This window comes from Acidobacteriota bacterium (genome assembly GCA_016196035.1).
In the GTDB taxonomy this organism is placed as follows: domain Bacteria; phylum Acidobacteriota; class Blastocatellia; order RBC074; family RBC074; genus JACPYM01.
Genome location: JACPYM010000069.1, coordinates 1 through 102,111 on the forward strand (window position 1 = coordinate 1; position 102,111 = coordinate 102,111).

Genomic DNA, 102,111 nt, shown 5'->3' on the forward strand with positions numbered 1-102,111 from the left:
TGCGGGACGACGCGCGTTGGATGGCGCGCAGTCGTAACACCGCTTCGGCGTGTTCCTTCTTGGGCAGTTTGTCGAGCAGGTTACACATTTTAGGCAGCCAGCACAGTTGTTGTTTACTCAGCGGAAAGACTTCACCCAGCGCCGCGCGAGAAGCCCCATGCGCCATCACCGCTCGCCAGCGTGGGCGCGTTCAAGCCGCGCTTTTGCAAGTCGCGCCAGACCTCCAGCCAGCTTTCTCTCGACTCGCGGTAACCGGCTTGCCACGCGCGAAAGTGCTTTTGCCCAGCCGTATCCACACCCATCACCACCAACAGACGAGCTTTTTCATCGCTCAAGCCCGCCGCCACGTACAAGCCGTCGGCGTACAGATAAACGAACTTGTCCGCCGTCAGATCACGTTGTAGCCAGGCCGCGTAGTTTTCTTTGAACTGCGGCTTGAGCCGCGCGACCGTGCTCGGCGACACGGCCGCCTCGGCGCCCAACAGCGCGCGCAAAGCGGGTTCGGAAAGCGCGCCGCGCCGGTTTGTGAACGCTTCTGATAGGGCTTGACCAACGGCGACTGGAAGCGCTGGCCCGCTGGCGCGGCGCTCACGCGCGGCACTTTGACCGCTACCGCGCCGCTGCCCAGAATATTGAACGCTCCGGCAAAGAGCCGCTGCGAGAACCCCGCGCCACCCCGCTGCGTTCGTCGCGTGGTCGCTGCAAATACTCCGTCACCTCCGCTTCCAAGGCCGCCTGCAAGCGCTGCCGCGCCCCCAGCCGCGCCAGACTTTCCAGCGGATCATTGAACTCCTCCCTCGTCACCAACAGACTTTCCTGGGATGCTTTTCCCATCGCGTATCCTCCGTCGAAGGTTTGCGCAGGCGCACAACCGGTTGGGTACAAAAGATTTTCAACGAGGATACGCGGCACCTCTTTCAATGATCAATTCCCGCAACTTCAAAGCCTAACTCGGGACAAAACCTACACCCGTTTTGGCGAAGCCACTGGCATCTTTTTGCTAACGAAATTATTTGATCGTCATCAACGCGAGTTGCAATTGAAACGACAAGACGCGCTGACTTGGGAAGAGTTGGCCGTGCAAAACGTCATCTTTGTCGGCTCGGGTAAAGCAGGCATGTTCGAGCGCATTCTCGTGCAACTGGCCTTCGAGCAAAAAGCCAACACCATTCTCAACGTGAATCCGCAGGCAGGCGAACCCGCCGAATTCAAAACGCCTGCGCCCAATCCCAAAGATTTTATGCAGCAGAAAGATTACGCGCTCATCAGCGTCGTGCCCGGGCTGCACGGCAAAGGCGAAATCGTAGCCTTTGGCGGCGCATCGAGTTCCGGCTTGTGGGCTGCCGTGGAATTTATGACCGAACCTCGCTACGCCCGCGAACTCGTGACAAAGCTGAAAGGCGCGGACGGCAGACTACCGTGCCATTACCAAGTCGTGATTCACGCGCGTTTTCAATCCCTTGTCCCCATCGAAATCTATACGTGACGCATCGGGCATTGTGAAAGCACGGTTTGGCGAACGTCCTCAAATTAAACAGATCAGGCAATGACAAGACATCAGTGATGGGGGATCAAACTTTTGTCGGCAATGACAATTGGTGCATCATAGACAGGGATTTCTTTGAAGGTATAAGTGTCGCCCTTTTTGCTCCATTTCGCTGCCGGGATTTTGTAAACACCACCCGTGATGATGTCTACCAACACAGGGCTTTCAAAGTTTCCGTTAGAGCAAGAAAACGCCTGGAGTTTGGTTTGATTGGAATCTGTCGGAATATTTTCACCCATCCAAATCACGTAAAGCTGTTTCTGCGTGAGTTTATTGCGGAACCCATAAACCGCAAGGCTGCGGTCGGTAGTTTGTGAATACTTGAATTCGTTGGAGTCTGCGCCAGCGATGTTGCGGGTCGGTTGCAGCCTGGTAATTCTTTCGAGGGTGTTATCAAAAATGGAGGTTACATTTTGGATCGCGTAATAAGCAGTTTTCGGACGAATTATTTTTTTGGTGGCGTCAGATTTAATGATTCCTTTCAGATTTAATCGATTGATTGGTCCTTCGGTATACGCCATTTCAATGATGCCGAAAACACTGCATTCAATGTCATGACCGAGGTTCCCCAACATTCTTCTGACATCCCATTTCGCCTGCGTTAATTCCGTCCAGTTATAGTCCCAAAGCGCGCCCCGCCCTGTGCCGCCTTCTGAAGGCGCGCCATTTTCGCCCTGCCTGAGCTTCATCCCCGGCGCGTATTTATCCAGCGTCTGCCTGAGCAAATAAACCTCGTGATAGTTCGCGTCTGGGTTATAGGCGTAATCGTGATAGGTCATGTTATCGAACAGCTTCATCTTCCCTTTTTTAGCCAGATAACTAAAAAAACGATCTGCAAATTCGAGTCCGATATGCCCCAAGGCCAGCCCTGATATTTTCGCATCAGGCTGAATCTTTTTGATGATCTCCGCCGTGCGGATATTAAACTCCGCAGTCATTTCAGGCGTGTTGATCGTGTTATCGCCAAAGTTCGGTTCGTTCCAGACTTCCCAATCGTTTACCTTGCCTTTGTATCGCGTCACCATCGCCGTGACCCATCTGGCGTAGGCGTCCAACGCTTCTTTTGAGGTAGGCAATCCGGCTCCTAAATTCGCGCCGCCGCCGTCCGGATAAAGCGTATTGCCATACGAAGTTTGCAGCCACGGTTTTAAGCCGCGGCTGACCGCGTCGTTCACAATGTGATCAAGCCACGCCCAATCATACTGGCCTTTTATTTTTTCGGTCTTAGCCCAGCCGGCCTGCATTCGCAGCCGTTTAATGCCTAACGGAGCGAGGTATTCTTTGTACTGATCGTAATCGGCAAAATCACGATCCAGCGTTTCGCAACCGATCAACCAGTTGGAAGATTCAATCTCGCTGGCGTTTCTGGCTTTCACTGAGCCGAGATAGGGCAACGCAATTTTGAGGTCGGTTTGAACTCTATCTTTTGAGCTATTTATTTGCTGCGAATAACTAACTTGAGGAAGCAAAATCAGAGATAGAAAAATAACGAAAGCGGCGGGCAGATATTTTACGAAGCAGGTAATCATAAGTTACTCGTTTCTCAAATCCGACAAATCAACTAATGCGGCATCGCGTCCGCCATCTACGGTTAGCCAGATGCCGGTGATCCATTCGGCGTCGTCAGAAGCCAGGAATAACGCGGCTTTGGCGATGTCTTCCGGCTTGCCCAACCGTTTGAGCGGAAACGTTGACAGCACGCGGCGGCGGGCTTCGGTCGGGTCGGTGAAGGAATTGAAATAGCCTTCGGTGCGCACCGATTCGATCTGCCCTGGAATAATAGCGTTGACGCGAATCTGATCGGGCGCGTATTCGACCGCCAAGTTGCGCGTCAATCCAAGCAGCCCGCCTTTTGCGGCGGAGTAAGGAAACGAACGGTTGTTGCTGCGATAGCCTTGCGTCGAAGCGGTGGTCACGATGCTGCCGCCGTTTATCATCAACGAATGCGCAGCGCGTGCGCACAGCCACGACGATTTCAGATTGAGATTGAGGCACGCCTCCCAATCTTCATTCGTGGCCTTCAGGCTGGTAGAAATCCACGGACGCCCCGCGTTGCTGATGAGAATGTCGAGCTTGCCAAAGCGTGATTTCACTTTGGCAAACAGTGCGTTGATGGAATCTTCATTCGTGACATCGGTGGGAATGGCAATCGCTTTGTCGCCGATTTCCTGTGCGACTTGTTGTGCTTGTGCTTCGTTGATTTCGGCGATCACGACCTGTGCGCCTTCAGCCGCAAACAACTTGGCCGAAGCACGTCCGATGCCGCTGCCGCCGCCGGTAATCACTGCGATTTTGTCTGGTAACCTCATACGGTTTTCAGTTGTGGAGAGGTGACGCGACCTACGCCGACGAACAAGGCGATGCAGGCCAGCAACGCCAGCGTTCCCGCAATGGCGAACACCGGTTGATAGCCCGTGCGGTCTACCATCAAGCCGCTGGCGTAAGTGAATATCGAACCGCCCAGACTCGACGCCATACCAGTCAGGCCGACTGCGGTTCCCATAGTTTCGGTGGGGAAAATATCGGCGTGCAAGGCGAGAATGTTCGCGCTCCATAACCCAAAACCAAACGTTGCCACGCACACCCATGCAATTGCGCCTGCCGAAGTGTTTGCGCCTACGACCAGCACGCCTGCGGCCATCGCGATTGCGCCCACGACCATGACGCTTTTGCGCGCGAACGTGGCGCTGCGCCCGCGTGCGAGCAGACGGTCTGAACACGCGCCGCCAATCAGTTTGCCGATGTCTACGGTGAGGTATGGAATCCAGCCGAACATGCCAATTTCTTTGAGTGTGAAGCCGCGTCCTTTGTTCAGATAATCGGGCAGCCAGAACACATAAAACCACCACACGGGTGTCGCGAGCATACGCGTTGCCATCAATCCCCACAGTTGACGCCAGCCGATGATTTGCGCCAACGCTGCGCCGAAAGTTGCCTTGCGCGTTTGCGCAGCGCCGCTGTCTTTGCTTGCCGTCGCGCGGTCTGCTTCAGAAAGCCAGCGGTGTTCTTCGGGCGTTTGATAAATGAACCACCAGGCCGCGAACCAGAGGAAGCCCAGCGCGCCCGTGACTACGAACGCTGCGCGCCAACCGAAATATAGCGCGAGCGCCGCAACCATCGGCGGAGCGATGATTGCGCCGACAGCGGAACCGCCATCAAAGACCGCCATCCCGAACGCGCGCCGATGTTGCGGAAACCATTGCGCGACAGCTTTGCCGCCCGCAGGCCAGTTGCCCGCTTCGCCGATGCCGAGCGCGAACCGCAACAATCCGAAACTCAGCGGGCCGCGTGCAAAGGCGTGTGCGATGGCAGCGAACGACCACGCCACAATTGAAAGCGCAAAGCCGCGCCGCGTGCCGATGCGATCAATCACGATGCCTGCAAACAATTGCCCAATGGTGTAAGCCGTCAGAAAGAGCGTCGTGATCGTGCCGTATTCGGCGCTGCTGATACCGAGTTCGCCGCGCAAGGTCGGCAGCAAGACGGACAACGCCTGCCTGTCCACGTAATTGATGACCGTGGACAGAAACAGCAAAAACAAGATCAGCGAGCGTAAGCGGCTTAGTTTCACATCAACCTCGCGAGAAATTCGTCAGCACATCTTTGACGGAACTCAGGGATTCGGAAATCGCTTCGATTTTCTTTTCGTCCACTTCGATGCCCAGTCCAATGCCTTCGGGCACGAGCAGATCGCCGTTCTCAAAGCGCGATGGTTCGCGTGTGACATCCGCGGTATACAAACACGGGCCGACCGGATCGGAAGCGTAATCCAACCGCACGGCAGCCGCACCGACGTGGGCTTGCGCGGCGGTCGCAATGCTCAATTCCTGCGTCGTACCGATCAGGCATTCAATGTTTGCAGCTTCGGCCAGCGCGAACAGTTTCATCATGCCGCTGATGCCGCCCGCGACGGTGATCGAGATATTGAAAATGTCTACCGCGCGCAGCTTGATGCAGCGCAGTGCGTATTCGAGGCTGCGAATATGTTCGCTGACGGGATGGTCAATCGCGCGGCGCGCTTCGGCGATGGCTTCGATGTCTTCGCGTTCGACCGGGCTTTCGATGCTCTCGAAAGGAAAGCGTGCGAGTCGTTTATACGCACGCAAAAACGCGGGCAGCGTGAACAGCCCGCTGCCATCCAGCGAAGTCAGTTGAATACGATTGCCGAACTCGCCGCAGATTGTTTCGAGCAGTTGTTCATCGGCTTCGGTGCAATGCCCGAAGTAAAAACGAAACGCAGTGAAGCCGACCTGAAATTGTTCTCTGACCAGTCGCACACGATCAGCTACATCATCGCGGCTTTTTAGCCGAAAGATCGGATAGCAAATGGGGATGCGGTCACGTCGCTTACCGCCGAGCAGGTCATAGACCGGAATGCCCAGCAGCCGCGCTTTCAAATCGTGCGCCGCAATGCTCACACCAGCGCGCGCCAGCACCGCTTTGCCGTGAAAGCGTGTGCCCGGAAAGTTCGCCAGCATCGCGTCTTCGATCTGATTCAGGTTCATCGCGTCGCGCCCCACGAGCAACGCTTGCAAACAGCTTTCGAGGTCGCGCACGTCCGGCATCATTGCGGGCAGATGCGACACATCGGAGATTTCGCCCCAGCCCGTCGTACCGTCCGCAGCGGTCAGGCGCACGATGATGTGCTGGCTCGGTTCGCCGTACAGACGCGGCGTTGTCACCGGATAGAGGTTTACAGCTTTGATTGTGATTCGATCTTTCATCCCGATTTACTTCCTTCTCTCGTTCAGCAAAGTTTGTTGGTTATTTGGAGTGGCGGCGAAACTCGGCGCGCACGTTGTCATTCGGCGGATAGAGGCCAATGCTGGAAGCGCCGCCGCGAATTTTTTGCAGGATATAGTCTTCCACCTGTTCCTGTTCCGCCGCATCCGCCGCAACTTCTTCGACAATGTCGTAAGGAATCACGATGACGCCTTCGGCATCGCCGACGATCACATCGCCGGGCACGACCGCTACGCCGCCGCAGCCGATGGGCAGGTTGATGTCAATCGGCAAGAGCGCGGTAGAGTTCACCGCCGCGTGCCGTCCGCGCGCGTAGGTCGGAAAGTCCATCGCCTGAATCGCGGGGTAATCGCGAAAGCAACCATCCGTCACGATGCCCGCTGCGCCGCGTGCCTGCACGCGCGTCGAAAGAATGTTACCGATGCTGGCCGAAGCCATCGTGCCGCGCGCGTCAATCACCATGACTTCGCCCGCGCCGATGCTTTCGATCAACTGTCGCTGCGCGTTCGTTTCATCATTCTTTTGTTTGAGCAGGTCTGCCCGCACGGGAATGTAGCGCAACGTCACCGCACGTCCGCACAAACGCAGATCAGGGCGCAGCGGCGCAAGTCCCGCCATAAACGTATTGCCAAACCCGCGTGCGGCGAGTTGATAGCTGATCGTTGCCGTGCTAACAGCATTGAGTTGCGCGACGATGTGTTCCGGCAGCGGCGCGAACGTTGGGTTTTCCATAAATGATTTCTTCCCCTGAAAATGAATTATCGCAACAAAAAGTAAAGCACGCCCACTGTCACCAGCAGCGCCAGCGACACAATGCGCGGATCACTGAGTGCAGTGATTGGCCCTTTGAGAAAACTCAACGGATGATCCCAGCAGACTTTGGCGACTTCGGCTTTATCCATCGCGGGCGTGAGCAGGCTGGTGATGACGTAAATCGCAATGCACAGCACGGCGATAATCGGGCCGACGAGCATAAAGGGAATGCCCCAACCGTGAACCGGATCACTGACAATGCCGCCGAAATCTTTGAGTTGATCGGCGGGCAAAAACCATTTTCCCGTGCTCGGCAAATCCAGCAGAAAATAAATCACGCCAATCAACGAACCGACATACAGCGTAGCCATCGCCGCCTGTTTCGTGCCGCGTTTCCACAGCACGCCCAACACAAACACCGTTGTCACAGCAGGCGCGAACGTCATCGGAATTTTATTGATCGCCTCGAAGATCGTCCCAAACTGATCGCCCTGCGTAGACCACAACATCGCCAGCACCATAATGACGCCCGTCGTGATGCGGCCTACGCGCACGACATGCGCATCAGAAGCATCGGGATGCAGGCGCTTGACCACATCCATCGAAATCAGCGTCGCGCAACTGTTGAGCGCCGCCGCCATACAACTCATCAACGCCGCCGCCATGCTGGCCGCGAGCAGGCCGCGCAATCCGACCGGTATCAAATAATTGATCAACGTCGGCAGCATCGTGTTGTAATCGGGATGATCTGTACCCGCCAGATTCACCAGTTGAATCGCGCCTTTTTTCCAAAGCACGTAACCGATGATGCCGGGCAACACCATCAAAAAGACCGGCGTGATTTTCAGAAAGCCCGCGAAGATCGCGCCGTTCTGTCCGTCTTTTAACGTCCGCGCACCGAGTACGCGCTGGACGTGCGTTTGGTCGGCGCACCAGTACCAGATGCCCAAAATCGGATAGCCGAGCAACACCGCCAGCCACGAGAAACCGTTGAGATGCCCTTCGTTATTGATGATCGGTTGTAGCATGTTGAGTTGACCGGGCGCGACGGCTGATTTGAATGCTGCGAAATCGGTCACGCCTACGCCGGGCAAGGCGCGCAAGCCCAGAATGGTGATTAGCAATGCGCCGCCTAACAGCAATACGACTTGAATATTTTCGGTCATCACGACGGCTTTCAATCCGCCCAGCGCGGTGTAAACAACCGTGAAAAGCGACAGCACAATAATCGTCCAAATCATCGGCACGCCGAGAAAGCTCTCAAACACTTTCGCCGCCGCAAACAGGCTGATGCCGATGTGAATGAGCAACGCGCCGAGCAATCCGATGACTGCGAGAAACGTGCGCGCCTCCGGGCAATAACGACGTTCCATAAATTCCGGCAGCGTGGCTACGCCGGAGTTGATGTAAAACGGCGCGAACAACAACGCGAGCAAAATCAGGGTGAAGCAGGCCATCCACTCGAAATTGCCAATGACCAATCCGTCTTTCGCGCCGCCTGCCGCGAGGCCCGCCAGATGAATGGTGGAAATGTTCGAGGTGAACACCGCCGCGCCTACCGTGAACCAGCCGAGCGATTTGTTGGCGAGAAAATACTGCTCGGTCGAAGTGTTCTTGCGATAGCCGACCCAAATGCCAAAGGCGGTAATGCCAATCAGGTAAATGGCGATGACCGCCACATCAATCAGGGATGCATTCATAGGTGTTTTATCGTTTAGAAGTCAGGTTAATCGTGACTGTTTTTTCGGCTGACCGTTTCAACCAGACAACGAGGTCAGTCCCTTCCAACGTGCGGTTGAAGCCGTAGCGAAATTCCGCTCCGCGCGGGACGCTTTTCCCGTCCACTGTGATTTGCGCTTCGGATTCGCCCCAGCCTTTGATGACAAAGGCTGGATTGTGCAGCGGTGAAGCTTGACTGGCATCGAGTTGAAATTTCAGCCCGTTGGAATTCGCGCCCGTCGCCGTCAAGACATAAGCGCGTTCAGCCATCAAATAACCTTCGCTCTTGAACGCCCCTGTCAACAGTTTGAGCGGCGCAGGTTGCAACCACGAACTCGCCAACGGAACCAGCGCGTTCGCTGCCGCTTCGGTCATGCCGTTCAGCATAATTTTGGTCGTAGTGTTGCCCGTTTGCTCAAGCGCAGGCCAATGAATATGGGTCAGCGAACTATGCGAAACGCGATCCGGCGCGACGGCCCAGCGTCCGGTTGATTCAAGCTGTTGCGCGACCGGCCAGTGATTCCACCACGGAAAAATCGAACGCTCGCGGATGATCTCGCCCGCGTAAACATCAATCGCCGCAAGCCTGGGATCAACAATCACGAACGGGCTGTATTTGGCTTTCAGATTGACGAGATGGATGTTGGCGGCTTCGGGTTCCAGCAACCATTTGCGGCGAGCGATGGAATCGCCGCGTTCGGTCATCACAAATTTAGCGCGTTCCGCGTCCAGCTTGCCGACTACGCCGGGCGACGTTTCGGCCCACGAATAGGTATGCGATTGGCCTTTCATATTCGCCAGCGTCAGCCCTTCGGTTTTGAGGTTGTCGTCAGGTTTCGTGCCGGGCGGATTGATGATGATGGATTCGTGAAATTCGCGGAAGCCGCCTGAACCGGGGCCGTTGCCCGCCAGCAGCGTTGGCTTCGTCGAATGCAATTCGATCTTTCTGACCGCGACGCCGTCGGGATAAATCGTGTAATACTCATCCACCCAATCGCCCCAGCCTGATTGGTCTTCGTGCGCGATGCCATACAGCACATCTACCGGCGCGTAACGCCAATGCACCACCGCGCGCGCATCGGTGCTTTCAATAATGCGGACGTGCGAGAACCGCGTCTGCTTATCCGCCATCGGCTCCGAGCCGGAGCGCAAGCCCTTGCTGTTCGTCTCGAAAAATTCGTTGGTATACCAGATGCCGTTCTCTGAAACCCAGCACGGAATGAAACTCGTGCCGCGCCAAAAGACAAAGCGGTAATCTGCCCTGTCGAAACGCACTACGACATCGGGATGCTCGCCGACGCGCCAGAGCCTGTCCCAAAATTCGTTGTATTGCAGCCGCGCATAAAACGCGCCAAAACGTCCTTTGCCTTTCGGGCCGCTCGGCAACAACGGCGCGTGCAGAGGCGGAGTTGCTGAGATTTGCTGCGCGCTGAATTGTGTGGCTACGGCATTGTCGTTGAGCGTCTCGTGATAAATTTTGACCTCATCGAGAATGCCTTCCAACGAACAGCGCACCGGTCTGGCTTCACGCACTTCAAACGCCAGCGGTCGCGCGTTTTTATTGCGTCCGAGCAAGACATCTGCATCCGTTGCCGCCGTGAATATACCTTTGAACGGGAATGCTCCGGCGGGCTGGCCGTTCAGGTACAGCCGCACGCCTGCGCCCGCATCAAACGTGGCGACCAGATGATTCCATTTGTATAAAGGCAATTTGGCTTCAGAAGTCGCGGTTTGCCATTTCCCATCCAGTGCCAGATGCAACCCGAAGCCTCCTTCGGGATCAATGCCAAAGTAATAGCCCTGCTGTTGCTCTTTTTCGTGATCAATCACCGCGCACCACGTCCAGGGATAGGCTTCGAGCGCAACCCACGCTTCCACCGAAAACTGCTGGCCGAGCGTGAGCGGAGCCTTGTGCAACACCGAAGAAGTGTAGCCATCCAATTGCAGCGCATTGCCAGCGACACCCAGCACATATTTGAAATTTCCGGCAAGCTGATCCTGCGCGCCGTTGATCTTTTCGCGCACAAACGTTTCGTCTTTTTGATCGAACGTCCAATGCGCGGCGAGCTTTGATTGGGCGAGAGTTGATGGGTTGATGAAGAGAGTCAGCAAGAGTGCAGCGCAGATTGAAACTTTGATTTGCATACTATTCACGGTTCCTCGTTGGCGCATCAGCGCGAATCAATCCCTCGGCTTTGAATTCTTCCCACAGCCCAGCGGGAATCGGCCACTCGAACATTCGCACTCCTGTCTCGACCTCTTCGGGCGAACGCGCGCCGGGAATGATCGAAGCGACCGCCGCGTGACCGAACGGAAACTGCAATGCCGCCGCCTGCAACGGAACTTCGTAGCGTGCGCAGACGGCTTCCATTTTTCGCACGCGGTCGAGCATCTGCGGATCAGCGTCTTCGTAATTAAACTTCGCTCCCGTGCGCGAGCCGGTTGCCAGAATGCCGCTGCCGTATGGTGTGCCGACGATCACGCTGATGTTTTTGCGAGCGCAGACCGGCAACAATTCATCCAGCGCCGATTGATCAAGCAACGTGTATTTTCCCGGCAGCAGAAAAGCATCGAAGTCGCCCGCTTCCGCAAAGCGCGTGAGCAAAGTCGAATCCCAACAGCCGACGCTGATTGCTCGCACCACGCCTTGTTCGCGCAATTCGTGCAGCGCTCGGTAAGCGCCTTGCATCACTTCATCGAAAGCGCCGTCAGGGTCGTGAATGTGCAGGATGTCTACGCGGTCGAGTTTCAATCGCTCGAGGCTTGAGGTGAGCGAGCGACGCACCGCGTCATAGCTGAAATCAAAAACGGGTTCAAGCGCAGGAAGATTTTTGAACCAAATACTTTCAGCTTGTTGAGGTGTCGGAAGCAGCAAGCGTCCCACTTTGGTAGAAATCACAAACGAGTCTCGCGCGACATTTTCTAAGGCTAAGCCGAGCCGCGCTTCGCTCTTGCCGTGTCCATAGAGCGGCGCGGTGTCAATGTAGTTGATCCCTAGGCTGAGTGCGTGGCGCACGGTGGCAAGGGCGGCCTCTTCAGAAACTTCTGCGAAGAGACCACCAATCACTCCCGCCCCCAGGCCAAGGCGCGTTGCATAGACTTCAGTTGTACCGATTTGAGTTAATTCCGTAGCGTTCATTTTGTCTGGTTAGAAAGTGAACCTGACCGAGATTTGTACCCGCCGATTGCCTCGCTTCGTAATGACCTTCCCGAAATTCTGGAGAGTCGTGTCGTTGAAGAAATAGCCTTGCGTCGGATCGCAGACATTATTCACTGTCCCGCCCAAACCATTTGGCACTCCGTTGACACGCACCCGGCAATCGGTTTGCAATGTCATATCTACATCCGATTGCCGCGTGACAAAGGCTTGATTGAAGATATTGAAAAGGCCTGTCCGAAGCTGGATGTTTTTGCCTTCCTTAAAGCGGAAGTTTTTCATCACTGTCATGTCGTGATTGTTGCGGCTGGGCAGGCGCGAATAAAACGGCGATTGATAGGCACCCGATTGCCCAAAGGCCGGAATGCCGATGGTGGCAACGTCATAAAGCTTATCGCCAACGTTGGTACTCGCGCCATTGATTTGCGGATTCGCCAACAGGATCGGCGCGATGCCGCCGATGTTGGTCGTGCCCGCGCCCGCAAACGCATTCGTGCCAAACCATGATTGCCAGACATTCGCGCCATTCAACCCCGTGCCGGTCGCTCCTGTTGCGCCCCCGGAAAAGAAGACGCGAATCGGCGCACCGCTTTGATAGGTCGAGATGCCTGATAACTGCCAGCCGTTCAATAAGCCACTCGCCAATCTATTGCCCTTGCCACGAATCACGCGCGGCAAGTTGTAGTTGTAATTCACGACCAGATTATGCGTGCGATCATACGCTTGCACGCCATACGAACGGTTGCGCGCATCCAGCGGGTCAACCGTGCCACCATCGCCGCCAAAAATGCCGAGCGCTTTTGAGAAAGTATAGGCTGCCGTATAGGTTAGCTTGCCCTGTTGCCGCGTCAGCGTCAGTTGGCCGGAATGATACGCTGACGTGCCAACATATTCGCGGAAGTTGATGGCATTGAAATCCGGGAAGGGCAACAATTGGCGATAGGCGTCGGTCGAAAGGGCAACGCGTTGTACGGCGCTCGACAGATCAAGCACTTGGCCGTTGGTCGCCGTGAGCGTGCCTTTCAGCAACGCGCCGATAGGCACGAAATTGATGTTGCGCACCTGCGGCAAATGACGCACCTGATTGCCGACATAACCAACCTCCAGCACGTTCCCTTTCCCCAAGCGGCGCGCGATGGAGAGACTGGAACTCGCTGTCCGTGTCACGTCGTTGCCTTCGGGATTGAGTGAGACCGGCGTGATCGAAAGTGGGACGCGCGCCAGATCAACTTGCGTCAAGCGATCCAGCGTCAAATTCTGCACGCCATCTTTGAAAGCGGTTGCGGCTGAATCGAAGCGAACCGTCGGATTGATATAATTCGGTGCGTTCTGCAACGCAGGCGAATATTGGAAGTTACCCGCCGCGCGGTTATAAAACAGCCCGTAACCACCGCGCACGACAAAGTTTCCTTTCTTGCTGACATCCCAGGCGAAGCTCAGACGCGGAGCCAGGCGCGGCGCGGGATCGTCCACGATGCCGGCTTTGGCTTCGCCGCGCGAGACCAGTTGAATCCCATTCGGCTTATTGAAATCGCCATTGATAAAGGCTCCTGCGTTGCGTTGGTATTTCGTCACGTCAAAGAACGTTTCCAGGCCATTGCGCTCTTTGTTATTCGGCACGTTGACCACGCGCAAGCCGTATTCAAAGGTAAACCACGGCTTCATCTTCCAGGCGTCCTGCGCATACACATCGAAGTTCCAGGCACGGAATTCACCGACGGGCGGCGTATTGGATTGCTGCACCGAAACAGGTCGCCCAATGTACAGATTGCCAAAGGAATTGCCCGTGCCGTTGGTCACCCCACCCAGCACAATGCGCCCGTTGTACTGATTGCCGAGGTTCTGTTTCTTGTTGACCTGTTCCAGCAACGATCCGAATTTGTAAACGTGGGAGCCGTTGATCTTCGTGACGTTGCCATTGACGGAATAGCTGGAATTAAAAGCAAACTGCGGCGTCTCGCCCTGAAAATTACCGACATATCCGCCGCCTGTGAGTCCTTGTGAAAGACCCGTCACCTGAAGCGTCGGGAACGTTTTGCCCAGATTGCCGAAGGGGAGTTTCAAATTGCTGAGACCCAATGCCTGCGGCGAGACTTTCTCCACGTCTTTGAATTCATGCGAGAGCTTTAGTTTACTGGCGCTGAAGACAACTTCCATCGTCAGGGTCGGGTCAAAAACCGTGACCAGATTGGCGGCTGCCGAACGTCCAATGTGATCGCCGAGTGTGTTGCTGTAACCCGGCACATACGCGCTGCGGCCCCACACACCATAGGAAAATTCTTCGCCTTCGGTCTCGCGCGCCAACCGGACATACAGATTCGTGCGCTCACTGACCTTGTAATCTACGCGCAATTTCTGATCGGTACGATCTAAAGGCAACGTCTCACCCGTGACGTAATTGAAGCGCCCGGTCGGATCGGTGTAATTCGGTGCTGGAAACAACGTGCTGAGCATCGTCGGCCCTAGATTCGAGGCATCTTTGAAAGGTGCGAGATTGAAATTATTTGCCACCAGACTCTGCCCGACCGTGAAGCCCGTCGGGGCGTTACGCGGCACGGTCAAGGTGCGGTTTTGCAGCAGGTAAGTCGAAGTGCAACCGGCTGGGTTCCCAATGTTGGCGCACGGCAGAAATTCGCTAAAATCTCCCTGCCGCTGTTTGAGGGTGGGAACAACGCCGAAGACGATGTCCTGCGGATTGCGCTGGCGTTGATATTCAAACCCGTAAAAGAAAAAGAGGCGATCTTTGACTTTATCGCCGCCCACCGTTGCGGGTAGTTTGATCGGCCCGCCGAGGTTACCACCGGTATAAAACTGCGACGATTGGGGCCGCGCCAAAGCGGAGTAATTGCGGGCACGGTCGTTAGCATTCAGGCTGTAATGCCGTGCGTATTCATACAAGCTGCCGTGAAATTGTTTGCCGCCCGATTTGGTGACGGCGGTGACCTGCAAGGTACTCGTACCGAATTCCGCCGCGTAATTGGAGGTCTGCACGCGCACTTCTTTCACCATATCGTTGTTGGGTGTAACGATAGTGCCGTTGTTCGCGCCGACATCTTTGGTGATCGAGCCGTCAATGCTGATGTTGATGTTTTGCCCGCGCTGACCGTTCACACTGAACCCATTGTTCGCATTGCCACCTTGTTGGAAGCCCGTAAAATCAAGCGTTTCGGCATCGGGGCCGACCACTCCAGGCAGGATGCGCAGGAGTTCCAGACTGCTGCGCGAAATCAGCGAAAGGTTTTCAATCTGGCTGGCGGTAATGGTGTACGCCTTCTCGCCCGTCTCGGTTTGAATCTGGGCGGCTTCGCCGGTAACAGTGACCGATTCAGTCGCCGCGCCAATTTCCAGTTTGATACTCAATCCGCGTGTTTCGCTGGGGCTGAGCAGAAATTTGCTGAGCGAATATACCTTGAATCCCACGCCCTCGACCTTGACCGTAAACACGCCAGGCGTTAACGCGGTAAAGCTGAAAAGGCCGTCTTCATTGGTTGTCGCGGTGCGTTCCTGCTGCGTCTGTTCGTCGCGCAACAGGACTTTAGCCTGAGCAACTACTGCGCCAGTTGGGTCAGTGACCGTACCGCGCAAGGATGCGCTGCCGCTGGTTTGCGCCAGCCCGCTCAAGGTAGCGACCAACAATAGGAAGACTATTGTTACAAGGTTATGGACTTTGATTGTATTCATCGGGTGCTTTCCTCCAACAAGGTGAAATATTATGGGTAATTGCTCAGCCCTCTTCGTCACCACCTGACGGCTGAATGTAGGCAGGTCGTTGACGACCTGCTCGCGTTAAGAAACCAGTTCACGAATCACGCGCCCCTCGACCAACGTTGGCACTTCCAGGCGCCCATTGTGCTTGTAGGTCGTCTTGAATTGATTCAATCCCATCAGGTGCAGAATCGTCGCGTGAATATCGTGAGCATGCGCGCGTTGCTCAATCGCTTTCAGCCCGATTTCATCTGTCGCGCCGATAATTTGTCCGCCCTTGATGCCTGCGCCTGCCATCCACATTGTGAAGCCCCAGGGATTGTGATCGCGCCCGTCGCCCTTCTCGTTGAAGGGCGTCCGCCCGAACTCGCCGCCCCAGATGACCAGCGTGGAATCGAGCAAGCCGCGCGCTTTCAAATCGGTCAGCAAACCCGCTACGGGCAGGTCGCTCGAAGCGCACATCTTTGAGTGGTTGCCTTCCATATCGGCGTGCGAATCCCACTTGCTGCCCGCGCCGGAATAAAGCTGAATGAAGCGCACATCGCGTTCGACCATGCGCCGCGCTATCAAGCACATCGTCCCGTATTTATCCGTCACAGGGTTGCCGATGCCATAGAGTTTTTTGGTCGCCTCGGATTCTTTCATCAGGTCAACGGCTTCGGGCGCGGCGGCTTGCATGCGATAGGCCAACTCATATGAATTCAAACGCGCCAGCAATTCCGTGTCTTCGGGTTTGTCGGCGGAGTACCCCTGATTCAGTTGCGTGATAAATTGAATTTTGTTGCGCTGTTGCTCATCGCCAATGTTGGCGGGTGTTTTGACGTACAGCACCGGATTCGCGCCCGTGCGAAATTGCGTTCCCTGATAGACTGCTGGCAGGAACCCTGCGCTCCAATTATTTGGGCCGCCGAAGATGCCTTCGCCATCGGCCAGCACCACATAAGTCGGCAGGTTCTGATTCGCCGTGCCTAAGCCATACGTCGCCCACGCGCCAAGCGAAGGCCGTCCGGCCAGAATCGAACCGGTATTCATCTGCCAGACCGAACCGACATGATTCAATCCATCGGCCCAGCACGAACGCAACACGGCCAAATCGTCTACGTGTTGCGCAATGTTGGGCAGCCAGTCGCTCACCGGAATGCCGCTTTGCCCATAATTTTTGAAGGTGCGCTGGCTGGGCATAATCGTATTCCCACCTGTACCCATAGCCGTGATCGGACGCCCAAACGATTCCGGCATCGGCTTGCCCGCCAGTTTGAGCAGTTCGGGTTTTGGGTCGAAGGTATCCAGATGCGACGGGCCGCCTTCCATAAACAACCAGATGACGGATTTCGCGCGCACGCGATGATGCGGCTTTTTCGGTGCGAGCGGATCAAGCACAGCTTTTGCGCCATCCGCAGCGAAGCCGTCCTCGCCCAGCAATGCGGCTAAGGCGAGCGCGGAAAGCCCAGCACTGCTTTGTTGCAGAAAGTTGCGCCGACTGTGCAGCGCGGGTTGCGAGTATTTTTTTCTCCGTTCTTCATCGTCATTCTCATGCTTCACTTCGTAGTCACGAATAAATTCGTGACTACGAAGTGAAGTGCGCGGGAGGAAGGTTTACTACCACAACAGCTTCAACCCAAATTGAAACTGCCGCGCGAACGTATTCGTGCTGGTGATTTTGGCGAAGTTCGCGGAACCAAAGCCGCCGCTCGGCGAAGAAAATTCAGGCCGATTGAAGGCATTAAACGATTCGGCGCGGAATTGCAGGCGAATCTTTTCGGTCAGGGTCGTCGTCTTGAATAGCGAAATGTCCCAGTTGTTTTTCCCGGCGCTACGCACATCGGGCAAACGCGCCAAGCCAACAAGCTCCAGCGTCTGCCGTTGGCGAAAGACCGATGTATTGAACCACCCGTTGACGCTGCGTTCGCTGTTCGGAATCTCTGCGCTTTGGCCTGTGCTTTCCGCGCCGGTGATGTCGAAAACATAGCCGCTCTGGGCCTGATAGATCGCGTTGAGTTGCCAGCCTTCGACGATCTTGCCGCCAATGCCACCAGCATTGCCGAAGAAGCGTTTGCCTTTGCCGAACGGCAATTCATAGCTGCTGCTGACAACCAGCCGTTGCGGAAGGTCATTCTCGCTCAGTTCCTTGGTCAATGCGGTGTCGGTCTCGTTGAGGAAGCGCACCTGATCGAGCTGCTTGGCGTTGGTGTAAGACACCAGCAGGCTGAAGCCATTGGCGAAACGGCGTGAAGCCTTCATTTGAAAGGCGTCGTAACGGCTGCTGCCAATGCTGCGATTGAGCAGGGTGATGCCGGTGAAATGCGGGTAAGGCCGCAGCAACTGACTGCGCGTGACCGTGCGTGCGGACAACGCGCCCGACGTAATCAACCCGAAAAACGGATTCTGTACCGAGTCGTTCAGAATGTTGCGCCCCGTTGCCACAAACGTATCGCGCGCCTGTTTGATGAATTGCAGCGGAATCGCATTGACCGCCTGATTCACCGCCAGATCGCGCCCCAGCGATCCGCTGTAGGCCACGTCCAGCAAGACCTTGCCCGGCAGTTCGCGCTGAATCGTCAACGAATACTGATGCGTGAACGGTTGCTGACGATTCGGATCAATGAAACCGATGCCCTGTCCCACCAGCGTATTCAGCCCCAGGCTTGCGCCGGTCGGATTGACCAGTCCGGTGGGAAACGGATTGCTGAGCGTATTGGCGGGCGTCAAGCTGCCATCGTTCGAAACCACCCACGGCGTCGAGACGCTGAAGCCCAGGCGTGATTCGGCGAGTACCGTTGACGCGCCATAAAACAAACCATAGCCACCGCGCAAAATCGTTTTCGGCGTCAGGCTATAGGCCACGCCGAGGCGCGGCGAGAAATTATTGCGATCCAGATTCGTTTGCCCGCGCGACTGTCCATTCACGCCGGTGAAGAGCAATCCGCCTTTGACGTTGAAATTCGTCGCCGGAACTTCAGCAATCGGATTCGCGGCGTAATTGATTTTCGCTTGCTGTTCCAACGAACTCGCTGTCGTGAAATCATAACCGCGATTGAGCCGGTTGAAGCGTTCGGTGTAATCGCCTTCCCATTCATAGCGCAGTCCTAGATTCAGCGTCAGCTTGCTGCTGAGGCGGAAATCGTCCTGAAAATAAAAGCCGAAATACTTGCCCTGTTCCGCCGTTGCCGCGTTGTTGTCCACCGAACCGCCGGAACCCAGCCCCAGCAAAAACGAAGCCAGCGCCGCGCCGCCTGTTACCGTGGCTGCCTGTGGATTTGGCCCACGCGTGAAAGTTGAATTGAAGCTATACGCCCCGGCAGCATTGGCTCCAAACGATCCTGGATTGGAGCGCACCACCCGATATTCGCCGCCGAAACGAAACGTCTGTTTACCGGCGATTTTCGTCAGCCCCGTGCGAAACGAATGCGAATCTTCAGAGCTTTTCAGCAACTTGTTCGCGCCGCTCAAAGTCGTAAGGCCAGCGATGGCAATTTGCGGAATCGCCTTGACCGGCAAGAGCGCGCTCAAGGCTGCCGGAAAGCCAAACGTAGCCGGATCAGTGCCAGTATTCGCCGATGAACCGGTGTTGAAATAACGCGAGAAACCGTAACGCATATTCAAAATCAACGATGGGCTGAGCGTCAGCGTGTCATCAAACGCAAAGCCCGGCGCGACGCGGTCGTCCACATCCTGCGTGACTTCGTTCTTGAAATTGCCCTGCCGCAAAACCTGGAAATGGCGTTTGGAAAAGCGCCCAAAGATCGCATGCCGTTCACTGAACCGATGATCTATGCGCGCCACAAAGCCGTTATCAAACACCGGGTCTTTGAACGAGCGCAGATAGTTGTTGGCTTTCGTGATCGAATCGCCCGCCGCGTTGGGCAGCGGAAACAGAGTGATCAGTTTCGCCGCAATCGGGTTGATGCGGCTGAGGGGAATTTTATTGCCAACGAACGCATCGCGCACAAATGCTGTCCCCACTTGCCGCGTCGTCGCCGGGTCATAAATCACAACCGGTGCAGCCGTCCCATTCGCCTGCCGCACAAAGGTCTGCGAGAAATCGCCCTGCCGTTCCAATTCTGTTGGCACGCTTGAAACGAACGCGCGCGGCACGCCTTCGCGCGAGCCTTCATAATTGAAAAAGAAGAAGGTGCGATTCTGCCCGCGATAGACGGCCTTGCCGCCTTCGCCAAAGCGCGGCAAATAAACCGGGCCGCCTATCGAACCGCCAAACAGGTTGTAGCCGAATTGCGGAATCGTCGCCGCAAACGGATCGCGCGCGTTCAATTTTGAATTGCGCAAAAACTCAAACAACGCTCCGTGCCAATCATTCGTCCCAGACCGAATCGAAGCGTTAATCACACCGCCCGCAAACCGTCCGAACTCCGCATCAAACGCATTGGTCTGCACTTTGAATTCCTGCGTCGCGTCCACCGAAGGGATGAACTGAATCAAACCATCGCTGCCCGTGTTCGGCACGCCATCCAGCAATGCTTCATTGAAACGCGGTTGCGAGCCGGAAAGCGCAAGGCTGGAAATCCCATTGTTCCCGGTCGTGCGCAAAAAGGTGAACGTTTGTGAACGCGCCACGAAATTAACGCCCGGCACCAGCGTTGCCAGTGCAAACGCATTGCGCCCGTTGAGCGGCAAATCCACCAGCGTCCGCCCGTTGATGACCTCGCCGCGCGAAGCGTCCGCTGTTTCCAGCCGCGACGCATCGGCGGTGACGGTGATCGAATCCGTGACCGCGCCCGCTTCGAGCGCCACATCAATCGTTGGACGCGCCAGCACTTCCAGCGTCAGGTTGTCGCGCACCGCTTTTTTGAAGCCGCTGGCCTCGACTTCCAGCTTGTAACGTCCCGGCTGCAAAGCTGGAATGACATAATCGCCGTTCTCAGAAGTGACGACGCGGTTGGCTGCGTTGGTTTCCAGATTCGTGACGACGATTTTCGCGCCGACCACCGCCGCGCCCGAAGCGTCACTGACACGCCCGCTGATCGTGGCACGGAACTCCTGCGCCAGCGCGCAAACAGATAGTAAACAAAGCATCGTTAAGGTTTGAATCAACCGCATAGGTGGTGCCTCCTAGTTGAGATGGAAATTCTGTAAACATTTACATAGCAGAGTAAAAAAATAATGCCTATTTCCTGATCAGCTTCAAATTCGGCAGCGGCACGCTGCACGAATTGCGCTCCAATAACTGACACGGGAAGACTTTGGCGTCGAGCCGTGTGCCCGGGTTCTTCAATTTCTGCAACAGCATCCGCGCTAGTTCTTCCCCGATCTTTTCCTGAAAGACCGAAATGGTGGTGAGCGAAGGTTCTAAAATCGAGAACTCTTCGCGGTCGCCAAAGCCAATCAAACTGATCTCACGGGGCATCGCTACGCCGCGACTGAGCAGGGCTTTCCAGATGCCGCCCGCAATTTCATCATTGCCGCTGAATATCGCCGTAGGCGTCGTCGCGCGGCGCAGCAATTCCGCCGCCGCCAACTTGCCGTATTCGATGTAATGCACATTCCAATCGTCGGTCACGGTAATTTCCTTCAGCCCGGCTTTTTTCATCGCTCGCTGATAGCCTTCATAGCGACGCGCAAACCAAGGCAATTTTGTATTGCCCACAAACGCGATGCGCTGATGACGCAGGCGAATCAGATACTCGATGGCTTCAAAGCAACCCGACACGTCATCATAAACAATCGCGTCTTGCTTCAGTTTTTCTTTGCGCCCGATGTAAGTATTCCCCACAATGACATAGGGCAGTTTCAGCTTGTCGAGGGCGTCGAGAAAATTGTCGTGATGCACTCCGGCCAGGATGACACCGTCCACTGATCCCTGCTGCGCAATCAAGCGCGGCAGATGTAAATTTCCCGCCTTCATTTCCCGGTCATAGCGATGAAGCGAAAAGACCACATCGTAACCCGCCTCCGCCATCACCCGTTCGCAGGCGAGCAGCATTTTGACTTGTGTTGAATTAAGCGTTTCACGATTGCCGAGCAGAAAACAAACCGTGCGCGACTCATTGCGCACCAACCGTTCCCAATGCACATTGCGACGATACCCCAACGCCTCAACCGCTTCATTGACCAGCCGCGCCGTATCTACGTCAAAATAGCCTGAGTTATTCAACACGCGCGAAACCGTCGCAGTGCTCACGCCCGCTTTTTGGGCTACGTCTTTGATCGTTGGGGTTGTCATTGTGGAAACATTTACACAAGCATCTTCAATATGTCAATGCCAGCTGACGACCAAGTGCGGTGCTGCGGCCTTGATGTCAGCCATTACACGCTTGCTTACCATTCGACCAGACAGGACAACGGTTAAGCGTTCAACCTTTCCACTCAGCCAGCATATTGCAAAACAACGCGCCCTGCTCAATCGCATCATCCAGCGCCCGATGCGTATGCGGCAGCTTGTCGAACCAGCGTTTCGGCATATTGCGTTTGGGGCAGGCGCGGTAATCCTTTTTGAGCAGCGCCATCGCAAAGGTCTTGATGTCGAGCGCCGAATGCGAGAACGGGCTTTCTGAGGCGAAGCGCATCAGATACCAATGGACGAACATAAAGTCGTAGGCCGCCGGATAGGCTACGAACACTGGTTTGCCCGGGAGCGCCTTGAGCCACGCGACGTAACGCGGCATCACTGTGGCAGGGTCTTCCGGGTTTTCGCGGCAAGCGGCCCAGGCTACAGGCTGCGTCGCCCACCACGCCATCGTACCTGCGTCGGCGACTGCTTTAGGCAGCGTCATTAGATTGGCGGTAAACGTACTCACCAACGTCTTGTCGGCCAGATAAGCCGCCGAATCGAAACTCAGCATGGAATTGACACCGGGAATCGTCCCGTCGCTTTCGACATCGGTGTTGACGTAAATCTCAGGTTGGTCTTTCATACTTTTCATTTGTTTGTGACAAAACGTCTTCACTGGTTGAGAAATGTTTACGTTTCGTCACTTCGTTACAGCGGTTTCCACTGGCCTTTGTTTGTCCAACGAAAGGCGAAACGAACGCCCGCGTGCATGGCTTCGGTCAGCGGCAACAGAAATTGCGTGATCGCGGCGACGATGTCGGCGAGTTGGGCTTCGCGGTCACGCAACGCATTCTTGCGCAGAAAACTTTGCCATTGCACCAAACGATCACTGACGAACTGTTCGCTCAACGCCAGCGGCGTACCTTTAGGCAAAGGCGTTTGGCGACGCGCGAACGTAGCGCGAATCGTAGCCATCAGCGTTTCGCCGTCAAACTCAAATTGCCGTCGCGCTGCGCGATCACGCGCAAGCGGTCGCCGACAGAAGCGGGCAAATTGGTGGGTGTCTTGCGAGTTACCACAGCGCCTCCAGATAGGGACTTATCACGTTGCCGACGCGACAGATCCCGGCGTAACGCCAAATCTCATCCGCCGTCGCGCGCCGCGCTTTGCGGCATTCGCGCAGGGCTTCCAACGCGACTTCCAAACCGATCTTGTTACGGAACTTGAAACAATCGGCGACGGTCTTGGCTACGTTATAAACACGCAGCGTGACGCCCTCAATCTTGTGTTCCTCAATGCCTTCGGTGTATGACTCGCCCGAAAAGAAATGGAGGCGGAGCGGCGGCTCGGTGATGCGTGGACGATGCGCCCCGCGCGGCAACGCGAGCCAAACCTCGAACGGGTCTTGCGTCGTCAATTCGTGATAGTTGAGCGCCGACAGCAAACACAGCACGCCTTGCGGTACGAGCTTGGCCGCTTGCAGGAAACTTTCATACTCGCTCAGTTCCGCATCGGCCAGGCGGTACAAACCACGCCCTGCGCGCACGATCAGCCCGCGCTTTTCCAGCCGTTGCAGATGGACGCGATGCACGCCACGCCCGATGAGTTCGCCGGTACGTGCGACGTTTTGCTGCCCCATGCGTTGCAGCACTTGTTGCGTCGCTACGGGTTTGCGAGTTGCTTTTGCTAGTTTCGGCATCGTGTTCCGCTCTCTTTGCATTTCGAGATAAGTGCAGAGAGAGCGGAACACCACCGTTGTTCTGCGAAAACTACCGTTCATAATCAAACCAGCGAGTTGTGTTCGCGCGCGTTGAGCGCATTGTTGGTGAGGTTGCCGCGCAAGAATGATTCGGCTACGCGATTGAGTTCTTCGGGCGTGCGCGTAGCGTTGAGCTTTTCGTGAATGGCGCGAAACGCGGGCGAACGATGCAGCGTGCGAGCTTCGGGAGCGCGCCAGCGTTCCGCCACGTAGCCTTTCAAAAATCGGCACACGCTGCTACGTGTGCGCAATGCGGCGCGCGACTGGCGCGGCAACAAAACGTTGCCGATGGGTTAAGTGCGCTGGCGGTGCAAGAACGTAGCATTCAAGCGCCGGCGCACCTCGGCGCAATGTTGCGAACCGCTCGCGCCACTGGTTTGTTACGTCAACCGCGCTATTACTGCTTCACACGCGCTGAACCCACGCGATCTGACAGGGCTTTGAATTCAGCCGGGGTCATTCCTTCGCCCAACAATTCCAGCTTGTACTTTTCCCCGGAAAACGGTTCGATTTCCAGAATGTAAGGGCCGGTTTGCTTGACGGTTTTGACATCCTTGAGCTCCCACTGGCGCGAATACTTCAGCCCTTCGGCGGATTCAAAATGAATCATGTTGTCCATAATGATCAGCTTGCCGGTGGTTTTCCCCAGCAGGTTGTCTTTGCGCGCCTGATAGATTTTCTGGCCCGGTTTGTCAGTGCTGGCCGTCACGTCTTTGGCTAGCGCGTCCGCCGGTTTCGCCATGACGGTTTCTTTGTACCAGGCGGCCAACCCCGCGCCGCTGCCTTCGACCAAACGAAAGGCAAAGCGATTGCGCTCACCGCTGCGGTCTTTGACGTTCTTGTTCGTATCAACGGTGATGACACCCTCCTGCTCGTTCCAGCCTTTGATATTGCCTTTATCAATGGCAAACGAGGCATCTGGCATTTCCTCATCCACAAAGATCAACTGCTCACCGGCAGTCACCAGGCGGCCTTTGGCGACACCGAAGTTGATCGAAAGCTCGGCCTTTTGCACTTTGACCGGGACTTGCGCGGCCACCACGCCGCACAGTCCCAGCGCGCACACAACGACAGCCAAACTACAACTCTTGAAGTAGCTCATTGAGATAGTTCTCCTTCTCGGAAAGAAAATTGAAATTCCAGGGATTAGTACGAATGGGGAGGAATGGGCAGCTTGGTCATCAATGGTGTCAACACGATCCAACTGCCATCTTGCGAACTGCGATACTGCGAATGGAGGTAACTATTTGCCTTGTCCGCGCTGATTTTGCAAGTCCTTCAAGCGCAACTTTCAGCTCTCGGCAAATTATGCCGCCGATCCGCGCCGGCTGTCGTGTGTGCGCAGGCGCCACAAAACAACCAAGGCGCCCAGCAAGATCGCCGCGCCTAACAAGAGCCGCGTGGTCGAACCCCAGACAGTCGCCAGGGTATGAATACCGCCGTCAAGCGCGACTTTTTGCACGCGCAGATAAGGGCCAATGCCCAAGGCCGTCGGCACGAGCGGCACGTCCGCCAGGCTCTCCAGCACGAACACTTCGTTGTTGAACACGGTCACCCCGGCGGGCAGCCAAAAGCGTCCGGTCGTAAAAATGGTTTCGACGCGCTGCTCCGCATTGATGCGGCGCACGGCGTGTTGCTCGGTATCTGCTACCAAAACATTGCCTTGCGCATCCACGGCCAAACCCAAAATCAGCGGCTGCGCGCTGCGCGCGACACCTGCCAGTGGATTGCCGCCCACCGTAGTAACGTTGCCGTCCGGCGCTACGCGGCGGATGCAGGCTTGGTCGCACAAATACAGCGCGCCGTCCGCGCCCAGAACCAGCGCGCCAATCGCGGTGAATTGGGCTTGCGCACCGTACCCGTCGGCATAGCCAGGCGCGCCCCCGGCCAGGAAGATCAATTGTCCCGCTGCTGTGCGTTTCAACAGCCGCATGGTTTGGGCGCTGCTTTCCACTTCATACTGGTTCCCGGCGGCATCGCGCGCGAACCCCGTGCCGTGCATGGCGCTCAAAGAAGACGAGCCTAGTTCGATCAGTTTGTCGTCGGTGTCAAACAGCCAGCGGCGGTTGCGCCATTGGTTGGCGGCGGCGTCCCAAGTGGCGTGTTCGCCGAACACATCCCCCGCTTGATCCAACCACAGATTGTGGGAATGCTGGCCTTTGAGCAACGAAACCAGCGTCCCACGGCGATTGATCTTCCAGATGCGCTGCTGGGCGGCATCGGCAAAATAAACTTCGCCGTCCGCGCTCACACAAATGCCCCAAGCCGGGTGCGCGCGGGCCGCTCCCACCGGCATCCCCAACCAGAACGCGAGCCATATGGCGTGGCGCAGCAAACGCCAGCAACACAAAGTCATCAACACAATCCCTCGAATGGAATTTCTACGAACGGCGGGCCATGGATAGGGAGGATTCAGCCGCAGCCTGGGCCAAACACCGTGCTTCTATATCATTCGCCGGTGTGGTAAGTCGAGAAGAGTTCGGGGAAGTCCAACTACGTCAGCCCAAATTCGCTGCGGCGTTGCACCACATCCCAACACGCGCAAACTCGTCCGAAGCGCTCGCAAAACACGGCGGCGGCTTGTCGCGCTCAATTCCCTATGGCATCTTGACGGCTCATTTTCACCGCAACCATTTTTCACGGACAGGAGAATCAGCTATGCAAATCGGTTTCATCGGTCTCGGCATCATGGGCCAGCCCATGGCGCGGAATCTGTTAAAAGCGGGCTTCCCGCTGGTCGTCGCGACGCGCACGCCCGGCAAAGCCGCCAACTTCGCCGACGAAAACGCCACGCTGGGCCGCGTGCAGGCTGCCGCAACACCTGCGCAAGTCGCCGCCCTTTGTGACGTCATCATCGTCATGGTCACCGATACGCCAGACGTAGTCGAAGTGGCTTACGGCGAGACTGGTCTTTTCGCCACGGCCAAACCCGGCACGATCATCATTGATATGAGCACCATCTCGCCCAGTGTCACGCGCGACCTCGCCACCAAAGCCAACAAGCAAGGCTTGCACTGGCTGGACGCGCCTGTTTCCGGCGGCGAGAAAGGCGCTATCGAAGGCACACTCACCATCATGGCCGGCGGCGCGGCTGAAGCGGTCGCGCAAGCGCAACCCGTGCTCAATGCGATGGGCAAACGCATCACCCATTTCGGCGCGCCGGGCAACGGTCAATCCGCCAAACTCTGCAATCAAATTATGGTGGCGGTGAACTTGATGGCCGTCTGCGAAACCATGACCTTTGCGCGCAAGGCCGGCTTGGATTTGAATCTGTTGCATCAAGCGTTGACCGGCGGCGCGGCCAATTCGTGGGCATTGGATGTATTGGGCAAGAAGATGATTGACCGCGATTTCAAACCAGCCTTCATGGTCAAGTTGCAGCAAAAAGATTTGCGACTGGTGATGGATGCGGCCAACAGCAATCATTCCGCGCTGCCCGCCGCCGGGCTGGCCCATCAAATGCTTGCCGCTGTCGAAGCCGAAGGGCGTGGCGAAGATGGCACGCAATCGCTGGTGCGCATTTTTGAACGGCTGGCGGGACTGGCTGAGTAACGCATGACAAGCCGTGCGCGCGCGCGGCGGCGTTCATTCACGACTGCCGCAAGCTGCTCAGCTTTTGCTGCAAGGTTTCGGCGTCAGGCAGTTGCGCAAAATCCAGGCAAAGCTGTTCCAAGGCCTGCCAGTCTTCGAGACCTTCCACTTGCGCACGCCAATCCACCGCTGGAAAACGGCGCGCGGCCAGCCGGGCCAAAATGTCCGCCGCCGCCTGCGCGCGGCCTTCTTCACGGCCTTCTTCACGGCCTTCTTCACGGCCTTCTTCTTGCGCTACCTTAAACAGGATTTGATAGGTCGGTGTCTGTTGAAACTGTTCAAACGTGATTCCAAACATGGTTCCTCTCCTTAACGCGACAACTAATTCGTCGTGAGTATAGCGAAGACTGCCCAAGACCAACAGACTGAAAAACAGGCTGTCGCGTAGGCCCGCGTCGGGTAGTTGCAACACGCGCAACGCCGCGCCGCGCAAATGCGCCTCAGCCCCTTGCATCAATGGCACGAATGGCAACACCTGCGGCCGGTCGAGCGCCAGCGCTAATTCCGCCGGCATTTCCCACACCTTGGACACGCGAAACCTGATCGCCACTTGCAAAGAACCCGCCGTCAAACTCAGCCCCTCCGGCACCACCGACGGCAAGCGTTCCGGCGTCAACAGCAGCACATAACAATCCACTTCATACTGAGCTTCATAGGTGAGCCAGATCAGCAACGCATAGGTCAGCATGCGCTGCGGCATCTCCGGTTCCCAGCGTGTCTGCGCCTCGACGTGCACGATGCGCGCGCCCACCGCTGTCCGCACCAGATAGATTTGATCGGAAATCTGTTTGCCCGCGCGCAACTCGCGCGAGAGTACCTCGATTGACAGCGCCTCGTGTGGCTGCACCGCGCCTAACAGCAACAGCAATGCCTCCGGGTCGCGCTCGGCTAACTCTTTGAAAGCGTCGTCGTACTTTGTGTTGGAAACAGCCATCTCCCTACCTTCAGCGTTCCAGCTTCAACCGCACGCCGCCCCGCACCAAACGCGGCATACCCAGCGTTTCCAGCGGCGTGCGTCCCACGACAATCTTCTCATCCAACAAATTCTGCACCGCTACAAACACCTCGAACCAGCGCCCCAGCGGACGCGCCACCGTCGCATCAACGACGGCAAAGTTGCCCAGCGGCAATAGATTCTGATCGTCATCGAACTGCTTACCGATGGCGCGAAACTGCACCGCCGCCGTCACAAAGCGCGGGTGCGCATACGCCGTTTGCAACGTGAACTGATGGCGCGCCACCTGCGGTACCCACAAACCTTCCAGCCGCGCATCCTGCGGCGCACGCCGGATTGTCGCGTCAACCAGCAAATAGCCCGCCGTGATTTGCCAATGCTTGGCGGGATTGAATTCGGCTTCGGCCTCCAGACCGCGCGAACGTGTGCGCCCCAGGTTGCGGCGTTCGCGTGTGATCAGCGTCGGCGTCGCCGACAGCGTAAAGTTCGCCACCGGATTGATCGTCTCCGTCCAAAAGCCTGTCGCGCGAAACCGTGTCCGCTGCCAAGCCGCCGCCGTCACGCCCGCTTCGCCGCCAGTCAAACGTTCCGCCGTCAGTTTCTCATTCGACTGCGTCAACGTATCGCCCACGCGGAATGAGCGATACAACTCATTCAACGTCGGCGCGCGAAAGGCGCGATACCCAGCGACGTGCAAATTGACGTGTTCGGCGACCGCATAAGACAAGGCCAGGCGCGGGCTAAACGCGCTTTCGGAACGCGGCGCAAAGAAGCGCGGCACAACTGCGCCCGTCGCCAGCGTCCGCGTCACCGAGGCCGCCGAAGAGTTGCGCCAATCGTCATAGCGCCCGCTCGCGGTCAGACTCAACTTGGAAGTCAGTTGGAAAATACCTTGCAAGAAACCGCCCGCGCGCCGCTGCCTGCCGCCCGCGCTGACAAACGAAGTCGCGCGATTGTTGGCATAGACGATCTCATCGCTCGTACCGCGCACGCCGCGCACGTCCAAGCCGGCGACCAGCAAATGCTTGCCCGCATTCAGCCGCGACCAATTGAACGACAACCCTGCATCGCGCGCGGGCACGAATTGCAAGCGCGACAACGTCTCGGAATTGCGATTGGCCGCCACCGCCGTGAAGCTCTGGTGATAACGCTGTTGATTGCCAAAGACCGTTAATTCCCACGTGCTGCCCTCGCCGGTTTGCACGCGCCCGCCCACGGCCAGCGATTCATTCGCCGTGTCGTTGTATTGCAAGACCGTTCCATTCGCACGGTCTTCGTCAAATAACGTCCCGCGCGCAAACACGTAGCTGTGCGCGTTGAAATCATTTTGCAGCCGCAGATTCAACACGCGATGTTTCGAGGCCGCCTGGGCATCCGCCGTCCCGCGCGTGGTCGGCGCAAGCAGAAAATAACCATCCGTGCGGAAAGCTTCGCCGGAAAGCGTCGCGCCAAAGCTCTTCCATTTCTCGCTGGCAAAGAACGAAACTTCGCCCGTGTCGCGATTGCCATAACTTCCTTCAACATTCACGTGACGACTGGCGGGCGGGCGCGTCAACAAGTTAATCACGCCGCTCAGCGCGTCCGAACCATACAAATCCGAAGCGCCGCCGCGCACGACCTCAATGCGTTCAATTGCGGTGCGCGGCACGCGATCCCAATAGACCCAACCGCCAAAGGCATCGTTGAGCGGCACGCCGTCTTGCAAGACCAACGTCCGGCTTGCGCCGCTTGCTCCCGCCCCGCGCAAGCTCACGCCGCCCGTCGTCGGATTCGCAACCAAACTACTCGCGCGGCGAAACAGACTGAAGCCGGGAATCTGGCGCAGCAGATCATCGGTCGTTTGCGCGCCGGCATTCTGGACATCGCGCGCATCCAGCAAGCTGATGCTGGCGGGCGCATCTTCCAACCGCACGGCAGCGCGGGCCGGAGTAACGGCGACGTCTTCGATAAGCAAAGCAGGTTCAAGCTGAATGGTGAGATTGACGGTTTGCGCCGCAAGGCTGACATGCTGCGTGATTCGGATGAATCCATCCGCTATCACGCGCAACTCGTACTCGCCGATGGGCAGAGTGAGGGTAAAGCGGCCTTCCGCATCCGTTTGTGCGCGAATTTGTGCGGAGGCAATCTCAACCGTCGCGCCTTTCACGCTTGCACCAGCCGAATCAACAATGCGCCCGGAAATTTGCTGCAGAGTTTGCGCCCCAGCAGACAATACAATGAGCAGAACATAAACCAAGAGGGAGCAACTTATTTTCATAACGCAATGAGTTTGGAGAGTAAGGTGATAATTAGAAAAAGGCGCGCAACGGTTAATCAGTTGCGCGCCCTAACATTCCGTTGGTGGGATTAAACGCTCACTACCGTACTTGCGCAAGCGGCGAAGCGCTGGGCGAAATTATTGGCGTTGGAGTCGCCAACGGCAGCGGCCTGCTTTCGGCAATGCCCTTTCCTTCTTTCAGCATGTGCAGTTGATTGATCGCGACGTTTTTCAACACCTCCACCGTATTGTTCGGCCATTCAATTTCGACGTGATCAATTTTGTCGTTGCGGCCCAGGCCAAAGGTCAGCGTTAATTCGCTCTGTGAACAATAACTCGAACCACTGTGGACGACCTGCCACTGCTTCGAACCATCGCCCGCGAAGACAGTGATCTTCGATCCGATGCCGTCGCGGTTGGCTTTGTCGCCGCTGGTTTTGAAACGCACAAAGCGTTGTTGATTGCCGCCCTCGTTGCGCAACAGATAGGCCGGGCCGCCGTTCGTCGTCACCAGCACGTCCAGGTCGCCATCATTGTCATAATCGGCATACGCCGCGCCGCGCGCGACGATGGGCCGCACAAACGGCTTGCCCGCCTTGCGCGTCGTTTCGGTGAACTTGCGCTTGCCGTCGTTGTGGAAGAGTTTCGGGGCCATCGCGTAAGTGATCTTCGGTTGCACGGCGTTGATGTCGTCCGCGACGTGGCCGTTGGCGAGGAAGATGTCCGGCTTGCCGTCCAAGTCGTAATCGAAAAAGAATAATCCAAACGTCAGCGACAACAGCGTCGCCTGCCCGATGTTGGAAGAAGGCGATTCGTCAATGAAGAGGCCCGCTTTGCCTTCGTTGTGGTAGACCGCCAGCATCTCATTCGAGAAATTGCCGATGATCACACTGGGAAAGCCGGAGCCATCGTAATCGGCAAAGTCCACGCCCATCCCGGCGCGCGCTTTGCCTTCGTCGCTAAACGCGATGCCCGCCGTGACCGCCGTTTCGCTAAACGTGCCGTTGCCGTTGTTTTTGTAGAGCTTGTTCGGCTGCGTGTCGTTCGAGACGAACACATCCGGCCAGCCGTCTTTGTTGTAATCCGTAATCGCCACGCCCATCGCCTTGCTGGTCGGATCGAAGATGCCCGCCTTTTCGCTCACGTCTTCAAACTTGCCGCCCGTGTTGCGATAGAGGCGCGAAGGTTGGCCCTTGTAACTTTCGGGCGTGCAATAGCTCTTGTTCGTACCGTCGAGCGAGCAGTTCAAGTCCTTCTCCAACTGCCAATCAACGTAATTGCACACGAACAGGTCGAGCTTGCCGTCCTTGTCGTAATCGAACCACGCCGCGCTGGTCGAAAACTCTTTCTCTTTGTCCAGGCCCAGCTTGGCTGTCACGTCGGCGAATTTGCCGCCGCCCAGATTGCGGAACAGATAGTTCTGGCCGAGCGCCGTGACGAAGATGTCTACGTTGCCGTCGTTGTCATAATCGCCAATGGCCGCGCCCATCCCATACATCGGCTTGGCTAAGCCAGCGGCAGCCGCGACATCGGTGAACGTGCCGTTCTGATTGTTGTGATAGAGCGCCAGCACCGAGCGGCGTGGCTTCTTCGCCTGTGGGGGCGCATCGGGAAAATCCATCCCATTGATCAGCAAAACGTCCGGCCAGCCGTCGTTGTCGTAATCAAGCCACGCGCCGCCCGCGCCCATCGTTTCGGGCAAATACTTTTTGCCATACGCGCCGTTGTTGTGGCGGAACTTAATCCCGGCTTGGCCGGTCACGTCAGAAAAAGTCACGTCGGCGAATTTCGCAGGCAGTGGCGGCAACCCAACAGGTGAAGGCGAAACGCTCGGTGCAGCCTCCGCTTGTGCAGGCGTCGCCACAGTGCTGGCGGGCAAGGGCGTGCTGCCTGTGGTGGGAGCGGGCGCTTGCGTGCTGTGGCAGGCGCTGACGAGCAGGCTGGTGATGAGCAGGGCCAATACACAACTCAATGATGCGAAAGATTTCATGGGATTAAATGCAATTACGAAGGAGGGCGACAGCTTTGGAGTGCGTGCGGCACAGGCCGCCGCTTTGGTATTCCCTTCATCGGCTAATTACTGAAGGAATACCAAAGCGGCGGCCTGTGCCGCACGCACTCCAGAGGCGCTGCCGCGCCGGACGGATTATCAATGCTTCACGCCATACACTTCCTGATACACGCGAATTGCTTCGTCCTCGGAAGGCAGGCGCAAGTTGTCGGTGAAACGGTTCATGAAACTAAACGCGCCGGTTTGCAGCACGATTTCGAGCGCGCCGTAATCCTGAAACTCAACGCGCAAAGCAGCGACATCGGCATCAGTCATTGAACCCGGCCCGCGCGTCAGTTTGCGCGCAAAAACGACGGCGGCGCGCTCGCGCGTGCTCAACTGCGTATCGTCTTTTTGCATCGCAACCAACTTGGCGGGATCAACGGCGAGCCTACGCAATCCGAGCACTTGATGCAAGGTGCAATAGCGACAACCGTTGGCCGCCGAGACGGCGAACGAAACGTGCAATTGCAACTCGCGCCCGAGCTTGGAATTGGCCCGCACCGCCGCGCCGTAGTTGCGCCAGGCCGCTTGCAGATCCGGCACCAGCAGCATCGCCCGTTGTGAATTGGCAATGCCCACGCCCAGACTGTTGGCCGCTGCGGCGCTTTCTTTCGCCGCATTGGCAGCCGCCACGACCGCCGCCATCTCTTCATCGCTGACCAACGCAATGCGCGCTTCGGTCAGCCGATTTTTTGGTTTCGCTGGCAAAGCAGGTTTGACTTGCGCATCGAGCGCCCACGCTTCGACTGGCAAATTCAACGCCTCGGCATAGCGCGTGAAGTAGTTGAAGAAGCAAACGACCATCGTCAACTCGACCATCTGTGCATCGTTGAATTGCCCGCGCGCCTTGGCGAATTCGGCGTCGGTGACGCCGTGGACATCGCGCGTCAGCAATTCGGCGTATCGCACGGCCAGTTGTTCGGCGGGCGTTAGCTCGCTCAGCTTTTCGCCTTTCAAACACTCTGCTACTTGCGCGCCGCGTTCGCTGGCGCGCAGCAAGCGCAGCATGTGCGCGGCGACATACGGGCTTTGATTCACCTGCGCAATGCGCAAGCCCAGCGCCGCTTTGAGTTCGGGCGCAAGCGTGCCGCCGGTGATGTACGTTTTGAAAAGCTGCGCGAAGGTTTGCGGCGCATTCGGGATTTGCGCCAAGCCGCGCAGGTAATTCGGCACGCGCCCGGCGTCGAAGGTTTCAATACTGCCGAGCGTCGCGGCGTTGCCCAGCGGCAAGCGCGCGGTCGCGTTGACGCGCTGTTGGGCGGCGGCTTCCAGCTTGGCGATGGGTAACAAGCTGGTTTGCGCATTGACTGAAAATGCAATCAATGCGGTGACGAAGAGTCCGGTGAAGAGGCGAAACATAAACGATTTCTCCCAGAGGAAATTGCGAGCATTCTCCCTGGGAGCGCAGGCATCCTTGCCTGCCGTAAAAGAAGTCGCGCAGCATCCTTCGCTCCGTTTCCGCACGATGCAAAACCGGGATAAGGAAGGCTCCGCGGCATTTTTTATAGCAGGCAAGGATGCCTGCGCTCCCAAGGGAAGTTTCAAATTAAAACGTAAAGCGCAGCCCCGCTTGCAAAGTGCGCGCATCGTGCGCCTGCGTAGACTTGCCAAACGAAGCCAGCGAGAGATCGGCATTCGGCAAAAACAGATTGACATTGTTGAGCGCATTGAACGCTTCCAGCCGGATTTGCAATTGGCGTTCGCCCCACACGGTGAAGCTGCGCGCGACCGAAAGATCGAGCGTCACCGCGCGCGGCCCGCGAAAGGTGTTGCGACCCAGCGTGCCGTTCTGGCCCAATGCGGGCGCAGGAAAAATGCCGGCGTCAAACAAGCCTTTCAGAAAATCGCGCTGGCTAAAGGAAGTCTTGAGCGTGCCGGGCGCGGGCGCATTCGGGCGATCATAGAACCAGCCGCCTACCGCGCCGCCACCGCCATCCAGATTGTAATCGCCGCCTGTGTTGCGGCCATTCACCAGATTGGACGGTGCGCCGTTCCAAACGGAAAACGGTCGGCCAGACTGGGCTGACAACACGCCGGACAGCAACCAGTCACGGCTCAACGCGCCCAACCAGCGCGGCGTTGTGTCAAAGATCATAGGCACAGCAGGCGTCCAACTTACGACGGTCGAAAGTCGCTGCGGAATATCGAACAACGAACGCGCCCGTTCACAACGCAAACACGCGGCGTCTTGCGCGCCTTTGCCCGGTTCGGAATTGTCGGTGAATTGGCCGGTCGAAGTGTCCGACGCCGTATCCAGCCATTTCGACCAGCGGTAATTCGTTTGCAGCGCGAAGCCGCCCAGGCGCGTCTGAGCAAAGGCGCGGCGCAGTTCCGCCGTGAAGGCGTGATAGCTGGACGTGACGCCATTCGTCACGAACAACAGCACGCCGAAATTCGGATTCAGGCGGTCTTCCTTGCCATCGGCCAGATCGCCCGCGAAACGGTTCACATCGTCAATGCGTTCGAGGTTGATGCCGTTGGTGCCGACGTAACCGGCTTCGACGATCCAGCCGCCCGCGAATTCGCGTTGCAGGTTCAGGAACCAGTTCTCGCTGTATTGCGTCTTGATCGTCGGGTTGACGACGAAGCCGGTGATGCGAATGGCGTTCTCACCGGCGGGCGTGTTGACGCCGCCTTTGGCGTTCAGGCCGCGCGCGAACTCGGCGTTAAACGGCACCGGGATGTTGTAAAGAATCTGCGTACCGATCTTGTTACTCGGTTGAATCACGCCTTGAATCGCATCCGGCGGCAAGGCGCGCGCGCCCGCGATGGATTGGCCGTGATGCGGCTGAAAGGCCAGACTGAATCCGGCGCGAATCGCCGTCTTGCGGTTGCCAAACGGATCGTAAGCCAGCCCGATGCGCGGCGCGAAATTGCGGCGTTGCGGCGTATACAAACGGTCTACGCGGCCAAGCGCGGCGTTGGCAAGTCGTTCGTTAAAGTTGTTGCCGGTACCGAGAATAATCGAAGACAAGCGGCCTTCGCGTTCGGTCACATCGCCGAAGTAGTCGTAGCGCAAACCCAGATTCAGATTCAACCGACCGGTCACTTTCCAATCGTTTTGGAAGAACGCGCCCGCTTCGTATTGCGTGAAGTAACGCGGAAAGCCCGCCGGTTTACCCGTCGCCGGATCAACCGTGAGCGTCTGACGGAACGGGCGGTCGGCAACAAAGTCCGCGATGCTGCGAAAGCTGAATGCGCCTGCGGTCGCCGGGCCAAGCGAAAGCCCTTTGAATGCGCGCCGCAATTCAAACCCGGCGCGCCACGTTTGTTTGCCGCGATCCAGCGTCAGCGTGTCGCGGATTTCGTAAGTGCGCAGCTTCGTGCGTGAATTGAAAATATCGCCGAAGGGCATCTCGATGCCCGTGATCGTGATGTCCGGCACGGCGGCGTCAGCATTGCCGCGTGTCGTGTCTACGTTTTGAAACGAGAAGCGCGCATCGTTGACGGCGCGTTGAAAGACGTGCACGTAGCCCAGATTCAAGTTGGCAAAGAAGCCGTCGAACGGCCCACGCGAACCGCGCAGCGCCTTGCCCAGCGTCGCGCGCGAAGAACTCGTGCCGCCCTGATCGCGCTGGTTTTCTGAAATCCAGCGCGCCGTCACTTTGTCCGCGCCGTTGTTGAAGCTGTGATCAAGCCGCGCCAGATACTGATCGAAGCGCACGTAATCGCGCAGCGTCGCCGCCGCCAGCGCAATCGCCGGGATGAAACCTTGCGCCGTGCTCAGACAGTTGCGCTGCTCCGCCACCGTCGCGCAACCCGTCGCCACGGGCGTGGGCGCGGGGAATTGTTTGAACAAACGCGCGGCGACGCCGGTAGGCGCGGTGCGAATGACGTAGTCGCGCAGTTGCGGCGTCTCGACCAAAAACGAAAGCGGACGCCCGACGGCGTTGCGCGTGCCTTCATACGAGCCGAAAAAGAAGGTGCGATTTTTGAAAACCGGGCCGCCCACGTTGCCGCCGAATTGATTGAAGACTTGCGGCAGCACTGCGGCGGAAAAGAAATTGCGCGCGTTGAGCGCGGCGTTGCGGTGGTATTCCCAGAGCTTGCCGTGCAGTTGATTCGTGCCCGCTTTGGTTTGCAGATTGATGACCGCGCCGTTGCCGCGCCCATATTCGCTGGAAAAATTGCCGGTCTGCACCTGCACTTCTTCCAATGATTCGAGCGCGGGCACGAGCGTCGGTTCGCCGGTGTTGTTCGGATTGGTGTTGAGCGCGCCGTCGAGCACGTAGTTGTTGCCGCGATAACGATTGCCGTTGACCGTCACGACGGGCGAATTGGTCAGCTTGGTCGAATTGGCCGAGCCTAGAATTTGCGTCGCGCCCGCGCTGAGTTTCGGCAGCAGGAAGACATCGCGTTGCGGCAGCGGCAGCGTCGTGAGTTGCTGATTGGAAAAGTTGTCTGAAAGACGGCCTTCGGTGGCGACGACGGCTTCGGGTTTGGCGTTGATGGTGATGGCTTCGGCAAGGTCGCCGACTTCGAGTTTCAGCACCAGTTCCGTCGTTTGGCCGACGTTGAGTTTCAGCCCGCGCTGTTCATAGCTTTTGAACCCGGCGGCGCGCACCTGCACGGTATAAATGCCGGGCGGCAGGCCGGCCAGCAGAAAGCTGCCTTTGTTGTCAGTCGTCGCCGCGCGTTGCAACCCGGTCTGTTCGTGGGTGGCGGTCAGCGCGATTTGCACGAGCGCGTTGCCGGTGCTGTCGCTCACCGCGCCTTTGAGTGTCGCCTCGGTGAATTGCGCGGCGGCGGATGCCGTGCAAAAGAGCAACACGCAGCACAGCGCGACAGCTTTGCAGGTTGGGGAAAGCTTTTGATGATTCATTGCTATGGGTAATCAGTAGTAGCGATAACACGCAAGCTTAGCCTGGTTTGCGATGGCGTTCACAAAAGGCCGCGTCGCGGTACCGTCCTGCGCACTTTTTTTCCGTAGACAGAAAACCGCCCACTAATTGCCCGCGCGTCCGCCGAGTGAATAGACCGTTGTCCGGGGGTGATAAAGCTGCCAGTCGAACCAGAAATCTTTGAGCAAGGCGACTGGTTTAAGTTTTTGTCCGGCGAGTTGACCGCTGATGGCCGCGCCGCTGAAATCCCAAGTGGAGCCGGTTTCGGCGTCTACAATTTGCAACGGGTTCGCCGCTGCTTTGACAAAAAATTCCAGCGTGCGCCCGTTGACGCTGCGCTCAAACACGCGGACGGATTGGTTGTCTTCGCCCACGATCAGAAAGAGCGGTACGCCGCCCAGTTCATCCAGCGTCAACCGTTGCTTGACCAAATCGGCCTGCGGATACGCCCTGCCCTTGCCATTCAATTCCAAGCCGACAATCAGCGTGCGTGGTTGCCAGGCGTCTTGCGGGTCGGCAGGCGTGACGACCCGCATACGTTGAATGCCTGCTTCCCAATCGGCTTTCTCATATCGCGCTTTGAACTTTTCGTCGGGCCGCAACACGCGCCCCTGCGGATGTTCGCGCTTCCAAACGGCGAACGAGATTTCGTCTACAAAAACCTGTTTGAGCTGTTTGCCTTTGAGTGGGCCGTGCAGGGCCGCCCCGCTGACCTGTTGCCACCAGGAATTGGTGGTTTCGTCGCGCATGATGAAGTTCTGGTTATTGATACCCGCCAGATGAAACTTCAGCGGCTGTCCGTCCACTTCGGCTTCCCACACCAGACCGGTGTGACAGAGCGTTCAGTACGTCGCGGTGATCGGCCTGCCACCGACGACATCGTTGACGACGTGGTGATAGGCCATCTGCCGCACCGGATAAGCCACGGCTTCCCCGTTGACCGCAATCGCCATCACCATGTCTTTGTCAGCCACAAAGTTGGCTTCGTCGGCGCGGGCATAAGCGACTGTCGAGAGGGGCGCGAACATCCATTCAAAATGGTTTTGCCGGGCAAACCAGGTGGCGACCAGCGCAGGCAGTAAAATCACCAGCAAAGCTAGCCTGCGAACCACGCCCGTGCGCGCCCGCCAGAGTGCAATGCTCACCCACAACGCCAGTGCGGTTGCCAGCGTCGTCACCCACGGCGCCCAGCTTTTCAAGGCATAAGAGACAGCCACGTTGCGGGCCGTTTGCGGGCGAAACGGTTGGATGTACCAAGCGGGCACGAAGACGAGCAGTACGGCGACGGCCACCACGGCGAGCAAGAGCAGCCATTTGACGAAGGTGCGCGGGGCAACGATTTGATAGGCGCTTGGGGCGTTTTGCATAAGACACAACTAGAAACCGGGTTATCCAAAAGCTGACAAGAAGCGTAATTTCTCCCTCCAACTCCGCTACTTCTTCAAGGTTTATTGAGCGCGTAATTAAAAACAAACCTGCCAAGTAACATCGTCCCTTTGCCACCCACCGGCGGATTGATCAGCAAAGATCGAATCGGGCCACGCGCCGGTTGCAAATGTGCATTGACCAAGCCCAACGGCTTGCCTGTGGCAGCTTCAAAGAAACGCACTTCCAGCATCTCGCCATCCACCCGTTTGTAGCCAAAAACATATTCGCCAGCGGGCAGCGCAAGTTCGCCGACCCTGAGCGACGTTTGCGCGATGAAAAAGTGCGAGTACTTACCTTCGGCAGCGTAACCCGCCGTAATGATGACGACGCCGGCAATAAATTTGCCTTTGCCGTCGGTCACACCCGCCGCCGTGCGCAACTCGGTTTCGATCTGCTCTTTCTCAACCGGCGCGCGGGCGGGGATCAGCGCCGCCAGTTCTTTCTCGGTGGCAGCGCGCCATTTCGTTTGCGCGCGCGCGGTGCTGGCGGCGGCCAAGCTTAGAGCAAGGCAGCACAGGCACAGTAAGCAGCGTTGCAGCGTCAACTGTTTTTTCACGATGGCATTGAAAGCGAGAGTATTGGTGACGAACGCACGTAGCCTAGCATTGGCGCGCCCGGCTGTCTTGGGTCTGAAGATTGAATTTCGAGTCATACTTTAGTTGGAGTTGTTTCCTGGGATTCCCTTTCCCGTCACCTGATGCGCGACGGGGTGCGGGGCAACAGTACACCAAAATATGACCAAGAGACGACTGCTGCGGCTTCGTTTTCCGCCAGCCTGGGGCTGGCGCGGTGGCGCCAGGCTTGTTTTAGTGAAGACGCGGGCGGCCTTTCTTCGACCCGCGCTTGGGCTTTTCCATCTGCAAGGCGGCGGCGGGCAAGTCCCAATACTTACCTTTGGCGGAGTTGCGTTCGATGGCGCCGGGGATCAAGCCTTGGTGAATCCAGTTCAAAACGGTGCGATAGCTGACGCCTTTCCTTTTTGCGAATTCTGCTGCGGTCATTGACGGGGGCTTCTCCATTGTCGTTCAGCCGGGAGCGGATAAATTTTTGCCACAGGCCACTTCGGCACAGGGAGGATTTCCTCTTCACCCCTCGGCACCTCTTCTTTACTTGCGTTGGGGTCGCGGTGACGTGTGACACTGTGGCAAAGCCTGGGCATTTAGGAAGCTGTGTTGCGAAGGCCAAAGCGTAACGCACCTTTTTCACTGCCCAACCGTTCACTGGCTACCAACCAGAGCGCCTCATTCTGAACACAGAATACCCGGGACGACAGGTAAGTAACGTTTGTGTTACGGCTCCAAATTGAGCTTGAACGGCTGGGCAAGAAAAAAGGGCGAAAACGTTTGGTGTTCAACCAACTGCGCAACTTCCCCCAAACAGCCTGAGAATACCATCCGTGGCGAGGCCTGTCTTGAATCCAGCGATTGAGCTGGAAGTCAAACTTTAGGTGGAGTAGGCGGGAAAGTTCCTCAATCTATAGACTTCAAGAAAAAGAATTTCCGTAGCCATCTCCAACGGAGCGTCAGCTAACAGCCTGGGGTGCAGCCCCAGGAAGCACATTGAGTCATTGTGCGAAGCCCTGAAAGGGCGACAGCCAAGCCTATGGCTGTCGCCCTTTCGGGGCTGGCCGAACCATTTGCACGACTCCCCAGGGCTTCACCCTGGGCTTATGGCTGGTCGTCCCTTTGGGACTTTTCGGAAATTCTTTTTCTTAAAAACTATAGGTGGACAATTCCCCGTTGTAACGCCGTCGTGGCAGCCTGGGTGCGGTCAGTGACGCCGAGTTTGCCGAGCAAGGAATTGATGTGCGATTTGACAGTGGCTTCGGAAATGGAAAGCGCGGTGGAAATTTCTTTGTTGCTGCGGCCTTTGACGATCAGTTCCAGCACCTGCAACTCGCGCCCCGTCAATTCCTGCCCGGCCATGCGTTCGGCCAAGCGTTCGGCCACGGCGGCGGGGATGCGCCGTGCCCCCGCGTGCACCGTGCGGATGGCGGCGAGCAATTCATCAAAGGACATGCCCTTGAGCAAATAGCTTTGCGCGCCGGCCTGCAACGCGCGGTAAATATCTTCGTCGCCGTCGTAGGTCGTCAGCACAATGATTTTGGCCGCAGGGGATTCCCGCCGGATGGCACGGGTCGCTTCGACGCCGCCCATTTCGGGCAAGCGCAAATCCATCAGCGTGATGTCCGGGCTGTGTTGGCGGAATAACTCAACGGCCTGCCGCCCATTCTCAGCCTCGGCGACGACATTCAGATCGGGTTCGGTATTGATGAGCGCGACCAAGCCTTTGCGGACGATTTGATGATCGTCCACAACCATGACGCGAATGGGTTGCGCGGAATTTGTTTCCATAAGCATTCTTCGTAACTACTCGCCATTCCCTGGGAGCGCGGGCATCCCTGCCCGCGCTCCCAGGATTATCCGTTAAGCGGCACTTCGACAATCACCTCTGTGCCTTCATTCGGCTGGCTCTTCAACTCAAATCCCCCTCCCAATTGTTCGACACGTTCGCGGATGCCGACCAAGCCGAAATGGCCGTTGGGGCTGCCCAATTTCGTGGCGACCTCGAAGCCACAGCCGTTATCGCGCACGCTGAAGCGCAACCGGCGCGCTTCAAACTCGAGTTGCAAATTCAATTGCGTGGCGCCCGCGTGTTTGAGCGCATTGGTCATTGCTTCCTGTCCGATACGCAACAGTTGGTCTTCGACGGCAGGACTCAGCGGGCGATAGGCACCGTGCACTTCGACATGCGCTTGTACGTTGGTGCCCGCGACCAGGCGTTTGGCGGTTTCAGCCAGCGCGGCGGGCAAGTCGCTGCCCTCAAGTGTCGGCGAACGCAAATCCCAGACAGAGCGGCGCGCTTCGGCCAGACTCGCGCGCGCCAGTTCGCGGGCCTGATCAAGCTGTGTTTTGGCCGCCGCCGGGGCGCGTTCCAGCAAGCGCGCCACCAATTCGAGTTGCACCGAAAGCCCCGCGAAACTCTGCGCCAACGTGTCGTGAATCTCGCGGGCGATGCGTGTGCGCTCGGCCAGTACGGCGGCGAATTCGCGTTCAACACGGCGGACGCGCGTGCGGTTCCAAGCGAAGACAAAGGCGACGAGGCTCAGCAAACACAGGCCATAAAACCAATAGGTGCGATAGAAATGCGGCTTCAGGTAAAACTCGAACGCCGCGCCCGTTTCGTTCCAGACACCGTCATTGTTGCAAGCCAGCACGCGGAAGCGGTAATGCCCGGCGGGCACGTTGGTATACGACGCCAGCCGCCGCGTCCCGGCGTCAATCCAAGCGGGATCGAAGCCTTCCAGCTTGTAGCTGAACTTGACCTGCTGCGGCGCGGCGAAACTCAACCCAGCGTAGTAAAACTCAAAGCGCGTTTGTCCCGGCGGCAAGACCAGCGGCGCGCCAGGATAAAACACGGCGTCATCCACGCTGACCTGTTCGATGGCGACCGGCGGCGGTTGATCGTTGATCACTAGCTGGGCGGGATCAATTGCCGCGACGCCTTTGAGCGTGGCAAACCAGAGCCGTCCGTCGCGCGTCCTGGCCCCTGCCGGATGCCCACCGCCGCTGCATTCGCGCGTTTCCAGGCCGTCGGCGGTGCCGTAACTCACTACAGGCAACGGCTGCGTTTCGTTTGGTTGGCGCGTTTCCAACGCCTGGCGGCTGACGCGCATGACGCCTTTGTTGGAACTCAGCCAGAGCTGGCCCTGGCCATCTTCCAGAATCTGATAGATCACGTCATCGGCCAAGCCGTCTTTGACGGTGAAGTGCGTGAACCGGCCCTCTTTGAACAGGTTCAAACCGCCGCCGTGCGTCCCGATCCACAGATTGCCCGGCGCGTCTTCGTAAAGCGCGATCACGACCTCGCTCGACAGCCCTGTAGCAGTCGTATAGTTGGTGAACTGGCCGTCTTTGAAACGGCTCAAGCCGCCCAAGGTGCCGATCCACAAGCTGCCATCGCGGCTTTCGCAGAGCGCGCCGACCAGATCATTCGCCAGGCCGTCGAGCATCGTATACGCCGTGAATTGGCCGTTCTGCCAGCGCGTCAGGCCGCGCCGCGTGCCGATCCACAAATTGCCCGCGCGGTCTGCGTACAGCGAACGGATGTAATCGTCCGCCAAGCCATCGCGCACAGTGAATGTGGTAAAGCGGCCTTGGCGAAACCGCTGCAAGCCCTGCGGTGTGCCGATCCAGAGATTGCCCGCGCGATCATCGCAAAGCGCCAACACGTCATTGCTGGCCAAGCCGTCTTTGGTCGTGAACGCCGTCCAGCGTCCATCTTTCAACCGGTTCAAACCTTCCTGCGTGCCGACCCAGAGATGGCCCGCGCGGTCTTCGAAAACGGCCCTGACCAAATTGGCCGACAGGCCCTGGCGTGTGGTGTGGGTAGTGAACTTTTTGTGCTTGATCAGATTCAGACCGCCCGCTTCGGTGCCCACCCACAAACTGCCCTCGCGGTCTTCAAAAAGCGCCAGCACCAGATTGCTCGAAAGCCCCTCGCGTTCGGTGAAGGTGGTCAAGACGCCGTCTTGCCAGTGCGCCAAGCCGCCGCGTGTGCCAATCCAAAGTCCGCCCTGTTTATCTTCCTGCAACGCTTCGACACGCTTGTCGGGCAAGCCCTGGCGCGTGGTGAAGCTCTGAAACTTGCCGTCATACCATTGTTGCAATCCGCCGGGCGTGCCGAACCACAGCCGCCCCGCCTGGTCTTGCGCGATGACCGTGACGCTGTTGTGCGCCAACCCCGCGCGCGTGGTGAAGCTCTGAAATTTGCCGTTGCTCCAGACCGACAAACCCTCCGGCGTGCCGATCCACAGGCGGCCCTGTTGATCTTCAAAGAGCGTCTTGATCGTTGATCCGGCCAAACCCTCCGGCGTGCCAAAGCGCGTGAAAGTGCCGTCTTTGAAGCGGTTCAATCCATCCAGCGTGCCGATCCAAAGCGCGCCGCTGCGGTCTGCCAGCAAGGTCTCGATGCTGTTGTGCGACAACCCATCGCGCGTCGTGAAGGCCGTAAACTGGCCCTCGCGATAACGGTTCAACCCATTCGGCGTGGCAATCCAGAGGCTGCCCGCGCGGTCTTCATACACCGACCAGATGTTGTTACTCGACAATCCGTCCCGCGTGGTAAAGGGTTGGAAATGGCCGTTGGCATACAACACCAACCCGCCCGGCGTGCTGATCCACAGGCGTCCGGCGCGGTCTTCAAACAGCCCGCGAATCTGGTTATGCGGCAGTTGCGGCGTGTTCTGTTTGTCGAAGACCACAAAGCGCAGCCCGTCAAAACGCGCCAACCCTTCCTTGGTACCGAGCCAGAGGTAACCAGCGCGTGTTTGCAAGATGGCCTGCACAGTGTTTTGCGGCAAGCCCTGTTCGGTCTGCCAACTCGCCAGGCCGAATTGTGCGGGGGCTTGCGGCTGGCTTTGCGCACGCACCGGCGTCCACACAATTTGGCCGCGCTGCGCCAAACCGGCGAGCACCAGGGTGAGTGCGCAGAGCATGACGGGACGCAGACGCGGCATTGGTTTAGCAAATGTGCTTAACGGAGAATTGGTGCGGGCGTCAGACTATGCTTGAACGGCTGCTGCCAGCAAGTGTTGATGAACCAAAGCCACCGAGACAAGACCAATAGCAGCGCCAAAACAGGCAAGCCGCCCGCTGACTGGCAACGGGCGGCTTGGAGTTTCACACCAACAACCAGTTAAGCGCCTGGCCTAGATCGTGATCTTGGTGCCATCGAACTTGGTCAGCGTCATCTCAACGTTGTCGTTGTAAGTGAGCTTCTGCTCTTCCAGGATGGCGATGGTGACCGCTTCGCCGAGTCTGAGCGAATTGACGGCATCGGTGCGCCAATGCACGCCTGCGCCATTGCGGCCATTGGCGACGTTGGAAGCGACCTTGTTGAGTTCGCCGCCAATGGTCAACGGTGGGCCTTCGTAGGGGATGAGGCCAGTCCCGTCGGCATTCACCATCATTGGATTCTTGACGACGTCCGTCTCGTCGAAGAACGCTTTCAGCGCCGTCACACAGGCCCCGGCGACTGTCGCGTGGCCGGAACCATACGACGAATGGGTCGGGCTGCCTTCGGCAAACGCCGTGGGGAACAGATAGGTGCCGTACTTGCTGAAGGTGTCAGCCACTGCACGCGAAGCCAGTACGTCCGGATGCAGCGGGTAACGCGCCGCGCCAGTCAGGTGGTTATGCACGCGCCCGCCAAATTCCTCCGGACGGAGACGATGATGGACGAACCATTTCTGATACCAGACGGCCTTGAGCGCGCGTGTCGCCACTTCGCACACCAAACTGAGAATGTGCGGCCCGCCACATTGCGCGAATGGCGCCTGGGTTTTGGAGTCGTACAGCGGCAAGCCCGGATCGAGGCGCGCGCCCTGTCCCATCATGATCAGACAGGCATGCAGATAGGCTTGGTAAAGCGCATCCACGTGCACCCACTGCGCCATGTCGCGCAGATTGCGGATATACCGGGGCGTCGGATCGTATTGGATAGTGGCGCTCGGATCGGCCCCGTTCTGCACGTCCAGCCAGTCTTGATACTTTGTTTGGTAATCCACGCCGGCGACTACGGTCTTCATTTTCTGCGAAACAAAGTTGGCGCCGAAGTTGAAGTCCAGCGTCAGAAATTGCGAGAGCCAGGGGCCTGTCAGATCGCCCGGCGTGCTGTTGCGGAAGATTGTGCCGGGCGTGACTTTCCCGCTCACTTTCGGCCCGCGAAAATCGGACATGGTAGAAAGCTCTGCTACCGCGCGTGCGATGAGCGGATCATTGCCATAGTCGTTGAAGTTGACGTCGCGCGTGAGGGCCATCCAATACAACTCGACCATTTCACCTGCCTCTTCGGCACTCGCCAGGGTTGGCGGTGGCGGCAATGTGACGTGATGCGAATCGGCCCCTTCCAAATCCATCGCCAAACCGGCTTGCGGGCTAGTTAGCTTGCGACCGAGGCCGAGAGTGATTTGTTCAAAAAGCGCCGGGTTCTCGGTTTCCCGCGCGCGCGCGAGGGTGGCATAAGCGGCCGGGTCTACTTCGCCCAGTTGGTTGTGCGGCAAGCCCTTGGTGTAACTACCAATCTTATTGGCATACAGCGTGTCGTCGCCATTGCTGATATGCGAAACAATTGAACGTTCGCGCGCCAACTTCGCCGCCGCCGTGCGGCACTTGTACGCTTTCATGTAGCGGTTCGAAGCCAACGAGGCGGGTTCGGTGCCGAAGGGAAAATTCGGATCGTCGCACGTCGGTACGGTACGCTGGACGCCGCCGAATTGCGCTAACGCCGGTTGCGCAGACATCCCGGCGGCAATGGTCGCGGCAGTAGCACCGCCGACAGCACCCAGGAACTTACGGCGACTGGATGAGATTTCAAGGGCAGGTTGTGCGGTAGACGAATCTGTGGTGGCGGGCGTGGTGGGCGCTGTTGCAGCGCTGGCGTCCGCCGTTAAATTGCGCTTCTTCATTTGATACTCCTTGCGTGAAGAGGGACTTGGTTATTTGACGGGTGAGCAAATCGCGCTACGAGTCTGGCACACGAACATATACCGCGAAGCTGCAAGCGCTCGTCAAACGTGCGCCGCTGTTCGCGCCAAGCGTGGAAGATCATATTGCGACTGCCACAAACATCAAGTTCACAATGGAGAGTAAGGTGACGAGGGATGTGTTTACTCAGCAGCATAAAGAGGGCAGGCACCAAAAATGAGAGCGGACCCGAAGCAATTTTTTAATTATGCGGGGATGATAAATGCCCTCAAACGTGCGGATGATTGCACAACTGTAAAAATCTCTGCAACAGATTTTTTGACTAAACGCCTGCCAACGTAGCGCGGCGCGCGCAGATCATGCCGCGCTCTGTTTCAGCGCAAGGCTGCCGCCAATTTGCGCGGGCGCACTGCCGCCGTCCGGTCATTCCGCGAGAGCGCCGCCGCACTCTTATTTGACAGCGCGGGCTTGGCGGGCGGGCCTAGCGCGACGGTTAGGTGTTCGTGAATCTGTTGTCGTTCGTTGTTGTCTTCGGGATGCAATTTGCGATATGGGCCGGTGATCGCTTGTGCGGATTCGTCAGCTTTGAAGCGGCGATATAACGTCTCTTCGCGCTTGGCTTCATCTGCCTTGCCCAAGCCCTGATAGCAGAGCATCAGGTTGTAATGCGCCTGCAAATCTTCGGGATCAATGCCCAGGACTTTGTGCAAGGCGTTGACAGCCTCTGGATAGCGGCGCTGCAAAAACAGCACGCGGCCCAGCGTGTTTTGCACAACGCGGTCACGCGGATATTGTTCGAGGGCCACGTTCAGATACTTCAGCGCCTCGTCGTATTTCCCCGCCGCTTTTAAGGTCAGCGCGTAAAAGAAATTCGTCTTGGCCAGTCGTGGATTGAGCGCCAGTGCCTTTTGCAAAACTTCCGCCGCTGCTTCCATCTCGCCTTCCTGAATGCGCGCGCGCGCGACGTTGACCCAGCCATCGGCGTAGCCCGGTTCCATTTGCGTGACTTTCAGGAAGACGTTTTCCGCACCTTTCAAATCGCCTTGCAGCAACAGGCCGATGCCGTAATCGTTCCAGCGTTCGCGCACGTCGGGCGACAGCACAGATTTCATTTCCGGCAATTTGTCTTTGGCCCCCTTGCCTGAATTGATGACGCGCAGGGCAACGGTGTCTTCAGCCATCACCGTGATGGGCAGATTCGGAATCGCCTTCAATCCACCCGACACACCCGACGTGTCGCCCGTGAACAACCAGCGCCCGTTATCGAAACCGGGGCCGACCTGCAAATCGGTCTGTTGCGGATCGCGCACGCCCGCGTATGACCAATTCGTATTCCACCAGTTGAATTTCCGATAGTTGACCTTGGCCTTGAGCGTGATCTGATCGCCGCAATCCGCCGGGATGTTCAACCGATAGTGAATCGTATCCGCCGCGCCCGGCGGCACCAGCCGCACATAAGCGACCGTGCGCGCGGCCCAGGCATTGCGTTTGTTGATCGGATTGCCCTGCTCATCCAGCATCAGCGAACGATAGAAATGCGCGCCTGGCTCGACCGGCCCCTTGCCGCCGTCGGTGACTTCACCACTCCAGAAAATCTTCTTGCCCGTGTTGTCGAAAGCTTCCAACTCGACCCACACGTCAAAGCCATCCACCGTGCCGCCGGGAAAAAAGTGGCCGACCTTGCGCGTGCGCACGACGACTTCGACGCGCATCGAATCGCCGCGCCGTACCGTGGCGTTGGCGACTTTATTCAACGGCGCGATCACTTCAACCGGTTTGGTGATGAAGGCCTGCGCCGCGCCAAAGCTGGCCGATTCCTCGCCGACCGCGAACATCGAGGCCAGTTGCTGATCTTCGCCCGTCGCGCGTTTCAATTCTTTGACTTCAGCTTTTTCTGAAACCGGCGCGCCCGGCGTCATCGCGAAGATGTCCACCGTGACCTGCTTGTCTTTGAGGAAATCCTGTGTGGCTTTCAACTGCGCCTGATCGCCGTTGACAAAGGGCAGCGCCGTGTTGGCCGCCGGGAAGCGGTGCGATTTGATCTTGCCGTTCTTGGCCGCCGGGTCTTTGGAATCAATCAGCGGCATGTGGCATTCGGCGCACTTCTTCGGTTTGTCGGGATAGTAAAACGCCCGCGCGCCCTGCCCCGACACGCCCGACGCCTGCCAGTTGTCGTAATCATTGAAGCCACGGAACCAGCGATACCCATTCACCGGTTTGTCGAGATGCACCTTGTGGCACGACGCGCAGTATTCCGGCGTGTTCTCGCGCATAAACGGCTTGATGAAGGTCTTGGTGTGCATCTCCGGGTTGGCGTAAGTCAGAAAGTCGTGGCCCCATTGCAGCACCTTGTTTTCGCTGGTCGCCATATCGTGCAGCGTGGGGTATTCGATCTCGAAACCGCCATTCCCCATCGAACTGTTGACGTGCACAATGGAATGGCACGACAGACAGCCCAAGCCGTTCTGCGCTTCGGGAGTGTTGATCTGGTTCTTGATCGGATTATCAAAGCGCCCGTTGAAAAAGACCGCGTGATCGTGGCAACCCGCGCACCATTTCGACGGCTGGGTGCCGACGACATCCTGCATGTATTCAATGGATTTGCGGTACCACTGATTGTTGAACGAAGACATGTGGTGCGCCGACGAATTCCATTGATCGTAAATTTCTTTGTGGCAACGCGCGCACGATTGCGAAGTCATGAAAAAGTTCGCCGGGATGATGCCGTTGACGTTGGTATTCGCCGACGATGGCCAGAACGGACTCTGCGGCCCCGCGCCTTCGCCTTCCATTGCCAGCGGTGCATTGGTCGGATTCACGATGTAATCACGGCTGGCGCGCGTGTATTTTTGGTAATAGCCCGCCACGACCGGGAACAGCAACGCCACGGCTAATACACCGCCAAATGCCCGCGCAAATTTCGGACTGCTCGCGTGTTGCCGCAACAACGCAAAGGCCAGCGCCAACACACCCACGACGCCCGTGATCACGTGCGCTGTTGCCACCCAATGCAACGGCTTGCGCGCGACCAAAAACGGCATCACTGCGCCAAAGGCGAGAATGGCTAAGCCCAAACCGCCGCTTAACAGCAGGATCAACGCGCTCAACCGAAAGGGCGCACCCAACTCCGACCAAGTGCGCGTCAAGAGGCGTAGGAACAGCATCAACAGCACCCAGCCGCCGATGAAGTGTAGCCCGATGTTGGCGATGTAAAAGAGGGTCGGAAACCCAAAGGCCGCCAGATAGGAGCTATTGAGCAATAGCACTAAGAAGCCGATGGCGAGCAATTTGGTTAAACGTGCGTTCTCAGTAGATAGAAGACCACTTTGCATTTCCTTGGACTCCAACGCAATGCCACATGTCTGACCCCTACTTGCCATAGGAAGCTGCAACGGAGGCAAAGCAACTGTTCAAACTGGTTTTTATGATTTTATTTGGAGAATGTTCGGGGTGAATGTAGAGCCATGGCAAGAAATTAAGCAAGCCAGGGCAAACCTGGGTACGCACCGCTTCCAGCGTGCAGCCTCGGCGAAAGACGCAAACCTACCGGCAGGGATTCGCTTCATGCCGAGACCGCACGCTGGAAGCGGTGCGTACCCAGGTTTGGACATTCGGGCAGTCAGCGTGTAATTTATGCGCCTGCTTCAATCAACAACACCGCTTCAATTCACCCCGCATTGCAAGCTAAGAGCAAGGAGATTTCTGTTTTGTCAGAGACCCCAAGCAATCAAGATAAATGGATCGTCACAGGTGGCGCAGGCTTTATCGGCACGAACTTTGTGCATTACGTGCTGGCGCAAACCAACGCGCAGTTGGTCATCGTGGACAAGCTGACTTACGCCGGGAACAAAGCCAATCTAGGTGCCGTGCTCGACGATCCGCGCGTAACGTTCATCGAAGCCGACATCGCCGACCGCGCGGCAATGTCGCAGGTGTTTGCCGAGCACCAACCCACCGCCGTCATCAATTTCGCCGCCGAATCGCACGTGGATCGTTCGATTGACGATCCGTCGCCCTTCATCGAAACCAACATCACCGGCACGTTCGTGTTACTTGAAACCGCCCGCAAATACGTGCGCGGGTTGGACACGGCGCAACAGGCGGCTTTCCGCTTCCTGCACGTTTCGACGGATGAGGTTTATGGCACGTTGGGCGACACGGGGCTATTTGCCGAGACAACGCCTTATGCACCCAATTCGCCGTATGCCGCGTCGAAGGCCTGCGCCGATCATCTGGTGCGCGCCTGGCACGAGACCTTTGGCCTGCCGACGATCATCACGAATTGCTCAAACAACTACGGCCCGTATCAATTCCCCGAAAAGCTGATCCCGTTGATGCTGACCAACGCCCTCGAAGGCAAGCCGCTGCCGATTTACGGCGACGGCGGCAACATCCGCGACTGGCTCTATGTCGAAGACCATTGCAGCGGCATCCTGCTGGCCTTGCAACGCGGCGTGTCGGGCGAGAAATACAACATCGGCGGCGGCAACGAACGCACCAACCTGCAAATCGTGGAGCGCCTCTGCGCCGAGGTTGAAAAGGTTTTGCCCGCTGCTGAGAACGCCGCGTTGCAAGCGCAAGGCAAGACCAGCTATCTCGAACTCAAAACCTTCGTCGCCGACCGGCCCGGACACGATAAACGATATGCAATTGACGCCGGCAAGATTCGCGCGGAGTTGGGCTGGCAGCCGAAATACGATTTTGAAAGCGGGTTGGCGAAGACGGTGCGGTGGTATTTCGACAATCGCGACTGGTGCGAGACCGTCTTGGCGGGCAAGTATGAACGCCAACGTTTAGGCGCAGCTTAAAAGCACCTACTGACTACTGACTACTGACTACTGACTACTTTTTTATGAAAGGCATTATCCTCGCCGGCGGCTCCGGCACACGGCTCTATCCAATTACGCTCGCGGTCAGCAAACAACTGCTGCCGATTTACGATAAGCCGATGATCTATTACCCGCTCTCGACGCTGCTGCTGGCGGGCATCCGCGACATTCTGGTCATCACGACGCCGCAAGATCAGGCGCAATTCACGCGCTTGTTGGGCGACGGCTCGCAATACGGCTTCAATCTGAACTACGCCGTGCAACCCAGCCCCGATGGTTTGGCGCAAGCCTTCATCATCGGGCGCGAGTTCGTCGGCAATGACAACGTAGCCCTCGTGCTCGGCGACAACATTTTTTACGGCCACGGGCTGCCGGATGATTTGCGGCGCGCGGCGCAACGCCAGGACGGCGCGACTGTCTTCGCCTATCAAGTCCGCGATCCCGAACGTTACGGCGTGGTCGAATTCGCCGCCGACGGGCGCGCTGTCAGTCTGGAAGAAAAACCCAAGGCTCCGCGTTCGCACTGGGCGGTGACGGGCTTGTACTTTTACGACAATCGCGTGCTCGACGTGGCGCGCGATCTGAAGCCATCGCCACGCGGCGAACTGGAAATCACCGACGTGAACAAGCAATACCTGGAATGGAGCGCGTTGCACGTCGAGAAGCTCGGACGCGGCATCGCCTGGCTCGACACCGGGACGCACGAATCGTTGCAACAGGCGTCCAGCTTCATTCAAACCTTGCAGGAACGGCAGGGCTTGATGGCCGCGTGTCTGGAAGAGATCGCCTTTCACAATGGCTGGATGACGGCGGCGGATGTGGCGCGTATCGCCGAGCCGATGCGCAAAAACGAATACGGGCAATACCTGTTGCGCATGCTGCAACAAGCTGAACAGGAGGCGCACCTGCAATGAAATTCCTGCCGACCGATTTGCCCGGCGTCATCCTGATCGAGCCGCAAGTCTGGCGTGATGAACGCGGCTTCTTTCTGGAAACCTACCAGCGCGAAAAGTACGCGGCGGGCGGCGTTGACGCGGTCTTCGTGCAAGACAATCATTCGCGTTCGGCGCGCGGTACGTTGCGCGGACTGCACGCCCAACTGGCCCGCCCCCAAGGCAAATTGATCCGTGTGATCGAAGGCGAGATTTTCGACGTCGCCGTGGACATCCGGCGCGGCTCGCCACACTTTGGCAAATGGATGGGCGCATGGTTGACAGCCGAAAACTTCCGGCAGATTTATGTACCGCCCGGTTTTGCTCACGGCTTTTGCGTCACCAGTGAAGTTGCGCAGGTCGAATACAAATGCACGGACATTTATGATCCGGCCAGCGAGATCACAGTGTTGTGGAACGATCGGGCGCTCGGCATTCAATGGCCGGATTTGCCGGACGCATCGCTGCTCTCAAAGAAAGATCAACAAGGCAAGCCACTGGCGGAATTGCTGGCAGTCTTGCCGCAGTTTGAAAAGTAGTCGGTAGTCAGCAGCTTTGAAAGGGCTTTAGGTTTAGTTGCCGACTACCGACTACCGACTACCGACTACTGTTCATGAAAATCCTCATCACCGGAGCCAACGGACAACTCGCGCGCGTGCTGCCCAAAGCCTTGCTCGGCCACGAATCCATCCCGCTCACGCGCACGCAACTCGACATTACCAAACTCAATCTGGTGCGCGACGCGCTCGACTGGCACAAACCCGATGCCGTCATCAACACGGCGGCCTACACCAACGTAGACGGCGCGGAGGAAGATCAAGAATCCGCCTATCGCATCAACGCCTTAGGCGCGCGCAACCTGGCGCTGGCGACGGGCGAGGCCGATGTGCCGTTGCTGCACGTTTCGACCGATTACGTGTTTGACGGCACGGGCAAACGTCCGCTGCACGAATTCGACCCGGTCAATCCGCAGTCCCTCTATGGCCGCAGCAAGCTCGCCGGCGAACAGCAGGTCGCGCTGTTTAACCCGCGCCACTACATCGCGCGCACCGCCTGGCTTTATTCAACGGATGGCAAAAACTTCCCGTTGACGATGCTGGCGCAAGCGGCCAAGCCGGAGGTTGAACACGTGCGCGTGGTCAACGATCAGTACGGTTCGCCGACTTACGCCCCGCATCTGGCACAGGCGCTGGCGCAATTGATTCAGACCGATGCTTACGGCACCTATCACCTGGCCGGACAAGGCAGCGCCAGTTGGTACGAACTGACCAACGAGTTGTATTACCGCAGCACGATCACGCTGCCCGTGTATCCGGTCAAAAGCGAAGAGTACCCGCGCCCAGCTAAGCGCCCGAAATACGCGGTACTGACGACGCTGCAAGACCCACAGATTTTGCTGCCGCCGTGGGAAGAGGGGCTGGCCGAATTCGTTTGGCTGATGCGGCGCAACCGCTAATCCTTTTCAAACCGCGCACCAGCCATTCACCAGATTGACACTGCCGCGCAACCGGCATAATTTGTGGCCGCTGGTATAACCACGCGCTGCGCTGGCGGCGTTGCATTCCTCGATACCAAACCAACAATCGAATTTTTTGGAGTTGCTCGATGCCAAGATACGCGCTGAGTCGCCGCACCTATAAGTTAATGCTGGTCGCCCTTTTGGTCGCCGCTTGTTTCTTTGCGACGCAAACGTACCGACCGGAAACGGCCGCCGCGCAGACCACTGAATTCTTCAAGCAAAAAGTGCTGCCCATCTTCGCGGCCAATTGCGCCGGTTGCCACGGCGCGCAAATCCAGCGCGGGCGGCTTGATCTGCGCACTGAAGAAGCCATCTTGAAAGGCGGCACGCGCGGCCCGGCGGTCGTGCCCGGCGCGCCGGACAAGAGTGTGCTCTATCGCATGGTCGCGCATAAAGAAGAGCCAGCGATGCCTTACGGCGGTGACAAGCTCAGCGACGCCGACCTGGCTGTGATTGCCGAATGGATCACGAAACTGACACCCGTGGCCGCAACCAATCACGTTGAAACCGGTCCGCCCACACGCAAGCCTGGCTATAGCATCACCGGCAAAGACCGCCAGTTCTGGTCATTCGTCAAACCGGTGCGCCCAAGCGTGCCGGCGGTCAAAAATCAGGCTTGGGTACGCAACGAGATTGACGCTTTTGTGCTCGCCAAACTGGAAGCGAATGGCTTGGAACCTGCGCCCGCCGCCCCGCCGCGCGAATTGTTGCGGCGCGTTTATTTCGATTTGATCGGCTTGCCGCCGACGCCCGAAGAGATGGCGGCGTTTTTGAAGAACCCTTCAGATCAGGCGTATCGTCAAGTCGTAGAGAAACTGCTGGCAAGCGAGCATTACGGCGAACGCTGGGGCCGCCACTGGCTCGATCTGGCGCGCTATGCCGACAGCGGCGGTTATGAATTCGATTACGACCGCCCGCACGCCTGGCATTATCGCGATTACGTGATCAAGGCGTTCAACGCCGACAAGCCCTACGATCAATTCATCCGCGAGCAATTGGCCAACGATCAACTAGCAGGTGCTGACAAAGCGGATAAACCGGAGGCGCTGATCCCGACCGGCTTTTGCCGCAACGGGCCGACGGTGGACAACGCCAACAACGAAGAGACGCGCACCGACGAATTGGACGACATGGTGGCGACGACTTCATCGGTGTTGATGGGGCTGACGGTGGGTTGCGCGCGCTGCCACGATCACAAATACGACCCGATTCCGCAGCGCGATTATTACCGGCTGCAAGCCGTCTTCTTCCCCTTCAAGAAAACCGAAAAGACCTTTGCCACGGCTGCCGAACAGGAAGCCTTCAAAAACCTCAACAAAGAATTCGATGAAAAGGTGCGGCCCTTTCGCCAGCAGATCGCCGAAATCGAAAAGCCGGTGCGTGAAAAACTGATGCGCGAAAAAGTCGAATTCCACGTCAAGCTCGCCAAAAACTCCTCCGGCTTTGGCGAACTGACCGAAGAGCAGTTTCGCGCCGAAACCGCCCAGCGCTTGAAAAAGGAAGTCAACCTGCAAGCCGAAGAGATCGAAGCCGAACTCGCGCCCGCCGACTTGCAACGCCGCAAGGAGCTGCAAAAACAAATGGACGCCATCAACAACCAGCGCCCCAAACCGCTGGACGCCGCGATGGGCGTGACCGACGAAGAGCAGCCCAAACAGGCCTACCTGCTCGAACGCGGCGACTGGCACAACAAAGGCGCGGCGGTTTCGCCCGGCGTGCCTCTTATCGTCAGCGACGGCAAAGACCTCGCGCCCGCCAACCGCCGCCAGCAACTGGCCGAATTCATCGCCAGCCCCGACAACCCGTTGACGGCGCGCGTCGCGGTCAATCGCATCTGGCAATACCACTTTGGCAAAGGCATTGTGCGCACGCCTAGCGATTTCGGCGCGACGGGCGACCGCCCCAGCCACCCCGAATTGCTGGACTGGCTCGCCATCGGATTCGTCAAGCAGGGTTGGAGTTGGAAGGCCATGCACCGGCGGATGCTGTTCTCAAACACCTATCGCCAGGCTTCTCAATTCGATGAGGCCAAGGCCGCCAAAGACAATGAGAATCGCCTGCTCTGGCGCTTCAATCCGCGCCGCATCGAAGCCGAAGTCTTGCGCGACAGCATCCTGGCCGTCACCGGCAAGCTCAACACCGAGATGTACGGCCCCGGCGTGTATCCGCGCATTGACCCCGACATCATCAACACCGGCTCGCGCCCGCGCTGGCCGCTGGACGCCAAGGACGAACACGCGACCTTCCGCCGCAGCGTTTACATCTTCGTCAAACGCTCCGTGCTGGTGCCGATGCTCGAAGTCTTTGATTGCCCGATTACCGTGTCGCCCGCGCCCGTGCGTTCGACCTCGACCGTCTCGCCACAAGCGTTGGCATTGATGAACAATCAATTCGTGCTGGAACAGGCCGGTTTCCTGGCCGAGCGTGTTGCAAAGGAAGCGGGCGCGCAACCACGCGCGCAGGTGCGCCGCGCCTTCCAACTGGCGCTGAGCCGCACGCCGAGTGTGAAAGAGATGCAGTGGGCGCTCGCTTTCACCCACACGCAAACGGCCGGGTATGCTGAGCGGAAGAACGAGAAACCGGCGGCGGCGGCGCTGCGCGACTTCTGTCATGCGTTGATCAATCTGAATGAGTTTTTGTATGTGGATTGAGAGCGGGTAATTTCGACGAAATAAGTGTTGGTCAACCTGCTCATTGGTATCCTGGCATAAACTGAAACCCCTCCCACGACGGCGCGCGAGGGTACACGAAGACTGTTTGAATGCTTCATGCTGCTTCGTGTGACTTCGTGGGAAAAGAAACGGAGCATCAAGTGAAACGACTGATTTTGACTGTGGCTGTGTTGTTGGCGGTGACCGCGCCGTTGCAATCGGTATTCGCCCAAGGCAAAGACTATCGCGTGCTGGGCGCTGACAAAAAGCACGTCGCCATCGTCAACGCTAAAGGCGAAGTCGAATGGGAAGTGCCCAATCCCGACGCGCGCGAGATTCACGACATCCAAATGCTGGACAACGGCAACGTGCTCTTCCAGACCGGCTACACCACCGTCGTCGAAGTCAACAAGGCCAAAGAGGTCGTTTGGAAACACGAGTCAAAGCCGAAAGAAGGTTATACCGGCAAGGTTGAGATTCATTCGTATCAACGACTGAAAGACGGCAATACGCTGATCTCTGAAAGTGGCAACAGCCGCCTGATCGAAGTGGACAAGCAAGACAAAATCGTCAAAGTGGTGCCGCTGACTGTCGTCAAATCGAACTCGCACCGCGACACGCGCATGGTGCGCAAACTCGACAACGGTCATTACCTCGTGTGCCAGGAAGGCGAAGGCAAGGTGCGCGAATACGACGCGACCGGCAAGATCGTCTGGGAATACGCGCTGGAATTGGGCGACCGCCCGCGCTCTGACGGTCACGGCCCCGAAGGCCACGGCGTCGAAGTCTTCGGCGCGGTGCGCTTGAAAAACGGCAACACGCTGATCGCGGGCGGCAATAACAACCGCATCCTCGAAGTAAACAAGGCCGGCAAGACCGTCTGGAGCATTGACCACACCGAACTGCCCGGCATCACCTTCGCGTGGATGACGACGTTGCAAGTGCTGCCCAACGGCAACATCATCATCGGCAACACGCACGCGACCGAAGCGAATCCGCAACTAATCGAAGTCACACGCACCAAGAAAGTCGTCTGGCAGTTTAAGGATTGGACGAACTTCGGCAATAATCTGGTGGCGGCGCAGGTAGTGGGGTTGAAAGGCAAAGTGATTCGCTAGACCCGGTGCGCCGCTGAAAGAGGTTTTATGCAGTTGACCATTGAGACGCAAGTGACACCGAATGGTACGGTCATCTTGCACGATCTGCCATTTGCCAATGGCGAGGCCGTGCAAGTGACGGTGCAATCGCTGGCGGTAACCGAGCCAGCGCCGATGCAGCCGCGCATCCCAGGATTGCACGCCGGGGCAATGCAGATGCGCGAAGATTTCGATGAACCATTGCCCGATGATTTCTGGCTGGGGGCAGCTTGAAGTACTTGCTCGACACGCACACGTTCATTTGGTGGGACAGCGAACCAGCCAAGCTTTCGGCGACGGTCGCCACGATCTTGCAGAATCGTCAACACACAATTTTGCTCAGTGTGGCGAGCGCCTGGGAAATACAGATCAAGTTTCAGTTGGGCAAACTCGACTTGCAATTGTCGCTGGCAACCATCGTTGCCAACCAAATACAACAGAATCAGTTTAAGTTGCTGCCAGTCGGTCTTGAACACGTTCTGGCACTCAATCAATTGCCAGCGGTTCACAAAGACCCTTTTGACCGGCTATTGGCCGCACAATCCATGGTTGAGCAGGCGACTTTATTGAGCGCCGATGCAATCTTTGCGGGCTATCCAGTCAATACGCTCTGGTAGAACAACTAGCGAGGAATCAAATGACCACTAGAGAGCCGAATTCAGCATTGCCGATACTTTCGACGTCCCAGATGTCGCGCCGCGAACTCATCTTTCGCGCGGGCGCTGGCTTTTCCGGCCTCGCGCTCGCTTCCCTGCTCGACCAGGACAAGCTGCTGGCCGCGACGCCAACCACTGGCACGCCCGGCACGCGCGACAGCGAAGGCAATCCGCTCGCCGTCAAAGCGCCGCATTTCGCGGCCAAAGCCAAATCGGTCATCTTCCTGTTTATGTACGGCGGGCCGAGCCAGGTTGACCTGTTCGACCCGAAGCCAATGCTGACCAAACACCACGGCCAGCCGCTGCCGGGCTTGGACAAGCTCGAAACGTTCAACAAAAATGGCAACCTGATGGCCTCGCCATATGCGTTCAAAAAATACGGGCACGGCGGCGTAGACATCTCCGAACTGTATTCCAACCTCGGCAGCGTGGCCGATGATTTGTGCGTGCTGCGTTCGCTGTATTGCCTGAGCAACAACCATTCGCCCGCGATCTTTCAGATGAACAGCGGCAACATACGGCCCGGCAATCCCAGCTTGGGTTCGTGGGTAACGTATGGATTGGGCACCGAGAATCAAAACCTGCCCGCCTACATCGTGATGTACGACTGGCGCGGCGGCCCGATTGGCGGCGCACCCAACTGGTCATCTGGCTTTATGCCCGCGGCGTTTCAGGGTACCTCCTTCCGCTCTGGCAATGTGCCTATCGTAGACCTCAACCCGCCCAAGTGGGTTGACCCGCATTTGCAGCGGCAGGAAGTGGACTTCATTCAAAAGCTCAATCAGGATCATCAAGAACGCCACGGCAAGAACAGCGACCTCGATGCGCGCATCGCTTCGTATGAACTCGCTTTCCAGATGCAGACCCACGCGCCCGAAGCCGTTGACTTGGCGAAAGAATCCGACGCAACCAAAAAGCTTTATGGCATCGGCGAAAAGCACACCGACTATTTCGGCAAGCAGTGCCTGACCGCGCGCCGCTTGGTCGAACGCGGCGTGCGCTTCATCCAGCTTTACCACGGCGGCGGCCACCAGCAGGAATCGTGGGACGCGCATTACGGCATTGACGAAAATCACCGGCTGCATTGCGCCGAAACCGACATCCCGATGACCGGCCTGATCAAAGACCTCAAAGCGCGCGGCCTGCTCGATTCCACACTCATCGTCTGGGGCGGCGAATTCGGACGCATGCCTACCTCACAATCCGGCATCGGGCGCGATCACAACCATTATGGCTTCTCGATGTGGCTGGCCGGCGGCGGCGTCAAAGGCGGCCAAATGCTGGGCGAGACAGACGAGTTTGGGGCAAAAGCCGTGGTTGATCCGTATTCGGTTTACGACCTGCACGCGACGATCTTGCATGCGCTGGGGATGGATCACCGGCGGCTGACGTATTACTACGGCGGGAGAGATCAGCGGCTGACGAATTTTGGGGGCGATCCGATTTTGAAGGTGTTTGCGTGATTATGTTGTGGGCATGGCCAACGTTTGTGCCCGGTAAGCGGTAGCGTTATGTATGAAAGAAAATCCAATCTTAGTCAGGCGGATCTAGAGTTATCGAATGTTGAACTCTCAGCACTCTCGAAGGTTTGGAAGGAGCGAAAATCCGAGTTAGAACATGGTGGCGAGTACCAAGAATTCTTGAAAAAGCTTCAACGCGAATGGGCAATCGAGACTGGAATTATTGAACGACTCTACACTTGGGATAGAGGCGTGACGGAGGTTTTGATTGAACAAGGTATAGACAGCACAATTATTGCCCATCAGAGCGGAATGTCGCGTGACCAAGCAACACATGTGAAGGACATTATTGATGACCAACTCACAATAATTGACCACTTGTTCTCCTTTGTTAAAGGTGAGCAACCCTTGACCGAGCACTTCATAAGAGGATTGCAGGAACGATTCACAGCACACCAAGAATTTACCGATGCGCGTACTCCAGCCGGAGACAAAATACTCGTCCCTATTTTGCGGGGCGAATATAAACAACAACCCAATAACCCGCGTCGCCCGGACGGAGAGATACATGAGTACTGCCCCACATTATTTGTAGAAGAAGAAATGGAGCGACTTGTAGCGTGGTATAAGGAAGCTGAAGCCAACGCTTCGGTTGAAGTTTTAGCTGCCTGGCTCCACCACAGATTTACCCAGATTCACCCCTTCCAAGATGGCAATGGAAGAGTTGCACGTGCCCTAGCTACGCTGGTTTTCTTAAAGGAAGGATTGTTCCCACTTATCATTCGTGATCAAGACCGCGACAAAGAATATATACCAGCGCTTGAATTGGCAGATAAAGGCGATCTACAGGCTCTAGTTCAGCTTTTCGCAAAACGGCAGAAAGCGTCAATTCTTGCGGCAATCGGTCTTGAGCAACAAGTCCAGCAATCACGATACACTGAAGAAATCATAGCTTCTGCAATTAAGGTGCTTAAAAATCGAGTAGCAGGAGAGACGAAGAAGCTAAACCAAGTCTATGAAATAGCGGATAAGCTATATGCAGTGACTAATGAGAGGCTGCATGAAATTTCCACACGACTTAATAAACAATTAGGACAAGTCGAAATCCGGAATCATCAACTTTTTTATAAAGCGTCCGTAATCGCCGCGAACAAAGATTCTCAGACCAAACACTACTTTCACCATCAGATAATTGAAGTTGCCAAACACTTTGGTTACTTTGCTAACTTAGATAAGTACCGAGCGTGGATACGTCTTTCAATATATACAGACGACCAGTTTGAGTATGTAATTAGTTTTCACGGTTATGGATATGGCGATAGCGGAATTATGGCCGCAAGTTCTTTCACTTGTCAGCGCATCCAACGGGAAGACGGCTACGGAACTGATGTAATTAACACACGCCCTGCATCTCCCGATTTCTTCCAATTTAATTATGAAGAGTCTATTGAGAGCACTGAGAAAAGGTTCGGTGAGTGGCTAGAGGCCTCTATAGCAATTGCTTTAGCAGAATGGAAACGACTGTTGCAAGCTTAGGTAATCCTAGCATTATCAAGGCAAAGACATTGTGCTCGCCTTCCATCCGCTTGAAGTGCGCCAATACACCGAGTTCGCCGCCGCGTAAGCAGCAGCAGCCAGTTCTTTCTGTCGCAGCAATTGGCGTTGCGGCGACAGAAAGACGCGTCTCCAAAAAAAACAGAAAGGCCGGACTGAGCAGCGTCAATCCGGCCTTTTGTCGTTTTTGCCAGCCAGGCTTCACTTGCCGTAACTAACCCTGTACACAAAACCTTTGTTATCGTCCGAAATGTAGAGCGCACCGTCTGCGCCCGTCAGCAATCCGGCCGGGCGTCCGTTGTTGGCTTGTCCGGCATTTAACCAGCCGGTCGCGAAATCTTCCAGGCCAACCGGCTTGCCGTCCTTGAAAACAACGCGCACGACTTTGTAACCGATCTTCTCTTTGCGGCCCGTCGGGCTGGAACCGTGAATCGCCAGGAAGAGCGCGCCACGATAAGCGGATGGAAAAGCTTTGCCGGTGTAAAACCGCATATCAATCGGCGACGAATGCGCGGGCAATTCAAAGGCGGGCGGCGTGGCGTCCGTTGCTTTCATGGAGCCTTTCGCATCCTTCAAGCCAGCGTTGGCGACGTTGTTGCCGACGAAATAGGGGAAGCCGTAATGCTTGCCGGCTTCGACGCGGTTGATTTCATCGGGCGGGAACTCTTCGCCCAAGCCGTCCTGGCCCATGTCGTCGGCCCAGATGACGCCGGTTTTCGGATCCCAATCAAATCCGATGGAGTTGCGCATGCCCTTGGCAAACGGCTTTCCGCCGCTGCCGTCCGCGTTGTAAACCATGATCGTCTGACGCCGCTCATCCGCATCTTCGCAAACGTTGCATGACGAACCGATGGAGACATAAAACTTGCCGCTTTTGTCGAAGCCAATCGTGCGCGTCCAATGCGCAGTCGTTGAGACTGGCAGGTCAATGAATTTTTCCGGCGTCCCCTCAATCTTGCCGTTGGCAAATTTGACGCGCAGCACGGCGGGATTAGTGGCGATATACAAATAGCCTTTGTTGAACGCCAGACTGTGCGGGCGCGTCAGACCGGTTAGCACCGTTTCGACTTTATCAGCCTTGCCGTCCTTGTCTTTGTCGGGCAAGGCGGCGACTTCGCCTTTGCCTTGCAGCGCGACGTAAACGACGCCATCGGGGCTGACGGCCATCAGGCGCGCGCCCGCGACACCGGAAGCAAAGACCGATACTTTGAAGCCCGCCGGGACTTTCAAATCGGCGGGTTGCGCCGGAGCTGGCGGTTGCGCGGGCGCTTGCGCGGCGACGCGCGCGGTCAAGCCGGTGACGAGGGAAAGGCCAGTCACGAACGAAAAGATGGACAGAGCCAGACACGCTTTGTTCACAGAGATTCTCCTTACGGTTGCGAAAGTGTTGGAATGCGGTTTTGGATGGGGCGCAGCTTAGCAGCGAATGGCGGCAGGCTCAATAGTGTGAACAGATTCAGCGCATTGAAGAGGGGGAAACAATAGACCTTGCTATACAACTCAGGCGCGTGCGAGCATACGTCGGCAGAGGAGGAAGACGCGATGGAACCTAGCCTTGGCACAACGACAAGCACTCAATTGATAAAGGCGGCTGAGCAATTAAGCCTCGCCGAACTAGAGTGTTTTACCGAAGAAATCATTGCCTTGCGCGCCCGTCGCAATGCGCCTCTCTTGCCGGCAAAAGAATCACCCCTCTTCAAAACGATCAACCAAACCTTAACGGTCGAAGAACGGACTCGGCTTGCTGAATTGGGCGATAAGCGTGTGGAAGAGGCATTGACGCCTGACGAGCAGCGCGACCTTCTCGCTTTGCAGCAAAAACTTGAAGCCTTACACGCAGCGCGGATGAAAGCGTTGGCCGATTTAGCGGCGCTGCGTGGAATCACTCTCACCGCCACGATGGATGAGTTAGGAATTCATTTCCCTGATTATCTTTAGCCAGGATCAAAGCTAATGCTTGATAGATACATTCCGGCTGAGTTGCGCCGGTTGGTACAGCAACGCGCGCGGGGCCAATGCGAGTATTGCCGCAGCCAGCAAAGCTTCTCGCCACAGCCGTTCTCAGTCGAACACATCAAGCCTCGTGCGCTGGGCGGACTGACAACGGCTGAGAATCTGGCGCTTTCCTGCCAAGGTTGTAATGGACACAAATACACAAAAGTGATGGGCCATGATCCTGTCACAAATAGCCTTACACCCCTGTTCAACCCACGTACTCAACAGTGGCGTGACCATTTTCGCTAGGATGAAAACGCGCAACTCATCATCGGCCTTTCACCCACAGGCAGAGCGACGGCGGAGACGTTGTAACTAAATCGAGCGGAGTTGGTCAATTTGCGCGCGGTACTTTATGCAGCCCAAAAACATCCACCGACAGAGCCTGACGACGTATAAAGTTTCCACCGGGAATTGTTTCTTATGATCACAATTGATGGTTCATTCGGCGAAGGCGGCGGCCAAATCCTGCGCACCTCCCTGGCCCTCTCGTTAGTCACCGGCCAGCCCTTCCGCATCGAGAAGATTCGCGCGGGGCGCAAAAATCCGGGGCTGTTGCGGCAGCATCTGACGGCGGTCAATGCCGCGCAACAAATCAGCCAGGCGGCGGTCGAAGGCGCGGGCATCGGTTCGACGCAATTGAGCTTCACGCCCGGCGAAATCACGCCCGGTGAATACGCCTTTGCTGTCGGCACGGCGGGCAGTACGACGCTGGTGTTGCAAACCGTCTTGCCGTCGTTGTTGCGCGCGCGCGCTGAGAGCCGCTTGACGCTCGAAGGCGGGACGCACAATCCCTTTGCGCCGCCGTTTAACTTTTTGGTCAAGGCCTTTCTGCCGCTGCTCAACCGGTTGGGTGCCCGCGTAGAAGCGACGCTCGCGCGGTACGGGTTTTATCCGGCGGGCGGCGGCAAGCTTGAAATTCGCATCGCACCTGCCAGCCAACTCACGCCCTTTGAATTGCTGGAACGCGGCGAGATCGTCGGGCGGCGCGCACAGGCGCTGGTCGCCAATCTGCCGCGTTCAGTGGGCGAGCGCGAGTTGAAAGTCATCGGACAAAAGCTGAATTGGCCAGCGGAATGGTTGCGGCTGGAAGAGGTCAAAAATTCCAATGGGCCGGGCAATTTGGTCTCGGTTGAAATCGAAAGCGCCAATGTTGCCGAAGTCTTCACCGGCTTTGGCGAACGTGGTGTGACGGCGGAAGCCGTGGCGATCAAGGCGATTCAAGAGGCGCGGCGCTATCTGGCGTCTGATGCGGCGGTGGGCGAATACCTGGCCGATCAGTTGCTGATTCCGCTGGCATTGGCCGGTGGCGGTGCCTTCACGACGGTGGCGCCTTCGCGGCACACGACAACCAACATTGCGATCATCCGCAAGTTTTTGCCAGTGGAGATTACGACTGAGGAACTGAGCAAGCGCGCGTGGAAGATTGCGGTGAAGGGCTGAACGAGATTACGGAACAGACGGAAATAACGGAACAGACGGAACCCATCTGACAAGCTGATTCCTTTCCGTTTGTTCGGTTATTTCCGTCTGTTCCGTAATCTCTCCTCTCTTCGGCCCGTTGGCCTCTGGATGTTACTGCATAGTTGGCAACGCTGTTTTCCAACCAGCATTCAACACCTGCTTCAACTCCGCCACTTGTTTGGCATAGGCCGCCTCGCTCGCCAGATTGTGATACTCGCCCGGATCGGTTTGCTGATCGTAAAGCTCCGCGCCGCCGTCGCTGCCCTGCCATTCGGTGTAACGCCAGCGCACGGTGCGCACCGTGCGGCCTTGCACGTTGCCGCGCAGCACTTGGGTGAACGCGGCTTTCTTCCACGCCAGCGCCGGTTTGTTCAGCAGCGGTTTCAAACTCAGGCCTTCCAAATTTTCTGGTGCTTTCAAGCCAGCCAGCTCAACAATGGTTGGATATAGATCAACGAACTCGACCAAAGCGCGGCTGCGTTGTCCGGCGGTCTTCAGCTTCGGCGCATACACGACCAACGGCGCGCGCGTCGAAAGTTCAAACAGCGTGTTCTTGTTCCACCAGCCGCGTTCGCCCAGGTGATAGCCGTGGTCGCCGATGAACACGATGATCGTGTTGTCCCAGAGCTTTTGCTGATCGAGCGCGGCGAAGACCTTGCCCAGTTGCGCATCCATAAACGAGACGCCCGCCAGATAGGCGCGTTTGAATTCGCGGCGCTCCTGATCGGTGAACTGTTTGAATTGCGGATAGCCGTTGGGAATCGCGAACGGCACTTCGGGCGAACGGTCGGCGGGGTCGAGCGGCAACTGGATTTTGTCGGGCGGGTACAAGTCGAAATACTTCTTTGGCGCGATAAAAGGGTCGTGCGGTTTGTGGAAGCCGATGGCGAGGAAGAAGGGTTCTTTGCGTTTCTCGTTGATGAGCCGTACCGCTTCGGCGGCAACCTGGCCGTCGGGTTGGTCTTCGTCACCGCCTTCCGCCGCCAGCCAGCGGCACCAGGCCAGCGCGCCGCCGGTCAGGTTGCGGCCTTCGCCTTTGAAGCCAAGCGGCGGGCTTTGAAAGAAGCGCACGTGCGACCACGATTGCGGGTCGGCCATGTGTTCGTTGATCTCCTCCATCGTGCCGCCGCGATGAAAGATTTTGCCCAGGCTGGCGGTGAAATAGCCTTGCTGTTTGAACAGTTCGGGCAGCGTGACCACGTGCGGCAGCTTTTGCCGAAAGAACGTGTTGTTGTCCTGCACGCCCGTCGTATCGGGCCGCAAGCCCGTCAGGAAAGAAGCGCGGCTGGGATTGCAGACCGGATATTGGCAATAGGCGTTGTCAAAACGCACGCCGCGTTTGGCCAAACGGTCGAGGTTGGGGGCGTGTGCGCTGACATCGCCAAAGCTGGTCGCCGCGTTGCGCAAATCATCGGCGATGATGAATAGGACGTTGGGGCGGCGTTGTGCGTCTGCGCTCGGCAAGTAGCCTGTGCAGACGCACAGCAATAACAAGCAGGTAATGGATCGTTTCATGCAGTGTGAAATCCTTTTGAATGCGCAACCGGCGAAGAACAAGGCAAGCCCTGAAAGGACGCAATCGAATAGCCAGGGGCATCGCCCCTGGTGCTCGCGCCTAACAGTTACCAAGCCCTGAAAGGACGCAATTACGAGTGATAATTGCGCCCTTTCAGGGCTTGGTTTGTTCTCCGTCGTCACCCAGGGCGTTGCCCTGGGCTATTCAATTGCGCCCTTTCAGGGCTTTGGGCAGACCTTCTCAAAACTCAATCGCCGAACGCTTACGCTTGCCGTGCGACAATCCCCGCTTCGCCCAACCGAACAAGCGCGCCGTCTCAAGCCAGCAACTTCGCCACAACCTGGCCGTGCACATCCGTCAGCCTGAATTCGCGGCCTTGAAACTTGAACGTCAGCCGTGTGTGATCAATCCCGAGCAGATGCAGCACCGTCGCGTGCAGATCAAACACCTCGACCGGGTCTTCAACGATGTTATAGCCAAACTCGTCTGTCTGCCCAATCGTCACACCCGGTTTGACGCCCGCACCCGCCAGCCACATCGTGAAGGCGCGCGGATGGTGATCGCGGCCATACAGATTCGAACCATTGCGTTTCTCATTCATCGGCGTGCGCCCGAATTCCCCGCCCCAGACGACCAGCGTTTCGTCGAGCAAGCCGCGTTGTTGCAGGTCGGTCAGCAGCGCGCTGATCGGCTGATCCACTTCGGCGCACAGACGCGGCAGCTTGACGACGATGTCACCACCGATGCTGTTGCCGTGCGTATCCCAGCCGCGATGGTAAAGCTGCACGAAACGCACACCACGTTCGACCAACCGGCGCGCCAACAGGCAGTTATTGGCAAAGGATTTCCTGCCCGGTTCGGTGCCGTAAAGTTGCTGGATGGCGGCAGGCTCTTTGGAGATGTCGGTCAATTCGGGCACGCTGGTTTGCATGCGAAAGGCGAGTTCGTAAGCTTCGATGCGCGTGTTGATTTCGGGGTCGCCGATTTCAGCGCGGCGCAGTTGGTTCAATTCGCCCAGCGTGTCGAGTGTAGCGCGACGCGCCTGCGCATTCACGCCTGCGGGGTTGTTGACGAAAAGCACCGGTTCGCCTTTCGAGCGGAACTCTACGCCCTGGTATTGCGTCGGCAAAAAGCCGCTGCCCCAGAGCGCTTTGCCACCATCGGGATCGGCTTCGCCGGACAGCAACACGACAAAACCGGGCAGGTCTTTGTTCTCGCTGCCCAGGCCGTAGAGCAGCCACGAACCCATGCTGGGCCGCCCGATGATCTGGTGGCCGGTGTTCATGAAAATCTGGGCGGGCGCGTGATTGAATTGCGTCGTTTGCATCGAGCGAATGAGCGCCAGTTTATCGGCGTGTTTGCTCAAATGCGGCAACAGTTCCGACACAACCGCGCCGGATTGGCCGTGCTTTGCAAACTTGAAGGGCGAGCCAAGACAAAGCGGCGTGCCTTTGATAAAGGCGAAGCGTTCGCCTTTGACCAATTCAGCCGGGATCGGTTGGTCGTGATATTTGTTGAGCAGCGGCTTGGGGTCGAACAAATCCAGTTGCGACGGCCCGCCCGCCATAAACAGGAAGATGACGTTTTTTGCTTTCGGTGCGAAATGCTGCACGCGGCTTTGTACGGTTTGCGCCAACGCTGCGCGGCCCGTCAGCGAAGACAAGGCCAGGGCGCCGATGCCAAAGCCGGTTTGTTGGAAGAAGTGGCGGCGCGTGATTTGTGGTAAGCCAGTTGGTTGTTCGTTCATTGCCGTTCTACTCCTTGGTCAACATCTCATCCAGGTTCAGCAGCACATTCGCCACCATCGTCCACGCTGCGACCTCCGCCGGATCGCCTGCGCGCGCCTCGTCTATGACGCCTTTGGCTACGCGCTGGGCCGCCGTTTTATCCGCGCGATAGAACGCGAGTTGCCGCTGGTAAAGCTGTTCCAACTTGTCCAACTCAGACTGGCTGGGCGGACGCGCCACGCAAAGGCGAAAGCCGTGACTCACGCGGGCGCGCAAATCGCCATTTACTTCGGTCAACATGCGCCGTGCCAAGGCGCGCGCCAAATCAAAAAACGCTTCGTCATTGAGCAGGCTGAGCGCTTGCAAAGGTGTGTTGGTGCGCACGCGCCGCACGATGCAATACTCGCGACTGGTCGCGTCAAACGTCGTCAGCATCGGATACGGCGCGGTGCGGCGCAGGAAGGTGTACAGGCTGCGGCGATAACGGTCGTCACCCTGGCTGGTTTGCCATTTGATGTTATTGCCATCATACGGATTCATCCAGATGCCGTCGGGCTGCACCGGATAAACCGGCGGGCCGCCGAGTTTGCGCGACAAGACGCCGCTCGCCAGTAAGGCTGAATCGCGGATCGTTTCGGCATCCAGCCGGAAGCGCGGGCCACGCGCGAAAAGACGATTGTACGGATCTTTGTCCAGCAACGCGGGCGTGACCTTTGACGATTGCCGATAGGTTGCCGAAGTCACGATCAAGCGGTGCAGCTTCTTCATACTCCAGCCACTTTCCATAAATTCGACGGCCAGCCAGTCCAGCAATTCGGGATGCGTGGGCGGCGCGGCTTGCGTGCCGAAATCTTCGACCGTCTCGACAATGCCGCGTCCGAAAAACTGCTCCCAGGCGCGATTGACGGTGGCGCGCGCGGTCAATGGATTTTCTCGGCTGACCAGCCAGCGCGCCAAACCCAAGCGGTTAAGCGGCGCGTCTTCAGGCCAGGCGTGTAAGGCGGCGGGCGTGGCGGCGTAAACGCGCTCGCCCTTGTTCATGTAATTCCCGCGCACACGCAACAGCGTCGAAGGTCGCTCAAAGCCTTGTTTCTCGCGGATGATCTGCGCCGTGACGATGCCCAGACTGCCAAGGGCCACGCGCAAAACATTGGCGCGCTGGCGCTCGGCTTTGAGCAGCGGCGTCAACTGGCGGAACTGTTCGGCCAACGCTTCCTGTTGCGCGGCGTCGCGTTGGGCGGCGGGCGTGGCGAGCATGGCCTGGAACCGCAGCGGCAGCGCGACGATGCGCAAGGGTTCAGCCGCTTCGCTGACAGAAAGACGCACCCGGCCCAGCCCCTGGCCTACGGTTTTGCCGATTTGTTTGAGTTGAATTGTAGCCACGGCGGGCGCGGCCAGTTTGAGCGGTTGCTCAAACGTAAAAACGATCTGGCGATTCAACCGCGTGGCGTCGCGCGTGGCGTCAATCGCCCAGCCGTTGCCCGGTTGATTCTCGCTGCTGAAAAGCTGGCGCACATCGGGGCGGCCCGCGAAATCATCGGCGGCGGCTTCTTTCATGGCGATGCGCTGCGGGTGGCCGTCAGTCTTGACGACCAACTCAACGCCCGACAGAACGAAGTTGCCATAGGGATCGCGCCCCGGCCCGCCTTGCGGCAAACTGGCGTCGCTCAGGGCTTCCAATCGCAAGGCAGTCAGGCCGGAAGCGCTGGCGGGCAGTTGCGCGGTGAGCGTGTAAATGTCACTGACCGGCACCGCGCCCGCCGCCAGGATTGATTTGTCGGCTTGCTTTGCCAGCTTCGTCCCGCCACTGGCCGAAAAAGTCAGCGGATCGAGTGTTTGCCAACGTTGCGGCTCAGCGCGCAATTCGGCTTCCCACTGCGCCTGCGCGGCGTTCAATTCAGGCGTTTGCGTTTTGAGTGTCGCTTCAACGGTCTTCAATTCGGCGCGCAACTTGTCGCGCTGTGCGGCCTGTTCTGGCGTGGGCAATTCCAGTTCGGGTTCGATCACCCAGCCCTCGCTGCCGGGCATCTCGAGGAGGGTGTATTCGTGCGTATCGAAGAAGGCCAGCAGCTTGTAATACTCCTGCTGCGAGAACGGATCGTATTTGTGGTTGTGGCATTGCGCGCAACCCACGGTCGAACCCAGCCAAACCGTCGCGGTCGTGTTGACGCGGTCAAGCAACGTTTCCCAGCGCGCCTCTTCGTCATCCACGCCGCCTTCCTGATTGAGCATGGTGTTGCGGTGAAAGCCGGTCGCGATCAGTTGTTCTTGCGTGGGATTGGGCAGCATGTCCCCCGCGAGTTGCTCAATGGTGAATTGATCAAAGGGCATGTCCTTGTTTAGCGCGTTGACGACCCAATCGCGATACTTCCACATCACACGCGGGCGGTCTTTTTCGTAGCCGTGCGAATCGGCGTAACGCGCCAAATCCAGCCACGGACGCGCCCAGCGTTCGCCGTAATGCGGACTGGCGAGTAGCCGGTCAACGGCCTTTTCATAAGCATCCGCTGCCTGATCGGCGAGAAAGGCGTCCACTTCCTGCGGTGTCGGCGGCAAGCCAATCAAATCCAGCGAGACACGCCGCAACAGCGTCACGCGGTCAGCTTCGGCTGCGGGTTGCCAGCCTTCCTTTTCCAGCCGCGCCAGCACAAACGCATCAATCGAATTCTTTGCCCAAGCCGGGTTCTGCACCTCTGGCAAAGCGCGGCGCGCGGGCTTCACATACGCCCAATGCTGCGCACGGTCTGAGGTCTGAGGTCTGAGGTCTGAAGTCTGTTCAGGCCAGTTTGCGCCTTCATCAATCCAACGGCGGATGATTTCGATCTGGGCGGTTGTCAGCGGCCCGCCGCCCAGTGGCATGCGCGCTTCGCCGCCCTCGCCCAATATGCGTGTGAGCAGGCGGGATTGTTTGCTGTTGCCGGGCACGATGTCCGCGCCAGCAAGGCCGCCTTTCAGCGCGGCGCTTTTCAAATCAAGCCGCAATTGCCCGGCAGCCTTTTGCGCGCCGTGGCATTGCACGCAGGCCGCCGCGAAAATCGGTTGGATGTCCCGCAGGAAATCAACCTGGCGCGTTTGGCGCTTGGCCGACACCACAGACCAAAACGGCCAACTCAACAACAGTCCCAGGCACAGCCCGCCTTTGATGAAGCGCAATGAATAGCTCGACATAACAAACCACCCTGCTCCGCCTAAACCTTGCGGTTCAGTGCGGAAGCTCTTTCAAATCCGAGTTGAACAAAGTAAAAGAATAAGCCGTCAATAACCGCGCGGGAACAACGCGCGCAGCTTAACATCGTTTTTCAGGCAGTCCAATTTCGTGCTCCATATTTCGCAGTCAGGCACAGCAGATTGATATGCAGGAAACAGCTTCATCACCACGCCCGTTGGCAGGCCTCACGGTTTTAGACTTCACTATCGCGCTGGCCGGCCCGTTTGCCACCTTGCTGCTGGGGGGTCTGGGCGCGCGCGTCATCAAAATCGAAAACCCGCTCAGCGGCGATACCTGCCGTACCAATGCGCCGTACCTCGGCGCGGCAGGCGCGAAACTGGCGCGCACAAGCGACGACGATATTTCGATCTCGGCGTTGAACCGGTTGCGCAACAAACAAGGCATTACGCTCAACCTCAAACACCCCCAGGCGCGCGAGCTATACGCCGATCTGCTGCAACACGCCGACATCGTCGTCGAAAATTTCAGCAGCGGCGTCATTGATCGTCTCGGCGTGGGTTATGAATTCACACGCACGATCAACCCGCGCATCATCTTTTGTTCAATCAGCGGCTTTGGCAGCGATGGCGCTGGCAAAGCGCTGGACACCATCATCCAGGCGCTCAGCGGCGTGATGCAGACCTCTGGGAACGCAGGCGAGCCACCCGTGCGGATGGGCGTGCCGTTCGCCGACCTGATCACGCCGCTTTACGGAGTGATCGGCATCCTGGCCGCGCTCGAACAGCGCAGGCGCACCGGCGTCGGGCAATACGTAGACGTTTCGATGCTGGGCGCGCTGACCTCCCTAGTCGCGGCGGAGCCATTCGATTTGTTGGAGCGGCTCGGCGTTGAATCGCGCACCGGGCAAACTGTCCCACGTTTAGCGCCCTTCGGCATTTACACCGCCCGCGATGGCCACGCCGCCATTTGCGCGCACACTGACGCGTTTACGCTGAACTTATTTACGGCGATGGCGCGCCCGGATTTGGCTGCCGACGAACGCTTCAACACCCGCGACAACCGGGTCAAGCACGTCGCCGAGTTGGACGCGCTGATCGAAGCCTGGACGCGCACGCAACCGCTGGCCGAACTGCTGCCGTGTTTGGAAGCCGCTGGCGTGCCCGCCGCTGAAGTCCGCACCCCCAGCGTCGCCGTGCGTGATCCGCGTGTGCTGGCGCGTGGCGAAACCGTGCCGCTTGCGCATCCCAAATTCGGCGCGGTGGAAGAGGTTTACGGCACCGGCCTCCCGATCAAGTTTTCGGCGGCCACGGCAGGCTTTGACCAAGTCGCGCCTGCGCTGGGCGAACACAACGAATTGGTCTATGGGCAGATGCTGGGCTACTCCGCCGAACAGATCGCTCAGTTGAAAGCCGAAGGGATCATTTGACGATGTTGACTTCGCCGGCTGCGCCAAGCGTGCATCTCTAATGGAAGCATTGGCGGGCAACCGGCTTGCGGCGTTTGTTGACGCTATGCTACTCTGCCGCGCGTATTGGACGTGCCCCTCACGACCTCAAATGCCCACAAACACGAACTTGTCCGACCCCGAAACTGAGAATGCAGTGAGTCTGGCGGTCTTTCTGTTCGAGACCGCGCGAATACTCAAGGCAACTTGCGTCTGACTGCGATGCCCCGCAGGAACGCCAGCTTTACGAATCATGTGCTGAACTTTTTCCGGTCAACGTGATTCTGCGGTGAGGCGCGTACAACCTGAAAGCCGGTGTGCCGCATCAGCAACCGCGCAACTTTCACGGCAACGCCGTTGCCACACCGCCCCGCAGAATTCGCTGACAGTGCCGCCTGCGCCTCACTCCGGCTGCAACGCAGGCCCCCCAGAAACCACGCGTTCGTTTTGAGCGCGGCATCATCAAACACGTTTCCAGCTCTTTACAGGCCCCTGGTATTTGGTAGCCCACTGGTGGGAAACCGCGCGCGTTCACGGCGCGGTGGTTGCCAACGGGGAGATTTTGACAATGCAAGCAATCCTTCGCATCTTGAATTACACACGCACCCGTCAACAGTTTCGCCTCACATTCATGGCACTCGTTGCACTGCTTTTGCTGGGCGGCGGTTTCATGCGCTTACGCGGCGCGGCGGCGCAGAGTGACAATCCACAGGTAGGCCCAGGCGTGCCCAATGTCGGGTCGAATGCACCGCGCAGCGCCGCCAGCAGTTCCAAAGCGGGCAGCATTCTCTTCTTCCACAAATACACCAGCAGCACAGCGGCGGCGAGCAACGTCAACACGCTGTTCACGCTCACCAATACGCATCCGACCGCAGGCGTGGCCATTCGGTTGTCGTGGGTGCATGGGTGCACGCTGGATACGACCTTTATCACGCTGGCCGGGAATCAAACGCGCACGTTGTTGGCGAGCAATGAGAATCCGAATCAGACCGGCTATCTGATGGCAATGGCGGTGAGCGCGACGGGGTTGCCGATTCAGTTCAACTGGCTTATCGGCAGCGCCAGTTATCGCGACGCGCGCGGTTTTGAATCCAACTACAACGCGGTCGGCGTGGCCAAACGCACCAATGGCGGCGCGCGCACCGTGAGTGATGCCGTGGCCGAAGTCCTCTTCAACAACGTCGAATATGACCGCTTGCCCAAACAAATCGCGGTGGACAACCTGCAAAATCAGAACCCGCAGGGCACGGGCGGCGACGCGCCGGTCAAGACTGATGTGATGGTTTACAGTCCGCTCAGCAATTTGGCGAGCACCGCGTCGCAAAGCCTGAAATTGAACGCGGTACTGCTGGATCAGAGCGGGCGGCCTTATCCGCAAGTGCTAGACAGCGCCTGCGGCCTGAGTTCGGCCATCACCAGCGTGTGGACGGATCCGCCGTTTAATACCGTGGTGACACCAACGCGGCAGGGCTACGCCACGTTTGCGGCCAACACAGCGAGCAACCTGCCGGTGCCGGTGCTTGGATTGAGTTTGACCGAAAGTGTCAGCGGCGGGATGCACAGCGCGCGGCAGATGCAGGCGCTGAGTTGGGTAGATTCGTTTCGGATGACGGTGCCGATCATTCCGCCGACCGGTGCGCCCAATGATCCGGTGACCACCAATCAACCTGACGCGACGGGCAATGCGCAAGGCGCGAGCGAAGCGAAAGCGGGCAGCATTTTGCTCTTCTCGCGTTTCACGAGCGGCGTTTACGGCGCGACGCGGCTGTGCATCACGAATACACACCCAACGCAGCGCGCACGCGTGCGGCTGTTTTTCACCGGTTTGATTGAGCCGGTTTTGGTGAACGAGAACATCGTCATCTTGCAACCGAACCAGACGACCACGTTTGACGCCAATGATTTCGCCGCCAATCAAAAAGGCTGGGCGCTGGCGATGGCGATTGATGGGCGCGCCCAGCCGACGCAATTCAATAACTTGATCGGCAGTGCGCAGGTCAGCGAACAAACCGCCGGTTTGGCCACGGGCTATAACGCTCTGGCCATCGCTAAAAATTCAGCCGGAGCAGCGGCGCGCAACAGCGACGGCACAACGACGGATTTGATTTTCGACGATACCAACTACGACCGGCTGCCTGCGACGCTGGCGTTGAATGGGGTGCCGAACCAGACCGAGAACGCCACGATGTTCGGCTTCGCCCGTCCGCCGATCAGTTTTATGGAAACGCCGAATACGCGCGGCTCGTTGGGTGTGACGCTGTATGACGATTTTCTGGCCTCGTTCGGCGCGACGCTAGGTCAACTCGAAGTGCGCTTAGGGCAAGTGCGCGCCAATGCGCAAGCCCCGTTGCTCACCAATACGATTCAAAAAGGGCATCGCGGCTGGTTCAAGCTCAATTCTTCATCGCCGGTCTTTCCCTGGTTCAACAATCTGGCGACAACAAGGTTGTCGGTGGCTGGCAGCGCCTGGGCGGGCGGCGTGAATGGCGGCGCGAATCTGCATGTGCTGACGTTGGGCGACACCTATCTGCTGCGCACACCCGGCAACAATCCGAACAACCGTCCGCCCATCGCTGAGTTCGAACCGATTGAGGCGTTCATGGAAGCGCGTTTCCCAACCGGCGCCAACGTTCGTTTGGATGGCCGCGTATCAAGCGACCCGGATGGCCCGGACGATCCGCTCAGCTTCAAATGGTTCGATAACGAGCGGCAGATTTCGATTGCGAAGGTTTCGGATTATCGCTTCGGCCTCGGCACGCACATTTTGAAATTGAGTGTATTGGACGGCAACAACACGCCCAGCGAACCGAATGTCTACCTCCTTCAAGTCACTGACACGACGCCGCCGGTGATCAGCGGCATTCCTTCAAAACTTACCAAGACCGTTTCTTCGCCTGCCGGGTATGGTCTCGTTTATCCGTTGCCCGCTGCCTATGACTATGTGGATGGCAACGTAGCGGTGACGGCGTCAAAGCCGCCCGGCAGTCTGTTCCCCATCGGCAAAACCATCGTGACCTTTACCGCCCGCGATAATGCCGGGAATGCCTCGACCGCGCAATTGGAAGTCAATCTAATCAAGGGCACCGGCACCTTACCGACCCAAGGCGGCGTGCCCGGCGACATTTTGCCGACGCTGCCCAACCTCAACGATCAATACGTCGTCATCGGCAAGACCAAGACCATCACCTTGCAGGCCCAAGATGCTGACAATGATTCAGTGAGCTTCCAATTGCTGGGCGCGCCTGCGTATGTGCGCCTCGATGCGCCCGATCCGGTCAATCGCACGGCCAAGCTCATCATCGAACCGTTTCAAGGCGCGCAACCCGCCGCCAGCATGCGCATCATCGCCACCGACAGCAAAGGCGGCAAATTTACGACGCTGCCCTTCCGCGTGCAACTCAGCGACACCGAAACCGATGAGAATGGCACAGGCCTAGGGCCAACCGGCCCGCCTGATCCGGGCACGGGTGTAGGCCCCGGCGGCCCCGGCGGCAACCCCACCAACAAACCACCCATCGCCAAGATGGCCCCGCTGGCGCCCACGGCACAGGCCACCGCCAAACAGGGCGCAATTGTGAAGTTGGATGGCTCACCTTCCAGTGATCCCGATTTGGATGTGCTGTCTTATGTCTGGAAAGATCAGGGCGTGATGATTGCGGAAGGCGCGCTCGTGGACGTTACGCTCGTTGTCGGCTTTCATTCGATTACGCTGACCGTCAGCGATCCGAAAGGCGCGACGAGCAGCACCGACCCGGTACAGGTCCAGGTGCTGCCGCGTCCGCTGACCATCGCCAGCGCCTCACCAGCCAAGATTCCGATCTTCAATCAAGCGATCTTGACGATTACCGGCACTGGCTTTTTCAGTGATCCTGATCCGGCTAAGTCTACGAAAGTACGCTTTGATTGCAGTTCGTTCTGTCAGGGCGGGTCGCAAATTCAAGTCACGATTCTGAGCATCGAAGAGGATACGATCCGCGTGAATGTGAAGACCACGCAGAACACGCCCTTTGGCAACCGCGATTGTGTGGTGATCAATCCCAACGGCGTGAGCGCCGAATTGGGGCGCAGCAATGTTGTTTCGCGTTAGCGCATACCGCCCGCGGCCCAGCAACTCAGGCCCCGATACTTGATTGTGTCCGTGGTCTGAACTGCTGGCTGGGGTGTCAGCACGCGCCTGTTTACATACCTATCGCTACGTGTATAATCCGCGCCGCAGCACACGGGCGTATTGAGTGCTGCGGCCCCTGTTCTTCCCGCCTGAACCTCATCCCCAAGCGGCCTACAGGGACTTAACAGCAATAAAAATACAACGCAGATTGAGATGCGGAACAGTAGACTCCCGCGCATCCTCCATCCACCATTAAAAAAATCTCCAGCACAATGCATGCTGAATCAACCCGATAGCCCCGAATAACATCTTTAGCATTGTCTACCGAACTGCATTTCCCCGGTATTGAGCACCAGGGCATTCGCTAGCTCAAATACCTATCCTCCCAATGCTAAGGTCAATGCTAAGGGCCCTGCTGAGATCAAGTCTAAAGTTGTAACTCCGAACGCACTGCGTTGGTGCAGTGTTTTGAGAATCGTAATGCTGCCTCGACACGAGGTTTCCTATATGGTGAACAAGGACGGGCAAGGTGTATCTGCCCGACGTGTTTGCCGCTCCATTCTTTTTTGTGAAGACCATTAAACCTGAATTGCTCAACCAGACGCCCGATCATGCGCCCGTCGTTTGGCGCATCGAACCATCGCGCGGCTGGGTTTCGCTCAAACTGAATGAACTCTGGGAATACCGCGAACTGCTCTATTTCCTGACCTGGCGCGACATCAAAGTGCGTTACAAACAGACGGCGCTTGGCGTCGCCTGGGCCATCATTCAACCGCTCTTTACGATGCTGGTCTTCACGCTCTTTTTCGGGCGGCTGGCAAAAATCCCCTCGGATGGCATTCCCTATTCCATCTTTAACTTTGCCGCGCTGGTGCCGTGGACGTTCTTTGCGAATGGCCTGACGCAATCGGCCAACAGTTTGGTCGGCAGTTCCAACCTGCTGACCAAGGTTTATTTCCCGCGTCTGTGCATTCCGCTGGCCACGGTGTTGTCGGGCGTGGTGGATTTCGCGCTGGCCTTTGCGCTGTTATTGGTGTTGATGTTTATCAAAGGCATCAACCCGACGCTCAACGTCATTTGGCTGCCGTTCTTTTTGCTGCTGGCGCTGATCACGTCGCTGGGCGTGGGTTTGTGGCTGGCCGCGTTGAATGTGCAATACCGCGATGTGCGATACGTCGTGCCCTTCCTCACGCAATTCTGGATGCTCGCCACGCCGGTGGCCTATCCCAGCAGTTTGATGAAAGAGCCGTGGCGCACTGTTTATGGCATCAACCCGATGGTCGGCGTCGTCGAAGGCTTTCGCTGGGCGTTGCTCGGCACGAAGACCGCGCCCGGTTTGATGCTCTGGGTTTCGGTGCTGGCCTCCCTCGTGCTGTTGATCTCCGGCGCCTTCTATTTTCGGCGGATGGAAAAAACATTTGCCGACGTGGTGTGATCTCCCACGCTGCCACACGCCGGGGTGCGGCAAGCAGTAACTCGCCAATCCAATTTATGAAACGCTTATCGCTCGCCATCCCAACCGAATTGAAACCACCCATCGTCGAGAAAATTGTCGAGACCGCCGACGCGCCCGTGCTGCCTTATTTGCAACGCAAACTGCGCGGCTTTGCGCGCCGCCGCCGCTGGTTGGAATCCCTGCGCGTGCTGAGCACCATCTATTGGTTAGGCCCTTGGCGTCACTGGGCCATTCGTTATTATCAATGGCGCAATCAAAATCAGCCCCTGCTCTCAAATGCGACGACGTTCTTCACCGGGCTGGATGCCGCGCAGACGGTCGCGCAACTCGAAACCAACGGCTTTGCCTTGGGCTTGCAACTGCCTGAGGCGGAAGTGGCAGCGCTGCTGGCGTATTGCGCGCAGCATCAGGCCAAGGAATATCACAACCATGATTTGAATTGTCCGGCGCTCCGCAACATCGTGCGCGACCCCGCGTTGCTGGAGGTTGCGCGTACCTACCTGGGCGCTGAACCGCTGTTGTACAGCACGCAACTATATTGGACGCATCCGCCCGCGATTGAGACTGAAAAGCGCCGCGTCCAAAAGCGCAAGGCCCGCTTCCATTACGATCTGGGCGATTTCAAGGCGCTCGTCATCTTTTTTTATCTGACCGATGTCGGCCCCGATTGCGGCCCGCACATCACCATTCAAGGCACACACCAGCGCAAGTCGTGGCGGCAAATGCTGTCGCGGTACTTAACCGACCAGGAAGCGCAAGCCTTGTATGGCGACCGCATCAAAACGATCACGGGGCCGCACGGCAGTGGCTTCTTTGCCGACATCGCCTGTTACCACAAACATTCGTATGGCGCGCGCGAACGCTTGATGATGTCGGTCACTTACGTCTTGCAACGCCAGCCCGAACGCCGTGTGCCCAAGACCTTCTAACCACGTATGCTCGACCTGACCCAATGGTTTGAAACGCCCGCGCGCCGCTGTTTGCTGATCGGCGAAATTGCGCAAACGCACGATGGCAGCCTGGGCACGGCGCACGCTTACATTGACGCCGTGGCGCGGGCGGGCGCGGATGCCATCAAATTTCAAACCCACATCGCCGCCGCCGAAAGCACGCCCGGCGAACCCTGGCGCGTGAAATTCAGCCGGCAGGATGCGACACGCTATGAATACTGGCAGCGCATGGAATTCACCGAGGAGCAATGGCGCGGGCTGGCTGAACACGCGGCTGAGCGCGGCCTGCTGTTTCTCTCTTCGGCCTTTTCCCTGGCCGCCGTTGAATTGCTGGAAGGCCTGGGGCTGCCCGCCTGGAAAGTCGGCGCGGGGGAAATCACCAATCTGCCCATGCTCGAAATGATGGCGCGCACCGGCAAACCCGTGCTGCTCTCCAGCGGCATGTCGAATTGGGCCGAGCTGGACGCGGCGGTCGCCTGCGTGCGCGCGCAGAATGCGCCCGTGGCCGTCTTTCAATGCACGACCGCCTATCCCTGCCCGCCCGAAAAGCTGGGCTTGAACGTGCTCGCCGAATTGCGTGAACGCTATGCCTGTCCGGTGGGACTCTCCGATCATTCCGGTACGATTTACGCGGGCTTGGCCGCCGCCACGCTCGGCGCGCAACTCATTGAAGTGCACGTCGCGTTCTCGCGCGAATGTTTTGGGCCGGATGTGCCCGCCTCGGTCACCACGGCGGAATTGAAACAACTGGCGGACGGCTTGCGCTTCATCGAACACGCCTTGACGCATCCCGTCAACAAAGAGGCAATGGCCGCAGAGTTGAGTGAATTGAAACGCACCTTCGGCAAAAGCCTGGTCACGGCGCGCGCGCTGGCCGCCGGGCAGCGCGTGACGGCTGCTGATCTGGTTTGCAAAAAACCGGGCACGGGCATTTCACCGGCCCGCTTCCATGAATTCGTCAATCGCACGCTCAACCGCGCGCTCGACGCCAATGCACTGCTTTCAGAAAATGACTTCGACTAAACGCAAAGTCTGTGTCGTGCTGGTAGATCGCGCCAATTACGGGCGGCTGAAACCCGTGATGCAGGCGCTCGCCGCTCATCCTGACCTGGAATTGCAAATCGTCGCCGCCGGCACGATGGTGCTCGAACGCTTCGATCAGCCCGTCAAGGTAGTCCGCAAAGACGGCTTCCGCATTGACGGCGAAATCTACATCGAACTCGAAGGCTCGACACCCGCCACGATGGCAAAATCGGTCGGCTTCGGCGTGGTCGAATTCGCCAGTGAATTTCAGCGCCTCAAACCGGATGTCGTGCTGCTCATCGGCGACCGCTATGAAGCACTGGCCGCCGCGATTGCCGCCGCTTATATGAACATTTGCATCGCCCACATTCAGGGCGGCGAAGTTTCGGGTTCGATTGATGAGAGCGCGCGCCACGCCATCAGCAAGTTCGCGCATTTCCATTTCCCCAGCACGCAGCGTTCGGCGGAATACCTGGTGCGGATGGGCGAAAATCCCGCCAATATTCTGGCTGTCGGATGTCCTTCCAGCGACATCGCGCGGCAGTTGGATCGCACGCTACAGCGCGACATCCTGCATCGCGGTGGCGGCGGCGCGCAGATTGACGTCACGCAACCCTTCCTACTGATTCTCTTTCATCCGACCACGACCGAATACGGCGACGAACGCCAGCAGATGGAAGCCCTGTTGGCCGCGCTGCATGAATTGCAAATGCAAACCGTGCTGCTCTGGCCGAACATTGACGCGGGCGCCGATCACATCAGCAAAGCCATTCGCAGTTACCGCCTCAATCAACAACCGACCTGGTTGCGCACGCTGACCAATTTGACGCCGGATGATTATTTGAAGGTGCTGGCCAACACCGCCTGCGCCATCGGCAATTCGAGCAGCTTTGTGCGCGACGCCAGTTATTTCGGCACGCCGGTCGTGCTGGTCGGCAAGCGGCAGGAAGGGCGCGAAACGGATGTGCACGTCGTGCCCAGCGTGCCGCAAGCCGACGCCGTGCTGAACGCCGTGCGCCAGCAACTGGCGCACAGCCGTTATGCGCCCAGCACGTTGTATGGCGACGGCCACGTCGCCGGGCGCATCGCGCAAGCCCTGGGCGCATTGCATCCTTACGTGCAAAAACGGCTGCACTATATTTATGAATCAGCCGGTGGGCCGACGGGCGGAAAGGAACAGGCAGCGCGGTGAGTCATTTAGAAATGCGAGTACTAGGTTTAATTCCGGCGCGCGGCGGCTCGAAAGGCGTGCCGCGCAAAAACATCAAGCTGCTCAATGGCCAGCCGCTGCTGGCCTACACCAGCGCCGCCGCCCTGGCCGCCCGGCGTTTAACGCGCGTGATCTTGAGCACCGATGACCCTGAAATCGCCGAGGTCGGACGCGCCTGCGGCTTGGATGTGCCGTTTATGCGCCCGGCGGAATTGGCGCAGGATCACACGCCGACTTTGCCAGTCGTGCAACACGCGCTGCGCTGGTTGGAAGAACGCGGCGAACATTATGACGCGGTTTGTTTGCTGCAACCCACCAGCCCGTTGCGCCGCGCCAGCGACATTGATGCCTGCATCGAGTTATTAGCGGAGCGGCGGGCCGATGCCGTCGTGACGATCCTGCCGGTGCCGTTGGAATACAATCCGCACTGGGTTTATTTTCAGGACAACGAAGGCGCATTGCATCTGAGCACGGGTGAAACCATCCCCATTCCGCGCCGCCAGGATTTGCCCCCCGCGTTTCATCGCGAAGGTTCGATTTATGTGACCCGGCGCTCCGTAATCATGGAGCAGGACAGTTTTTACGGAAAATACCTCCTAGGTTATCCCGTTGACCCACAGTTTTGCGTCAATATTGACGATCAGAAAGATTGGGCCAGGGCGGAAGCCTTATGCCGCCTGGCCTCGGATTTTAAGTAAGTGGCAAAAAATCCTTGCTGTAAATAATTCGGGGCTGGAAAGGGAACAAACGTTCAGAGTTCACGCTTCAGCGTGTCTGCGGGCCGCCACGCACACGCTGAAGCGTGAACTCTGAACTGTCGTCACCGAAAAATTTACAACAAGAAAAACTCTTGATAACCACGAAGTAACGATGAGCAAGAAGATGAGCAAGAAGGAAGCATGAAAACCCTTGTCAACCTTGACGTTTCTTCGCTGTCCTTCGTGCTCTTCGTTTCTTCGTGGTGAGAAGTTTTTATCAAAGAAGTTTTTGCGCCTTATTGAATCGCCGATCAGGATGCAACTTGACCATCTACCCCATGTTGAATTGTTTATTGAATTGTTTTTTCCCTGGAAAGGCTGAATTTGGCAAGGTGTGAGAAAAAACGATTCGCTGTTATAAGGAGAACTAGCCATGCCAATCGCGTGCCCACAGGTACAACTGGTGCAACAACCTGATTATTCCATTTTGATTGCTGAATCTTCCGGTTTCCCGGCGGCGGCCCGGGAGAAGCTGCGCGGCATTGCGCAGCTGCGGTTTGCCGAACTCGGACGGGCCGAGTTGTTGCGCGCGTTGCGCTCGGCGGATGTGTTATGGGTGCGCTTGCGCAACCATATTGACGCCGAAGTCATGGCGGCCGCGCCGCAACTCAAACTAATTGCTACGCCGACCACCGGCCTCACACACATTGATCTGGCCGAAGCCGAACGGCGCGGCATCCGCGTGCTGTCGCTTTACGGCGAAACGGATTTTCTCAAAGAAGTGCGCGCCACCGCCGAGCACACCATCGGCTTGATGCTTGCGCTCTTGCGCCACACCACGGCGGCCTATGAGCAGGTGCGCCAGGGCGAATGGAACCGTGACCGCTATCGCGGCAGTGAACTCTATGGCAAAACTGCCGGCGTCATCGGTTACGGGCGGCTGGGCCGCATCGTCGCGCGTTACTTGCGTGCTTTTGAAATGCGCGTACTGGCTTGCGATCCCAATGTTGATCCCGCCACCGTCGAAGACGGCGTTGAAATGACGAGCCTGCGCGAAGTGCTGCGGCAATCCGATCTGGTCAGTGTGCACGTCAATCTTTGCGAACAGACGCAGGGCTTTTTCGGCGCGATGGAATTTGGGGCCATGAAGCCCGGCGCCTGTTTTATCAACACCTCGCGCGGCGAATTGCTCGACGAACAGGCGTTGTTGCAAGCCTTGAATGCCGGGCGCGTGCGCGGCGCGGCGCTCGACGTGCTTAGCCACGAAGACGCGACCGGCATGGAACATCATCCGTTGATTCGCTACGCGCAAACGCATCACAACCTGTTGATCACGCCGCACCTCGGCGGCTGCACCAACGAATCCATGGAAAAAACCGAAATCTTCCTCGCGGAGAAACTCGCGCAAACGCTCGCCGACTGGAAAGCCACCTCATGTGCGGAATAGCCGGTATCTTCGGCAACGGTTGGGCGCCGTCCCAACTCGAAGCCATGATTCACAGCCAACAACATCGCGGCCCCGATGCCAGCGGCAGCTTTTTGTCCGCCTCCGGGCGGGCGGGGCTGGGCCACAACCGGCTGAGCATCATTGACCTCTCTGCTGCGGGCCGCCAACCCATGAGCAATCACGATGGATCGGTCTGGATCGCCTTCAACGGCGAGATTTATAACTACCTCGAATTGCGCGCCGAATTGCGCGACTACCCGTATCGTAGCCAGAGCGACACCGAGGTCATCCTGGCCGCCTACGAAAAATGGGGCGAGGCATGTCTGGAGCGCTTCATCGGGATGTTTGCCTTGTTGATTTGGGATGAACGGCGGCAACGCCTGTTTGCCGCGCGCGACCGCTTTGGCGTCAAGCCGCTTTATTACACGCAACGCCCCGACGGCCCGTTACTGCTCGCCAGTGAAATCAAAGCCCTGCACAAAGCAGGCGTGCGCGCCACGCCGAATGAAGCGGCCTGGGCGACCTATTTGGCCTATGGGCTTTACGAGCACTCGGCCCAAACCTTTTGGCAGGACATTGCGGCGCTGCCGCCCGGTCATACGCTGACCTGGCAAGACGGCCAGGTGCGGGTGTCGCGTTGGTATGATTTGGCCGCGCGCGTCGGCCCGGAATTCGACCCGCGCCCGGTCGCGCAAGTGCAGGAGGAATATTTCGCCTTGCTGCGTGACAGCGTGCAGTTGCGCTTTCGGTCGGATGTGCCGGTCGGCATCAATTTGAGTGGTGGGCTTGATTCTTCGACCTTGCTGGGCATGGTGCACGCCGTGCAGGGCGAGGCCAGCAGCGTGCGGGCGTTCACCTTCAACTGCGGCGATCCGCGCTATGACGAATTGCCCTGGGTCGAACAAATGCTGGCGCGCACGCAACATCCGCTGACCGTTTGCACCACGCTGCCCGCTGAAGTGCCGGATTTGGCCGCCGCTGTGCAGGCCGCGCAGGATGAACCCTTCGGCGGCTTACCGACGCTGGCTTATGCCAAACTTTTCGCCGAAGCGCGCGCCCAGGGCGTAATCGTGTTGCTGGACGGGCAAGGCATGGACGAGCAATGGGCCGGTTATGATTATTATCGCGCGGCCTTCAACGGCGGCGTGGCGGCCACGGTGCAAGGCACGCAAAGCAGCCCCGTGCGTCCGGCTTGTTTGCTGCCGGAGTTTCGCGCGCGCGCCCAGGCATTCACGCCGCCGCAACCCTTCCCCGACAAATTGCGCAACCTGCAATACCGCGATGCCTGTTTCACCAAAATCCCGCGCGGCTTGCGCTTCAATGATCGCAACTCCATGCGCGTTTCGACCGAGTTGCGCGAACCTTTTCTGGATCATCGCCTGGTTGAATTGGCCTTGCGCCAGCCGCTGGAACGCAAGATCAACGCAGGCACGCACAAGTGGTTGCTGCGCCGTCTGACGCGCGAAATGTTGCCGCACGCAGTGGTCGAAGCGCCCAAGCGCCCCGTGCAAACACCGCAACGCGAATGGTTGCGCGGCCCCTTGCGTGACTGGGCCAACGATTGCATCACGACCGCCACGCACGCTTTCGGCGGCGCCTGGCTGGATCGCCAGGCCATCAATCAGGCGTGGGAAGAGTATTGCGAGCGCGGCGACGACAACAGTTTTTACGTCTGGCAATGGCTCAACCTGGGGCTGCTGAGCCAGCGCTCGGTGCAAGCTGTCGGCAGCAGCGTTTAGATCGGATTTCAATACTGGCTAGGGCACGCGGCGCAGGGACGGTACCGCGCGCGTGAGCAAGCGGAGCCTATGCCGTTGCGTCAGTCCGCCGTATTTGATGCGCTGCTTGCTCACGCGCGCGGTACCGTCCCTGCACCATCGGCTCCGTAATCGCAAAAACAATTCAACCTCCGGTGAGGAGCTATTTCATGAATCGCAGGCAGGTCTATCAAGCGCACGAGCAATACATCAAAGCCGAGGGCTTGGATCAGTTCATCAACTTTGCAGAGAACGCCGACTTTCAGGAATCCGCGTTTGACAATGTGAGCGGCAAGCTGCGCATTCCGTTGCCGCCCGAACCGGATGATCTGGTGTACCTGCATCAAACCGTGCGCCGCCGCAAGAGCTTCACTGTGCTCGAATTCGGCTTGGGCTATTCCACCGTCGTGTTGGCCGATGCCTTGCGCAAGAACCAGGCGGATTGGGAACGACTGGCCGAAAAGCCCGACATCAGAAACCGTTTCATGTTTCAACTCTTCTCGGTGGATGCATCTGAAAGCTGGATCGAAAACATTCAGCAGCGCTTGCCGCACGAGTTGGTTGAGCGCGTGCACATCCAACACAGCACGGTCGAGATCGGCACCTTCAACGGCCAGCTTTGCCATTACTATCAAAACATTCCCGACGTGGTGGCCGACTTCATCTATCTGGACGGCCCGTCACCCAAGGATGTCAAAGGCACGCTCAATGGCCTGAGTTTTCAATGCGACGAACGCACCGTGATGTCGGGCGATTTGTTGCTGATGGAGCCGACGCTGCTGCCCGGCACGCTCATCCTGGTGGATGGCCGCACCAACAATGCGCGTTTTCTGGCGCGCAACTTCCAACGCGAATATCTGATCCACTGGGATCGGGACAGGGATTGCACGACCTTTGAACTGAACGAAGAGCGGCTGGGAAAATACAATGTGCTCGGCTCGGATTTCATGTGATCGCCGGGCCAACAAAGCATTCGGGGTAGTGGCTCAAAGGGGAGAGGCCTGGCCGCAGATGAACGCTGAAAACGCGAATCAAACCTGTCAGCCATTCAATTGATCTGCGTAGGCCTGTGTTGATCTGCGGCTTGGCTCTCCCCATTGTCCCACTACCGCATTCAGTAGTTTCGGAGTTTTACTTTGATCATTGCGGAAAAGCTTTCCAAACGGTACCGCCTCGGCGGCAAACAACAACGGTACAAAACGCTGCGCGACCAGATTGTCGAACAAACGCGCGCCTCCGTGCAAAAGGTCGGCGCGCTCTTCAGCGGGCGCTCGAAGGCAGCCAGCGCAGAGGCGAACACCTTTTGGGCGCTCAAAGACGTCTCGTTTGAAATCAAACCCGGCGAAGTCGTCGGCATCGTGGGCCGCAATGGCGCGGGCAAAACGACCTTGTTGAAACTGCTCTCGCGCATCACCGAACCGACCAGCGGCTGCGCCACGATTCAGGGCCGCATCGGTTCCCTGCTCGAAGTCGGCACCGGCTTTCACAATGAGCTTTCGGGCCGCGAGAATATCTATCTGAACGGCACGATCCTGGGCATGAAACGGGCCGAGATCAATCGCAAGCTCGACGAGATCATCGCTTTTGCCGAAGTGGAAAAATTCATTGATACGCCGGTCAAACATTACTCCAGCGGCATGTACATGCGCTTGGCCTTTTCGGTCGCGGCGCACTTGGAGCCGGAGATTCTGTTGATTGATGAAGTGCTGGCGGTCGGCGACAGCGTCTTTCAGAAAAAGTGTTTGGGCAAGATGGAAGACATCGGCAAGGCCGGGCGCACGGTGCTCTTTGTCAGCCACAATCTGGCGGCGGTGCGTTCGCTCTGCAACAAAGGGCTGCTGCTGAAAGAAGGCCAACTGGTCGAGGCGGGCGACATCGGGCGCATCATCGAGTCGTATTACAAATCGGTCAGCCAGGATGCCGAAACCCAAACCGACACCAGCGCGACGCATTCGCGCTTCGGGCCAGTGACGTTGAACGAATCGCTCAAACCGACTCTGCTGCAAGCGGAAGGCTTCGAGGTTTCGACCACGTTGAATATCACCAGCGAAATCGGCGGCTTCACGCTGCACTGCATCCTGGAAGACATGCACGGCGATCAGGTCTTCCACGTGCGGCAGGAAAGCCCGCAACTCAGCACGCGCAAGCTGACGGCGGGCAAGTACAACATCGAACTGCGCATCCCGCCGCTCTGGCTCAATCCCGGTTTGTATTCGCTATATTTCAAAGTGCTGTACTGGGGCGATTTCGCTTCGTCGCGGCACGTGTCTGATCGGCTGTTGATTGATGTCAACGGCGAAAGCAGCGCCACCAATGCGCTGTTGCACCCGCAATCCGACTGGGCGTTCTATCCCTCACCAGAACGCACGCGCCAGCCCAACGTTCTGGCAGCCCAATAATGTCACTTTCCCTCAACAGCGAATCGGCTGTTAGGCCGATTCCAACTACCACGTTACAACAGCCTCGTTCGTTGTTGTTTTTTTATGCGACACACGCGATTTCGACGGATGCGCCGACCTCTGTCGCGCGCTCGCTGGGGCTGACCATCGAATGGCTCAACGAACATTATCCCGCTTGGCAAATCGAAGCCATTTGTCCGCCCGGCGGCAAGGCGGGCAAAGCGCGCTTTATCAACGCCGATTTAGATGCCGGCGATCAGCGCTGGCTTCGCTTCCGTCGCCTCTTGAATTGGGTGCATCGCGAAACGCGCTGGGCGCCCAAGGCGGTCAAGCTCGCGGCGCAAGCGCAGCTCAAACCCGATCTGACGATTTGCGTTTCATCGTATGTCGCGCGGCAGGTGCGGCAACACTTCCCACAAACCAAACTCATTTATTGGGTGCGCAATCTGCCCGCGCCCAGTCAGGAACAAACGGTGTTTGCGGCGCTCAAAATCGTGGACGCCGTCGTCGTACCCAGCCGCGCGATTTACCAGGCGATGTGGCAGCTTTACAGCCGGGATGCGTTTCCCGCGCCCGTCTGGATCATTCCCAATCGGCTGGATCAACGCCGCTTCCACCCGGCGGAGGCGAACACGCGCCAACAGCAGCGCGCCAAACTGGGCCTGGCCGAAACGGATATTGCCATCGTGCACGTCGGCGGCACAGCGGTGCATAAAGGCCGCCACATTGTCGAGCAGGCGCTCAGGCTTTGCCGCGACCTCGGTCGTCGTGTCGTGTTGTTTTCGGCGGGCGGCAAGCAGCAACCGGCGCGTGCCTTGGGCGCCAATCTTGAATTGGTCGAACTGGGCATGCTCACGCCGGATGCGCTGGCCGATCTTTATCACGCCTGCGATTTGGGCGTCGTGCCGAGCCTGTGTTGGGAAAGTTTTTCGCTCGCCACGACTGAAATGATGAGCGCGGGCCTGTGCGTCATCGCGTCGAACACCGGCGGCATTCCTGAAAATTTGCAAGACCAGCAAAACGGCTGGCTCATTCAAAATCCGAACGAGTTGCGCGAATGGGCGCACGCGCTCGAACAAACCATCACCAATACCGAATTGCGCCAACGGCTGGCTAGCGACGCCAAACAAACGGCGGCGGCGCGATTCGGCCCGGGCAGCACCGAAGTGGATGCGCACTGGCATCAACTGTTGCAACATCTGCTTGCCCCTTAGAGCGGTTTGCAAATGAATGTATAGGAAAAAGCGTGCTGCGGGACGGTACCGCGCGCGTCAGCAAGCGGTGCATCAACGTTGGCGGGATGAGCTACAGATCAAGTCTCCGCTTGCTGACGCGCGCGGTACCGTCCCGTACACCGATCTGCAATCCGATCTAAGCTCTGATACCCATCAACAATCCTCTCTATGAAAACACTGTTACTCGTTCCCGATAGCGTCGGCATTCGCAACTTCCTGTGCAGCCGCTTCCCGCATTATTTGATCGAAGAGGGCGAGGTACACGTCTGGCACGCGCTGCCGCCCGCGAGCGTAGCGTTCTTTCAGCAACGTTTCGGCGACAAGCTGCAATGGCAGGCGTTGCCTGATTATCCTGAGACGCTGATTGAACGCATCTTTCGCCAAGCCAAAGTCTACGCCCAACTGCACGGGCAAAATGATTTCACGCTGCAACTGGCGTTGCGCAATCTGCAAATGCTGCGCTCGATCAAAGCCCGCTGGATCGGACAGGTCGCGCAACGGCTGGGCAGTTTTGTCCCCGGCACGGCGGGGGCGCTCAAATTGGATCGGCTGCACAAACGCGCGGCTTTGTGGAATCGGGGCGCGCGCGCCTTTGAAAATTATCTGCGCGAACTGCGGCCCGACATCGTCTTTTGCACCCAGCAGCGCGCACACAAAGCGGTGCCCGCGTTCTTGAGCGCGCAAAAGCTGGGCATTCCGACCGCGACGTTTATTTACTCCTGGGACAATCTGCCGAAAGGCCGGATGGCCGTGCATTCGGATTACTTTCTCGTGTGGAGCGATTACATGAAAAACGAGATGCAGGAGTATTACCCCGACATCACGCCGGAGCGCGTCATCGTCACCGGCACGCCGCAATTTGAAGGCTATTTCAATCAGGACTGGATCAAACCGCGCGAGGTCTTTTTGCGCGCGTTGGGCGTAGACCCGGCGCGACCCGCGATCTGTTTTTCCGGCGACGATGTGCTGACCTCGCCGCACGATCCGGTCTTTCTGGCCGATCTCGCCCAAGCCTTGCGCACATTGCCCGAAGCCGGGCGGCCCCAAATCGTCTTTCGCCGTTCGCCGGTGGATTGGACGCCGCGCTATGACGACACCTTCAAACGTTTCCCTGAAATCATCGTCTCTGATCCGGTTTGGTCAACCAGCGACAGCGGCGGCGATTGGACGCAGTTCACGCCGACCGAAGACGACATGATCCTGCTCAGCAATCTGGCGCATCACATGGATTTGGTCATCAACTTAGGCTCGACGATGGCGATGGATTTTGCCATCACAGGCAAGCCGGCCATCTTCATCGCCTACAATCCGCCCAATAAAAATCCGTACTGGAACGTCGAAGATATTTACCGCATGCCGCATTTCAAACCCGTGCATGCGCTGCAACCGGTTTACTGGGCCAAGTCGCCGTATGAACTGGCGGGCCTGGTGCAGCGGGCCTTGGCCTTTCCGCAGGAGAAAGAAGCCGAGCGGCAGGCCTGGCTCAAATCGCACGCCGCACAACCTTTCAGCGAAGCGAGTTGGCGTTGCAGCACGGCGCTCAAACAAATCGCTCAACGCAGCAGCGCCGTTAGGTTTGAACCCAAGGGTTATCACGTTGAGACTTCCGCAATAGTTTAAGTCCTGGTGGCAACGATGAAATTACTGATCACCGCGAAGTGGCTGAGCTTGGATAAAACATCCGAAGCGATTTGTACGTCGAAGGTCATCAAAGCGCTCGACGCCGCCGGGCACGAAATTCTTTGTTTGACCTCAGACCCGGCCTTTGTTGCGCGCACGGACTGGTTCACGCTGCCCTGGCTGGGCGCAGCCCGCGTCTTACACATCAGGCGGTGCGGACAATCACCGCCCGCGTTAAAGTTGGACAAACTACGCCAGGCTATCGCCGCCAGAGGCGCCCTCGGCGCGCAACTCGCCCGGAAGCTGGATACGGCGCTAGCCTATGCGACCGGCTATCGCACGAGCGTGTGGCAGGAAGTCAGCGCATGGCGGCATGCCATTCAAACAGTAGCGCACGCCGAACAACCAGACTGCTTATACATTCGCGGGGCCGGGGTCGAGCTGGAACCGCATCTGGCGATGCTGGACAGGCCCGTTCCGCAACCTTGGGTGGCGCACTATCACGACCCGTTTCCGATGAGTCGGTTCCCCGAACCTTATCGTTATGAAGTTCCGCTGCTGGCGCGCCGGCAGGAAGCATTACATCGGAACATTCTACGGCAAGCCGATGCGCTTACGTTTCCCAGCCAACGGCTGTTGGAATGGGTGTTGCCAACTGAACTGGCCGCAACGCGCGCCAAGGCCGTTGTGATTCCGCATCTGGGGATGGATTTGCCCGGGGATGAAGCTGCAAACGCGCTTCCCACAGAACTCCAATTGGACGGTTCACAGTTCAACCTTGTCCATGCGGGCACGCTGTTAGGCCCGCGCCTGCCGTGGGCGTTGATTGATGGCTTTCTCGAATTTCTCAAAGCGGCTCCGGCCAGACAGGCCCAGGCCAGGCTGTGGCTGATCGGCAAAGCAAACAGCGCCCATCTGAAAGACCCGCGCTGGCAAGCGGCAGCCCAGCACCCCAATATCAAGCTCACTAACCAAAGAATCTTGTATGGCCAATCCATTACCCTCTTACGCGCTGCCACCGCGACGGTCGTGTTGGAAGCCGAGGCCCAGGAAAGTCCGTTCTTTCCGGCCAAATTGGCAGATTATCTTTGGCATCAAAAACCGATTCTGGCGCTCTCGCCCAAACCTTCTGTTACCGCCGACATACTGGGGCGCGACTATCCGCTCATCGTCACACCGGGTGATGCGCGCGGCGTGCAGCAAGCGTTGAATGCTCTCTGGGAAGCCTGGGAAAGCGCCACATTAAACCGCTTTGTGCTGGGCGCTGAGACGCTCAACGCAATCCACGCTGACACGGTCGTGGCCGAATTAACTCGTCTTTTCACCGCCCTGACAACCGGTCAATCCGTCGCTGAGCAAAAGCCCGCAACCGTCAATGCACATCTGCTTCCTTTGCAATGAGTATCCGCCCGGCAAGCACGGCGGCATCGGCAGCTTCACGCAAACGCTGGCGCGCGCGTTGGTAGCGCGCGGGCATCAAGTCACCGTCATCGGCTTTTACCCGCCCGACCGGCAGGGCGAAGAGAATGACCAAGGCGTGCGCGTGCTGCGTCTGGCGCACGCCGCCTTGCCCGGCAGCGGTTTTCTCGCCAACGGCTTAAAGTTGCGCCAGACGCTGAACCAACTGCACCGCGCACAGCCGCTTGATATTCTCGAAGGCCCGGAAAACGGCTTGGCGCTCGTGCCCGCGCAATTCCCCGCCACCAAGATTATTCGCATGAATGGCGGTCATCGTTTTTTTGCCAAGACGCTGGGCAATCCGACTAGCCCATGGCGCAGTTGGTTGGAGAGGCGTTCCTTCGCGCACGCCGATCAACTTTGCGCCGTCAGCAAGTATGTCGCCGAAACGACGCGCCAGTTGCTGCAACTCAAGGGGCAGCCCATCGAGATACTGCCCAACCCGGTTGACGTAGAAATGTTTCAACCGCGCCCGAACTTGGCCGAAGTGCCGGGCCTCATTCTTTTCGCGGGCACCGTCTGTGAGAAGAAAGGCATTCGCCAGTTAGTGCAAGCCATGCCGCGCATCGTGGCGGCTGTCCCGCAGGCCCGACTTTGGATTGCCGGGCGCGATTGGCACGACCCGCAGACCGGCGCTTCTTACATTGAAATGCTGCGCCAGCTTATTCCGCCAGAATTGACCGAGCGCATCGTATTCAAAGGGCCGATTGAACACGCGCTGTTGCCGGAATTGCTGGCCCAGGTTGCCGTCTGCGTCTATCCGTCGCATATGGAAGCGCTGCCGCTCGCGTGGCTGGAAGGCTTGGCAATGGGCAAGGCTGTGGTTGCCAGCAACACCGGCCCCGGCGCGGAAGTCATCGAAGACCGCGTCTCAGGGCTGCTGTGCAATCCGCACGAACCGGCCTCCATTGCCGCCGCTGTGATTGAGGCGCTGAAGGATGCGGGCTTGCGCCAGCGGCTAGGCGAACAAGCGCGTCGGCGCGCGGTCAAGCACTTCTCGATAGATAAGCTGGTCGCGCAAAACGAAGCGTACTATCTGCGCTGGGCGCAAAACGGCGCGACGCATTCATGAACTGGCTCTCCAATTATCAACAAGACCTTGCTCGTTATACGGAATACGCAGGCGGCGGCGCTTTGCTTCAGTTGCTGGCGCAACAGGGGCTGTGGGCGTTGTTGCAATACCGGCTGGCGGCGGCTGTTTATCAATCCGGGCTGCCGCGCCTGCTCAAACGCCCGTTGCTGGCGTCAATGACCATCTGGCAAAAGTTGATTGAGATTTTCACCGGCATCAGTTTGCCTTATACCGCCGTCATCGGCCCCGGTCTTTACATCGGGCATTTCGGCCACATCATTTTGAATGGCAACGCCGTGCTCGGCGCGCAATGCAATCTCTCGCAGGGCGTCACCATCGGCGTATCAGGCCGGGGCGTGCAACGCGGCGTCCCGCGCATCGGCGCGCGCGTTTACATTGGCGCAAACGCCGTCATCGCGGGTCAGCTTACCATCGGCAACGACGTCGTCATCGGCGCGAATACGCTGGTCACGGCGGATGTGCCGGACAATTGCACGGTGGTCGGCGTGCCGGGCCAAATCGTCAGCCGGAAAGGTTCGCAGGATTATTTATGTCCACAGCAACTAGCCAAACGTTAGTTCATTGGCAAAAACCCCGGCGGGCCTGGACAGAATTAGCAAGCTTGCCAACGGGATTCACAGGATAGGTTTGAAAGGCTCAGGCGGTACAGATCATCTTTGTAGGACTTACGCAAAAGCCGGAAATTTGCCACAGAGGCACGGAGTCACAGAGCGAGCGGCAGAGTTTACCGGTCATTCATGACTTTCCTCTGTGACTCCGTGCCTCTGTGGCAATGGTTCTGCGTGAGTCCTGCTTTGAATCCTGTCAATCCGCCCATAAATCCTGTCCATCCTGTCTACATGCCGGATTGGTTTTTTCCACTCATTTAACCGATGAAATTAGGGATCGCGACAATCTGCCCGCATATTTTTCACGACGGGCGTTGGTGGTCATACGAACCGCTGGTGTTGGAGTTGAATGTCTGGAACGAACTGTTCGACCAACTCGTGATCGTCGCGCCGCAGGATCAAGGCCCGCCGCCCAAATTCTGGGCGCCCTATCAAAACTCCGCCACGATTTCGGTCATTCCCTTCCGCCAGGACAAAGGGCGCGGACTGGAGCAAGAGACCACTGCCCTGACAGAAGTCCCGCGCATGATTGCGGCGCTGGTCAAAGCGGCGCGGCAAACCGACGCGTTTCATCTGCGTTCGCCGTGCAGCATTTCGCTGCTGGGTTCGCTGCTGCTGCCGCTGTTGCAAGCGCGCTTGTGCGCCAAATACGCCGGGCAGTGGGGCGCGTATCCGGGCGAAGCGCGCAGCTATCGTTGGCAACGCGCATTGCTGAAATCCTTTTGGTGGCGCGGCCCGGTGACCGTCTATGGCGAATGGCCCGCCCAACCGCCGCACGTCGTGCCGCTGTTTACTTCGGTGCTCAACCAGGAGCAACTGGCGCGCGCACAAAAGTCGGCGCAACAAAAAGCGCGGCGCAACGCGGATGCAACGGGCCTACGGCTGCTGTATGTCGGCAGGCTTTCGGCAGCCAAGAACGTGGACATCACCATCGAAGCCATCGCCCAACTCTGCGCACGCAACCTCGATGTAACGTGCGACATTGTCGGCGATGGCATTGAACGCGCGGCGTTGGAAAACCGCGTGCGCGAATTGAAGCTGCAAGAGCGCGTCAAGTTTGCCGGCAGCGTGGATTTCGAGCGCGTGCTGGATTTTTATGAACGCGCCGACGCCCTGGTGCTGGCGTCAGAAACCGAAGGCTGGCCGAAAGCGATTGCCGAAGCGATGGCCTTCGGCTTGGTTTGCATTGGCTCGGATCGCGGTCTGGTGCCGTGGATGCTGGGCGAAGGACGCGGTTTCGTCGTGCCGCCGCGCGATGTGCAGGCGCTCGCGGACGCCCTGGCTCCGCTGGCCGCCGCGCCCGCCCAGTTTGTCGAGATCGGCCAGCGCGCCGCCGCGTGGAGCGCTCATTATTCACTGGAAGGGTTGCGCGAGGCCTTGCGCGAATTGCTGAGCAAGTGGTGGCGTGTGACGCCCGATGCTTTTGCTTCAAACACATTGAAAACCAAATTGGCGGAGCAAAGCGGACGATGACATTGCCGGGCATTCTACAAATGACAGATACATTGGACGCGGGCGGGGCCGAGCGTGTCGCGGTGAATCTGGCGAACCTGCTGCCGCAGGAAAAATACCGCAGCTTCCTTTGCGCCACGCGCCGCGAAGGGCCGTTGGCGGAATTGGTCAGCCCGGCGGTCGGCAAGATTTGTTTGGCGCGCACGCGGCGTCTCGATCTGGGCGGCTTGCGCCGTCTCGTGCGGTTTATCAAGGCCCATCAGATCGAAGTGCTGCACGCGCACAGCACGGCCCTCTTTGTCGCCGTTCAGGCCGCGCTTTTTCCGCCCTACCCCAAAGTCATTTGGCACGATCATTTCGGCAGATACGCCATGGAAGAGCGCGCCGCCTGGTTGCACGGGCCGTTTGTGCGTCAGGCCAGCGGCGTCATCATCGTCAACCGCCAACTGGCCGCATGGGTGCAACAACGTCTGCGCGTGCCCGCCCAGGCGATTTGGTACGTGCCGAACTTCGTGGTGGAAAACACGTCGAATGACGACATTCCACCTTTGCCGGGTCAGGCGGGCCAACGCCTCGTCTGCGTCGCCAATCTGCGCCCGGAAAAGGGACATCTGACCTTGATCCAGGCGCTCGCCAGTGTTGTGCAACAGGCGCCCGCCGCGCATTTGACCCTGGTGGGCGCGCACAGCAATCAGGAGCATTTGGCAAAGATCAACGCCGAGATCGCACGCTTGGGGTTGCAGGCGCATATCACGTTGGCCGGACATCAAAGCAATGTGGCGGCGTTTTTGCGCGGCAGCGACATCGGCGTGCTGAGTTCCTATTCTGAAGCCTTCCCGCTGTCGCTGGTCGAATATGGCAAGGCCGGGCTGGGCGTTGTCGCCACGGCTGTGGGAGAATGCCCTGCGATTTTGGAACAAGGGCAAGCGGGTCTGGTCGTGCCGCCGCGCGATCCGGCCAAACTGGCCGAAGCCCTGTTGACATTGCTAGCCGCACCGGAACGCCGCCGGGCGCTGGGAGAAACCTTGCGGGAACGGGTCAATCGGCTTTACACCGCCGACGCCGTGCTGGAACAAATTGGTCGCGTTTACGACCGGGTGTTGCAACCCCAGGTCGTCGCGGTTCGCGCCGCACAATCCTTATGATTCGAACTGTCGTCATCCCACTTAAAGCCCCCAGCTATCACCGCAAGACCGCGCGCGAGTGGGTGCTGGAATTGCTCAACCAGGAAACGGTGCGCGTCGCGGCGCTGTTGTTGTTGCACGCCCTGCTCGGCCTCGTCCTGAACCTGTCGCCCGAGTTGGCCACGGCACATGCCGGGCTGACGCTGTTGTTCGGCTTGTGGCTGGCCGTCTATGCCCCACGCTTAGAGCAGGTCGCCATGATCGGCGCATACATCACCGGCGCGGAAGTGCTCTGGCGCATGTCAAAATCCATGCTGCCGTGGGAGTTTGGCAAGTACGCCACCATTGCGATCTTTTTTGTGGCGCTGCTGCGGCTGGGCAAACTCAAAGGGCCTATCCCGGCCTTCGTGTTTTTTATCTTGCTCTTGCCGTCAATCATCCTGCCGCTGGCGAATGTCAGCACGGATGTTTTGATGGATCAATTGAGCTTCAATCTTTCAGGGCCTTTGGCCTTACTGGTCAGCGTGTGGTTCTTCTCGCATTTGAAGACCACCGCGCAGCAATTGCATCGCATCTTGCTGGCCCTGATTTGCCCAATCTTCTCGGTCGCCGTCATTGCCCTGAAAGGCATTGTGACGGCCAAAGAACTGGTTTTCATCAACGATTCCAATTTCGCGATGAGCGGCAATTACGGGCCGAATCAGGTGTCGGCCATTTTGGGGCTGGGCGCGTTGATGGCCTTGTATTGGGCTTTGGATGGCAAGCTCACGCGCTGGCTGAAACTTTTACTCTTGGCGGTGGCGCTTTATTTGACGGCCCAATGCGTCATGACGTTTTCGCGCACGGGGCTTTATCTGGCCCTGGGCGGCGCGGCGTTGGTGACGCTGTTCTTGATTCAAGACCGCCGCTTGCGCATGCAAGTGCTGGGCGGCTTGCTGGCGATTTTGCTGCTGGCCGGCTTTGTGCTCTTGCCGCAGTTGGATAAATTCACCGAAGGCGCACTGACCAAACGTTTCAGCGATACCTCCGGTTCAGGACGCAGCGAAATTATGCAGGAGGACTGGCGCATCTTTTCGGAAAATCCTCTTTTTGGCGTCGGGCCGGGACAAGCCAAGTATCACCTGCTCGGACGTTATGGTAGTGACGGCGAACATCAGGTCGCCGCGCACAACGAATTTGCGCGCCTGCTGGCCGAACACGGGATGTGGGGACTCGCCGCCATTTTGGTGCTGGTCTATTTGGGCTTACTGCATTTCAAACAAGCCCGCACGGCCAAAGGCCGGGCGTTAAACGCGGCACTGCTATTTTGGTGTTTCGGTTTCCTGTTTTCTACGGCGATGCGCGTGGTCGCACCCTCCTTTCTGTTCGGCCTGACAGCCCTCTTCATCCTGCCTGAAAAATCTGAAAACCATGAGCGCTGAAGCACATTTGCCTGCTGCACAGCCAGTCAAGTTCGGCCTGCTGCTGATTGGCAATTTCCTTTCCGGCGGCGGCGGCTTTCATTGCTTTGGCGAAGATTTAGCCGCGCATCTGGCCGGGGCGGGCTGGCCCATCGTCATGGCTTCGCAAAAGCGCCGCAAGCTGACGCGCTTGCTGGATATGCTCTGGACGGTTTGGCGGCGGCGGGACGATTACCGGGCGGCTTATGTAGAGGTCTATAGCGGCCTGGCTTTTTGCTGGGCCGAAATGGTCTGCTGGCTGTTACGGCGTTGCGGCAAGCCCTACATCCTGATGTTGCACGGCGGCAATTTGCCGGTCTTTGCGGGCCGCTGGCCGCAACGCGTGCAACGCCTCTTCGCCGCAGCCAAGCTGGTGGCCGCGCCGTCGCGGTATCTGCACGAACAGATGAAACCGTATCGCCCCGATTTGCTCTTGCTGCCGTCGGCCTTCGATTTGAAAGCCTATGTCTATCAGGAACGCCAGTGCCCGCAGCCAAACCTGATTTGGCTGCGCTCGTTTCATCACATCTATAACCCCGCGCTGGCCCCGCAAGTCTTGCACCGCTTGCGCGCGACGTTCCCGCAAATCCACTTGACGATGTACGGCCCGGACAAAGGCGACGGCAGCTTGCAAGAGATGCAGCAAGTCATTGCGGAATTGCAGGTACAAACGCACATCAGCCTGCCCGGCGCGGTCACCAAACCGGAAGTCCCGCAACGGCTCAATCGCGGCGATATCTTTCTGAACACGACCAACGTGGACAACACGCCCATGAGCGTGATCGAGGCGATGGCCTGCGGGCTGTGCATTGTTTGCACGAATGTCGGCGGCCTGCCTTATCTGTTGGAACACGAGCACGACGCCTTGCTGGTGCCGCCCAACGATGCCGAGGCGATGGCGGCGGCGGTGCATAGAATTTTGACCGAACCGCAATTGAGCGAAACGTTGTCGCGCAACGCCCGCCAAAAAGTCGAGCAATGGTGCTGGTCGAAACTCCTGCCCCGCTGGGAAGAATTGTTTAGGTCCATCACCAAAAACCGCCAGAGCAACATCGCGCTCACGAGTGCGCCAATCCAACCGCCCTTGTAGTCGCGAATTTATTCGCGCCGCACTAGGACGAATAGATTTCGGGACATACGCAAAACGCGAGCGAGGTTGCCACAGAGGCACAGAGGCACAGAGTTTTTTTAGAGTTTTGGTGAAGCTCTCTGTCTGCCTCCGTGTCTCCGTGCCTCTGTGGCTAACCTTTGCGTTACTACCAGGAGCGTTGCACTACCAGCCAGTAAATTACCGTGGGAAAACTCGATGCCATCTATGAAAAGTTGCCGGTGTGGGCGCAACACGCCGCTGTCAGCCTGTACGGCTTGCACTGGTATCAGCGGCGCTTCGGCGGCGGGTACCAAACGGCACTGGCTGACTTTCTGCGCCGTGAACGGTTTTCCGTGCAGGAGTGGCAAGCCTGGCAAGCCACCGCGCTTAAACACCTGCTGACAGCGGCGGCACAACACGTGCCCTATTACCGCCAGCAGTGGTCAAGCACAGCGCAGCGCGCGGCCCTAGCAGGCAACCTCGAAGAATTACCGCTGCTGGAAAAAGACGCGGTGCGCGCTGACGCATACGCCTTTTTGCGCGACGATTGCCCGCGCCAGAAGCTGGAAACCTTTTACACCAGCGGTTCCACCGGCACCCCCATCGCCAGCCTCTGGACGGTCGAAGAGTTGCGCGCCTCGATGGCCGTGCGTGAAGCGCGTTCAGCCCGTTGGGCCGGGGTTTCCTTCCAACGGCCCCGCGCGACGTTCTCAGGCCGAATGGTTGAACCCAATCCTGCCAGCCAAGGGCCGTTTTACCGCTTCAATCTCGCTGAACGGCAGGTTTATCTTTCGCCTTTTCATTTGCGCCCCGACACCGCGCGGCAATACGTCGCGGCGTTGCACAAACACAAGATCGAATGGCTGACGGGCTACGCCGTCTCTTACCATTTGCTGGCCCAATTCATGCTGGCTGAAGGCATCGCGCCGCCGCCGTTGAAAGCCGTCATAACAACCAGCGAAAAAGTCACGGATGAAATGCGCGTGGTGATGGAGCGCGCTTACGGCTGCAAGGTCTACGAGGAATACAGCACGGTCGAGAACGTGTTATTTGCCAGCGAGTGCGCGCACGGACGGTTGCATGTCAGCCCGGATGTGGGCATCGTCGAAATCCTGCGGCCTGACGGCAGCCCTTGTGCGCCGGGCGAGGTCGGCGAAGTCGTGGCGACCGGTTTATTGCGTTGCACACAGCCGTTAATTCGGTTTCGCCTAGGCGATATGGCGGCCTGGGCAGAGCCGTATGCGCCCTGCCCCTGCGGCAAAGCCTTGCCGGTAATCAAAGAGGTCGTCGGACGCATCGAGGATGTCATCACCGGCCCCGATGGCCGCCAACTGGTGCGCTTCCACGGCATCTTCGTCAACCAGCCGCACATCCGCGAAGGCCAGGTGATTCAAGAAGCGCTCGACCGCATCCGCGTCAAAATCGTGCCGGTCAACGGCTTTGGCGCGGCGGATGTAACCGAGATCGAGCACCGCATTCAACAGCGCCTCGGTGCGGCGGTACAGGTCATCGTCGAACCGGTTAAAAGCATCCCGCGCACCGCATCGGGCAAATTCAAAGCCGTCATCAGCCTGCTGCCCCACAATGCAAAGGCCCCATCCAATTGAGCGACCACAGTCTTTCGGATAACAACGCCCTGCCCTTTGTTTCGGTGGTGATGCCCGTGCGCAACGAAGCCGGCTTCATCGCGCGCAGCCTGGGCTGTGTGCTGGCGCAGGATTACCCGCGCGAGTGTCTGGAGATCATCGTGGCCGATGGGCGCTCAACCGATGCAACGAGAGAGTTGATACAGCAGTGGCAAGCAGAGCATTCAAATTTGCACTTGGTAGATAACCCGGGACAGATCGCGCCCACCGGGTTGAATGCCGCAATTGCCCACGCGCGCGGCGAGATCATCGTGCGCGTGGATGGCCATTGCGAGATCGCGCCGGATTACGTGCGCAACTGCGTCAGGCACCTGCGCGAAGAGAATGTCGAAGGTGTCGGCGGCCCGCTCGAAACCATCGGCACGACCCTGATGGCCGCCGCCATCGCCGCCGCGATGAGTTCGCCGTTTGGTGTCGGCGGTTCAGCCTTTCGCACGATCAAAGACCGCACGCTGCTGACGGACACGGTTGCCTTCCCGGCCTACACGCGCGCCGCGCTCCAACGCGCCGGGCGCTTTGATGAAGAGATGGTGCGCAACCAGGATGACGAATATAACTACCGGCTGCGCAAACTGGGCGGGCGGATTCTGCTGGCGGCGGATGTGCGCGCGCGCTATTACAGCCGCAGCTCGCTGCAATCGCTCTTCAAACAGTATTTTCAGTACGGCTATTGGAAGGTGCGCGTGTTGCAAAAACATCCGCGCCAAATGAGCGCGCGGCAGTTCATCCCGCCGCTGTTCGTCGCGTCGCTGGTTGTCGCGTTGCTGCTGGCGGCCCTCACGTCATGGGGCTGGTTGTTGGCAGCGGCGCTGGTGGGAAGTTACGCGCTCGCCAATCTAGCCGCGGCGGTTTTGACGGCGGCGCAATCCGGCTGGCGGCATCTGTTCTTATTGCCGCCGGTCTTTCTCGCGCTGCACCTCAGCTATGGTGCGGGCTTTCTGACAGGCTTAATCAAATTTGCGCGCTACTGGCGGGCCTCATCATGACAACACGGCAGCCGCCGCAATCTGATCTGGAACGCTTGCGGGCCGAATATGCGCGGCGTCAACAAACTGCCGCTGGGGCCGACAAATACTCCCTATTCCAGCCCGGCCAGCTTTTCATGATCCAGCAACGACAACGCGCCCAACTGGCGCTGTTGGCCCGCGCAGGCTGGGCGTCACTGGCGCACAAACGCATCCTGGAAATCGGCTGCGGCGCGGGCGGCGTCTTGCACGAATTCCTCTGGCTGGGCGCAACGCCCTCGTTATTACACGGCGCGGAACTGCTGGAATGGCGCTTGGCCGAAGCGAAAGCGGCGACCCCACATCTGCCTTTAGTCCTAGCCGACGGCCAGCAATTGCCGTATGCCGACGCCAGTTTTGATCTAGTCGCGCAATACACCGTCTTCAGTTCCATCCTCGACACTCAGGTCAGGCAAGCCATCGCCGCCGAAATGCGCCGCGTGTTGCGACCAGGCGGCCTGATCCTTTGGTACGACTTCTGGACGAACCCCTTGAACCCGCAAACGCGCGGCATCCGCAAAGCCGAAATCCGCGCGCTCTTTCCGCATTGCCAATTCAGTTTCAAATGCCTCACCCTGGCCTCACCACTTGTCTGCCGGCTCGCGCCCTATTCCTGGCTGGCCTGCCATCTGCTCGAACGTTTGCGCGTCTTCAATACGCATTACCTCGTTGCCATCCGCCCGCGTTAATTCCTGCCTCAAACTGTTTCTTGCCATTAACTGAGCGCGAACTGCGCTCATCTCAAAAAAACAATTTGGCCGCGAGTTGAATGATGCGTGGGTCACGGGCGCTGCTGTAATCGCCGAAGAGTGTACCGAGCGCGCGTTTTGCGAAGTCAGTCGCGGGGCCGTTTGGATTTGTGCAGTCAGCCCCTGGTATGACGATGGCCCGCCCGCTAAGAAAATTGCAGTAAGTGCCGCGCCTGGTTGGGAAAAAGATAAAGGGGTCAGATGTATTCGTTATTTCATTAAATCCTCTCAGGCTAATGCTGCTGAATTGTGTGTGGTTGAAGGCGTTAAACA

General features: G+C 58.0%; 74 protein-coding genes and 1 pseudogene. 38 read left to right on the top strand and 37 right to left on the bottom strand.

The features are described 5' to 3' along the window. Positions 1 to 131 precede the first annotated feature (131 nt). Positions 132 to 464 carry a transposase gene (locus HY011_21355; GenBank protein ID MBI3425479.1) on the bottom strand — a complete coding sequence of 111 codons (333 nt, stop codon included), beginning with the start codon at positions 462 to 464 and terminating at the stop codon, positions 132 to 134. Positions 465 to 609: 145 nt separating this feature from the next. Continuing rightward, positions 610 to 834 carry a hypothetical protein gene (locus HY011_21360; GenBank protein MBI3425480.1) on the bottom strand — a complete coding sequence of 75 codons (225 nt, stop codon included), beginning with the start codon at positions 832 to 834 and terminating at the stop codon, positions 610 to 612. 205 nt (positions 835 to 1,039) lie between these two features. On the opposite strand from HY011_21360, the gene HY011_21365 reads away from it, so the two are divergent. After that, positions 1,040 to 1,486 carry a hypothetical protein gene (locus tag HY011_21365; GenBank protein MBI3425481.1) on the top strand — a complete coding sequence of 149 codons (447 nt, stop codon included), beginning with the start codon at positions 1,040 to 1,042 and terminating at the stop codon, positions 1,484 to 1,486. A gap of 71 nt (positions 1,487 to 1,557) precedes the next feature. On the opposite strand, the gene HY011_21370 is transcribed toward HY011_21365, so the two are convergent. The 18 genes from HY011_21370 to HY011_21455 form a co-directional block, all read right to left on the bottom strand. Beyond that, positions 1,558 to 3,021: a hypothetical protein gene (locus tag HY011_21370; protein MBI3425482.1), complete on the bottom strand. Its 1,464-nt coding sequence runs from the start codon at positions 3,019 to 3,021 to the stop codon at positions 1,558 to 1,560. Positions 3,022 to 3,078: 57 nt separating this feature from the next. Further along, positions 3,079 to 3,855 (bottom strand): glucose 1-dehydrogenase, encoded by a 777-nt coding sequence (locus tag HY011_21375; GenBank protein MBI3425483.1) that lies wholly within the window; start codon positions 3,853 to 3,855, stop codon positions 3,079 to 3,081. Next, on the bottom strand, positions 3,852 to 5,117 hold the full coding sequence (locus HY011_21380; protein MBI3425484.1) for an MFS transporter: 1,266 nt from the start codon (positions 5,115 to 5,117) through the stop codon (positions 3,852 to 3,854). Before HY011_21380 ends, HY011_21375 begins: the two co-directional genes overlap by 4 nt. Before the next feature lies 1 nt (position 5,118). After that, positions 5,119 to 6,270 carry a muconate cycloisomerase gene (locus HY011_21385; GenBank protein ID MBI3425485.1) on the bottom strand — a complete coding sequence of 384 codons (1,152 nt, stop codon included), beginning with the start codon at positions 6,268 to 6,270 and terminating at the stop codon, positions 5,119 to 5,121. Between the two features lie 40 nt (positions 6,271 to 6,310). Beyond that, positions 6,311 to 7,021, bottom strand: coding sequence for a ribonuclease activity regulator RraA (locus HY011_21390; protein MBI3425486.1), 711 nt, complete (start codon positions 7,019 to 7,021; stop codon positions 6,311 to 6,313). Positions 7,022 to 7,047: 26 nt separating this feature from the next. Continuing rightward, positions 7,048 to 8,742 carry a sodium/solute symporter gene (locus tag HY011_21395; protein ID MBI3425487.1) on the bottom strand — a complete coding sequence of 565 codons (1,695 nt, stop codon included), beginning with the start codon at positions 8,740 to 8,742 and terminating at the stop codon, positions 7,048 to 7,050. A gap of 7 nt (positions 8,743 to 8,749) precedes the next feature. Beyond that, positions 8,750 to 10,906: a LamG domain-containing protein gene (locus tag HY011_21400; GenBank protein ID MBI3425488.1), complete on the bottom strand. Its 2,157-nt coding sequence runs from the start codon at positions 10,904 to 10,906 to the stop codon at positions 8,750 to 8,752. A gap of 1 nt (position 10,907) precedes the next feature. Further along, the gene (locus tag HY011_21405) at positions 10,908 to 11,900 is read right to left on the bottom strand and encodes an aldo/keto reductase (protein ID MBI3425489.1); all 993 of its coding nucleotides are present in this window, start codon (positions 11,898 to 11,900) and stop codon (positions 10,908 to 10,910) included. Positions 11,901 to 11,909: 9 nt separating this feature from the next. Continuing rightward, entirely contained in the window at positions 11,910 to 15,599 is a 3,690-nt protein-coding gene (locus HY011_21410; GenBank protein MBI3425490.1) for a carboxypeptidase regulatory-like domain-containing protein, read from the bottom strand. A 105-nt stretch (positions 15,600 to 15,704) separates the two neighbouring features. Continuing rightward, positions 15,705 to 17,111, bottom strand: coding sequence for a DUF1501 domain-containing protein (locus tag HY011_21415; protein ID MBI3425491.1), 1,407 nt, complete (start codon positions 17,109 to 17,111; stop codon positions 15,705 to 15,707). Between the two features lie 111 nt (positions 17,112 to 17,222). Beyond that, the gene (locus HY011_21420) at positions 17,223 to 20,678 is read right to left on the bottom strand and encodes a TonB-dependent receptor (protein MBI3425492.1); all 3,456 of its coding nucleotides are present in this window, start codon (positions 20,676 to 20,678) and stop codon (positions 17,223 to 17,225) included. 67 nt (positions 20,679 to 20,745) lie between these two features. Next, positions 20,746 to 21,801, bottom strand: coding sequence for a LacI family DNA-binding transcriptional regulator (locus tag HY011_21425; GenBank protein ID MBI3425493.1), 1,056 nt, complete (start codon positions 21,799 to 21,801; stop codon positions 20,746 to 20,748). A 130-nt stretch (positions 21,802 to 21,931) separates the two neighbouring features. Beyond that, positions 21,932 to 22,492, bottom strand: coding sequence for an exonuclease (locus HY011_21430; protein ID MBI3425494.1), 561 nt, complete (start codon positions 22,490 to 22,492; stop codon positions 21,932 to 21,934). Between the two features lie 65 nt (positions 22,493 to 22,557). Further along, on the bottom strand, positions 22,558 to 22,824 hold the full coding sequence (locus tag HY011_21435; GenBank protein MBI3425495.1) for a hypothetical protein: 267 nt from the start codon (positions 22,822 to 22,824) through the stop codon (positions 22,558 to 22,560). Between the two features lie 97 nt (positions 22,825 to 22,921). Next, on the bottom strand, positions 22,922 to 23,548 hold the full coding sequence (locus HY011_21440; protein MBI3425496.1) for a type IV toxin-antitoxin system AbiEi family antitoxin domain-containing protein: 627 nt from the start codon (positions 23,546 to 23,548) through the stop codon (positions 22,922 to 22,924). Positions 23,549 to 23,631: 83 nt separating this feature from the next. Continuing rightward, complete coding sequence (locus tag HY011_21445) at positions 23,632 to 23,829, bottom strand: hypothetical protein (GenBank protein ID MBI3425497.1); 198 nt, start codon at positions 23,827 to 23,829, stop codon at positions 23,632 to 23,634. Between the two features lie 176 nt (positions 23,830 to 24,005). Then, positions 24,006 to 24,710 carry a hypothetical protein gene (locus HY011_21450; GenBank protein MBI3425498.1) on the bottom strand — a complete coding sequence of 235 codons (705 nt, stop codon included), beginning with the start codon at positions 24,708 to 24,710 and terminating at the stop codon, positions 24,006 to 24,008. Positions 24,711 to 24,914: 204 nt separating this feature from the next. Continuing rightward, positions 24,915 to 25,964 carry a hypothetical protein gene (locus HY011_21455; GenBank protein MBI3425499.1) on the bottom strand — a complete coding sequence of 350 codons (1,050 nt, stop codon included), beginning with the start codon at positions 25,962 to 25,964 and terminating at the stop codon, positions 24,915 to 24,917. Positions 25,965 to 26,266: 302 nt separating this feature from the next. Between HY011_21455 and HY011_21460 the strand changes: the two genes are divergently transcribed. Next, positions 26,267 to 27,160 (top strand): NAD(P)-dependent oxidoreductase, encoded by an 894-nt coding sequence (locus HY011_21460; protein ID MBI3425500.1) that lies wholly within the window; start codon positions 26,267 to 26,269, stop codon positions 27,158 to 27,160. A gap of 37 nt (positions 27,161 to 27,197) precedes the next feature. Here HY011_21460 and HY011_21465 read toward each other — a convergent pair whose 3' ends face one another. The 13 genes from HY011_21465 to HY011_21525 form a co-directional block, all read right to left on the bottom strand. Beyond that, positions 27,198 to 28,133, bottom strand: a complete 936-nt coding sequence (locus tag HY011_21465; GenBank protein ID MBI3425501.1) for a hypothetical protein — start codon at positions 28,131 to 28,133, stop codon at positions 27,198 to 27,200. Positions 28,134 to 28,143: 10 nt separating this feature from the next. Continuing rightward, the gene (locus tag HY011_21470) at positions 28,144 to 30,300 is read right to left on the bottom strand and encodes a TonB-dependent receptor (protein MBI3425502.1); all 2,157 of its coding nucleotides are present in this window, start codon (positions 30,298 to 30,300) and stop codon (positions 28,144 to 28,146) included. A gap of 211 nt (positions 30,301 to 30,511) precedes the next feature. Then, complete coding sequence (locus HY011_21475; protein ID MBI3425503.1) at positions 30,512 to 32,401, bottom strand: CRTAC1 family protein; 1,890 nt, start codon at positions 32,399 to 32,401, stop codon at positions 30,512 to 30,514. A 159-nt stretch (positions 32,402 to 32,560) separates the two neighbouring features. Continuing rightward, positions 32,561 to 33,823 carry a carboxymuconolactone decarboxylase family protein gene (locus tag HY011_21480; GenBank protein MBI3425504.1) on the bottom strand — a complete coding sequence of 421 codons (1,263 nt, stop codon included), beginning with the start codon at positions 33,821 to 33,823 and terminating at the stop codon, positions 32,561 to 32,563. Positions 33,824 to 34,010: 187 nt separating this feature from the next. Beyond that, a complete protein-coding gene (locus HY011_21485; GenBank protein MBI3425505.1) occupies positions 34,011 to 37,286 on the bottom strand; it encodes a TonB-dependent receptor in 3,276 nt (1,091 codons plus the stop codon). 123 nt (positions 37,287 to 37,409) lie between these two features. Continuing rightward, positions 37,410 to 38,126 carry a DUF3179 domain-containing protein gene (locus tag HY011_21490; GenBank protein ID MBI3425506.1) on the bottom strand — a complete coding sequence of 239 codons (717 nt, stop codon included), beginning with the start codon at positions 38,124 to 38,126 and terminating at the stop codon, positions 37,410 to 37,412. A gap of 21 nt (positions 38,127 to 38,147) precedes the next feature. After that, entirely contained in the window at positions 38,148 to 38,672 is a 525-nt protein-coding gene (locus HY011_21495; GenBank protein MBI3425507.1) for a DUF3179 domain-containing protein, read from the bottom strand. A gap of 74 nt (positions 38,673 to 38,746) precedes the next feature. After that, complete coding sequence (locus tag HY011_21500; protein MBI3425508.1) at positions 38,747 to 39,385, bottom strand: hypothetical protein; 639 nt, start codon at positions 39,383 to 39,385, stop codon at positions 38,747 to 38,749. Positions 39,386 to 39,539: 154 nt separating this feature from the next. After that, positions 39,540 to 39,734, bottom strand: coding sequence for a hypothetical protein (locus HY011_21505; protein ID MBI3425509.1), 195 nt, complete (start codon positions 39,732 to 39,734; stop codon positions 39,540 to 39,542). Between the two features lie 717 nt (positions 39,735 to 40,451). After that, positions 40,452 to 41,087: a response regulator transcription factor gene (locus HY011_21510; GenBank protein ID MBI3425510.1), complete on the bottom strand. Its 636-nt coding sequence runs from the start codon at positions 41,085 to 41,087 to the stop codon at positions 40,452 to 40,454. Between the two features lie 65 nt (positions 41,088 to 41,152). Then, a complete protein-coding gene (locus tag HY011_21515) occupies positions 41,153 to 44,251 on the bottom strand; it encodes a histidine kinase (protein MBI3425511.1) in 3,099 nt (1,032 codons plus the stop codon). Between the two features lie 192 nt (positions 44,252 to 44,443). Beyond that, the gene (locus HY011_21520) at positions 44,444 to 45,919 is read right to left on the bottom strand and encodes a vanadium-dependent haloperoxidase (protein ID MBI3425512.1); all 1,476 of its coding nucleotides are present in this window, start codon (positions 45,917 to 45,919) and stop codon (positions 44,444 to 44,446) included. Positions 45,920 to 46,594: 675 nt separating this feature from the next. Beyond that, positions 46,595 to 49,552 carry a tetratricopeptide repeat protein gene (locus HY011_21525; protein ID MBI3425513.1) on the bottom strand — a complete coding sequence of 986 codons (2,958 nt, stop codon included), beginning with the start codon at positions 49,550 to 49,552 and terminating at the stop codon, positions 46,595 to 46,597. A gap of 408 nt (positions 49,553 to 49,960) precedes the next feature. Between HY011_21525 and rfbB the strand changes: the two genes are divergently transcribed. From rfbB to HY011_21575, 10 genes are all read left to right on the top strand, one after another. Beyond that, entirely contained in the window at positions 49,961 to 51,028 is a 1,068-nt protein-coding gene (gene rfbB / locus HY011_21530) for a dTDP-glucose 4,6-dehydratase (GenBank protein ID MBI3425514.1), read from the top strand. 44 nt (positions 51,029 to 51,072) lie between these two features. Further along, on the top strand, positions 51,073 to 51,963 hold the full coding sequence (rfbA, locus tag HY011_21535) for a glucose-1-phosphate thymidylyltransferase RfbA (GenBank protein ID MBI3425515.1): 891 nt from the start codon (positions 51,073 to 51,075) through the stop codon (positions 51,961 to 51,963). Further along, positions 51,960 to 52,520 (top strand): dTDP-4-dehydrorhamnose 3,5-epimerase, encoded by a 561-nt coding sequence (rfbC, locus tag HY011_21540; GenBank protein ID MBI3425516.1) that lies wholly within the window; start codon positions 51,960 to 51,962, stop codon positions 52,518 to 52,520. Before rfbA ends, rfbC begins: the two co-directional genes overlap by 4 nt. Before the next feature lie 74 nt (positions 52,521 to 52,594). Then, positions 52,595 to 53,437 (top strand): dTDP-4-dehydrorhamnose reductase, encoded by an 843-nt coding sequence (gene rfbD / locus HY011_21545; protein MBI3425517.1) that lies wholly within the window; start codon positions 52,595 to 52,597, stop codon positions 53,435 to 53,437. Positions 53,438 to 53,586: 149 nt separating this feature from the next. After that, on the top strand, positions 53,587 to 56,151 hold the full coding sequence (locus tag HY011_21550; GenBank protein ID MBI3425518.1) for a DUF1553 domain-containing protein: 2,565 nt from the start codon (positions 53,587 to 53,589) through the stop codon (positions 56,149 to 56,151). A gap of 110 nt (positions 56,152 to 56,261) precedes the next feature. Further along, positions 56,262 to 57,269, top strand: coding sequence for a PQQ-binding-like beta-propeller repeat protein (locus tag HY011_21555; protein MBI3425519.1), 1,008 nt, complete (start codon positions 56,262 to 56,264; stop codon positions 57,267 to 57,269). Positions 57,270 to 57,296: 27 nt separating this feature from the next. Continuing rightward, positions 57,297 to 57,521, top strand: coding sequence for a hypothetical protein (locus tag HY011_21560; GenBank protein MBI3425520.1), 225 nt, complete (start codon positions 57,297 to 57,299; stop codon positions 57,519 to 57,521). Further along, on the top strand, positions 57,518 to 57,904 hold the full coding sequence (locus tag HY011_21565) for a type II toxin-antitoxin system VapC family toxin (GenBank protein ID MBI3425521.1): 387 nt from the start codon (positions 57,518 to 57,520) through the stop codon (positions 57,902 to 57,904). The genes HY011_21560 and HY011_21565 overlap by 4 nt, the downstream gene beginning before the upstream one ends. A gap of 71 nt (positions 57,905 to 57,975) precedes the next feature. Beyond that, on the top strand, positions 57,976 to 59,406 hold the full coding sequence (locus tag HY011_21570; protein ID MBI3425522.1) for a DUF1501 domain-containing protein: 1,431 nt from the start codon (positions 57,976 to 57,978) through the stop codon (positions 59,404 to 59,406). A 48-nt stretch (positions 59,407 to 59,454) separates the two neighbouring features. Beyond that, a complete protein-coding gene (locus HY011_21575; protein ID MBI3425523.1) occupies positions 59,455 to 60,939 on the top strand; it encodes a Fic family protein in 1,485 nt (494 codons plus the stop codon). A 219-nt stretch (positions 60,940 to 61,158) separates the two neighbouring features. Here HY011_21575 and HY011_21580 read toward each other — a convergent pair whose 3' ends face one another. Further along, complete coding sequence (locus HY011_21580) at positions 61,159 to 62,316, bottom strand: PQQ-dependent sugar dehydrogenase (GenBank protein ID MBI3425524.1); 1,158 nt, start codon at positions 62,314 to 62,316, stop codon at positions 61,159 to 61,161. A 183-nt stretch (positions 62,317 to 62,499) separates the two neighbouring features. Here HY011_21580 and HY011_21585 point away from each other — a divergent pair, with 183 nt between their 5' ends. From HY011_21585 to HY011_21595, 3 genes and pseudogenes are all read left to right on the top strand, one after another. Continuing rightward, positions 62,500 to 62,895 carry an STAS/SEC14 domain-containing protein gene (locus tag HY011_21585; protein MBI3425525.1) on the top strand — a complete coding sequence of 132 codons (396 nt, stop codon included), beginning with the start codon at positions 62,500 to 62,502 and terminating at the stop codon, positions 62,893 to 62,895. 15 nt (positions 62,896 to 62,910) lie between these two features. Next, positions 62,911 to 63,351, top strand: a pseudogene (locus tag HY011_21590) (HNH endonuclease). Between the two features lie 24 nt (positions 63,352 to 63,375). Further along, complete coding sequence (locus HY011_21595) at positions 63,376 to 64,395, top strand: RNA 3'-terminal phosphate cyclase (protein MBI3425526.1); 1,020 nt, start codon at positions 63,376 to 63,378, stop codon at positions 64,393 to 64,395. A 132-nt stretch (positions 64,396 to 64,527) separates the two neighbouring features. On the opposite strand, the gene HY011_21600 is transcribed toward HY011_21595, so the two are convergent. The 3 genes from HY011_21600 to HY011_21610 all read right to left on the bottom strand — a co-directional run bounded on the left by HY011_21600 (position 64,528) and on the right by HY011_21610 (position 70,827). Further along, complete coding sequence (locus tag HY011_21600) at positions 64,528 to 65,931, bottom strand: sulfatase (protein MBI3425527.1); 1,404 nt, start codon at positions 65,929 to 65,931, stop codon at positions 64,528 to 64,530. A 317-nt stretch (positions 65,932 to 66,248) separates the two neighbouring features. After that, positions 66,249 to 67,679: a DUF1501 domain-containing protein gene (locus HY011_21605; protein MBI3425528.1), complete on the bottom strand. Its 1,431-nt coding sequence runs from the start codon at positions 67,677 to 67,679 to the stop codon at positions 66,249 to 66,251. A gap of 7 nt (positions 67,680 to 67,686) precedes the next feature. Continuing rightward, entirely contained in the window at positions 67,687 to 70,827 is a 3,141-nt protein-coding gene (locus HY011_21610; protein MBI3425529.1) for a PSD1 domain-containing protein, read from the bottom strand. A gap of 185 nt (positions 70,828 to 71,012) precedes the next feature. On the opposite strand from HY011_21610, the gene HY011_21615 reads away from it, so the two are divergent. The 23 genes from HY011_21615 (at position 71,013) to HY011_21725 (ending at position 101,778) form a co-directional block, all read left to right on the top strand. After that, entirely contained in the window at positions 71,013 to 72,254 is a 1,242-nt protein-coding gene (locus HY011_21615; protein MBI3425530.1) for a CoA transferase, read from the top strand. A 586-nt stretch (positions 72,255 to 72,840) separates the two neighbouring features. After that, the gene (locus tag HY011_21620; GenBank protein ID MBI3425531.1) at positions 72,841 to 76,359 is read left to right on the top strand and encodes an HYR domain-containing protein; all 3,519 of its coding nucleotides are present in this window, start codon (positions 72,841 to 72,843) and stop codon (positions 76,357 to 76,359) included. A gap of 610 nt (positions 76,360 to 76,969) precedes the next feature. Then, complete coding sequence (locus tag HY011_21625) at positions 76,970 to 77,815, top strand: ABC transporter permease (GenBank protein MBI3425532.1); 846 nt, start codon at positions 76,970 to 76,972, stop codon at positions 77,813 to 77,815. Between the two features lie 56 nt (positions 77,816 to 77,871). Beyond that, positions 77,872 to 78,765, top strand: coding sequence for a hypothetical protein (locus HY011_21630; protein MBI3425533.1), 894 nt, complete (start codon positions 77,872 to 77,874; stop codon positions 78,763 to 78,765). 6 nt (positions 78,766 to 78,771) lie between these two features. After that, complete coding sequence (locus HY011_21635; GenBank protein ID MBI3425534.1) at positions 78,772 to 79,809, top strand: N-acetylneuraminate synthase family protein; 1,038 nt, start codon at positions 78,772 to 78,774, stop codon at positions 79,807 to 79,809. After that, complete coding sequence (gene neuC / locus HY011_21640) at positions 79,778 to 81,001, top strand: UDP-N-acetylglucosamine 2-epimerase (hydrolyzing) (protein MBI3425535.1); 1,224 nt, start codon at positions 79,778 to 79,780, stop codon at positions 80,999 to 81,001. Before HY011_21635 ends, neuC begins: the two co-directional genes overlap by 32 nt. A gap of 11 nt (positions 81,002 to 81,012) precedes the next feature. Then, positions 81,013 to 81,717 carry an acylneuraminate cytidylyltransferase family protein gene (locus HY011_21645; protein MBI3425536.1) on the top strand — a complete coding sequence of 235 codons (705 nt, stop codon included), beginning with the start codon at positions 81,013 to 81,015 and terminating at the stop codon, positions 81,715 to 81,717. Positions 81,718 to 82,150: 433 nt separating this feature from the next. Next, complete coding sequence (locus tag HY011_21650) at positions 82,151 to 83,164, top strand: hypothetical protein (protein MBI3425537.1); 1,014 nt, start codon at positions 82,151 to 82,153, stop codon at positions 83,162 to 83,164. Then, a complete protein-coding gene (asnB, locus tag HY011_21655) occupies positions 83,152 to 84,903 on the top strand; it encodes an asparagine synthase (glutamine-hydrolyzing) (GenBank protein ID MBI3425538.1) in 1,752 nt (583 codons plus the stop codon). Before HY011_21650 ends, asnB begins: the two co-directional genes overlap by 13 nt. A gap of 188 nt (positions 84,904 to 85,091) precedes the next feature. Continuing rightward, positions 85,092 to 85,874, top strand: coding sequence for a class I SAM-dependent methyltransferase (locus HY011_21660; GenBank protein MBI3425539.1), 783 nt, complete (start codon positions 85,092 to 85,094; stop codon positions 85,872 to 85,874). Positions 85,875 to 86,057: 183 nt separating this feature from the next. Continuing rightward, a complete protein-coding gene (locus HY011_21665) occupies positions 86,058 to 87,320 on the top strand; it encodes an ABC transporter ATP-binding protein (protein ID MBI3425540.1) in 1,263 nt (420 codons plus the stop codon). Then, complete coding sequence (locus tag HY011_21670) at positions 87,320 to 88,534, top strand: glycosyltransferase family 4 protein (GenBank protein ID MBI3425541.1); 1,215 nt, start codon at positions 87,320 to 87,322, stop codon at positions 88,532 to 88,534. Before HY011_21665 ends, HY011_21670 begins: the two co-directional genes overlap by 1 nt. A gap of 189 nt (positions 88,535 to 88,723) precedes the next feature. Beyond that, positions 88,724 to 90,175 (top strand): hypothetical protein, encoded by a 1,452-nt coding sequence (locus HY011_21675; GenBank protein MBI3425542.1) that lies wholly within the window; start codon positions 88,724 to 88,726, stop codon positions 90,173 to 90,175. Between the two features lie 15 nt (positions 90,176 to 90,190). After that, entirely contained in the window at positions 90,191 to 91,576 is a 1,386-nt protein-coding gene (locus HY011_21680) for a hypothetical protein (GenBank protein MBI3425543.1), read from the top strand. After that, complete coding sequence (locus HY011_21685) at positions 91,551 to 92,705, top strand: glycosyltransferase family 4 protein (GenBank protein MBI3425544.1); 1,155 nt, start codon at positions 91,551 to 91,553, stop codon at positions 92,703 to 92,705. Before HY011_21680 ends, HY011_21685 begins: the two co-directional genes overlap by 26 nt. Beyond that, the gene (locus HY011_21690; GenBank protein MBI3425545.1) at positions 92,702 to 93,283 is read left to right on the top strand and encodes a serine acetyltransferase; all 582 of its coding nucleotides are present in this window, start codon (positions 92,702 to 92,704) and stop codon (positions 93,281 to 93,283) included. Before HY011_21685 ends, HY011_21690 begins: the two co-directional genes overlap by 4 nt. Before the next feature lie 315 nt (positions 93,284 to 93,598). Next, positions 93,599 to 94,807 (top strand): glycosyltransferase, encoded by a 1,209-nt coding sequence (locus HY011_21695; protein MBI3425546.1) that lies wholly within the window; start codon positions 93,599 to 93,601, stop codon positions 94,805 to 94,807. 20 nt (positions 94,808 to 94,827) lie between these two features. Further along, on the top strand, positions 94,828 to 95,931 hold the full coding sequence (locus tag HY011_21700) for a glycosyltransferase (GenBank protein MBI3425547.1): 1,104 nt from the start codon (positions 94,828 to 94,830) through the stop codon (positions 95,929 to 95,931). Then, a complete protein-coding gene (locus HY011_21705) occupies positions 95,928 to 97,331 on the top strand; it encodes an O-antigen ligase family protein (GenBank protein MBI3425548.1) in 1,404 nt (467 codons plus the stop codon). Before HY011_21700 ends, HY011_21705 begins: the two co-directional genes overlap by 4 nt. Next, positions 97,321 to 98,439, top strand: a complete 1,119-nt coding sequence (locus tag HY011_21710) for a glycosyltransferase family 4 protein (GenBank protein ID MBI3425549.1) — start codon at positions 97,321 to 97,323, stop codon at positions 98,437 to 98,439. The genes HY011_21705 and HY011_21710 overlap by 11 nt, the downstream gene beginning before the upstream one ends. A 203-nt stretch (positions 98,440 to 98,642) precedes the next feature. After that, entirely contained in the window at positions 98,643 to 100,046 is a 1,404-nt protein-coding gene (locus HY011_21715) for a phenylacetate--CoA ligase family protein (protein ID MBI3425550.1), read from the top strand. Next, positions 100,043 to 101,071 (top strand): glycosyltransferase family 2 protein, encoded by a 1,029-nt coding sequence (locus HY011_21720; protein MBI3425551.1) that lies wholly within the window; start codon positions 100,043 to 100,045, stop codon positions 101,069 to 101,071. Before HY011_21715 ends, HY011_21720 begins: the two co-directional genes overlap by 4 nt. Further along, a complete protein-coding gene (locus HY011_21725) occupies positions 101,068 to 101,778 on the top strand; it encodes a class I SAM-dependent methyltransferase (GenBank protein ID MBI3425552.1) in 711 nt (236 codons plus the stop codon). The genes HY011_21720 and HY011_21725 overlap by 4 nt, the downstream gene beginning before the upstream one ends. The last annotated feature ends 333 nt before the right edge of the window (positions 101,779 to 102,111 follow it).

Excerpts from the sequence above, each read along its gene's own strand:
- HY011_21360 (MBI3425480.1), bottom strand. The coding sequence starts at position 834 with ATGGGAAAAGCATCCCAGGAAAGTCTGTTGGTGACGAGGGAGGAGTTC.
- HY011_21375 (MBI3425483.1), bottom strand. The coding sequence starts at position 3,855 with ATGAGGTTACCAGACAAAATCGCAGTGATTACCGGCGGCGGCAGCGGC.
- HY011_21385 (MBI3425485.1), bottom strand. The coding sequence starts at position 6,270 with ATGAAAGATCGAATCACAATCAAAGCTGTAAACCTCTATCCGGTGACA.
- HY011_21390 (MBI3425486.1), bottom strand. The coding sequence starts at position 7,021 with ATGGAAAACCCAACGTTCGCGCCGCTGCCGGAACACATCGTCGCGCAA.
- HY011_21395 (MBI3425487.1), bottom strand. The coding sequence starts at position 8,742 with ATGAATGCATCCCTGATTGATGTGGCGGTCATCGCCATTTACCTGATT.
- HY011_21400 (MBI3425488.1), bottom strand. The coding sequence starts at position 10,906 with ATGCAAATCAAAGTTTCAATCTGCGCTGCACTCTTGCTGACTCTCTTC.
- HY011_21405 (MBI3425489.1), bottom strand. The coding sequence starts at position 11,900 with ATGAACGCTACGGAATTAACTCAAATCGGTACAACTGAAGTCTATGCA.
- HY011_21410 (MBI3425490.1), bottom strand. The coding sequence starts at position 15,599 with ATGAATACAATCAAAGTCCATAACCTTGTAACAATAGTCTTCCTATTG.
- HY011_21420 (MBI3425492.1), bottom strand. The coding sequence starts at position 20,678 with ATGCGGTTGATTCAAACCTTAACGATGCTTTGTTTACTATCTGTTTGC.
- HY011_21425 (MBI3425493.1), bottom strand. The coding sequence starts at position 21,801 with ATGACAACCCCAACGATCAAAGACGTAGCCCAAAAAGCGGGCGTGAGC.
- HY011_21430 (MBI3425494.1), bottom strand. The coding sequence starts at position 22,492 with ATGAAAGACCAACCTGAGATTTACGTCAACACCGATGTCGAAAGCGAC.
- HY011_21435 (MBI3425495.1), bottom strand. The coding sequence starts at position 22,824 with ATGGCTACGATTCGCGCTACGTTCGCGCGTCGCCAAACGCCTTTGCCT.
- HY011_21440 (MBI3425496.1), bottom strand. The coding sequence starts at position 23,548 with ATGCCGAAACTAGCAAAAGCAACTCGCAAACCCGTAGCGACGCAACAA.
- HY011_21450 (MBI3425498.1), bottom strand. The coding sequence starts at position 24,710 with ATGAGCTACTTCAAGAGTTGTAGTTTGGCTGTCGTTGTGTGCGCGCTG.
- HY011_21455 (MBI3425499.1), bottom strand. The coding sequence starts at position 25,964 with ATGACTTTGTGTTGCTGGCGTTTGCTGCGCCACGCCATATGGCTCGCG.
- HY011_21460 (MBI3425500.1), top strand. The coding sequence starts at position 26,267 with ATGCAAATCGGTTTCATCGGTCTCGGCATCATGGGCCAGCCCATGGCG.
- HY011_21465 (MBI3425501.1), bottom strand. The coding sequence starts at position 28,133 with ATGGCTGTTTCCAACACAAAGTACGACGACGCTTTCAAAGAGTTAGCC.
- HY011_21475 (MBI3425503.1), bottom strand. The coding sequence starts at position 32,401 with ATGAAATCTTTCGCATCATTGAGTTGTGTATTGGCCCTGCTCATCACC.
- HY011_21480 (MBI3425504.1), bottom strand. The coding sequence starts at position 33,823 with ATGTTTCGCCTCTTCACCGGACTCTTCGTCACCGCATTGATTGCATTT.
- HY011_21485 (MBI3425505.1), bottom strand. The coding sequence starts at position 37,286 with ATGAATCATCAAAAGCTTTCCCCAACCTGCAAAGCTGTCGCGCTGTGC.
- HY011_21495 (MBI3425507.1), bottom strand. The coding sequence starts at position 38,672 with ATGCAAAACGCCCCAAGCGCCTATCAAATCGTTGCCCCGCGCACCTTC.
- HY011_21500 (MBI3425508.1), bottom strand. The coding sequence starts at position 39,385 with ATGACTCGAAATTCAATCTTCAGACCCAAGACAGCCGGGCGCGCCAAT.
- HY011_21505 (MBI3425509.1), bottom strand. The coding sequence starts at position 39,734 with ATGACCGCAGCAGAATTCGCAAAAAGGAAAGGCGTCAGCTATCGCACC.
- HY011_21510 (MBI3425510.1), bottom strand. The coding sequence starts at position 41,087 with ATGGAAACAAATTCCGCGCAACCCATTCGCGTCATGGTTGTGGACGAT.
- HY011_21515 (MBI3425511.1), bottom strand. The coding sequence starts at position 44,251 with ATGCCGCGTCTGCGTCCCGTCATGCTCTGCGCACTCACCCTGGTGCTC.
- HY011_21520 (MBI3425512.1), bottom strand. The coding sequence starts at position 45,919 with ATGAAAGCGTACAAGTGCCGCACGGCGGCGGCGAAGTTGGCGCGCGAA.
- HY011_21525 (MBI3425513.1), bottom strand. The coding sequence starts at position 49,552 with ATGCAAAGTGGTCTTCTATCTACTGAGAACGCACGTTTAACCAAATTG.
- rfbA (MBI3425515.1), top strand. The coding sequence starts at position 51,073 with ATGAAAGGCATTATCCTCGCCGGCGGCTCCGGCACACGGCTCTATCCA.
- rfbC (MBI3425516.1), top strand. The coding sequence starts at position 51,960 with ATGAAATTCCTGCCGACCGATTTGCCCGGCGTCATCCTGATCGAGCCG.
- rfbD (MBI3425517.1), top strand. The coding sequence starts at position 52,595 with ATGAAAATCCTCATCACCGGAGCCAACGGACAACTCGCGCGCGTGCTG.
- HY011_21550 (MBI3425518.1), top strand. The coding sequence starts at position 53,587 with ATGCCAAGATACGCGCTGAGTCGCCGCACCTATAAGTTAATGCTGGTC.
- HY011_21555 (MBI3425519.1), top strand. The coding sequence starts at position 56,262 with ATGCTTCATGCTGCTTCGTGTGACTTCGTGGGAAAAGAAACGGAGCAT.
- HY011_21560 (MBI3425520.1), top strand. The coding sequence starts at position 57,297 with ATGCAGTTGACCATTGAGACGCAAGTGACACCGAATGGTACGGTCATC.
- HY011_21570 (MBI3425522.1), top strand. The coding sequence starts at position 57,976 with ATGTCGCGCCGCGAACTCATCTTTCGCGCGGGCGCTGGCTTTTCCGGC.
- HY011_21575 (MBI3425523.1), top strand. The coding sequence starts at position 59,455 with ATGTATGAAAGAAAATCCAATCTTAGTCAGGCGGATCTAGAGTTATCG.
- HY011_21585 (MBI3425525.1), top strand. The coding sequence starts at position 62,500 with ATGGAACCTAGCCTTGGCACAACGACAAGCACTCAATTGATAAAGGCG.
- HY011_21595 (MBI3425526.1), top strand. The coding sequence starts at position 63,376 with ATGATCACAATTGATGGTTCATTCGGCGAAGGCGGCGGCCAAATCCTG.
- HY011_21600 (MBI3425527.1), bottom strand. The coding sequence starts at position 65,931 with ATGAAACGATCCATTACCTGCTTGTTATTGCTGTGCGTCTGCACAGGC.
- HY011_21605 (MBI3425528.1), bottom strand. The coding sequence starts at position 67,679 with ATGAACGAACAACCAACTGGCTTACCACAAATCACGCGCCGCCACTTC.
- HY011_21610 (MBI3425529.1), bottom strand. The coding sequence starts at position 70,827 with ATGTCGAGCTATTCATTGCGCTTCATCAAAGGCGGGCTGTGCCTGGGA.
- HY011_21615 (MBI3425530.1), top strand. The coding sequence starts at position 71,013 with ATGCAGGAAACAGCTTCATCACCACGCCCGTTGGCAGGCCTCACGGTT.
- HY011_21620 (MBI3425531.1), top strand. The coding sequence starts at position 72,841 with ATGCAAGCAATCCTTCGCATCTTGAATTACACACGCACCCGTCAACAG.
- HY011_21630 (MBI3425533.1), top strand. The coding sequence starts at position 77,872 with ATGAAACGCTTATCGCTCGCCATCCCAACCGAATTGAAACCACCCATC.
- HY011_21635 (MBI3425534.1), top strand. The coding sequence starts at position 78,772 with ATGCTCGACCTGACCCAATGGTTTGAAACGCCCGCGCGCCGCTGTTTG.
- neuC (MBI3425535.1), top strand. The coding sequence starts at position 79,778 with ATGCACTGCTTTCAGAAAATGACTTCGACTAAACGCAAAGTCTGTGTC.
- HY011_21645 (MBI3425536.1), top strand. The coding sequence starts at position 81,013 with ATGCGAGTACTAGGTTTAATTCCGGCGCGCGGCGGCTCGAAAGGCGTG.
- HY011_21650 (MBI3425537.1), top strand. The coding sequence starts at position 82,151 with ATGCCAATCGCGTGCCCACAGGTACAACTGGTGCAACAACCTGATTAT.
- asnB (MBI3425538.1), top strand. The coding sequence starts at position 83,152 with ATGTGCGGAATAGCCGGTATCTTCGGCAACGGTTGGGCGCCGTCCCAA.
- HY011_21660 (MBI3425539.1), top strand. The coding sequence starts at position 85,092 with ATGAATCGCAGGCAGGTCTATCAAGCGCACGAGCAATACATCAAAGCC.
- HY011_21670 (MBI3425541.1), top strand. The coding sequence starts at position 87,320 with ATGTCACTTTCCCTCAACAGCGAATCGGCTGTTAGGCCGATTCCAACT.
- HY011_21675 (MBI3425542.1), top strand. The coding sequence starts at position 88,724 with ATGAAAACACTGTTACTCGTTCCCGATAGCGTCGGCATTCGCAACTTC.
- HY011_21680 (MBI3425543.1), top strand. The coding sequence starts at position 90,191 with ATGAAATTACTGATCACCGCGAAGTGGCTGAGCTTGGATAAAACATCC.
- HY011_21685 (MBI3425544.1), top strand. The coding sequence starts at position 91,551 with ATGCACATCTGCTTCCTTTGCAATGAGTATCCGCCCGGCAAGCACGGC.
- HY011_21690 (MBI3425545.1), top strand. The coding sequence starts at position 92,702 with ATGAACTGGCTCTCCAATTATCAACAAGACCTTGCTCGTTATACGGAA.
- HY011_21695 (MBI3425546.1), top strand. The coding sequence starts at position 93,599 with ATGAAATTAGGGATCGCGACAATCTGCCCGCATATTTTTCACGACGGG.
- HY011_21700 (MBI3425547.1), top strand. The coding sequence starts at position 94,828 with ATGACAGATACATTGGACGCGGGCGGGGCCGAGCGTGTCGCGGTGAAT.
- HY011_21705 (MBI3425548.1), top strand. The coding sequence starts at position 95,928 with ATGATTCGAACTGTCGTCATCCCACTTAAAGCCCCCAGCTATCACCGC.
- HY011_21710 (MBI3425549.1), top strand. The coding sequence starts at position 97,321 with ATGAGCGCTGAAGCACATTTGCCTGCTGCACAGCCAGTCAAGTTCGGC.
- HY011_21725 (MBI3425552.1), top strand. The coding sequence starts at position 101,068 with ATGACAACACGGCAGCCGCCGCAATCTGATCTGGAACGCTTGCGGGCC.